Here is a 115,343-nt window from a genome sequence, read left to right on the forward strand (position 1 = left end):
TGAAGAAAATTACGATACTTTTCTGTCTAAAGATCAATTAGGCGGACTTCCACAATCATTTATTGATGCTGCTGGAGCAGCCGCTGAAGCCCGTGGGAAACCGGGAATGTATGTTGTCGTGAATACACGCTCATCCATGGATCCGTTTTTAACTTTTTCTGATGAAAGAGAGTTGCGTAAAACCGTCTGGACCAATTACTACTCACGTGGCGATAATGCTGATGAGTTTGATAATAACCAAGTCATTTCAAAAATACTGAAGCTCCGTCGTGATAGGGTCAACCTGCTTGGTTATGACAACTATGCACAGTGGCGTTTGCAGAACCGTATGGCGAAAACACCTGAAAACGCATTAAATTTAATGGAAGCCGTTTGGCCGGCTGCTGTAGCCCGAGTGCACGAAGAAGTTGCCGATATGCAAAAAATAGCTGATAAGGACGGTGTGAAAATCGAGCCCTGGGATTATCGATACTATGCAGAAAAAGTTCGCAAACAAAAGTATGATTTAGACTCTAATGAAATCAAACAATATCTGGAATTAGGCAACCTGACAGATGCTTTGCATTATGTGGCAGCTCAATTGTTTAATTACAAATTTACACCTTTAGCCGAAGGAGAAGTGCCTGTTTATCATTCTGACGTCAAAGTTTGGGAAGTCACAGATATTGATAGTGGTGAACATATTGGCTTATGGTATCTTGATCCGTTTGCTCGTAAAGGCAAACGCTCCGGTGCTTGGGCGAGTTCGTATCGTTCTCACTCCACATACAACGGCAAGGAAACTGTTTTATCTTCAAACAATTCCAACTATGTCAAAGCGGCTGAAGGTAAACCAACACTGATTTCATGGGATGATGCACAAACTTTCTTCCATGAATTCGGACATGCTTTGCATGCGTTGTCTTCCAATGTGAGATATCCCAGTTTGAATGGCGGCGTCAGAGATTATACTGAATTTCAATCACAACTTTTGGAACGCTGGTTATCAACCGATGAAGTGATAAATCGTTTCCTCAAACACAATGAAACCGGCGAAGTGATTCCTAAAGAACTAATTGCCAAAATCAAGAAAACATCGACATTCAATCAAGGTTTTGCGACCACTGAATATCTGGCATCGGCATTGATGGATATGAGATTACACATGTCAGAACCAACGGATGATCCTGATAAATTTGAACGCGAAACATTGGCTGAATTAAATATGCCAAATGAATTGGTGATGCGCCATCGAACACCACACTTTGGACATGTATTCTCAGGTGAAGGTTATGCAACTGCATATTACGGCTATATGTGGGCAGATGTGCTGACATCCGATGCAGCAGAAGCATTTGCACAAGCACCGGGCGGTTTCTATGACAAAGATTTAGCTGCGAAACTGGTTAAATACCTGTTTGCTCCAAGAAACACTCTTGACCCTGCAGAAGCCTTCAGAAAATTCCGTGGCAGAGATGCAAAAATTGATGCATTGATGCGTGATAGAGGTTTTCCGATTCCGGAATAAAGCGGATTATTATTAGTCAAAGGGGTTGGGTTTAAGGTGTCTGACTCCTTTGGTTATAATTATTATTCCTGAGTCATATATCTATGTGGTATGCTGTATAATCATTCAAAAAAAAGAAAACCAATGAATAACAACTGGATGATTTATGGTGCTAATGGTTACTCTGGAGAGTTGATTGCCAAAAAAGCTGTAGGAAATGGTTTGCAGCCGACTATTGCAGGAAGAAATGAACAAGCTATTACAGCTCTTGCCAATGAGTTAAAATTACCTTTTAAAGTTTTCGATTTAGATGATGTTGATAAAATTTCTGAGAATCTGTCTAATGTGGATCTGGTTTTGCATTGTGCAGGTCCTTTTTCGCAAACATCTGCTCCGATGATTCAGGCTTGTCTCAAGTCTAAAACTCATTATCTCGATATTACTGGTGAAGTTTCAGTTTTTGAGCATGCAAAATCACTTGATAACGAAGCAAAAAATAGCGGTATTGTGGTGTGCCCGGGTGTCGGCTTTGATGTGATTCCTACGGATTGTCTGGCATCACAATTAAAAGAGTTAATGTCGGATGCGACACATTTAACGTTAGGATTTGATTCACGTTCCGGGTTGAGTGCGGGAACTGCAAAAACTTCTGTTGAGGGTTTAGGAAATGGTGGAAAGGTTCGTAAAGACGGTAAACTGCAAAAAGTTCCTTTGGCGTTTAAAACCCGAAAAATTGATTTCGGAAATGGCGAAAAACTGGCTATGACGATTCCTTGGGGAGATATTTCCACAGCTTATACATCCACCGGAATTCCAAATATTGAGGTTTATATCCCCTCGTCTCCGAAATTGGTCAAAACCTTGAGACGCCTCAATTGGATTCGATTTTTGTTAAAAACAAAATTTGTGCAAAATATTTTGAAGAAAAAAGCCGGCAAAGTGAAAGGTCCTTCCAATGAGCAAAGAGAACTGTTGAAAACTTATCTTTGGGGAGAGGTTCAGAATGCCAAAGGTGAAATTAAACAATTAAGAATGGTGACAGACAACGGCTACAAACTGACTGTTAATGGCAGTTTGAAAATGGTGGAATACACATTGAATAGCCATAAAAGTGGCTATTTCACACCGAGTCAATTGGCTCATAATCGTGTTATAGAAGAAGTCAGCGAGAGCAATTCTTAACTTCTGGCATAAATATCAAAACGCACCGCTTTGCTGATAATTTGTGAAGTGGGTTTCTTGCCGAGAACAAATTCAGATTTAACCGGACGTTTAACAACGATTTTTTTTGTTTTCGATTTGAGAGACTTTTCCAGCAAAATTTCTGCCATTTCCGGTTGGTGTCCAACGATATCTTGCAGAAATGCCATGTCTTTATTGTTTTTTGCCGACTTGCCCGATTGCGGATACATTGGATCCAGATAAATCACATCATACTCGCCTTCATCTATAACGGTTTGCGAGTTATCATGTTTTAAATCAATTGTTTCAATCTCACCTCGTAAGAAGCCATCCTTAAGCAAAGCAAACATAAGTGGGTTGGATTCGCAAGCGGTTATCTGACAACCGGCTAATGCAAGTAAATAACTGTCTTTGCCAAATCCGGCAGTGGCATCCAATACTTTGAGAGATGTTTTACTTTTACCAACAACGGCTTTGACCAGTTTTTCAGCGTTGATATGAGCCCCTGAACGATATTGCATCTTGGCGGAATGGAAGTCGACAAAAACATGGTATTGAAGTTTTCTGTGACTTTCATTAAAAAAAACAGCGAGTTTGTTTTCGTACAGTTGCAATTGATATTGCGGATGCTGATGTAAAATTGGGTCTAAATCTGCTTGATTCAGACCCAATTGTAATAGTCGTGCTTTTATACCTTCAGCAACCAAACGGATTTTATCAGCGTTTGGAAAAGTCCTTATAATCACGGGTAGCAGGACCGGTATAAACCTGACGAGGTCTGCCGATGCGAGTATCTGGTGTTTCATATTGCTCCAGCCATTGAGAAACCCAACCAACTGTTCTTGCAATTGCAAACATCACAGTGAACATTTGTTTTGGAATACCTAATGCTTTGTAGATAATTCCTGAGTAGAAATCGACGTTTGGATAGAGTTTTTTCTCAACGAAATACTCATCCTGTAAAGCAATTTCTTCCAGTTTCATTGCCAGTTCTAATTGCGGATCTTTAATTCCTAACTCATTAAGAACTTCGTGACAGGCTTTGCGAATAATTGTTGCTCTTGGATCGAAGTTTTTATAAACACGATGTCCAAAACCCATCAAACGGAAAGGGTCGTCTTTGTCTTTTGCTTTATCAACATATTTGTCAATATTTGCAACGCTACCAATTTGATCCAGCATGTTCAGAACTGCTTCATTGGCTCCACCATGTGCAGGTCCCCAGAGTGAAGCTATACCCGCTGAAACACATGCAAAAGGATTCGCTCCTGTTGATCCAACCAATCTGACTGTTGAGGTACTGGCATTTTGTTCATGATCCGCATGCAGAATAAAAAGCAAATCCAAAGCCTTTGCTGCAATTTGATTTGGTTCATAAGGTTCGGAAGGTACTGAATACATCATGTGTAATAACCTTTCGGTAAAACCTAAGTCATTGCGAGGATAAATAAAAGGTTGTCCTACAGAGTTTTTATAAACAGATGCTGCAATTGTCGGAATTTTTGCAATCAAACGAATGGCTGCCAGTCTTCTGTCTGCCGGATCAGACATATTCATCCAGTCATGATAGAACGCTGCAAACGAACCGACAACACCAACCATCATTGCCATTGGGTGAGCATCGTATTGGAAACCTTGCATCAGGTTCTTCATCTTCTCATGAACCATTGTGTGGTATCTGACTTCGTTATCAAAATCATGATACTGCTGTTTGGTTGGAAGCTCACCATGTAAAAGCAAATATGAAGTTTCGACAAAATTGGATTTTTCTGCCAATTGTTCTATCGGATATCCACGATATAAAAGAATTCCTTTTGCCCCGTCAATGTATGTAATCGCGCTCGTGCATGATGCAGTAGCAGCGTATCCGGAATCATAGGTAAAATATCCTGAATTTTTGTAGAGTGTATTAAGATCAAAGGTAGGAGGTCCCATCGATCCTTTGATAACTGGTAACTCGACTGTTTTGTCGTTACCCGGAAAATTTAATTTTACATGTTCTTTGCTCATGGATTTCCCCAGTTTATTATTTAAAACATACGTTTGATTGTTGCGAAAGAAGCAAATTGACAATCACAAATATAGGCTTTGCTTATTTTAACTCAAAATTAAATCCGTAGTAACAAAAAAACCCGATAAATCAATCAAGATTTATCGGGTTTGTAATTTCAACAAGATAATTTTAAATTATCTTTTACCGTATCTTTGACGGAATTTATCAACACGTCCACCGGTATCTGCCAATTTATGCTTACCAGTGTAGAAAGGATGAGATTTAGAAGAAATCTCAACTTTTACCAAAGGATACTCATTACCATCTTCCCATTTGATGGTTTCTTTTGTTTGAATAGTTGAGCGAGTCAAGAATTGAAAGTCCGAGGACAAATCTTGAAAAACTACTTCTCTATATTCTGGATGAATGCCTTGTTTCATAATTCTATTCCTACAATGTATCGCTGCACACATTATGCAACTGAAAAATCTGAACGGCGTATTCTAGTCTCATGCAAGTGTCTTGTAAACTTTTCTTAGTCTTTTTCAGATTGTTTTATTATTTTCTGACCATTGAAATCCAAATCCACATCAAAATGTTTCATTAGATTACCGATTTCAGAGATTTTAATGCTTCCTTCAATATCAATCAGAACCAATTCATCATCGTCATCCAGTGCAAATACAGATAAACTGTTGAACCCTTCATCATCAACCTGAGCGAGAATTTGAACTAAAGAGTCATCTTCAGCCACCGTTGCCAGCTTTTGATAGCCACCGGCTGATTTTTGGTCCGATAGTTTATTGATTTCGCTCCTGATGCTCTCAATATTCTGTTTTTGTTTAATCTCAAAAACAGTCACTCTTATTAATTTCAGCCCCGAAAGCAAAGATGAAACATCTTTTTCTTCCTCTGTTGCCGATGCCAAAAGTCGCAACATAGCTGCACTAAGGTTGATTTGCACACTCGGTTGAGCTCCAACTAATTGTGAAAATTTTTCACTGGTTGATTCTGCATAAACACTTGTGAGTGAAACCATTAGCAGAAAACTCAAAATGTATTTATATGTTTTATTCATAATTTTCATAGCCTTTTTCTCCTACAGTAGTACTGCAGCTTTTGAAATGGGTTTAATCAATGCCGGCCGAATTCCATTGTTATTAACAGAAGACAAAGATTTTAAAGAAACTCTGTTGATGTAATGCATTGCAATTTGTAAATCATCCTGAGCTTGTTCAATCTGTAATTCACGCTGATGAATGTTGTGTTGGCTTATTAACATTGTGAATGATGCAACAAATGCCAATGATATTCCCGCGATTGCAAATCTTGGTAATGACCAAAATCCGGGTTTGGATAATTCCAGTTTCTTATAAAGACTATTTTTCATGCTAGGCGGACATTTTAGCTCGCCGGCCTTTTTAAAATATTTCTCTAATTCTTTATCCTTACAATTGTCTCTCATTACTATTGCTCTCAATTTAAGCGGCTATTTGAGCCAACTTTTGTTTTAAAGTATTCCTGGCTCTATGCAAGTATACTTTTATTTGTGATACATTCAAATCCATTACATCTGCTAATTGTTGATAACTTAAATCACCAACCTCTCTTAAAACTAAAAGTGACTTATAAGGCTCATTTAGTTCATCAATCGCCCCTGAAATATGCTCAGATAATTCGATATTAAGCAGTTCTTCACAAGCTGATTTCGCCACATTATCACTTAAAAAGTTATTTTGCTGATAATTAAGTTCATGTTTTCGCTTTCTCAAAATATCCAGACATTGATTTCTGGCAACCTGAAACAACCAGGCTTTTGGTTGTTTGGTACCATTCTCTTTTGCTTGCCACAGTTTGATAAAACAATCTTGCACGACTTCTTCGGCCTCCAGGCTGTCTTGTAGCATCTGGTAGCATATCGCATAAAGTTTATTTTGATTTTTATTAACCTGCAGCCTGAACCAAATGCTCATCTATCAGCTATTTTCCTATTGTTTTTCACTAATAACGTATAATATAACGCTTTGTTACAAATAATTTAACAAATTCTATGACCAATTCTTCAACCAACACGGATATGGTTTTTTTACATAAACAATGGGATCAGCAACTGTTTGAACATAAGATAAATAATAGTTCGTTGTATATGATGCCCAAACCTCCAAGTGGCAGTCAGTTTCCATTTTTTGCAGAATATCTGTCAAAGAAAAAAGTTGATGTTGTGGTTTCGCTTTTGAGTTTTGAGGAGATGAACTCCTTTTCTCTGGTTGAGGAAGGAAGTGAGTGCGAGCGTCATGGTATAGAGTTTGTTAATTTTTCAATCAAAGATCACAGCACACCTCAATTTTTTGTTCCGTTCAATCAATTGATTGAGAATCTGGTTTATGATTTCAAATCCGGTAAAAATATTGCGATTCATTGTTTCGCTGGTATTGGCCGAACCGGTATTGTAGCTGCTTCCATGTTGATAAAGATGGGTTATCAGGTAGATATGGCTTTGATTGAGCTCAGTCAAGCTCGTGGTTTAAAAATGCCTGAAACCATTGAGCAAATTAGCTGGCTTCATCGCTATGCAGAGGATTTACAAAATCAATCACAAGGATTGTAAGAAATGAATCATTCAAAACTGATTGTTCAGTTGTTATGTTTGTGTGGAATTTTAGCACTTTTTTCCTGCGGAAAACCGCAAAGCAAAAAACAACCGCTTGACAATTTAACTCTTCTCTCTCAAGCTTTAGCAAAAGAAGATAATGAAACCATTCAACTTTATATTGATAAGGTTCGTCTAACGGAAAACTCTCAAAATCTCATTTCACTTTACACAAAACTCGAATCCTACAGTATTTTACAGCTTCACCGTCAGACTGATTATTTGCATCAGTTTTACCCACAAATGAAGTTTATTCATCAGTCCATGTTTAATGAAATGCTCAAGTGGGTTTTACTAAATATTATTTACAGAGACGAAATTGCTCCGCCGGTACGAATTTTCCAACGCGAGAAAATGTATTTGGCACCAAGTCATATTGATTTTGAGGTTTGTCTGGCGGATTCTGCAAAGTGCTCGGAATCAGCTCGCATACAACTCAAAGAAATTCTGACCAATGAAGAAATCACCGAGCAACTGAAGAAAATGGCGAAATCCGATCCATGTGTTAACATGGGAAATACTCTCGAAGATGAGTTTAAAGCCGATCGCTGCCTTAAAAGAACGCAAGGTCAGTTGGTTGTGAAATTATTAAAAAAACCGGAATTTACGATGGAGGAATGGCTACAGGCCTTAAAACAACAATGAAACAAATTTTACTTTCAGCTTTTCTAATATTGTTAATAAACAACACCACCCATTCTTGTGAAGATTCTGAAATTTATCCAGACAAAATGTTTCCCGAAGTACTAATCAATACCACTCAAGGTGATATTTTAATTGAATTGAATCGAACACGAGCTCCAATTACGGTCAATAATTTTTTGCAGTATGTAAAAAATGGTTCTTACATAAACACTATTTTTCACAGAGTGGAAAATAATTTTGTGATACAAGGAGGAGGTTACAATAAAGAAATTGAGGAAATTAAAACCTGTAAGAAAATTTTTAATGAATCCGGGAATGGTTTAAAAAACACTCGCGGAACAATTGCTATGGCTCGGTATGATGACCCTCATTCCGCAAGTTCACAGTTTTTTTTCAACCTTGTTGATTCTCCATCGTTAGATCCCAATCGTAAAAACTGGGGATATACAGTTTTTGGAGAAGTCATAGAGGGAATGGAAGTTCTGGATGCGATTTCAAACGTCAAAACCGGTTTTAGCGAACGGCTGAACTCTGCAAGTGTGCCTTTGGTACCAATAATTATTCAAAGTATTGAAGTGAAATAATCTGAGACTGGTTTTTTATTTCAGTTTTTCATTTCAGTTTTTCGTGCTAAAATTGAACAAAAAAGCAGAAAAGAGTTGTGGAAGAAATAGAGTTTAACAGATCCGGTGATACCTGCACCATCTTCGCCAAAGGTGAAATTGACCTTTCAAATTCAAATGAGCTGAGAAAAACCATTCTTGGGGCTTTAAAAACCGATCAAAAAGTTCGAGTGAATTTATCGGATGTGAATTATATTGATTCGTCCGGAATAGCCTCTTTAGTCGAGGGATTGCAGATGGCAAAAAGCCAAAAGAAATCTTTTGTGCTTATTCAGCCCAGCGAACAAGTAAAAGCCATAATGGAATTAGCAAGATTGGACAAAGTTTTCACGATTGAATAATGAAAGGAATAATCGAAAGCATCGGTGCATCAATGATTCTTGCAATAGAGCGAATTGGTTTCGCCAGCCGACTTTTTCTGGATAGTATTTACTGGTTAATTGTTGGTCGCAAATATAAACAGAAACTGAGATTGGCACAAGTTGCGGAGCAGGTTCGTGTGATTGGTTTTGATGCTTTACCAATTGTTATGGCGTTATCTTTTGTGGTTGGAGTCATGCTTTCAATCCAGTTGTTATATGCGTTTTCAGATTTTGGAGCAGAATCTCAGGTTCTTTTAGCAATTGCTAAATCGGTCACCAGAGAGTTTTCTCCTTTGATAATTGGGATTATTGTTGCCGGCCGTTCGGGTGCTGCATTAGCAGCCAAAATTGGTTCACAAGTTGTTTCGCAGGAGGTTGATGCTTTGCGGGTGATGGGCGTGGTTCCGGTCAGGTATTTGGTACTACCCCCGCTACTGGGGTTAATTATTTCCATGCCACTGTTAATATTAGTTGCGGATTTTATGGCAATTTTAGGTGGGGCGGTGTTTAGTGTGGATTCTCTGGATATGAGTTTGATGGCGTATTTAAAAGAGTCGTTTGACGTTTTGATTGTCGGAGATGTGACACAAGGATTGGTAAAAAGCGTTGTTTTCGGAATCATTATTGGTCTGGTTGGAGCAACAACAGGTTTCAACGTCACCGGAGGAGCCGAAGGTGTGGGGCGTGCAACAACAACAGCGGTTGTTGCATCGATTGCTGCCATCGTTGTTGCAGATATGATTTTCAGTTACTTCCTGACAAGGGCATAAGTATGAAAGATTATGTCATAAAAGTCGAAGAATTAGTCACTCACTACGGCCAGAGGAAAATATTAGACGGTGTCAACCTCAAAGTTGAGGAAGGTGAAATTCGTGTTATCATGGGTGGTTCCGGTTCCGGGAAAAGCACATTGCTTTGGCATATTCTCGGCTTGTATCAAGCAACTTCGGGGAAAATAAACGTTCTCGGACATGATTTGGATAAATTGAAATTTCATGAAAAACATGATTTGTTGCGGAATATTGGAGTTTCTTTTCAATCAGGAGCTTTATATTCTTCCATGACGGTTGGTGAAAATGTGGCTTTTCCGCTCACAGAATTTACTGATTTGGATGAAAACACCATTAGAATCATATCTCGGATGAAGTTGGAAGTGGTAAACCTTGGTGGTTTCCAAAAACTAATGCCTTCTCAACTTTCCGGGGGAATGATTAAAAGAGCCGCTTTGGCAAGAGCCATCGTTATGGATCCGAAGCTGTTATTTTTCGACGAACCTTCTGCTGGTCTTGATCCGGTTGTAGCATCTGAAATTGATGACTTAATTTTGAAACTTCGTGATGCAATGGGTATGACAATGGTTGTTGTCACCCATGAATTGGATTCTGCTTTCAAAATAGCGGACAAGATAACTGTTCTTGATAAAGGTAAAAACCTGCTTACAGGAACAGTTGAGGAAGTTAAAAACTCCAAAATCAAACGCGTACAGGATTTATTGGAACGTCGAGCCAGACACGAAACGGTTGACCCGGAAGAATATTTAAAACGATTAACACAGGAAAATTACACAATCTCATGAAAAGAGTTTACAACAACTATTTACTTGTAGGAATTTTCACCATACTCATTGGCGGGACTGCCATTTTATTATTGTTGAAAATGAGTGGCAGAAATGAAGCAACTGAAAGTTATTACAGTTATTTCAAAAATGTTACCGGGTTGAGTTATGGAAACCCTGTTTACTATGAAGGCTATCGTGTTGGCCAGGTTGAATCGATTACTCCTGAGTTTCAAAATGGTAATTTAAAATTCAAAACCCGATACTCTGTGATTCAAGGATGGAAAATTCCACAAGATAGTGTAACAAAAATTGAATCCAGCGGATTATTATCGGATATGTCTCTGGCTATTTATGCCGGAAAATCAAATCAATATTTTGCACCGGAAAGTGAAATCAAAGGAGAAGCTGCCGAAGATATTATGGCAACCGTTTCAAATCTGGCTAGTGATTTTGAAAGATTAAACGACGAAAAAATCACTCCTTTACTCGACCTGGTCTATGAAAGAACTGACAAACTAACCAAATCATTAGAAACCCAAATCCCCGAAGTTCTGGGCTCTATTGATAATCTGGTCAAAGACATCAACAAATTGGTAAATACTGCAGAAACATTACTTGATGAAGACAATGTTGAAAAAATTGATAGCATGATTGCCAATCTCAACCAACTCTCCGAAGAAGTCAAATCGTTAGGAAGCTGGCTGGAAACCAGTGTTGATAAAGTCAATCAGTTACTCGAATCCGGTGATAAAATGGTTAATAATAGTGACAATAAAGTGGCACAAATTCTGGATGTAGCACATAAAATGGTTCAGTCATTTGCGGTAAAAGCCGATACCATTTCCAACGAAATTGAAAGCGCCAGCATGAACCTGAATGAAGCCACGGAAATTATCAGACGCAATCCTTCTCAGTTGATTTTTGAAAAGAAATCTAAAATAGCGGATGAAGACTTATGAAAAAACTGAGCATCATCACCCTGATTTTTCTCCTTTCTGCTTGCTCATCTTCAGGCAAAAAGAGCATCGATAAACTATACTTTCGTTTTCCTGAAGCAACAAAAAATTCAATTGATAAAAAAATTGAAATCAAGCGACCTCAAGCAATGGGCATAATAGGCAATCGTCCGATGGTGGTTCTAACTAAAGAAGGCGGCTTAATGCAAATGCAACACCACTTCTGGTTAGACTCGCCAAAAGTATTACTGCAAAATTATCTTGAAGACACCTTGGGTAAAGAGGATGAAACCAACTACGTTTTATCTTCCACCATCCTCAATCTTGAAAAGGATAATAACTCAGCCGTTGTGGCGATTAAGTTTTTACTGGCTGATAAAAGTGGAAACACAATACTCAATAAAACTTATAAGCAACAAACCGAAATCAATGGTGAGTCTATTTCTGATTTTGCTCATACAGCTCAACGACTCATTAATGAAATCGTTGCTCAATTAGTTGATGAAATTCAGTGATGAATTTAACGCAACAACTTTGTGACGAGCTGGGCTTAACATACTGGCAAATGAAATCTGATGACGATGTCAAAAGTGAGATCTATCAACTCAATTATGAGGAAAAAGAACTACTGGGAAAGATTCTTTTGGCCAAAGGAATTACACTTACTGATGAAATATTTACGGTCCAAGATAAAGGTATCGTAGAAGTCAAACTCTCAGAATATACATTAATATTTGATAACGCCGAAAAGCCAAATCAAGGAAATATCATCTACTTATCAAAACTTTCTGCCATGCTTGAATCTCAACACGAAAAAAAACTCACTTGGTATAAATTAAAACAAATCTGAACTAAAGACCAACGACTTAATTTCCACAATTATCATAGTGGAAGTTTTAAATGCATTAATTTTATAAACTGCAACCTGAAATTGTAGTTGGATTCATTATGAAAAAATTAGCCCCTTACCTGAGCTCAGGCGATAAAGTTATTCTTTTTGATGGAGTTTGTAATCTCTGCAATGGCTGGGCAAAGTTTATTATCAAACAGGATAACAAGGCTGTTTTTAAACTGGCATCTGTTCAATCAAAACAAGGAAAAGCTATTCTTGAGTTTTATAATTTACCAACAGAGACATTTGAAACGATGCTTGTCGTCGAAGAGTCTTTCGTCTTTTATAAAAGCGATGCATTCTTTCGAGTGATAAAAAGGTTGCCGTATAGATTCCGGTTTTTAATGATTTTTTCAGTAATTCCGCGCCCGATTCGTGACTGGTTGTATGACAGGGTTGCCTCGAATCGTTACAAGCTGTTTGGTAAAAAGACTGAATGTGACTTACCAAGCACTGAGCAGTTAAATCGCTTTTTGAAATAAGATTACACGAGAATTTGAATGAGCAAAGGCTGGTTAGAAATTACTCTATGATTTTATAGTCATCCATTGTTTGAGAAATGCACATATCCTTTCTGAGAAATTTGTATCTCTTTGTTGCCAGAGTAAACGCGAACTCCGCCGCTACAGCAAATCTGTCCAATAATCGTGCAATTATCTGGTAACTTGGTTAAATCTGAAGGATTAAAAGTGAAACATAGTTGATAATCATCACCTCCTGATAAAACATAGTGTGACCATTGTGGTGATTTCTTGACCAATGAATTTACAGGAATTTGTTCCAGAGAGATTTTCGCACCTTTTTGGCTTTGATGACAAATGTGCCCCAAATCTGCAAGCAAACCATCGGAAATATCAATACAAGATGTAGCGAATTCTCTGATTTGTTGAGAAATTTCTAACTGTGGTTCGGGTGTGAATAATGCTTTTGTTAGTTCGGATTCAGGATGATCTAAAGCAAATGCAGCGCTTCCTAGTTGTCCGGTGACTGCAATCAGATTTTTTGTTTGGGCTGAGTAGCGTGTCAGAAGCAGGTCGGTTTCAACTTCTCCAAATGCAGTGATTGTAATTGAAAGCGGGCCTTGAGTGGTATCACCACCCACCAAATTGACTTTGTGATTGTTTGCTAATTTTAAGAGGCCTTTGACAAATTCCTCAATCCATGGCATTTCTATTTTTGGAAGTGTTAAATTCAAGGTGAACCATTTTGGAGTTGCTCCCATGGCAGCCAAATCACTGAGGTTTACAGCCAAAGATTTATGACCGAGTTGTTGTGGAGAAATCTTGTTGTCAAAGTGAACTCCATCGACCAATGTATCCGTTGAAACGACAAGTTGTTTATTTGGATTCAATGATAATACCGCTGCATCATCATTTATTCCTAGGATGACACTTTTATCATATTTTGTTTTGGATTTGATAAAGGCGATTAAGTCAAATTCCATTATTCACTTTTTTGCCAGACATAAATTCGCATTGGCGGAAGATTTTTAATCTCAAGATAGCTGCTAGGTTCACCAAAAACCGGGGTTGCCAATTTTCCGACACGATCACGGAATTGATAAGCGACAAACAAACCGTTAGGTTTGATATTTTCATAAATGCTTTGCATGATTTCTTCACCCATTCCTTTAGGCAATGTAGAAAAGGGAATGCCGGAAATAATCACATCAGCATGCTGCCAACCTTGTTGTTTAACGATCTCAGCAAGGTTCTGAGCTCCATCATGACAAACGCTTAAACGCTCATCAGGTATGTTTTTTTTAATGAATTCAACAAAATTTTTATTAATCTCAACGGCACAAAGTTTGGCATCTTCACGCATTTCTGAAAGAATGCCTTTAGTTGTGCCACCAGTTCCGGGTCCTAATTCAATGATTTTTTTCGCCTCACTTAAACCAGATCGAATCGCAATGGATCGAATCAGAGCTCGGGAACTCGGAAAGACATAAGCGATTTCTTTTGGTTTAAATATCGCATTTTTTAAAAAAACTGCGGATTCTTTCAGACTATTGCCTTTAATTTTTTGTTTGGTTTTCATGAGCTAGCAACTAACGATTTGGTGTAATTGACGATTTCATCAATTTTAACTCGTGTGTTTTGCATGTCTTTTCTGGACTTGTATTCCACTTCACCATCATCTAATGAGCGGTCACCAATGGTAATTTGGTGTGGAATTCCTAAAAGCTCAGCATCGGCAAACATCACTCCCGGACGAATTGGTCTGTCATCAAAGAAGACTTCGATTCCGTTTGCGGCCAGTTCGTCATACAATTTTTCAGCGTATTCCTTGACTCTTTCGGATTTTTTCATATTCATTGGCAGAATCGCAACAGCAAATGGAGCAATTTGCTGAGGCCAGACAATACCTTTTTCATCATGATTTTGTTCAATAGCTGCTGCAACCACACGCGATACGCCAATTCCATAGCAACCCATGGTCATTGCTTGAGAGTGGCCACCTTCGTTAAGAATGACTGCATTCATGGCTTGTGTATATACTTCTCCCAATTGAAAAATATGCCCGACTTCAATTCCTCTCGCAATTTCGATAGTGCCTTTTCCATCCGGACTTGGATCACCAACCTGAATATTACGTAAATCTTCAACTTGATTGAATTTCGCATCTCTATCCCAGTTTACACCAGTGAGGTGTTTGCCATCCTCATTTGCTCCGGTCACAAAATCACTCATCACAGCTACTGCTCGATCAACAATGATTTGGCAGTTTAAACCTTTAACTCCAATGGAACCGGCATCACAACCGGCAATAGCCCGAATGGATTTGTCATCCAACATTGTTAACGGAGAAGATACTTGGGGAAGATTGGATGCTTTGACTTCATTGAGATCATGATCGCCACGAATAACCAAAGCCAAAGGTCCGTCAACACCTTCAACCAACAGTGTTTTTACCAGTTTTTCAGGTGAAACATTTAAAAACTCAGAAACTTCAGTAATAGATTTTTTGTTTGGTGTATCGACCGTTTTTAATTCTTCTTGAGGTTTTTGACGCTCGGTTGTTGGAGGTAAAACCTCACATTTTTCAATATTGGCGGCATAATCACTTTCAGTCGAATACGCTATCGCATCTTCACCCGAATCGGCCAGTACATGGAACTCATGAGAACCGGTTCCACCAATTTCTCCGGAGTCGGCTTCGACAGGGCGATATTTCAGGCCAATTCGTTCAAAAATATTGCAATACGCCTGATGAATTATGGCATAAGTGTTTTTTAAACAATCCGTAGAAAGGTGGAACGAATAAGCATCTTTCATCAAAAACTCACGAGCACGCATGACTCCAAATCGAGGACGAATCTCATCTCTGAATTTTGTTTGAATTTGATAAAAAGTGACGGGCAATTGTTTGTATGATTTGATTTCCTTGCGAGCAAAATCAGTAATGACTTCTTCATGAGTCGGCCCAAAACAAAAATCTCTTTCCGCTCTGTCCTTTATTTTTAAAAGTAAGCCACCGTACTTATCCCAACGTCCGGTTTCCTGCCATAATCCGGCCGGTTGAATTGATGGCATCAGCATTTCCAGGCAACCGGCTTTGTCCATTTCTTCACGAACTATTTTTTCAATTTTTCTTAAAACTCGCAAACCTAAAGGAGTCCAACTGTACAATCCTGAGCCCAAACGGTTCAGCATTCCGGTACGGATCATAAGTTTATGACTTACGATTTCTGCATCAGCCGGTGTTTCTTTTCGGGTTTGTAAATGAAATTGTGTTGCTCTCAAAACTCTCGTTCCCTTTGAAAAAGGGATATGATAACGTAATGTCCGTTTATTGAATAGCTATTTCCCCTAACTGTATGGATTTCCTAAGTGTTGGAAATAAATAACACAAATTTCTTTAATAAATAATATCTCCACAATAAGCACTATAGGCTTGTATTGTCATTTCTTCAACAGTGGAGTCTGGCTTCATTGTCACTAATACACCATCATTTTCAGTAACTTGTTCAGTACCCAAATCAACTAGTCCTGGATCATCACCAATTTCCATAAAACCCTGACCATGTGTTATTTTATAAACCTGATTTGTGACAGAGTTATTAAAGTCCACTCCATTACCAATTGAACTCATAACTTCCCATGTTGGAATGGTTAGTCCATTTTCATCAAGTTCATATATCAGCTCATCATTTTCATTAATAGTTTTTTTGTATGTAAAGTCTGCGGCAAAAAGATTCAGTTTTCCATCTCTGCGATAGGTATATTGGACGCGCCCTTCACTTTTTTCACCGGCTGTCTCTAAAAATTGCCCATTAATATTACAAGTATCTTCACGAGACTGTTGTCTGGGAATTAATGAGTTTAGAGTTATAGACTTTATAATTTCTCTGTATGGATTGGTATCAAAATAATTTTCATCATATTGATTACCTGCATTTTCAACCAACCAAGGTTTAACATTATCTGAGAAGTCAAAATCAAACCGTAATTGATTATCAACCAATTCACCATTTTCATCCCTTACCCTGTATTTTGTGAGTTTACCTATGGCTTGCGTTGGTTTCCCATTTTCTGATAAATCACCGGTTGGCATGTAAACAGGAACGGAATAACTATCGCTCTCTAAGGGAACTTGGCCGGTAGCTATTAACCAAAAAGGCGTACCATCCGGTTTATTTGTGAAAATAGCATCAAAAGCGAGCAATGGATTATTCTGATTGGCATTGTTTATTAATGTTGTTGATAGAATTCCTTGTCGTGGAATTTCAGATGATGCCCAAACATTTTTACTAAAAATGGTGGGAAAATCTGGATTTTCTTCAACAGCGGATGGTTTTGCATTTAAATAGTAGACGTCTTGGCCCCCATTAAATGTTGCTGTGTAAGCGATATGTGCTCCCAAGTTATCCGAGTCCATATCAATATAATCACCCATTTTTCGCTGAACTGGATAGCCGAGCAAATGATTAAAGAAAGGACTGATGGCTTGTTCTTTAGCAAATGTCATCCCTGCATCATATGAATAAGTATAATACAGACTTGAGGTGCTACTACTACCAACAGAACCATCACGGTTTCTGGTATCGTTCCATATCACATCAATTCTACCATTAGGTGCAACTGACATCGTTCCCAACCACTGCCAGTTTCCGGAATCATCGGTATTTATTCTTCTGGGTTCTGAAAAAGTAAGACCGCCATCGGTGCTTCTGACAAACATAATATCCAACGGATCATCAGGATCGGCTGAATTGATTGAGCCAAGAACATAGACATTATTTTCTGAGGTCCTGTTAGACTTGTCCAGATTGACATTGAGTTGTCCATCAAGCCCAACTTGATTAACTATTCCCCCGATTCTTACATATCCCCCCATTTCAACTTTAGTGATTTGGTGAAATAATGGCACTCGCTGTTCTGGATTTGCTGATTTTGTCAGATAAAAGTTTCCTAAGCTATCACCATAACCTTCAATACCAATGACGTAAAAATTCTGGTCGTTGCCAAAATCAACTGTTCCAAAAATCGGGTTACGCGGAATTGTTACCGGATAGGTAAAAGCATTTGAGCCATAGATCAGGTTGTTATATGTTCGGGGAGCGTAACTGTTACCAGCAACATTCCAGGCTGCATAAATATTACCTCTTCCCGATCCATTCGTTTTATCAATGGTAAACCATGACTTATCTCCTCCATAGGCATTCAGTTTGTTTGTCCATGTTCTTCCGCCATTCACTGACATCCATTGGTCAACATTGAAAATATTGTTCACAACCTTTAAACTTTGATAATAAAATATTCCATCAGCATCCGACTCCAGCACCGGGTCACTTCTGAAAACTCCAGGCTCAAATACCTCCTGATAGTTCCAGGTTACACCACCATCATCACTATAACTTCTTCCTGCCTGACGAAAGTCACTTCCTATGGAATTAAATTGGCGCCATCCTATGGCAATTTGATTAGGGTTAAGAGGATTGACAGCGATAGAAGGCTCATTGGCAGCATCTCCACGGATATCATTGCCGTTGATATCAACATTCACTTGGTAACTGGTAAAACCTCGTAACTGGAAAATCGATTTAATTGCAGGTGTTGCGGTGGGTAAGTTCAATACTTCTTTTGGATAATAAACAGAGTCTTTAGTTGGTGTTTCCAGTAAATACTTGTTAATTTCCTGAGCATTGGAAGAAAAACTTATGATTACAAAAATTGAAAGAAGTATTCTTTTCATCACATCACCTTTTGTTTTTTCTTTAGTATATCTCAAAAAAACAGCAAATTCATCCCTCAAAAATCAATCAGAGTTTTATACTTATCAAAAAAGCTCTTTATTTTATTGGGCGTGTTAACTTTTTTGAGTTTATTCGCCGATTTTATCGACTGTTATATTTGCTTCTGCTAGTATTCGTAAGTCCAAGCCTTTGGAGTTTTTTCTCCGTCAAAATGCAGGACACAATGAGTTAATAGTGTGTTGCATCAATACAATTTAACTCTCTGAGATACTGATTTTTTAACGACAACTTTAGAGATTGATTATGAATGCCCAAGATATACTTGCTTTGATAAAGGAGCAAGAAATTGCTTTTGTTGATTTACGCTTCTGTGACACTTTAGGAAAAGAACAACACGTTTCGTTGCCTGTTTCTGCAGTGGATGAAGATTTGTTTGAAGATGGAAAAATGTTTGATGGTTCTTCTATTGCCGGTTGGAAGTCTATTAACGAATCAGATATGGTTTTAATGCCAGATCCAACAACTGCTTTTGTCGATCCTTTTGCAGCTGCATCCACATTGATTATTCGTTGTGATATTCTGGAACCAAATACCATGCAAGGATATAACAGAGATCCTCGTTCATTGGCAAAAAGAGCTGAAGCTTATCTCAAAAGTTGTGGAATAGCTGATACCGCGTTTTTTGGTCCTGAACCGGAGTTCTTTATTTTTGACGGTGTTCGCTGGAAATGTGACATGCATAAAATGGCTTATGAAATAGACTCTCGTGAAGGTGCCTGGGATTCTTATGGAAATGTTGAAAACAATACCGGCCATCGCCCGGGAGTTAAAGGTGGTTATTTCCCTGTGCCCCCAGTGGATTCTTTAAATGATGTGCGCGCAACCATGTGTACCGTGTTACAGGAAATTGGTATTGAAGTTGAAGTTCATCATCACGAAGTGGCGACTGCCGGACAATGTGAAATTGGCGTGAAGTTCAATACGCTTTTGAAAAAAGCTGACGAATTATTGATGATGAAATATGTGATTCACAATGTGGCTCATGAGTACGGATATACTGCAACATTTATGCCAAAACCGCTCGTTGGTGATAACGGTAGTGGTATGCATGTTCACCAATCGTTGTCAAAAGACGGAAACAATCTTTTCTCAGGTGATAAATACGGTGGATTATCAGAAGAAGCACTGTATTACATCGGTGGAATTTTCAAACACGCTCGTGCCATTAACGCTTTTGCCAATCCATCAACTAACAGCTACAAACGATTGGTTCCGGGTTTTGAAGCTCCTGTATTGTTGGCTTACTCAGCTAAAAACCGTTCGGCTTCAATTCGTATTCCGTTTGTATCCAGTCCCAAAGGAAGACGTATTGAAGTTCGTTTTGGTGATTCAATGGGTAATCCATACATGATGTTTGCGGCGATGATGCTTGCCGGTCTTGATGGAATTAAAAATAAAATTCACCCTGGTGATGCAATGGATAAAGATTTATACGATTTGCCACCGGAAGAAGAAAAAGACATTCCAACTGTTTGTCATTCTCTGGATCAAGCATTGAGCGCTTTGGATAAAGATCGTGACTTCCTGAAAGTGGGTGGTGTTTTTGATGATGATATTATTGATGGTTATATCGCATTGAAGATGGAAGAAGTCACACGCTTACGCATGACAACTCATCCGATTGAGTTTGATATGTATTATTCAAGATAGACTCTTTATCGGAGCTTTGCGGATATTCTGCAAAGCTCCACGCCTCTTCACAAATCCTCAAAACTAAAAAATTGCCAACTTGGTGTAATTCGTTTACCATAGCGTCTTTAATCAAACTAGGAGTCAAACTATGGGTATGTTATCTGAATTTAAAAAATTTGCGGTTAAAGGAAATGTTGTTGACATGGCAGTTGGTATTATCATCGGCGCTGCTTTTGGTAAAATTGTAACTTCGCTGGTTAATGATATTATCATGCCGCCGATTGGTGTTCTCATCGGAGGTGTTGATTTCTCAGATTTGTCGTTGGTTGTTAAAGAGGCGACTGCAGAAAATCCGGCAGTGACAATCAACTGGGGAAATACAGTTCAAACGATTATTAACTTCATTATTATTGCCTTTTCTATCTTCATGGTTGTTAAAGCGATGAACAAAATGCAGAAAAAAGAGGAAGAAAAACCGGCCGCACCACCAGAACCATCCAAAGAAGAAATTTTACTGACAGAAATCCGTGACGCTTTATTAAAAAATAATAAGGAATAATTGGCTGAATCAATAAAACACGCTCAATAAATTATGTTTTTTCAACAAATTCAAAGCGAAACTCAAAACGTAAAAACCGAAGTCGTTGGTATGATTGGTAAGTTTGCTGACTGGTTACCTGAATCTTGGCAACCTTATTGGGATCGACTTCAGGCAATCCCGATGCTTAAATTTTTAATCATTGCATGTATCGGATATGTGTTTGGAAAAATCGTGCAATTCGTTGTCATGCGAAGTGCAACCCAACTCACCAAGCGGACTAAAACAAATGCAGATGACGAGCTGGTTCTGCTGCTGAAAAGACCGATATTTTTGACGGTTTTTTTCTTCTTTTTAATTCTGGCGACGAATACACTTGATATATCCTCGGGCGCTAAATCCACTCTGATTCATTTGCTACTAACTATTTTGGTTTTCGTATGGATGTCCAGAGGATTTGGAATACTGGCATTGTTACTGAAAGTATTGAGCGGATTAAAAAATCGTTATCGAATGATTCAGCATAAAACAGTCCCGTTATTTTCGTTAATAGGAAAAATTGCTATCGTTGGAACCGGTTCCTATTTTATTTTGTTAATTTGGGGAATCGATCCAACAGCTTGGTTAGCATCTGCCGGAGTTATTGGTATAGCCGTCGGTTTTGCCGCCAAAGACACTTTATCCAATCTGTTTTCCGGCTTTTTTATTCTGGCTGATACGCCATATAAGGTGGGAGATTATATTGTTATCAGTACCGGAGAACGCGGAATGGTAACCAATGTTGGTATTCGCTCCACTCGTATTCTCACTCGTGATGATGTTGAAATCACCATACCGAATGCTGTCATCGGAAATGCAAAAGTACAAAATGAAAGTTCCGGTCGCTGGGAGAAATACCGCATCCGCGTCAAAGTCGGAGCAGCCTATGGCAGTGATGTGGATCAGGTTTGTGATGTTCTAAAGTCTATAGCAGATGAATGTGATAATGTCTGTAAAGACCCTGAACCAAGAGTGCGGATGCGTGCTTTTGGTGCATCCAGCCTTGATTTTGAATTGCTTTGTTGGATTGAGGAGCCTGTTTTAAGAGGAAAAGTTGTGCACGAACTCAATATGAAAGTTTATAAGAAATTCAATGAAGTTGGTATCGAGATTCCTTACGCAAAACAGGATGTTTATATCAAAGAGATGCCGAAAAGAGATTAGGGTCTATAGATTTTATGGTTCTAAGTTGGATTGATTGGCTGATAATTTTAGGTTTTTTTGGGATTGAGTTGGTATCTCAACACTCAATATCATAAACAAAAGCCGGTTGATTTAAACACTACACTTAAGTTTTGTGAAAAAGTCAGGCCAAATGGTGCTTGGGCTGTTGTTGGGCATAAAGTCAACTATTCTGATTTAGTGAAGAAGTTTTCGACATGGATTGCCTTAACAATCATGGTATATTCTGTGTTACTAATCATTGGTAAAATTATTTTTTCATAAATAATCGCTTTTGATTGAACTAAAATAAATATCAAAAATCTACATAGGGAAAAGATAAAATCGGCAAATGATAAAAATAGAAAATTTGACCAGGGTTTTTAAAACACAAGGGGAAACCGTAACAGCTCTCAACTCAGTAAATCTGCAAATTCGTGAATCTGAATTTGTGGCAATCATGGGGCGTTCCGGTTCCGGGAAATCAACTCTTCTCAACATTCTTGGTTGTATGGACAAACCGACATCAGGAAACTATTTCCTGGCAGGACAGGACGTTAGCCAATTAAATGATGACGAACTCTCTAAGATTAGAAACCAAAGAATCGGTTTTGTTTTTCAGGGATTTCACTTGTTACCAAAATTAAACGCTATAGACAACGTGATGCTGCCTTTGCGATACAGTCGCAATACCAATGCAAATGACGGCGAAGCCAAAGCAAAGGAGTTATTAATTAGAGTCGGGCTTGAAGAGCGGCTTTATCATATGCCCAACCAAATGTCCGGCGGGCAAATTCAGAGGGTTGCTATTGCCAGGGCACTTATCAACAACCCTGATATCTTGTTGGCAGATGAGCCAACGGGAAATTTAGATAGTGCGATTTCTGATCAGATTATGGAATTATTAACAGAGTTAAATCAAGCCGGGCAAACGATAGTGATGGTGACTCACGAAGATGACATTGCTGAATACGCCAATCGAACCATTCACTTTCTTGACGGAGAAATTGTATCATGAGGCCGGTATTCTCAGTTTTATTTTTACTTCTTGCAAATTTTTATGCTGATGCTGAAACCATTTATATCACCGGCACAAATGAATCGAAGAACTCTCAAAAAGTACTGATGCCTTTGGTTCCATCCTTTCAAGGAAAAATTAGTGAAATGGCGGAGGAAGGAATCAAAGTAGAGAAAGGAGACTTTCTATTACGAATCGACGGTTCAAGTATTGATTCACAAATCAATGCTCAAATCGAAGAACTGGAAGTTTTCAAAGCAACTTCAAAAAAGGAGCGCATTGAGTTAAAGATTCAACTGAATAATGCAGAAATTGCTTATCAAAGAGCCGATACCGATTTGAAGATTGCTGAAAAAGAGGCTCAAATACCGCAGAACTATATTGGTGACTTGGCTTATAAACAAAATCAATTACAACTCAAAAATTCTGAAAAAAACTATGAGAAAGCAAAAAGCGATTTAAAGGAGTTAAAGACAAAAATTTCGGAAAAAGAGGTCGAGATTGAGCTCGGAATCAACCAGAAGCAAGAAAAACTCGACTATCTACAAGGAATGCTGGATAAATTTACTATTTATGCTGAACAAGATGGTTATGTGGTTTATCTAACTAAATCATGGACCGGAGAGAAAATTCAAATTGGTGATCAATTAAACTCAGGACAGGAGATTTTAAGTGTTTCTCGCAACACGGACATGCACATTATTGCCTGGTTGAATGCAATTGATTTACCAAAAATCAGGGATAATAAAAAAGTTAAAATTCGCTTTGATGCTTTTTTGGATGAGGTTTATTCGGGAGAAATTGTACAAATTGCATCTGCGGGAGAAGATATGCAGGTTTGGGGAGATGCATTGTATTATGAGGCTATAGTCGAACTGACAGGAGAAAAGCCAGACGGATTGATGCACGGAATGAGCGCTTTGATAGAGCTGGAGTTGGAGGATGTTAATGATTAAGTTCATATTAGCTGTATTAATGTTTTTGAGTTTTTCTGTTGAGAGCGAAACATCTATATCTGTTACCGGCGAACTTCAAGCATTAAAAACCGATAGTTATTCACCTCCAAGAGTCAGAGGAATCTGGCAATACACCATTGCATTCATGGCGGAAGATGGAAGTGTTGTCAAACAAGGAATGCCGGTTTTGATGTTTAAAACAGATGCTATTCAAACCAAACTGATTGATGCTCAGGGACAGTTAGGAATTAAGCAAAGCACTTTAAAAAATCAAAGTGTTAACAACATCGAAACCTTTGAGAACAAAAAGATAACCATCGAAGAAAAAAAAATGGAGCTTGATAAGGCAAGAAGAAAAGCTGAATTGCCCAAGTCACTCATTGCTCAAAACGAATATTACAAAAACCAACTGAGCTTTGAGTTGGCTAAGAAAGAGTATGAATCAGCCAAACTGGATTTGCAACTCAGTCGTCAAAAAGCGGAAACAGAAAAACAAATCGTTCAAGCTGAAGTAGATAAACTCAATGCTGAAATCGAAGAGTATCGTAACTCAATTGCGGAGATGCGAATGATGGCTCAATCTGAAGGAATTATTATTCACAAATCCGGTTGGGATAAAAACAAATTTGCGGTTGGTGATACTGTTTGGGGTGGTCACAGAGTGATTGAAGTTGCTAATTTAAGTCAGATTATCGCCAAGTTGGAAATACCTGAAAGCAACATTCGCTCTGTTAAAGAAGGATTGAAAGTAAAAATCAAACTGGATTCATTGCCGGACAAAGAATTTTATGGCTCGATTCAGTCCTTGGCCAGAGTTGTTACAATAAAGTCCAAAAATCAACCCAGTAAAGTTCTCGAAGCCACTGTATTTATTGAAAATGTCGATACAGAAGTTATGCGACCCGGAATGAGACTCAATGCTACGATTGAAGGTGAAGTAAATAATGTTGCACAAGCCGTGGAGAATAAACTATGAGAGTGATATTGTTGTTTGTTCTTTGTTTATTATTTATTTCATGTACAAAAAATGATGCTCCCATCCCACAATTGACAGTAGAAAAATCCTCAACTCGTTTCAGTCTGATGGCAAGTGGAGAACTTGAGGCTGTGACATCCACACCGATTACTTCGGCTTCTAAAACCCAAAGACCTCAAACAATTGCCTGGATTATCGACCAGTACGCACATGTTAAAAAAGGAGATGTGATTGTGCGGTTTGACGGCGTTCCTTTTCAGTTGGAAGTGGATGCTGCTGAATATGAAATCAGCAAATTACAATTCAGTAAAAATAAGAAGCAACGCGAAATGGACTTATCTATTGCAGATTTTAATAATGAAGAAGAGGTTGTCAATTTTGAATATTTGATGGCTAAAAAATTCAATATCGACGACCCTTTGCTCTATACCAAAATTGAAATGATTGAGGCATCCGATAACGAAGAATTTCTGGAAGCAAAGACACAACACTTACAAAAGATGGAAAGTCACTATCAGGACAAATCGTTATCTGAGGTAAATTTAATTGACTCACAAAGTGAGTTCCAAAAGTCAAAAATAGATGTCAACCGAGAGAATCTTGAGAGTCTTGAAATTAAAGCTCCTCATGACGGCATTGTCGTTCTAAAAAAATCATGGGATGACACCATTCCACAAGCCGGTAAATCTGTTTTTCCGGGAATGAAACTGGCTTCTCTTCCTGATTTATCATCTATGCAGGCAAAAATATATGTGCCTGAAGTTGAAGCTGTTGGAATTAAACAAGGTCAAAGTGTTGATATCAGCCTGCATGCTTTTCCGGATTTAAAATTCACTGGTACTGTGACTCAAATCAGTAACACCGCTCAGCCCAAAAAACGCGATAATCCAATTAAATACTTTATTGTGAATGTGCTTATTAATGAGCAAGATCAACAAAAGTTATTACCCGGGCAACGATTGGATGCAGTCATTTTCACAAGTGATGAAAGTGAGAATATTGTCGTACCAATTCAAACCATTTTCCGAGAAGGAGAGGATAGCTGGGTTTATTTAAAAGAAGGAAATTCATTTAATAAAAGGTTTGTAACAACCGGCTTATGCTCAACCAGCCAATGTCAGATAGACGCCGGTTTGAAAGAAAATGATGTGATTGCTCTTGTTGACCCGGAGCAAGTGAACAAGGAGGAAGCACGATAATGTTAGTGTTATTTAAACAAGCTATTGTGGAAATGATGCATCATAAATTGCGTACTTTATTAACTTTGCTAGGAATGGTTTTTGGAGTTGGCGCTGTTATTGCAATGTTAAGCATTGGTGAAGGAGCAAAGGTTGAGTCCACTCGACTCATTGAGTCCATGGGTTTGAGAAATCTGGTTATCCATGAAAAGCTCAATGACAACGAAACTTTAAAAGAAATACGCAAAAGTTCGGTGGGATTAAGTTTGAACGATATGCGAACCATTGAAAGCTCTTTGCCTTTTGTTTCACAAAGTTGTGCTGAAAAGAACTTGAAAACCTATTCGGTATTTTCTAATCAGTCGGAAGCAGATAGTTCAGTTATTGCGGTCTCTCCCAACTGTTTTTCCATGTCAAATCTAAAAATTGAAGCCGGAGATTTTTTCACTCAGGATGACAATAATGCCAGTAAACAGGTGGCTGTGATTGGTTCTGAAGTGGCTAAGAGTTTATTTGCCGATAAAAACCCGATTGGTGAATTAATTAAAATCAACCATTTGTGGGTTAAAGTCGTTGGAGTTTTGCAACAGCAAGAACTCAGTAAAAAGGAAATTCAAGGCATCAAATTAGGGGCTGAACATAACAGAATCTTTCTACCTTTGGCAACAGCTCAGAAACGCTTGAAAATACCTAATCTTGAAAGCCAAATTGATAGTATTAGAGTCACTATAGACACAACCATTGAACCGCAAGTAGCAGCATTGGCAATTGATAAATTGCTAAAAAGAAGACATGGAAATGTTGAAGATTTTGAGATTATCGTACCAGCTTCTCTTCTAAATCAACAAAATAAGACACAACAAATATTCACCATTGTAATGTCCAGTATTGCGGGAATTTCGTTATTGGTGGGTGGAATCGGAATCATGAATATTATGTTGGCGACCATTCTTGAAAGAACCAAAGAAATCGGGCTTATGAGAGCGGTTGGCGCAACCAAAGTTGATATTAAAAATCAATTCTTGATTGAAAGCACAACCATTGCTGCTGTTGGTGCTTTATTGGGCATCGTTATGGGAGTGTTGTTGTCGTTTATCATACAATCTTTTGCAGAGTGGCCGGTTCAATGGTCCTTATTTTCGATTATCCTGGCAGTTGGTGTGTGCTTAATAACAGGAATTATTTTTGGTTACTATCCTGCTAAAAAAGCTGCAGAGCTGGATCCAATACTGGCTTTGCAGAAAAATTAATGCCTGCTTGAGGCTCATTCCGGTATTTGTCACATAAAAAGGTGTGGTACAATTAAAATGTTCTGAGGTGTTATTCGCCTTGTAGCACATCAATAATTGGGGGAATTCAAGTGGAAAAGTCGAATAAAACACATCTGTGGTCTGTGTTTACTCTGTTTATTCTATTAGTTGCAAAGACTTCTTATGTATTATCGAACGTAGAAATCCCTTCAAACACTCCTGAAATAAAATCCATTGTTGAAGAAGCCAAGCTGGTTGTGTCCGAAGTTTTTGCCGGCGATTATTTTGGTGGAGTTGTAAGCATGTCAGGTGATTATGCCGTTATTGGAGTTTCTAGAGATGGATACATGGGAAGCTCATCTGGCTCAGCATATATTTATCACTTTGACGGAAACGACTGGATTCAGACTCAGCGACTGTTTGCCAGTGATAGCGGTAGCGGTCACCGTTTTGGCACTTCTGTTAGTATTTCATCCACCAGAGTGGTTATTGGAGCGCCTGGTGCCGGATCAAACGGCCAGGTTTATGTATTTGATTTTGATGGTAATAATTGGATTGAAAGCCAGATATTAACACCAACAGGTCACTCTGGCTTCTCGAAAGGATTTGGAAACTCGGTCAGTTTGTCTTCTAATAGAATTTTGATTGGTTCATCCAATGATACAGAGATTGGGCCATTATCAGGAGCTGCGTACGTGTTTGAATACGTTGGTGGTAATTGGACTCAAACACAAAAAATAACCGTGCCGGGAATATATGATTTTGCAAACTTTGGTTCATCAGTGAGTCTTTATGGTTATACAGCGATCGTTGGTGCTTTTACTGATGAAAATAGTGGCATCACTAGTGGTTCAGTCTATGTGTTTAATCTAAACTTAGGAAGCAATACATGGGACTTTGCTCAAAAAATCTATGACCCGACAGGTGAAAACAACGATAACTTTGGGTTTTCAGTGAGTTTATACAACACTCAGTTTGTTGTTGGAACCTGGAGAGACAATGACTTAGGTGTCGATTCGGGATCGGTAAGTGTCTATGAATATAACGGCATGACCGGAAGTTGGGAATTCTATCAAAAACTTTCGGCATCCGATGGAACATCTGGTGATAATTTTGGAGTTTCTGTTTCAAACTCAAACGGAAGAATTGTTGTTGGAGCTTATCAGAATGATGAGTCAGGCATTGCAAACAATCTTGGTGCGGCTTACATGTATGATTTTAACGGCGTAGATGCGTACATGGAAAGCCAAAGATTCATACCAAGCGATGGTGGTAATTATAACAAAGCCTTCGGTATTGCTGTCGCATTAGACAGAGATACCATGATGCCTGAGAAATCATTGATTGGAGCCTATGGTGATGATGAAATGGCTGAATATGCCGGATCAGCTTATATGTACAATTATGACGGTATGTCCTGGGTTGAAGATCAAAAAATGATAGCTGGTGATAGCGTGTTAAATGATAAATTTGGATCCGTTGTCAGCATTTCAGGAGAGACTGCTGTTGTGGGTGCGTACAGCGATCAGGATTTGGGTGTTGATGCCGGAGCTGTTTATGTATTTGATTATGTCAGCAGCAATTGGGTACTGAGTCAAAAAATATTTGGAGATGACACAGCAGCAGGTGATTTCTTCGGCTATTCTGTCAGCATAGAAAATGACAGACTGGTTATTGGAGCACAAGGGGATAGTGATAACGGAACCTTTTCTGGCTCAGTTTATGTTTTTGAGCGAAATGGTGGTTTCAATTGGACTCAAACGGATAAACTATTAGCCAGTGATGCTGCTGCCAGTGATGCTTTTGGTAGCGATGTGAGTTTATCCGGTGACAGAATATTGGTTGGTGCTCGTTTTGATAACAACTCTGTTGGTGGAACAGGTGCGGGTTCAGCCTATGTGTTTGATTATGATTCTGTCAATGACATTTGGGATGAGTCAGAAAAATTAATTGCTATGGATAGTGATGCAAATGATAATTTTGCACTCAGCGTTTCTCTGGATGGAGATAATGCAATAATCGGTGCATGGGCGGACGATGACAGAGGTGATAAGTCCGGCTCTGCATATATATTTAATTTTGATGGCATGAACTGGAATCAATTACCTAAACTATCACCTATTGAGACAGATGCCGGGGATTATTTTGGATTTAACGTCAGTATTGAAGGCAACTGGGTAGTCGTTGGAGCCCCAAATGAAGACGATGGAAATGGTCAGCAAATCGGAGCAGCCTATCTGTTTAATTTTAATGGTACAAATTGGGTGCAAACACAAAGATTGACAGGAGGTGTTGGGGCGATACATTTTGATAACTTCGGCAAATCAACAGCGATTTCGGGAAATAGAATTCTAATTTCCTCTTATACAGACGATGATGTCGGGAATAATTCCGGATCAGTTTATGAATTTAAATTTAACGGTGTGAACTGGTTCGAAAACCAAAAACTCACAGCAAATGACGGAGCGGACGATGATTATTTTGGTTATGATGTTGATATTTCCGGTAACCGAGCTTTAGTTGGAGCACTTGGCGATGATAACAATTGGATTGATGATGGAGCAGTCTATATTCTGAATGTTGCAGACAGATACGATTTATATGTTGATGTGACAGGGCTGGCTGCCGGGAATACTGTTTCTTTTTCAAATGGAAATGACTCGATAACCTTTAATTCAGACGGGCAGCAAATTATATCCAACTTAGCTGACACATCGACCTATGATGTATCAGTCACTCAACAACCCAGTTTTCCGGATCAAGTTTGTACTTTTGATAATCCAAATACAGGCACAATTTCAGGGGGTGATGTCATTATTGATGTAACATGCACAACAATTCAATTTGATTTGAGTGTTCGTGTTTATGGAATTGCACCCGGGAACAGTATCGAAGTCACCAATAATCTGGGTGATAACTTAGTTCTAGACACTCATGGAGAAATTAAAACATTTCCGACACAGGTTGATCATCGCGACACATTTACTATTGATTTGGTTTCACCACAACCGACCACGCCAAACCAAACTTGTACGACAACTTCATCTGGTATAATGACAGGAGACGTCTTGAGAAGTTTTGTTTGCACAACCAATCAATATTCAATCGGTGTTAATGTCACTGGACTCATTTCCGGGAGTGAAATTGTTTTACAAAATAATGGTGGAGATGACTTGAGTGTAACTGACAATGGAAGCTATAACTTTGCAACAGCACTGGATGATGAGTCCAACTATAATGTTACTATTCTTTCTCAACCGAGTTCGCCCATTCAGGAATGTTTTGTCAATCTCGGAGTTGGACAACTGCAAGGCTCTGATGCAGAGATTGAGGTGACGTGTAATCCATCGACAGATTTAATCTTTGAAAATGGCTTTGATTAGCAAAATAGTAGAAGTTGAAAAAGTCTTGGTTTGCAATTAACTTACTGAAAATAAAACAAACATTCATTGTTGGGCAATGCTGGTGATTGCCCGAATTTTGCTTTTTTAAATTAAAAAATGTTATAATCCGCCACTTTGTCAAATTTGGCAAAGAAATAAATTCGAATTATTATAACATTTTGGAGATTTTAACGTGATAATTCCTGCGCGTGGCCGTTCATTAATTTCTGTGTATTCAGTTTCTGACTCGTATGATAGTCACAGAATCCGTTTTTTATTAAAAACTAAAAATATCAGTAGTGTTGACATTATTGAAGTTGATCCCCTTGATCCCCCTGAAGATTTAATTCATATCAATCCTTATCACTCAACTCCAACGATAGTTGACAGAGATTTGGCGTTATATGGCACAACAGTTATTACTGAGTATTTGGATGAACGTTATCCGCATCCCCCTTTGATGCCACCGGACCCTGTTACTAGAGCGAAGCTGAGATTATACACATACCGCATTGAAAAAGATTGGTTAACCTATATTCCAAGATTGGAAAGTGGTTCCCCTGACGAAAAACAAAAAGCGATTGATGAATTAACTGCTAAATTGAATGCCTCCGTTGATTTGTTTTCCCAATCAAAATTTTTCCTGAGTGATGATATGACGCTAGTTGATACTTGCCTTGCACCATTTTTGTGGCGTTTGGAATATTATGGTGTCGATTGGGAAGATTTACCAAAACCCATCCGAACTTATGCTCATATGATTTTCCGAAAAGAAGCATTTAAACAGAGTGTTTCAGAACAAGAACGTGAAATGCGTTTTGATTTCTAAAGCTGTGAGCTGATGAATTCTTCAAAACCATACATTCTTAGAGCATTGCACGAATGGATTAGTGATAATGAGTGCACACCTTTAATTTTGGTGAATGCTAAGGGCGAAGATGTGATGATTCCATCAGGGATTGATGAGGATGGAAAAGTCGTATTAAATGTATCCTACGGTGCGACCAATAATCTTGAGCTTGCTAACGAAGGTGTTTTGTTTGATGCCCGATTCTCGGGTGTGAGTCACAATCTGTTCATTCCTATGAATAGTGTTTTGGCAATTTATGCGCGTGAAAACGGACAAGGAATGATGTTTGGTGAAGATGATGACAACACCCCTGAACCTCCTAAACCTGATACAACATCTAAGGAAAAGAAATCTCCAAATGACAAAGGCTTTCTCAAAGTGGTAAAATAATTGCCATGAGTGAAAAAAAATATCACAGCTTTAAGGAATTTTACCCGTTTTACTTGGGAGAACACAGCAATAAAACATGTCGTTTGCTCCATGTTATTGGTTCTACTTTGGTCGTTGCATTAATTGTTTATGTCATATTCAGCAAGCAGTATCTATTGTTACTGCTTGCTCCTGTTATTGGATATGGTTTTGCTTGGGTAGGACATTTCTTCTTTGAAAAAAATGTTCCGGCAACCTTCACTTATCCGTTATACAGTTTCATTGGTGACTGGGTGATGTTTTGGCAAGTAATAACCCGAAAGATTAAACTGTAGCATTATCATTCAAGTTCTCAGTATTTTTCTTCGGCAGAAATCTTAGCCAAAGCAACCAAACAATCAAAGCATCCAGAATAATCAAAGCCTGCCAAAGATACAAATGAAACCAGTCAAACCAGGTTTTATCCCATGCTAACAAATAAAAAAGTGAAATAATTCGGATAACATTGACAAACTGTATCGCAAAAAAGCCGAGAACAAATCCTATCAGTTTGTGCTTAAAACTGGAAGGGAAAGCAAATATTGCTGCAAAGAGAACAATCACGGCCTCTACTCCATTACAACCGGCTGCGATTCTGACAGCATGAGAACTATTTTCTCTATTCATGATTACATCTGCATTGGAAACGACATTTGAGTCAAAGAATTGCATGATGACTGCACTAAATGTGGCTAAAAAGCCGGTAAAGGGCAAAATGACAGCTTGTCTGATGGGTTCCATTAACTCCAGTGAAAACATCACCAGAACTAAAACTATAAATATTATTGTGAATCGTAGCATTTTTGTTCTAATTTTGTAGCAAGTGTATTCTATAGAAAAACGGAGAATTTGTTAATAAAACCGTAAAAGTTAACCGGAATTTAAAAATTTAACAAAACCCTTAACAAATCTTAACGAAACCATAACATAAATGTTAGTACAATGACACCCAGAGTTAAGTTAGATAAGGGTGCATTGCGACCTACTTCAGGATTACGAGAAACAGCATCTACTTTTAGCCCAAGATTTGTGAGAACTTATCTTGGGTTTTTTTTGCCTCGAGTAAATGGACGATGTAAGAGACCGTTGGTTTACAATTTAGAGAAATCAAACTTAATTTTGACTACTTTAAACAAAACCCCTTTGGAGAAATAATGAAAATTTTAGTAATTGAAGACAATACCGACATCGCTGCCAATATCGTAGATTATTTTGAAGACAAAGGTCATATTTTAGATTATGCGGCAGATGGAATCACCGGTTTACATTTTGCAGTCACTCATGATTTCGATGTTATTATTTTGGATTTAATGTTACCAGGTATGGATGGACTGGAAATTTGCAAAAAATTACGCCATGATACCGATAAAAACACTCCGGTGCTTATGCTCACAGCCAGAGACACACTCGAACAAAAACTTCAGGGGTTTGACTCAGGAGCCGATGATTACATGGTTAAACCTTTTGCGTTGCAAGAACTTGAAGCAAGAGTTACGGTTCTTGCCAATCGCAGGAATAACAACTCTAAAAAAGTATTACAGGTGGGCGATTTGGAATATGATACAAATACTTTTATTGTTAAGAGAGCAGGAAACCCTATTGAAATGAATCCGACCGGGTTGAAGCTATTGAAACATTTAATGGAAGCATCACCGTGGGTTGTTCCACGTCACGAGCTTGAACTAAAAGTTTGGGGTGAAGAAATGCCTGATAGTGATTCGCTCAGAGTTCATATTCATGGACTTAGAGCGATAATAGACAAACCTTTTGAAAAACCATTGATACACACACGTCACGGAATTGGTTATCGAATAGCAGACCTGGATGAAGTTTCGAAATAAATTAAAATACCGGATTATAGTCGCATTTTTAACACTGAGCACATTGCTCAGTGTTTTGTTTGCGGCAACATCTTTAACAATTCGGCAGAATCTAAGTACCAACTTGATTGGTGAGTCCATTAAACAAAACCTTGACGAATATATGGAGAAGTTTATTAATGATCCAAAAGGAACTCAAGGAGAGCCAATAGCTTCCAACGTCAAAGCCTTACTAACTACGCCTGAAAAACTTCCGCTAAATTTACCATTGAGCTATGCTGATTTGGGAGATGGAATTCATGATTTACAAGAAGATGGAAAAAAACTCAAAGTGGCAGTTAATAAAAGACATGTTCTCGATGGAAAAGAAATCTGGGGATATGTGATATTTGACGTGACACCACCAAAGAATGAAAATCGTTTGGTTTATTCTTCGTTAGCAGGAATATTTTTGTTATTTACAGTGATTGCCTATTTTCTGGCAATCTATGCCTCCGGAAAAATTCTTAAACCGTTGCGAAAACTTTCTTCAATGGTTAATCGCCAAAGCGATCAAAAACAAAAGCTGGCAAAAGGTTTTTCAGATGATGAAGTGGGTCAACTGGCACAAGCACTGGACGAGTATTCTGAGCGGTTAACAAAGATGGTCGATAGAGACAAAGAGTTTAATGCCGACGTTAGCCATGAATTAAGAACACCACTTGCTGTTATATCCAGCACGACGGAGCTCATAATGGCTCAACCGGAAATAGATGAAAAAACCAGATTGAGATTGGATCGGATTGAAAGAGCGGTTAAACAATCTTCGGAGCTGATAGAAACATTATTATTGTTGGCTAGAGAAGAACAAAGAGCTGACAAAGATATGGAGCGAACTCAGGTTGGAAAACTAATCAAAGATATATTACAGAATTTTTCAGCGACAATTAGTCTTAAAAAATTAAATGTTAAAGTAGTCGAAGAGGACTGGTTACAAGTTAAGGCTCCTGCATCGGTAGTTTCGGTCGCGTTAAGTAACTTGATAGGTAATGCTATTAAATACACTCCAAAAGGAACAATCCAGATTATTTTGAAAAAAGACAGAGTGTTGGTTGTTGATGAAGGGATGGGAGTGAGTAATGATGAGTTGCCTCAATTATTTGACAGACACTATCGCAGTAATAAAGTCACACAAAAAGGTTCAGGGTTGGGTTTGGCAATAGTAAAAAGACTGTGTGAGTTGTATAATTGGCAAGCGGTTATTCACAAAAACGATATCAGTGGGTTAACAGCTGAGTTAATTTTTACTAAATAACTGTATCACCGGAACTTTAGTTTTAAAAAAACGCCTATATTTATACACAAAATTTATCTTCTAACAAAATTAGCAATATGAAATATCAAATATTATCTTCAGTATTTGCAATGCTGTTTGTTTTTTCTGCAACAAGCCAGCCTATTACAACTCCGGCACCACCAACACTTGCCGCAGAGAGTTATATCCTCATGGACTTTCTATCGGATACATTGATTGCTGAAAAAGATATTGATAAAAAAGTAGAACCTGCAAGCATTACCAAAATGATGACTGCTTACGTGGTCTTTACCGAGTTGAAGACTGGTAACCTCAGGACTGATGACTTGATTAGAGTGAGCGAAAAGGCATGGCGTACCGGTGGTTCAAAAATGTTTATTGAGGTGAACAAGACAGTTAGTGTTAGCGACTTGTTAAAAGGTATGATTGTTCAATCTGGTAATGATGCTTGCATTGCTTTCGCCGAACATATTGCAGGAACTGAAGAAACATTCACTGACTTAATGAATCAGTATGCAAAAAAACTGGGAATGAAAAATTCACATTTCACTAATTCAACAGGTCTTCCTTCTGAAGGACACTATATCACTGCCAGAGATGCAGCTATTTTGGCAAAGGCGATAATTGTTGATTTTCCTGAATATTTTCCGTTATTTTCTGAAAAAGAATTTACCTTTAATGAAATTACTCAGAACAATAGGAATACTTTGCTTTGGCGGGATCCTTCGGTTGATGGGTTCAAAACCGGTCACACTGAATCAGCTGGTTATTGTCTGGTTTCTTCGGCAAAGCGAAATGGCATGCGTTTGATAGCGGTAGTTATGGGTACAGAGTCTCAAAAAGCTCGTGCCGATGAGTCTCAGAATCTTCTTAATTACGGTTTCCGGTTCTATGAGACCAATTTGTTGTTTAAGGCGAATGAAAAAAGAGTCAATGTTGAAGTATGGAAAGGAGTTGAAGAAGATATCAATCTTGGTTTGCAAGAAGATTTATTCATAACCATTCCAAAAGGTGAATATAAAAACCTGCAAGCAAAAGTGGATGTTCCCAATTTTTTGATAGCACCAATAGGTAAATCATCAATAATTGGCACATTAAACATCAATTTGCATGATAAAGTGATTTCAAGCAAACCATTAGTTGCCTTAGATGCTGTGAATAAAGGAGGCTGGTGGACAAGAACAACTGATAGTATAGGATTGTGGTTTAAAGACGATGACTAAAAAAACAATTGAGGAATTAGCAAACAAAGCGGAACAAAAACCCGAAGGGTTAACATTTCCTTGCACCTATCCGGTTAAGGCTATGGGTGAAAACACTAACAAGTTTTTGCAGGAAATGCTTTTTATTGCGCAAAAACATTGTCCCGATACTGAAGAACATCATGTGCGAACCAATCAAAGTCGAACTGGAAAATATCAATCCGTGACAATTACTGTGAATGTTGAGTCCAGAACTCATTTAGAAAATTTATTTATCGAAATTCGCAGTCACAAAGACGTGAAATGGACACTGTAGAAATTTCGACTCCAGTTAAAATCAAACATCTTGGATTCAGTGAATATGAACCTGTATGGCGTGCCATGCAAGAATTCACAGATTCAAGAGATAAGGAAACAACAGATGAAATCTGGACAGTCGAACATCCACCGGTATTTACCCAGGGACAGGCAGGAAAAGCAGAACATATTTTAGCCGCCGGCGATATCCCGGTGATTCAGGTCGATCGTGGCGGACAAGTCACTTATCACGGACCGGGTCAAATTGTTATTTACCCATTGATTGATTTGAAAAGACATAAGATGGGTATTAAAGCTTTGGTGCATGGAATCGAAGAAGCGATTATTCAGACCTTATCTCAATACGATGTGCATGCGCAACGCAGGGAAAACGCTCCCGGAGTTTATGTCGAAGGTAAGAAAGTTGCTTCTCTGGGTTTAAGAGTTCGTAAAGGCTGTACTTTTCATGGGTTGGCATTTAATATTCGCATGGATTTGGAACCATTCTCTCGAATCAATCCTTGCGGTTTTTTAGGTCTTGAAGTGGTTCAGCTCAGTGAATTCGTTAATAATGTCGATTTTCATCAGGTGCAAAATGAACTTGTTGACAATTTGTGTAATATTTTGAAATTTAAGAAACAATGACAGATTCCATTCCTTTAATTATTGCCGGAAAAAAACAGCTTGGTGCGGATAAAACTCATCGAAACCGTGCCGGATTTGAAACCGATGTTCCGACTCTTCGTAAACCAGATTGGATTCGTGTGAGATTGCCGGTTGGAAATGCCGTTGAAAAGCTGAAGAAAAAAATCAGCAACAACGCTCTGGTTACTGTTTGTGAGGAAGCATCCTGTCCTAACATTCATGAGTGCTACAACAAGGGAACTGCCACATTCATGATTCTTGGAGAAGTTTGTACTCGCCGTTGTTCTTTCTGCGATGTGGCACATGGCAGGCCTTTGCCACCGGATGTCAATGAACCCCAAAATCTGGCAAATACCATTGCTGAAATGGGTCTCAAATATGTCGTTATTACATCTGTTGACAGAGATGACCTGAAAGACGGTGGAGCTCAGCACTATGTGGATTGCATCAAAGCTGTTCGTGAAAAAAGTCCGGGCATTCAAATTGAAATTCTGACACCTGATTATCGTGGTCGCGGACGTATGGATGTGGCTCTGGATATTCTCGCGCAGGAGCTTCCGGATGTTTTTAATCACAATTTGGAAACCGTATTTCCATTATATAAATCTGTTCGTCCCGGAGCGGATTATCAATGGTCGCTGACATTGCTTAAACGCTTTAAGGAAAATCATCCTCATATTCTGACCAAATCTGGCATCATGGTTGGATTGGGTGAAACTTATGAACAAGTTCAGGAAACTCTTCGTGATTTAGCTGAACATAAAGTCGATATGATTACCATCGGTCAATATCTGCAACCCACCAAACATCATCATCCGGTCATGTATTACTGGACACCTCAAGAATTTAAAGACATCGAAGAATATGGCTACAGTCTTGGATTTACTCACATCGCCAGTGGTCCACTGATAAGGTCTTCTTATTTTGCTGATAAATCAGCAGAAGAGGCAATGGAAAAAGAGTAATTGTTTTTTAAATTCATTAATTCAAACCCAGTTGATTTTGTGACAATCAGACTTTTTTCAATAACAAAATATGGAGGAATAATTATGAAGAATATAATCTTTTTACTGTTTATTATGAGTTTATCAGCTTGTAGCAATAATGATAGCGAGCAACCGGGTCCGGCTGAAAAAGCAGGGAAGTCATTAGACAATATGACGGAGGAACTGACTGAAGAGACTAAAAGTACTTATCAAAAAGCTAAAGATAAAGCACATGATATGAAAAACAAAATTTCAGACTCAGCTGAAAAAACAGCAGACTCTGTCAAACAGGGATTTGAGAATGTTAAAGAAAAATCTTTGGAAATCAAAGATGATATTGTAGACGGCTCAAAAGAGATAAAAGACAAAACTGTTGAAAAGTATCAGGAAGTAAAAGAAAAAACTGCTGAAAAATATCAAGAGGTTAAGGAAAAGCTCACCGATGATGACTCAGAGAGCTGATTCAAACAAATAAAACAGCCAAATCAAAGGGGTCAAAAATTAACGATTCGGCCTCATTAGTTCTATGATGTAGGATATATTGATTAAGCAGAAAGTGAGTGTTTAGTGTCAAATAGAATCAAAGAGCAAGGGGTTAATGCATTTATTACACCATTGGACAATTTTATCACAGAATTGGCAAATCAAATTTGTATAGCTACACATATTGAAAAGTCTACAACTGCGTTAAGACATACCCCAACTCTACTACGGATAATTAGGAAATTTGTTAAAATCCCTTATCAAGTAACTAAAGCCATGAATTATCTTGAACAGACTCCATAGCAACATTAAATCTTACGAAGAATATATTAGACAATGATTTTTCAAAAACAAATATTCATGTATTAATTGCAATGTGAAATTCGTTACAAACAGCAATAGAGGATATGTTTGTTATTCTCCTTAAAAAGAAACGTGTCAGAGAAGATATTGTTAAACTTGATATTCCCAATAGATGGAAGCGAGATTTGGTAGATGAAACCGAAGAAGATAACTATCGTTTTTTTCTATCAAATTGGAAAACTGGTGGAAGTCACATTGTTGATTTTATGGAAATAAAATTGGCTTGTTTTGATATGGGTGGAGAAGTTCCAGAAAAACTAACAATGGGATTAATTGAAATGCACGCATTAAGAAACTGTCTGGTTCATAGGGCGGGGATTGCTGATAAGAAATTTACAGAACAAGCTCCATCACTAGGAATCACTGTAGGAGAAGAAATTTTTATCAATAGAGAAATGCTTACAAAATATTATCAAGTAGCGGGAGAATATGGAAAACTTCTTTTTTCAAGAATAACAAAGTGTAAGTATTTTGTAGTTGCACCAAAAACGAGCCTGTAAACAATTCTGTGTATCTGCGCTCATAAATAATCACCTAAGCGACTTTCAAATTCTATCACAAAACGATTCAAAGCAGGCTTCCAGTTGCGATGGGCATAGTCCATTTGCGGAAGCCCTCTTTACACCAAAATATCGCCTTTTTGGCAGAATCGTCAGTAGGGAATATCTTACGCTTTTTAATCACCTTTCTGATAACACTATTGAGTGATTCTATCGCATTTGTGGTGTAAATGACTTTTCTAATATCTTCAGGGTAGTCAAAAAAGGTGTTGAGATTGTTCCAGTTTGCTCTCCATGATTTGCCAATCTGTGATATTTACCGTCCCAACTGGAACAGAATTTATCCAATGCAAGCAAAGCTTCATCTTCTGTGATGGATTTATAAATGCTCTTCAAATCAGCTGTAACTGCCTTGTAATCCTTGTATGGAACATACTTGATGGAGTTGCGCACCATGTGCACGATACACAGCTGGATTTGTGTATCAGGATAAACAGTCTCAATGGCTTCGGGAAACTTTAATCCATCAACACAAGCAATGAGAATATCTTTAACGCCTCTGTTTTGCAATTCTGTGAGGACTCCCAGCCAAATTGGCACCTTCAGTTTCAGCAAGCCACATGCCTAAAAGCTCTTATGACCTTCCATATTAACGCCCAAAGCAAGATAAACGGACTTGTTGATTACTTTTCGATCTTGTCGAACCTTAACCACCAGACAATCCAGATAAACAATGGGATAAACAGCATCCAATGGGCGGGACTGCCATTCGGTGACTAAGTCGATGACTGCATTGGTGACCTTTGAAATCAGGCCGGCTGATATGTCAGCACTGTATAGTTCCTGGAACATATCAACGATTTCACGGGGTACTCATGCCTTTGGCATAAAGGCTCAGAATCTTGTCATCCATGGCTGTGAACCGGGTTTGGTTCTTCTTGATGAGTTCCGGTTCAAACTCCCCATCACGGTCACGAGGGGTGTCCAGAATAAATGCTCCGGTATCGGTTCTCACTGTTTTGGAAGTGTATCCATTGCGGGCATTTCCGGAAATCCGTGAACCCCCTTTATCGTAACCAAGATGGTCATCCAATTCAGCATTGAGGGCTGCTTCAACAGTTATTTTGCTCAGGATTTGGCTGAATTCAGCCAAATCCTTTTGAGTTTTTATACCTTTGGCAAGTTCTTTGCCTAAGGCTTCAAGTTCTTTTCTATTTTTCATAATGTACCTACTTTAACAAATTTCAATTAAAGCAGATACACAGATTTATTTACAGTGCTCCAAAAAACCTAAAAGCTGTTTATCTTTATCAATCGGAGTCAGAGTCATTGACAATCATTATTGATATAGTTGTTGATTATAATCAAGTTACAATATGTTACTAAATTCTATAAGAAAGGCTTCTTCAGTATGAAATACAGTTGTAATTAAATTTTTATTTTGAAGGATTTTCCTTTAAGAGTAGAATCCAAGCCATTACTTAAATAATGGCAATTAAAAAAATTTAAGATTAGAAGTTATGCAATCAACAGAAGATGAAAAATTAAAATTTTTGTATGCTGCTTTGAAGGAAGCGCAGGATAATGTTCGGAATTATGACACCAAAGCACAGATTGTCAGCATCGGCTATCTTTTTACCATCGGTGCTATCAGCAAAGTCCAAACTCAATCATTATTCAATGCACCGCTTGATATCATCATGATGTGGGCAATTATCATTTTTCCTCTGATACTTTTTGCTGCGGTTCTCTATCCGACTCGTAAAATGGCTCCCAGTGTTAAAAGAGGAAGAAAAGCAGTGAAAGCCCTGTTTTATTTTCATCCTTCTGAAGTTGTGTCAGTTGATGAATATGTAAATCAGCTGGATGAAGTTGATATCGAACAGGAGCTGAGCTACGAGTTATTCAAAGTTTCGGTGCTTCGCGACTTAAAAAGAGTTCGGTTTTTAAGAGCTTTATTCTTTGCTAGTCTCGGTTTGATTTTCCTTTTTATCAAACAAATATCTCCCTATTTAATAAACTTTTCTTAAGTATTTCTACACAGTTGTTTAGGCATTGATTAAATAAATCAGAGTGAATTTTTCTTAAATATTTTTGAAAATACTTGTCTTTTTAAAAACAAGTGCTACAATTTTAGCATTATGCTAATTTTGTAGCACTTTATGAAAAAAGATAAATTAAAAAAACTCAGTCGCCGCGAACGGCAAATCATGGACATCGTTTATCAACAAAGCGAGGTTTCTGCCCAAGATATTCTTAAACATATTCCAGACCCCCCAAGTTACTCCGCAATTCGGGCAATGTTGACACGATTAGTGAATAAAGAGGTTTTGGAATTTCGCCAAGATGGAGCAAGATATTTGTATTCACCGGTTATTGAAACTGAAGATGCAAAACACGATGCTCTATCAGGGTTGTTAAAAACATTTTTTAATAACTCTCCGGCTGCTGCCGTTTCTGCATTACTAGGAATGGAAAAGAAAAGCATGAGTACTGATGAACTTGAGAAAATCTCAGATCTGATAGAACAAGCAAAGAGGGAGGGGAGGTGATATGGAAAATTGGATGACAGCAAACATTAATTTAATTTTATTAATTGGAAAAATGCTCATTCCGGTATTAATGGTTTTATTAATTGTAAAAATGAATTTTCGGTTACCGGCGTGGTTTAAAGCATTATTGTGGCAGATAAGCTTTATCATTGTGTTGATAATTCCGGTTTTAAATTACTACTCTTTTATCAATTTACCCTTATTGTCTGAGATAAAATATGACTCGCCGGCGATTGATTTGCAAAATGAACAGCTTAAACACTTGCAGATAACTTCCGACAAGTTTGAAACTGTTAAGCCAACATATAATTTTATTTTCATCGCATACGCTTTAATAACTATGTAGCTTATTCTGCAATTTGCCAGACAGACATTGCAGTTAAGAGTTTTACGCAAGAAATCATTTCAAATCACCGACTAGAGCGTCATTCAGTTTTTTGAATCTATTTGCCAAACACATGATATAAAAAGCACTCCTTTACTTCTCCAGAGTAAAGAAATTGACTCTCCGATGACTTGGGGAGTTATGAATCCAATAATCATGATACCGGCAAAACAAACATCTTTTGTAAAAACCCGTTTAGCTTTGGCACATGAACTGTTTCATGTTCGCAGAACAGATTGGCTTTGGATGCAACTCAGCAAACTGACATGTTGTTTCTTTTGGTTCAACCCTTTGCTATGGTATTTCAGAAAACAAACATTGGAACACTTTGAACAAGCCTGTGATGAGAGTGTTATTAACACAGGTGTGTTGCCTTCTGATTATGCAGGTGCGTTGATGTATTTTCATCAAAGCAAACCCCAATACCACACCACTGCAATGGCTGCTCAAAGCCAACTATATAAACGCTTAACAAAAATATTAACAAACTCCAGGAGAAATGATATGAAACTATGGCAAACAACATTATTTGTTTTAACGCTGAATTTATTATTTATCACCATTGGTTGTAGCCGAGTGACTGCAGCAACTAAGAGCGAAAATAATTCTGAACTCACAAGTGTAAAAGCTCCTTTACCGAATAAACCTGTAACACCTGTTAGTCCCCTAGATGAAGAGGGAAAGCCGTAAGCACCTGATTTTCCCAAAGCTCCAAAAGCACCTTCTATTCATGAAGGGATTATTAGTAAAGAAGAGCTTGAAATACTGACGGAGGAACAGCTACTTGGAGCTGAAAAAGCTTTAATAGCAGCAGAGCAACAACTGAAGAACTTCAAAATGCTTGATTTAAAACAGATTGAGAAGCAACTCGTCAAATCAATTGATCAACTAGATGTAGAGAAGCTTGGTGTGCTTGAGAGTCTTGAATTGCAACTATTAGAACTTAAGGAGGTAAAAGAGTTTGAAAAACTATCAAAAGAAGAAAGAGAAGAAATATCTAAGGAGTTGGAGCTAGTTAAAAAGCAAGCAGTAAAAGATATGGAGAAAGCTAAGCTGGAAATTGTGGAGGCGAAAAAACAAATAGCAATGGAATTAAAAAATATAGATATGGGAGCCATCGAAAAACAACTTAAACAGGAAAGAGAGGAAATTTTGAGAGCCCGAGAACAGATTCAAAAGCAAAGGGAAGAATTCAGAAAACAGTAATTATTATTTAGAAAATATAAAAAGTCCTGTCTTAGTATAAAACTAGACAGGGTTTTTTTATGAGTTCAACACTGCTTGAATTGACTTTTTAGCAGCATCAAAGCTGAAATAGTTTTCAACATTTTTTAAGCCGCCCTCTGAAATGGTGTTCCAGAGGTTTTCATCCTGATACAGACGGACAACTTGATTGGAAAATTCTTCAGGAGTTTCAGCCTTTAGGACATCAACCCCTTCTTGTGTGTACATGCCTTCGACAGCAACTTTAGTACCAACGACAGGTTGGCCATAACTCATGCTCATGTTGACTTTACCTTTGACACCGGCACCGTAACGAAGCGGAGCTACGGCAATACGAATGTCATCCATAAACGGTTCAATATCTTCGACAAATCCATGATAGATGATATTGTCCGACGCAAGATTCTGGATTTCTTTGGGAGCTCTTGAGCCAATAATGTGAAATTTGATTTCAGGAAGTTGTTTGATAATCAAAGGAAATATTTTTTCAACAAACCATAAAACCGCATCCACATTCGGGGTGTGTTGATAACCACCGATAAACATAATGTCCTTTCTAGTAGAATAGGGTTTGCGACATCCGTATATTTCATGGATATTGGTCAAAACCTTGACATCGCTCTGAGGGATTTCATCTCCAAGAACTTCAACTTCATACGGACTCACCACTAATGTAACATCACAGGCTTTAGCAACATCGAGTTCTTTTTCACGAGTTTTTTCAGCCATCGAAGCCAGTTTTTTATCATTGGAAATCTCAGACATTCGTCGTTCACGGACATAATGTAAATCAACAGTATCAAAAATAATTTGAGCTTTTGGACAGTATTCTCGAATAAATGGCATGACTTGTTCAGCAACATAATAACGGCTCAGGATAACCGCATCAAGATACTTTCCTTTATCTTTTAGATAGTCAACAGGATTGGTGATATGTGGGGTGTAAATGCACTCAACACCGAGTTGTTGTAACTCTTCAGTGTACCTGTCATTATGACTGAGATTCTCAGGCATGAAAATCACATGATAACCTAATTCTTTTAGAATAATAATCAGATTCATCATCCGTAATGAACCCGAATCCTGATCCGGTGTTGGTGTGCAAGCATCAAAAATTAAAATTCTTTTTGGTTGTCCGTGTATTCGGCACAACTCTATATCACTACCTGATTTTTGTTGCAATGCGAGTTGATTTGCCCATTTTTGTTTGAATTTTTCCTGATTGACAACTTGATACTTTTTAACTCCTTGAGTTAAATCAGTTCCTGATGAAATTCCTTCAAAATGTGTCACAACAGAAGCCGGTTGATAATAAACTTTTTTCCCAATATTTCTAACAGCAAATGCTAAATCAGTGTCTTCGTAATAGGCCGGTTTGTATCTTTCATCAAATCGTCCAAGTTCTTCAAAGAGTTCTTTTGAAATAAGAATGCTGGCACCGGAACAGTAATCAACCTCACGCACATGGTTATATTGCGGTTCTTCAGGATTGCCGAGTCTGCCATAATTCCAACCACAGGCATCTGAAAAAATAATTCCACCGGCTTCTTGGAGTTGATTGTTTGGATATATCAGTTTGCTACCAACCAAACCGGCATCCGGATAATCCTCAAAAACATTAATGAGTGAATCCAGCCATAAGTCATAAACAACGGTATCATTGTTCAAGAATAACAGGTATCTTCCCTTTGCAAGTTTCGCACCTGTGTTACAGGATTCAATAAATCCACCATTTTGTTTCTGGCGGTGATAATGAATTCCTGAAATCATTTTTATCTGATTTTCAGTATCATCTGTTGAACAATCATCAATGACAATCACTTCAAACTCAGTTTTCTCACTCATTTCGGAAATAGACTTTAAGCATTGATAGGTGTGTTCAAAATGATTGTAAACAGGAATAATGATTGAAACAAAAGGCTGTCTGTTTGTTTTAATCTCGAATGCTTTATAGTCATTACTGATTTTGACAGGAGCTGTTTTTTTGATTTCTGGATGATAATTTGAAACTCTTCCTTTAATGAGTTTAAAGGTTCTGCCAACTCCACGAGTTTTCAAACTACGAAACAATCTTGTGGGCAAAGACCTCAGCTGAGTCCATCTGAATTTTAGTGCATTGCGTTTATGGCGTGCCCAGGTGGTGAATCTTCTCATAGGTTTTGTTACCCTCCAGGAACGACTTTGATAAACAGATTGTAGTTCGTTAAACAGGGTTTGCTTTGCAATAATCTCATTCTCAAAATTATAATTTAATTTTTCATACTCACTATTTAAATTATTAATTTCATCTTCAAGTCTGTTGGTTTCTTTTTTTAGAACTTGATTAATGTGAGCAATTTCATTGTTTAAACGACTTGTTTCTTTATTAAGAGTATTTTTAATTTTTTTGACTTCTTGTCTCTCTAGCTCGATGTTTTTTTCAGCTTTTTTTAGTTCCTTTGTGAGGTTTTTCGCCCAGACAGTGCGTTCTTCTAAATAATCTGTTGTATCAGCAAGTTCTGTTTTAAGTTGTAGATTTTTTGTATTTAAATTTTGCAATTGAGTTGCCCAGATTTTTAAATCTGGTTGTGATTCATTTAATTTGTATGAACACACTTTGTGTTTAGAGAATAATTTCTTGAAGGAGCTAATCTGTTCTTCAAAACTTGGGAAATTTTTGGTTTTAAGGTTTTCTCTGATTTTAAGTATATGTTCAGGGTTTGATTTGAGTTGAATAATTTTTTCGACAAATGAATTGGAATTATTCTCACAAATAAAGCCGGTGACATTATTTTCAATTCTTTCTTTCAGAGCTCCAAAATCTGTGCTTAGCGTGCAAATCCCGGCTTGTTGGAGTTCTGTTAAAGTGTAGTTGTACGTTTCAGAGGTCTGAGACGTAATCAGTGCAATATCCGGTTGGTATTTCTCAAGTAAATGTTGCAAATCACTCTGGTTATAATCCATGACGACAGAAATAGATTTGTTACTAAGATATTTTTTTCCCTCATTACCGGCCCCCAAAAAAACAAATCGGAAACTATTGTTTAATTGTTCCATAATGTCTTCGAGGAGCATTTGTCCTTTTGGAGGATTGATTCTACCAAGTACCAATATGCGAAAAGATTTATATTTTTTGTTATATGATATTGGTATTAAACTTTTTGAAGCGTGAGGGATAACATGAATTTCTTTTGTTAGTTGAACATCAATTTTTTTAAGATTGTTTTTTACTGACTCACTTGGAGCAACTAATGTGATTTTTTTTCTTTCAAAGATTCCATGTAGGTGTTCTTTCCAGCTTTGATAGGTCTCTTTACTAATTTCTCCGAAAGGTTCACTCGCAGTGTTTAACAATGCGGTATCAATATCAACTGAGGTTAGTATGTCGTTTTCCAGATTTGCAATTAAACTCGGCCATGAAGGAAAGTAATCATGAAAGATTTTTACAGTTGGAATTGGGGTTTGCAGACACTCCATACTGTGCCCGATAAGGCTAGAAACCATGATTTGCTGAACTTGAAACTCGTCAAGAATTTTATCTAGAATATTTTTGTATTCCTCATGAACTATAGATGTTGCTTTAATCGGAGATTGTAATTCATAGTTCCTTATCGTTATTCCGGAGTCGTTCCCATAATGGAGCTGAAGTTTTTCTCCGTGTCGATTCCGGTAAAGTTCGCCATAGGAAGCTAAAACAATGTGATTGTATTCAGTTTCGTGAGCACAATAATCATTAATCCATTTTGAGACGCCTCCACCCCATGACATTGAGATGTGCAACATAACAGGTTTTTTATCCAAAATAGGGTAACCAAGAAGTTTGTTTTCCACTTCCGGATAATTTTTTAGCCTCCACTGTAATGCTGCAAGAGGGTGAGCGGGTAGCGGTCGTTGGTCTCCTATATCAATTTTGTCGGTTAATTTAACGTTTTTGTCATTGTGACTTTGAACCAACAAATTGCTACAAACTTTATATTGAATAGAATCCAGTTGTTCTAGAACAGAGTGATTACGAACAATAAAGCACTCTGTATTTATTTCTTCACAAAAAAGAGTGCTTGGTGTTTGTAACAAATAAATCAAATTATCAAGTTGTTCAACAGATCCGTTAAATACATCGCCGCCTTGGAGGGGTGACAAACGATTAACTTTACAACTTTGTGCTGAGCAAAGTAGAGTATTGAGTTCTGTGACAATAGTTGCCATCAGTCTTTCAAACCAAAAAGCAGGCAACTTCGCCTTTGCATTTAATATGATAATTGGTGAATAATGATCAGTATTAGCAATGATTTTCTGGCGAAGGTCATCGTTAAACTCTTTTTCCTCAAATTGAATGCTTCGGCACTCTTTGATAATTGAGCTTGAAAGCTGAAATTCATTATCAGTGTTAAAAACAGCTAAATAGGGTTTGATTTTTTGCATTGGCGGATTATAGCAAATCAATTCTGGGCTGAATTAATGTTTCAAAAATATTTCATAAATAAAATACGTTTTGGGAAACATTGACAAGGGTCAAAATCTCGTCATTCTAGGGCGTTTTACCAATGTGCAGAATGAATAGGTGTGTTAGTATGACAGTGAGGCGAGTTGAGAGTTGTGCTTTGCCTATTGTTCAGGAGAGGTTTTTAAATAATTAAATATGAAAAAAGAATCCGTTCCCTATATTAGCGTTTTTCTTATCTGTATGGTTTTGTGGTTGATGTTGACGGCAACATTTGCAACTGATGAGTTGGTTAGTGGTTTCGTAATTGCAGTTGTTGTCAGTGTGATTACCGCACCAAGAATGCAGATACTTAATGGTTTAAGATTGCATTTGGGGGTTTTCCCTGGTGTAGTTGCTTATTTGTTTTATTTCTTGTATGCGCTGTTAAAAGCCAATTTGGATTTGGCAAAGAGAGTGCTTTCAAGGAATATGCATATCCACCCGCAAATGGTGGAAATCAAAACGAGCATGCAGTCTGACTTAGGAAAACTGTTTTTGGCGAACAGCATCACTTTGACTCCCGGGACACTGACCGTTGATGTTAGTGATGATAAGTTATTGGTTCACTGGATTGATTGTCCCGAAGGCGTGGATATGGAAAAAATTACCGGTGAAATCATTGGTCAGTTTGAAAAATATCTCAAGAGGTTTGTGAAATGATGGTGCTACAGATAATTGCTTTCACTTTGATAGCCATGGCGGCATCATTCGTTTTACTTAGACTGGTCTTTGGCCCAACAACAGAAGATCGAATCGTAAGTGCTGATGCTTTGGCTCTGATTGCGACAGTAGTTTTGCTTTGCTTGTCGATGTTTTTCGAAAGTTCTCTCTATTTGGACATCGCTTTAGTGTATTCGGTTTTGTCTTTTGTGGGAATCGTTGCTTTGGCTAAGGTTCTTGAGTCAAAAGAAAGCTCCGCTGAAAAAGAGGATAAAAAGTCATGATGAATTTGATTGGTAATGTCTTCTTGTTGATAGGAGCGATTTTTATTTTGTTAGGTGCAGTCGGATTGCTGAGAATGCCGGATGTTTATAACCGAATTCAGGTTGGGACCAAAGCTGTGACTCTGGGAACAATCGGTGTGGTGGTTGGAATTATTTTCATTCATCCTCAATGGTGGAGTAAATTGCTGGTAATCCTTGGATTTGTCTTGTTAACCAGTCCTGTGAGTTCATCGGCAATCAGCAGAGCTTTTTATCGAAGTGGGACTAAAGTTTGGCATAAGAAAAGATTGGCGAAAACGAAGCCGGAACAAAAAGGGAGGTCAAAAGAATGATTTGGGTTGTGGCGTTGATTGTATTTATCATGCTTGTGGCTGCGGTCATGGTATTGTTTGTTCCGAATATGATAGCAGCGGTTGTAGCGACTTCGGTAGTATCTTTGGCTTTGACTGCAATCTTTGCGATTGTAAAAGCTCCGGATGTGGCAATGACGGAAGCAGCCATTGGGGCAGGACTTGGAAGTTTGATTTTGGCATTAGGTTTAAAACGATTGGGCTTCAACCAAACCGATGACTCTCATGGAGAAGAAAATGACTAAATACACATCATTACTTTTTATTGCCGGTTTGAGTTTTCTGCTATTTGTTATTGTTGGCTATTTGCCAATCGCTGAAAATCCAATGATTGCCGGAAAAGCGATTTTGGGTTCTGCACAACAAGAAGTGGGTTCTGCCAATATTGTGACATCGGTTGTTTTAGCCTATCGGGGTTTGGATACTTTAGGTGAGTTGTCGATATTGTTTGCTGCTGCTTCAGTTGTTGGGTTGTTGTTAGGGAAAAGTTATTCAGCTGATTCTGTTAGGACACAAAAGTCTGGGCAAGCAAAAGAGTACAAGCAGTTTGTTGTTCTTCAATCATTGGATTTGATTTTTCCGATGTTGTTAGTGGTTGGAATGTACATTATTATCCATGGACATTTGACTCCCGGTGGTGGCTTTCAGGGAGGAGTTTTGTTGGCCGTTGCATTCTCTATGAGGTCGATTGTAAAACCAAGTGGAGAAAAAACAGACCATTATCCAATCACACTCATCGAAGGATTTGCGGGGTTCAGTTTTATTTTAATTGGAGTTTTGGCTTTGATTACTGATGGAAATTTTTTGCAACCGCTTCTTGGCAAAGGCGAGTTTGGTAGTCTTTGGTCAGCTGGAACTCTTCCGTTACTTTATTTGGCAGTCGGTTTAAAAGTGGGTGCTGAACTTGCAGGTTTGCTCTTTGAGCTCAATGGCGAGGAGGAAAGAGCATGATGTCGATTGAAGTTACAATTGAAAACATATTGTATTTTGGAGCCATTTCTCTGAGTCTGATTGGTTTGTTTGGTATGATGATGTTGCAAAATGTCTTTCGTATTTTGCTGTCTTTGGTTCTTCTGGAAGCAGGAGCTAATTTATTGTTGGTGTTATCAGGAGTTCGCATCGGCGGTGTGGCACCGATTGTTACGGATGGAATGTCAGCCGGTGTTGTTATGAATGACCCTGTTCCTCAGGCGTTGGTTTTAACAGCAATTGTTATCGGAGTGGGCGTTCAGGCTTTGGCTCTGGCTTTGATTTTCAGAGTGAAAAGAAATTATGGAACACTGGATTTGCGAAAAATTCGTGAAAAACTTGAAAAAGACATTGCTGTTTCCAACGAGGTTTCAGCTCCCGGCAGTTATCAAGCTCCTGAGAAACTAACCGAAAGCACAGGAGTAGGGCAATGAATAAAATGATTTTACTTATTGCTTTGCCATTGTTGGCAGCGTTCTTAATTCCTGTGGTTGCAAGATTTTCAACAACGGTTTCTCGTTTGCTAGGTCCTGCGGTTTTAGCATTTGTATTGGTCTTTGTTGCCTTGCAATGGAGTGTGGTAGGCAGAGACAGTTTCGCAATCTTTATAGGAGGCTTTTTACCTCCGGTTGGAATCGTTTTCTATGTTGATCATTTCAGCCTGATGTTTTCGGCGATAATTGCTGCCATGTTGTTAGTAGTTTGGCCTTGGGGGCAATATACGCCAGTTAGACAACAATCACTTTATATGCTTTTGGCAGCGTCTTCATTTGGTTTGGTTCTGAGTTCTGATTTGTTCAATTTATATGTGTTCTATGAGCTACTTGCAGTTGCGACGTATGGCTTGGTTGCCAATCAATCTCACAAAGCAGCACCGGCAGCGGCATTGAGATATCTTTTTGTTAGTTGTGCCGGTTCGGTGATGTTATTGATTGGAATTGCAATAATTTATACGATAACAGGCACTTTGAATATTGCTCATTTGGCAACTATGATTGGGAAACTTCATGGTTTAGCCGGTTTATCAGCATTTATCCTGATTGCAGTTGGTGCGGGTGTAAAAGCAGAGATGTTTCCAGTGAATTCATGGGTCCCTGAAGTGTATGGAACGTCATCCAAATCATTGTCAGCATTGCTTGCAGGATTGATTTCCAAATTAGCTGTCGTTTTGATTCTACGGGTCTCGCTCATGTTATTCCAAGTCGACGTAGCGTTGGATTTGTTATTGATTGTTGGCATTTTGGGTGTGCTCAGTGGTGAAATGGTTGCCTGGCGAGCGAAAGATGTGACACGTATGTTGTCGTTTTCGTCAATTGCTCAACTTGGTTTGATTTTTGTAGCGCTTTCATTATCCGGAACAATTGGTCTTTGGTTGGCAGTTGGTTTGATGCTGCATCATTTGTTGGTGAAAGGAGGTTTATTTTTACTTGCAGATTCGATGCACGGCTCATTTAGTACACTTAAAGGCTTGGCTCGAAAATCTCCGATACTGGGAGCTGTGTTTTTGATATTTATTTTTTCGCTACTCGGAATTCCGCCATTTCCGGGATTTTGGATTAAGTTAATGTTGGTTATCAATCTGGCTCAACAGGGTGATGTTTTATACCAACTTGCCATCGGCGTTGTGTTGTTTGCTACCGTTATAGAGGCATCCTATTTGTTTAAACTGGTGCGGATTATATATCAGAAGGGTGATGAGAATATCATCGAACCTCATCAAACATCAACTTCTGGTATGAATTTGCTGTATGCCAAATTTTTTGCTTTGATAGTTGTCGTATCAATGCCCTTTGTTTCACCTATATCGGATCGGTTGAAAGATATGTCCAGACAGTCGGTTAATGTAGAAAATTATATCGAAACTATTATGGATCAACCAAAATCAGGAGGTCAGTCATGAGTCTTCTTGATAAATTGTTGATTGTTTCCGGTTTGGCTTTTATCGCTATTACAGCATTACGAAATTATCGTATCAACGACAAGTTATCGCCGCTGTGGTATTTGTCATTGACTCTCATACTGATATTGATGTCAGGAGTTGCTTATGAGAATACAACTATTGTTTCTGGGTTTCAGTACCAAATATTAGGATTTAAATTAAGCTGGCAATTTGATTCGCTTTCATGGTTTTTTGCAATTATTACGATTGTTGCTGCTTTGGCGTCATCAATTTTTATGTCCGGTGATTGGGCAAGATATTATCGTGAAAAAGGCGGGAATTATGGAATGTTGCAAGTTGCTTTAATCGCCAATGTTTTGAGCATGTTCCTGTTGCTTGCCAGCAGTGATTTACTCACTCTTTTCATCGGTTGGGAGTTTGTCAGTTGGGCGAGTTTCTTCATGATGATTTTGCGTCCAACAAGCGAAGCCAAAAAAGCGGCTGTTAAATATGCGATTTATGCAATGACCGGAGCTATGGCCTTGTTGGCAGCGATGGTGGTGATTTATACCGCAGGCGGATCGTTTGAGTTTAAAGCGGTTTATATTGCTTTTCAAGGCGTAAGCTTTTTAGGACAAGTGATTTTGGTTGTACTATTGTTTGTAGGCTTTGCAATTAAAATGGGTTTGTTGCCATTTCATCTTTGGCAAGCGATTGCTTACGCCGAAACCCCAGGGCCAGGAGCGGCATTTTTAGGAGCGATTTCTTCACGTATGGGGTTATTTGCGATTGTTCTGGTTATTATTAAACTCGTTGGCTTGTCTAATCTGGCAGAAATGAAATTTGGTGCAGATTCTATCAATATGCAAAATATCATTGCCTGGATTGCTGCACTCACAACAATTATTCCGACTTACATTGCATTACAGCAACATGATGCGAAAAGGTTGCTGGCATGGCATGGTGTTGGACAAGGTGGATATATGTTGTTGGGTATCATGATGTTTGACAGCATTGGAAGTGCTGGTGGTCTGATGCATGTTCTCAATCACGCTTCTTATCAAGCAGCATTGTTCTTAACTGTTGTGGCTGTGGTTTATCGAACCGGAACTTCTGATTTGAACAGATTGGGTGGTTTGGTGACTCAAATGCCATTGAGTTTTCTGGTAATGTTGATTGGTATTATTGGACTGGCTGGTTTACCACCAATGAATGGTTTTGTTTCCAAGTGGATGGTTTATCGTTCACTTTTAGTCAATGGTCAGCCATTGTTATTTGTGGCAGCTGTTTTAGGAACTTTAGGAACTATTCTTTCAGTCTATAAGCTCATCCATAATACATTTTTGGGACAATTACGAATGGAACATCGAGAAGTTCGGGAAGCTCCCTGGAGCATGATGGCTCCAATGTTGGGTCTTTCGGTGATTGTTTTCATTACCGGGTTTATGCCGGGCTTGATAATGCCTTGGATTGCTTCGGTACAAGAATCTATTGGATTGCCGGCTGTTGAATATACACTTGGTGGAATCGTTTTTGCTAAAGGTGGTTTAGACATGATTTGGGTGAGCGGAATTCTGTTTTACGGTTTTGCTGTTGGAGCTGTCATTTTCTATCTTCTTGGAGGGAAGTCCAAGCGAGTTCATCAATTTGACAATTATGCTGGAGGACATTTCCTGAGTTCAGATGTGCGTTATCACTATTCGAATAATTTTTACCCGGGTTTGATGCACTTAATTGGTACATGGTATCGGGGAAGTTTTAAATGGTTCGAAGGTGTTTTAGTCTCAATTGTCAGCTTTATCTCCGCTTTATTTGAGAATATGTACCGAAGTCGTCAACCGGTGATTTTGTTGGTTGCAGTTGTATTGGCAGGGTTGTATGTGGTGTATAAAAACTATGCAGGAGTTGTATCATGAATTATTCTGAACTCTTGGCGGAATTATTGTTAATGCCTTTGGTTGCATTTGTTGTTGGTTTGCTGATGGTTTTAATGATGAGAAAAATTTCAGCTCGCTTGCAACGTCGGATTGGTCCTCCATTCTTTCAACCGATTTATGACATTATCAAACTGTATGGAAAAGATACACAAATTTCGCACGGTTTGATTCACGATATTGGCATCGTCATGGCTGTTGGTGGTTATATTGGTGCTGAGTTGCTGTTACCGGTTCCGGGTATGGATGGAATCGCTGATAAAGGTGGAATTATTACTTTGTCTTACTTCTTGATGATTCCATCACTTGGAATGGCATTGGGCGTAGGACAATGTGCTAATCCCAATGGCTCGATTGGTATTTCGCGTGCGTTAACAGCGATGCTGGCGTATGACATTCCATTTATTTTAATCGTTTTCGGAGCTGCATGGCACTATGAGAGTACTAGTTTGGTTGGTATGCTTGAATATCAACAAACCCATCAATGGGGAATTGTAGAAATGCCTCTGCTGGCAATTGCCGGATTGTTTGCTTTGCAAGGAATGCTCGGCAAACAGCCATTTGAAATTTACATTGCACCAGCCGAAATAGCCACCGGACCAATGGTTGAAATGAGTGGAAAATATATGGGTGGTTTGTTTGTTATGCAATCATTCCAACTTTATACAGCCGGCGTTTTATATGCATCGCTGTTTCTTGGCGGTGGCACCACATGGCTGGAACTTTTACCAAAAGCCTTTTTTGTTGTTGCCATACCGATGAGCATTGCTTTTATGTTTCCAAGATATAAAACAGAGGATGTTGTGCGACTCATGTGGAAATGGCCTGTAATGCTGGCATTGATTAGTCTGGCTTTCATATTGTAGAAAAAAGATGAAAAAAGAATTGAAAATAAAGGAAAAAGCAACAGAGAGAACCAATCCTCTGGCTCGGGTTTTTGACGATTTTATTAGTTTTTGTCAGTCAAAATCACTCTTTATGTTGCATTACTGCACCGGCTGTGGAGCAATTGAATTACCTCCGGCGATGACTTCTCGTTTTGACATGGAAAGATTGGGAATTCAGCCAATGGTCACCCCAAGACAAGCGGACATTCTGTTGATTACCGGTTATGTTTCTGTCAAAACCTTGAAACGAGTGATTCTCACTTATGAGCAAATGCAGTCGCCAAAATATGTGATAGGAATTTGTTCATGTACCGTCAATGGCGGAATGTACTGGCAAAGTTATGCTACTGCCAAAAAACTCAATGAGTATTTGCCGGTTGATGTTTATATCGCCGGATGTATGCCACGCCCGGAAGCGGTGATTGAAGGATTGAAACGCCTGAAAAACAATATCAAGAATGATCGCAAAGAGCAAAAAGGTAGTGCATGGAAAGACTACTTCCGCCGATATGATTATTATTTAGGAAACCAACAGCACTTGTTTGGTGATGACTGGCAAACACCGACGGATATTATTGCTGAGGCAAAACTATACGGACTAGAAACGAAAGAAACCTATGGCAAACATACCGATCAGTTGCTGAAAATTCAGAAACCACTCTTGCCCCAAGAAATGAAAATTAGGATGAAGCCATGAACAAGCATAAATCCATTGATGAAATTTTGAAAAAGGTAAACGATGTCAAAATTCTGCATAAAAGAGAACGCAGAATTCGTGTGGATGTGACTGCCGATTCGTTAACAACGGTATTGGAGTTGCTAAAAGGTCAGGCATCTTTTGTGCACTTATCTGCTATCAGCTGTGTGGACTGGATTGATGATGGTGAGTTTGAACTGGTTTATCATGTTTGGTCTTATGAAGAAAACTGCTTAGTTTCTGTGCATACCCGCATCGACAGGGAAAAAGCCAAGTTTGTTTCGGTTTATGACCTTTATAAGCCCGCTGATTTTTTTGAAAGGGATATTTATGAAATGTATGGCGTGTTTTTCATCGGTAGTCCCAGAATGGAAAAGTTTATTCTCACCGAATGGCATGGGGTTCCTCCAATGCTGAAAGATTTTGATTCCGAAAGTTATGTGCAAAACACCTTCAACTGGACGGAATATAACCCTGACTGGTTGCAAGAGTTGGAACAGCAAGGCGGAGGAATTGCGATTAAGCCGGAAGAAATTCGTTTATCCGGAGAATTACATAATATGTCCACACATCGCGAAAGAGACAAGAAAAAACAGCAAGACAATGTCAAGGGGTGGAAATCATGAGACCGGAAAATTATCAGGCTGTTCAGTTGGGTGACAGTAACGAATATGAAATTTTCATTGGGCCGAATCATCCCGGAATAGAAGGAAACTACGCATTCAGATTATTGCTTGATGGCGATACTATTGTAAAAGGTACCGCCGATGCCGGTTATCTTCATCGAGGTTTTGAAAAACTCATGGAAGGTCGATTATGGATTCAAAATCTGGCATTGGTTCCGAGGATTTGTGTTCCCGATCCGGCTCCGATGGAAGTGGTTTATTCCATGGCAGTTGAAGAAATTATGGGTATAGAAGCTCCCAGAAGAGCGCAATGGATTCGGGTGATGCAATTGGAATTATCTCGCGTTGCGGCTCATTTATTCACATTTGGTGGTCATGCGGCGACGACCGGAATGTACACACCGATGTTCTGGGGTGTGGCGGATCGTGATTTGGTTTTGGATTTGTTTGAAGAATTTACCGGTGGTCGAGTTTATAGCATTTACAACATTCCCGGTGGAGTGCGTCGTGAGTTGCCTGATGGATTTTTACAAAAACTAAGTAACTTGCTGGATTACCTCGAGTCTCGTCAGAACGATTATGATAACTTGTTGTTTACCAATCAGGTTTTTGTCAAAAGAGCCAAAAATACAGGAATATTGAGCAAAAAAGAGGCTTTGGAACTCGGTGTAACGGGACCAAATTTGAGAGCCTGTGGTTTGGAGTTCGATATTCGTAAAGATGACCCGTACCTGGTTTATGACGAGCTTGATTTTGAAATACCAACACAACAACATGGAGATGCATACTCACGAATTTTGGTGAGACGGGATGAACTGTTTCAAAGTATCAAAATTCTTCGTCAGGTGATTGAAAAACTGCCGAGTATTGATGGCCCTATCCGAACCGCAATTCCAAATCCATTATCCTGGAATGTTAAATCGGGAGAGGCTTATGCAAGAGTGGAATCATCCAAAGGAGAATTGGCATATTATGTTGTTTCCAACGGAAAAGATAAGCCATATCGGGTTCATGTTCGAGGGCCATCATCTATGCATGCGGTTCAAACACTGGAACATTTGGCAAAAGGAGCTCGGTTGGAAGACGTTGCACAAATCATGTTTTCTCTGGATGCATGTCCACCGGAGGTTGACAGATAATGAAAAAAATAGAATACAAAGACAAAGGCAGCATATTAAATCCTTTAAAAAATTTACAGTTTTTTGCCCGTAAGCCAATTACTGAAAAACTACAACCCCGACCGGCAAGTGCCAGTTATCGAGGTTTTCATATCAATGATATGGACAAATGCATTGGATGCAGCTCTTGTCAAAAAATTTGTGACAATGCCGCTATCACAATGGTTGAAGTTCCATCCATCAAAGAAGACGCCAGCAAAGGTATTCGTAATTTACGTCCGGCAATTGATTATGGTCGTTGTTGCTGGTGTGCTTTGTGTGTTGATATTTGTCCGACCAGTGCCATAGAGCTATCCCGAGAGTATGTTCATACCTGTGACGGAGATGAGACAGATAGCTATTTTGTGTTTCCACAGGAAAGCGGTATTCATGGGCTAAATTTTGAAAAAGGCTGGACCAAAACCAAAGACAGCGATTTGCTCGACAGAGAACGTCGTCCGATGCAGGAGATGAAGCCCGAAGACCGAATTGATAGTTTTGATGAAATTGTTGATGGCTTCACCATGGGAATGGCGGTTGAAGAAGCATCAAGATGTGTGGATTGTGGTTTATGTGAAGATGCTTGCCCGGCACACATGCATGCTCCGAATTATATTCGTTCGATTTATGAAGGAAATCTGGAGCAAGCGGTTGAATGGATGTATGAAACTAACCCTTTTTCACATGTTTGCGGAAGAGTTTGTACACATATTTGTGAATCCGCCTGTTCATTAGGCCGGGTTGGAGAAGATGGAGTGAAAACCTCACAACCCATAGCAATTCGTTGGTTAAAACGCTTTGCAATGGATCATGTTCCCAAAACCAAAATCAAGCAAATTGCCAAAAAAGGTAAAGCTACGAAAAAATCAGGTAAACGAGTTGCGATTATCGGTGCAGGACCTTCGGGTTTAACAACCGCTTTTGATTTGGCAAAAAAGGGTCATAAAGTTACTGTGTACGAAGCTCAACCGAAAGGTGGCGGAATGGTTCGATATGGCATACCCAATTACAGGCTTCCTGAAGACCGCCTGGATCAGGATATTGAAGTGATTCAATCGGTTGGCGTTGATATTCAGTACAATGTTCAAATCGGCAAAGATATCACTATGCAACTACTACAAAAAGAAAATGATGCTGTGGTTTTGGCAATTGGCTTGCAAAATGGTCGCTCCACACGAATTCCCGGAAGTGACAATAAAAATGTCAAAAAGGCTGTTGACTTGTTAAGAATGATTCCAAAAGGTGAAGAATTTGAAATTCCTCAATCAGCAGTTGTGATTGGTGGTGGTAATGTGGCGATGGATATTGCGCGTTCTCTGGCTCGTTTACAAAAGCAAAAATTCGGCAAAGTCGGAATTACTGTTTCAGCTTTGGAAACCTTGGGTAAAAACTTTTTGGCAGACGATGAGGAAGTCAAAGAGTCCAAAGAAGAAGACATAACCATTTTGGATGCCAGAGGACCTGTGCAATGTGTTGTTGATAAAAATGGTAAACTCACAGGTTTAGAAACAGTCAAAGTGGTTTCTATTTTCGATGAGAAAGGTCGTTTTGCTCCTAAATACGATGATTCTGACAAACAATTTCATGAAGCAGAAATGGTTGTGGAAGCCATAGGTCAAATGGCTGACATTTCGGTACTTGGCGAAGAGTTGACTGAAGAACTGGAATGGAATCGGGGACGGATTCAGGTTGATGAAAATGGTTCAACATCTGTAGATTGGTTATGGTCAGCAGGCGACATGGTCAACGGTCCGGATGTGATTCATGCAGTTGCTGATGGTCACAGAGTGGCAACAGATATTGATAAGTATTTACGGAAAGAGAAAAAATCATGAGTGAAAAACATAAAGAAGGTCACAGTAAATCCTATAAAAAACTGCAAGGGATGAAAACTCTGGAAGAAATTCTGGATGTTGCAATTTCATTCGAAAAAACGGCTAGAGATTTTTATTCTGCCCTAGTTCCAAAAGTCAGTAAAAATCTTCGCTATTTGGTTGAAGAGTTGGCAGAAGAGGAACAGGAACATTTTGATTTATTCAGTAGCCTGAAAGATAGTCCGAATGTTAAAAAACAACTCAAAAAAAGAATCAAAACACCAACCGAGGATCACAAATTCTCAGACTTTGTGCAATTGCTGGATTTGGGTGACAAACCTGATGATCAAAGCATCTTGCAATACGCATTAGCTCGTGAAGATGCCGCGATGAAACAATATCAGGAACTTGCAGATAACGCCCCCGAAGGTGAACTCAAAGACACTTTTCAGTTTTTAGCCTTTGAAGAAGCCGAACATAAATTAGAGCTGGAAAAGAAATACTACGAAATTATTCATAGTGGCGGTCCGGGTAACTGATTTAGAGCTGTAAAGGCGTTCGGGTAGCAATATTTCCCTAATTGAAGTATTATTTTAGTGAAACATTAGCCTTTCGGCTTGATGTTTCATGATTTTTTCTATTTGATAGAAGAATAAATGAAAAAATCCATAAAAATAATACGAGGGGCAAATGATGAAAATTTCAAGAATACTCAGTTCAATCATTTTGTTTGGTTGTCTTGTTAGTGCGAATGCAAATGATTGGAAACAGCTCGACATACAAGGTTATTTAGATAAGCAATTATCCTGTCAGCTCAAAGTTCAAGAGCTGCAATGATCTCACACAATCTGGCCGGAACATAACAAAACCCCTAAACCTCTTTTCCAAGATAGAGCTGATTTAAAAACTATAAAGCAAAATATTAATGATATTTTAGTGAAAGAGCAGCTCTTGTCTGACTATGATAAAACTTCAATTAGTTCCGAAAACCTACAAAATGAGTTGAATCGTATTGTTAGAGATACTAAAAATGCAACTCGTCTGAATCAATATTTTAGTCTTTTTGATAATAATGCAAACTCCATTGTAGAATGTTTGGTTCGCCCAATTGTGGTTAAAAACTTATGGAGAAAAAATACTAACGTTACAAAAACATATAGAGACCAGAAGAATCTATTAGTAGTGCCGGAAACCACCGAGTTTGATTACATCATTCCAAAATTTCACAATGACAAAGAATTTTTAGCTAAAAACACCCTATCTCAGGAATCTGATATTTGGCTGACAATGAGCTCAGCGGATGCTCCACAAGCTCGCTACTATCACACAGCTGTGTGGGCTGGGTCAGAAATGATTGTTTGGGGTGGTTTTAGTTATTTTGATACCGGAGGCAGATATGTGGTTGATGGGAACTGGACTGCAACCGGATCAAATAATGCGCCTTCAGGCAGAGACCGCCATACAGGTGTTTGGGCAGGAGATAGCATGATCATTTGGGGTGGTGATACAATTATGGGCAGAACCAACACCGGAGCTATCTATTTTCCGGATGAACTCATTTTTGCCAATGGTTTTGAATAATCAGCTAGTGGTTTAAAAAACTATAATTCAAAACTTCACCTTATGAAGCTGGCACTTACTGGTCTTCTTTTCAGTTGATTGGTTATAATACATACATGGAAAACAGAATTCAGAAACTCCCTGATTTATTAGTTGATCAGATTGCAGCGGGCGAGGTTATTGAGCGTCCGGCGTCTGTTGTTAAAGAACTGATTGAAAACTCAATTGATGCCGGAGCCACTCGTATTACGGTTGAAATTGAGCAGGGCGGGAAAAAACTAATACGAGTCACTGATAATGGTTTTGGGCTGAACCAACAGGATATGGAACTATCAATTCAGCGTCATGCCACCAGTAAAATTCATAACCTTGAAGACTTGGAGTCACTTCACTCACTCGGTTTTAGGGGAGAAGCACTGCCCAGTATCGTTTCCATTAGTCGTTTCAGCTTGATTTCCAAAACAGAAGAGAGTTCCCACGCCTATCAGCTCAACTGTTCCGGTGGCAAATGTGACGGAATAAAACCGGCACAACATACAACAGGGACAACTATCGAAGTCAGAGATTTGTTTTACAATACACCAGCAAGAAGGCGGTTTTTAAAAACGGATAAAACTGAATTTTTAAGGATTGATGAATTGATTAAAAACATATCGTTATCCCGGTTTGATATTGGTTTCACATTGATTCATAACGGCAAAATAGTGAGGATCTCACAAGGCGGTGAGAATCAAAATTTAAAAAAAGCTCGTATTAGTCAGTTGTGTGGTAAAGAGTTTTTCGACAACTCATTTTACATTGATGAAAACCGCCACGGTATGAGATTATATGGTTGGGTGGCTAAACCATCCTGGAATCGAGCATCAGCCGATCGTCAGTTTTTTTACATCAATGGGCGAATGATTAAGGACAAACTGATTGGTCACGCGGTGAGACAAGCCTATCAGGATGTGCTTTTTCATGGGCGTTTTCCGGCATTTATTCTTTATTTTGATTTAAATCCGGCGTTGGTTGATGTCAATGTACACCCTACAAAACACGAGGTTCGTTTTCGAGAATCACAACAGGTTCATGGATTTATCTTTGGTTCTCTTAATCATGCGTTATCACAAACACGTCCCGGGTCAGAGTTAAATTCAACGAATTCTTTAGGGTTCAACACGGCAAATCTTCCGCAGATTGATTATTCAAAAATGCAATCTTCAATGTCCTTTAATCCCTCGGGCAGTTATGGTTCACCACGAGTCGCAGAAACAGGCGGTTCATATCTAAAAACGATTGCCGAAGCCGGAATGCAATTACCTGATTTTGAGAATACTAGAACAGAAAGCAGTGAAGATATTCCACCTTTGGGTTTCGCAAAAGCACAGTTGCACGGCGTTTTTATCGTCGCTGAAAATAAGCAAGGAATGGTGATTGTCGATATGCATGCAGCTCATGAAAGAATCACCTATGAATGGATGAAAAACTCCATGCAGGAATCAGAAATTCGTTCCCAGTCATTGCTTGTACCAATTGCTATGTCTGTGAGCGAAAGAGAAACTCATGCAGTCGAAGAGTATTCTGAATGGTTCCAAAAACTAGGTTTTGAAATCCAATCAGCATCAAAGGAATCGATTATTATTCGCAAAGTTCCATCAATATTAATCAAAACTGATATTGAAGAACTCATCAAAGATGTACTCTCTGAAATTGTAACACTTGGTTCCAGCCGAAAAATTGAAGCGGGTATGAATGAAATCCTCGCCTCTATGGCATGTCATGGTTCAGTTCGGGCAAACCGACAAATGACGATTGTTGAGATGAATGCCTTGTTGCGTGAAATGGAAAAGACCGAACGAGCCGATCAATGTAACCATGGTCGCCCAACCTGGGTGCAACTGGATATGAAACAAATGGATAAATTGTTTCTCAGAGGTCAGTAGTTTGACGATTCTTTATTCTATGATGTCTGATAAACCCTGCGATTCTTTTCAGTCTTGAGACTTTCGGACTTTCAGCAGTACCCTGCAAATCTTTAATCAATCGGTATTTTTTCAAATAATGATGAGTAATGCCTAATAAAGTGGCACAAACCATCACGAATAATAAGTCATTCACGGCCGGAGTCTGCCGATCCAGAACAAAAGCCATCGCTGTTCCGGCTGCCGGAGGGTGTTCAAAATTAAAGATAGACATAAACAACATTGCAAAACCAACGGAAAAAGAAATAAAAACAATCATCACTTCATTCTCATTTTGCGGAAATTGTTGCATAAAAATATGCATTAAGTGCCAAAGTATTATACCGATTAATACTCCGATAAACTGACCACCGATAATTTTTTTACTGAGTGAATCATAAATGGTGGTACTGATAAAAGTCAGAAAAGTGCTTGAAGCAATTGCTGAGAATATAATCTGGTTTTTTAGTGGTATAAAAGAATTCCAAACCAGAAAAAACACCAATAAAAACAAGGTTGCCATAAAACTTTGTTTGAAATAGGTAAACAGACTGATGCTTTTACCAATCTTATTATCAAAGACACGAGACCAGATGTTTTTTCTATCTTTATTTTCCATCTGATTGGTCAGGAATCATCAACTGAGGATCGAGCCGTATATTACCCAAATTTAACCTCCAATCCAAATGTGGTCCTGTGGCTCGTCCGGTCATTCCGATTTCACCAATTTTTTCACCTTGCTTAACTTGAGTTCCAGCTTCAACAGTTAATTTTGATAAATGCATAAATGTAGTGGTCAAGCCAAAACCATGGTCAATGATAATGGTTCCGCCGGTATAATACATTCCGGTCTCAGCCATACGAACAATTCCGGCTATGGGAGAAACCACATCAGTCCCGGTTTTATTAGCAATATCCATGCCGTAATGAGGTCGCTTCGGTTCTCCATTTAAAATTCGACGAGAACCATAAACTCCTGAAACTCTGCCCTGTGAGGGCCAGATAAAGGATTGTAAAAAGTCATCTCTTTTGTCAAAAAAACTACGTGCTTTAGCAACCTTAATATTATCTTGTTTAATTTGCTCAAGTACCTCTGCCGGAGGATTGACTTTGTTATCCGGTAATCCATTGATAACTTCGGTAGGGAAATCGCGAGCAGTTACCGGGACAGTCGTGGTATATTTTTCACCATTTAAGGTAATTTCCAGATTAATAGGATTTTCATCAAACCTTCCAAACCCAAACATAAAATATCCATCCTTTGTCATTTCTGTTTTAACACCATTTACTGAGACAACTGCTGACGGATGAGTTTGTGCAATAATCAATCCGCCTTGAGTTGGAGTTCCTTTCATGTTCAGAAAATAGCCGGGAGAGGAAAAAACACTCGTTGAAAGGATTAAAAAGGTTATTAGTAGTTTCATAAATTCTATTGAATAAAGAATATCTCCATTTTAGCTTATCAGGTCAGATTGTTCTACTGACAAGAAAGTATATTCTGAAATCCATAGTTGGCTTTAAGGAAGTAAAATAAAAATTTTATAAATCTAATTGATAATCATTCGCATTTATATATAATTCCTCATATTCAATATTAATAGGATAACTGATGAGAAAGAACATTACATTACTACTACTATTTATAACATTTAATGCATATACGGATAAAAGCGTATGGGTTTATACAAAAGGAGCAGACACTCTACCTAAAGGTGCACTGGAATATAAGTTAAATATCATTTCAAGACAGAATAAGGACTCGGGAGACTACATCTTTAATGATATAAGACCTGAAATTGAATACGGAATATCAGATAAATTAACTTTATCAGCTGAGGTTATGGTTTTTGACCACAATTATTCGGTGGAGAATGAAAACTTACAGCCTATGTTTGATACCCAAGGTGGAGAAGCAGGACGATTCAATAAAACCCAAGTGGGTGGTTTTGAACTAGCACTCAAATACAATGTATTAAGCACATACAAAGACTTCATGGGATTGTCTTTTGGATTTGGTTATGAAAACCGAAATAAATACCGACTTGATGGCTCAAATATTAACCAAGATTCCTTTGTGTTTACAACATATACACAAAAGAACTTTTTAGATAACACATTACAACTAGCAGCAACTACTAAACTAGAGTTTGAAAGAAGAAATACTCCAGATGTGCTTGAAGAAGAAATTGCCGCTGACTTTTCTTTGGGAGTTTCCTATAGATTTAAGCCCAAATGGAACATTGGGATGGAGTTTAGACATCAATCTGATTATTTAAATCCTCAAGAAAATGGAGTTTTTAACCCCGAACTCAGGCGTTCCAGTTTTGATTTGACGGATTTCCGTGTTGGTTCGCAACATCAACGAGGAAATTATATAGGACCATCTATTCATTATGCTGAAAAAGAATGGTGGGTGACAGCCGGAGTCCTTTGGCAGGTCGCTGGAGGAGGTTCTCCATTCTCCGAAAGTTATAGTAACAGAAATTGGGATGAACACGAAAAAGTTCATATTGGTTTTACAATCGCTTGGGAGAATGATTGATGAACCGCCGGGACTTTAATAGATACTTAATCGCATTGGGAGCTAGTAGTTTATTAATCGGGCAAAAAGTGTGGGCAAAAAGCTATATAACTTTTGAGCAAGCTAAAAAAATAATGTGGCAAGATTTGGAGATGGTTCCATTTGAATACAAGATGAACAAAGATCAGATGAAACGAATAAAGGAAAACTCAAAAACGAGAGTCAGAAATAATGTTTTGAAAGGATTGAAATCTTCTAGCAATGATTTTCTGATTGCAGATCAAGTTATAGGAAAACATGAATTCATTGATGTGGCAGTAGGAATTGATAGTACGGGAACAATCAGAGGAGTTGAAATTTTAACTTACAGAGAGTCTTATGGAGATGAGGTAATGAACCAAAAGTGGAGAAATCAATTCCTTGGAGTGAGTTCAAACGAAATATTAGAGCTCGATGATCAGATAAAAAATATATCTGGTGCAACCATGTCCTGCCGACATATTACTGATGGGATAAATCGTTTAACCCACACTTGGAAAGAGGTTTTACAATATATTTAAAATGAATCAAATAAAACGTTGCCAACCTTTTTTAGGAACATTCGTTGATATTTACATAGAAGCAGAAATTAGTGATGAAAATTTAATTGATGTTAGTAATGAAGCCTATTCAATTATTGCTGATATCCATAGAAAAATGAGCTTCCATGAGGCCAGTAGTGAAGTATCGAGATTAAATGAATCTGCATACAGAGAACCAATAAAAGTTTCACAAGACTTCATTCAAGTATTAAATTTTTCGATTGAATTAAGCATCTTGACTGATGGAATATTCGATATTTGTATTGCCAATGAATTAATGAAATCAGGGCTTTTACCAAATCATAATAACTATAAACATCATTCCAATAGGTATGAAAATATCGAAATTGAAGACGATACTGTTTTCTTTAAGAAACCTCTTAGTCTTGATGTTGGAGGAGTCGCTAAAGGCTATGCAGTTGATAAAGCTTTTGAACATATAGTCAATAAACTTGATTCCGCTAATGTTAGTCAAATAAGCATCAATGCCGGTGGGGATATAAGGTATTTTGATTGGGAAAATAGCTGGGTATATATTCCCAATCAAAATAAAAACCTAAAACCCTACCAATTGTTGCGACCAGGTTTAGCAACAAGCTCCGGCTATTATTCACCAGGAAACAATTTACAGGTTTTTAGTCCGGTGACAGGGAAGCAAGTAGAGGCTAAAGAAACTATCAGTGTTTTTGCTGATAAGTGTATGCACGCGGATGCATTAACAAAAGTGGTAGCGTTAAGCGGAGGCAAATATCGTTGTGTTTTTGATAAATATAATGCTTTGTATATGAAGAATTAATATGGTTAAAATGAAGATAAAAAAATCAATTAAGAACATTCTATACATTTGTTTAAGTTGTAGTTTAATTACGGGTTTGCTTTTTTTTATTTTTAATGAATGGATTGTTGTTGAGGGAGAGTTTGGACCGGTTAAACATCCTTATCAGCATAGAATACTTATATTTCATGGGTTGTCTGCATTTATATTGATGATGATTCTCGGTTCTATTTTTACAAATCATATTCCTTTAGGGTGGAAAACAAAAAAACTTAAGAAAGCAGGAATGATATTGGCTTCCTTTGCATCAATACAAATAATAACGGCATTCTTACTTTATTATATGAGTGGGGAAGCTAGAGATTATGTCAAATACCTACATTTAATAATTGGGACGTTATTACCATTTGCTCTTATCTTTCATATCGTGCTGGGGAAAAAAACATTTAACAAAGAATTTAAAACCACAACTGATAAAAAGTCATAGAAACTCATCCTTAAAAACCGTAACAGAGACGAGATTTTAAATTTCGCACCTCTTAAGAGAATTTAAACCTATTTATTCTCCTGATGATTAGATTTAAAAACAATAAACGGAAAGTAACTACTGTATAATGCCACCTCCTTTCTTTACTTCAATTCAATAATTTTATGTCTAACTCTTCTGAGAATATCTCTTTTAATCAATTAGGTTTATCATCTTCTGTGCTTAAAGCCGTTAAAGAAAACGGTTATGAGCAACCATCGCCGATTCAAGTTCAAAGTATTCCTGCAATTTTGTCCGGTAGAGATGTTCTCGGTCAGGCTCAAACCGGGACCGGCAAAACCGCTGCTTTTGCATTACCTATTTTGACAAACTTAGATTTGCACTCGACAGATGTTCAGGTCTTGGTATTAACACCGACCAGAGAACTGGCAATACAGGTTTCTGAGGCTTTTCAAAGCTATGCCAAATACATAAAAGGATTTCATGTGTTACCAATTTATGGAGGTCAAAGCTTTGAACCACAATTGAGAGCTTTAAAACGGGGTGTGCATGTTGTGGTTGGAACACCGGGTCGAGTGATGGATCACATGCGACGAAATACTTTGAAACTCGATGCTTTAAAAACACTGGTGCTTGATGAAGCTGATGAAATGTTGAGAATGGGCTTTATTGATGACGTGGACTGGATTCTTGGACACACTCCTAAAGACAGACAAATTGCTTTATATTCGGCAACAATGCCACCGCAAATCAAAAAAGTGGCAACCAATCATTTGAATAAACCGGTTGACATCAAGATAGTAACAAAAACAACCACTTCTAAAAATATTAATCAAAGATATTGGCTGGTCAGCGGGTTGCACAAACTGGATGCCTTAACTCGTCTGTTGGAAACAGAAAATTTTGATGGGGTACTGGTCTTTGTGCGAACAAAAGTTGCGACAGAAGAGCTTGCAGATAAACTCAAAGCACGAGGTTTTGCTGCTGAAGCCTTAAATGGTGATTTGGTACAAAAACAAAGAGAACGATTGGTCAACAATTTAAAAAATGGCAGTATTGATATTTTAATCGGAACAGACGTCGTTGCCCGTGGACTGGATGTGGACAGAATTAGTCATGTTATCAATTATGATATTCCTTATGATATTGAATCTTATGTTCATCGTATTGGCAGAACCGGTCGAGCCGGTCGTTCCGGAGAAGCCATATTATTTGTTGGGCGTCGGGAACAAAGAATGCTGCGAATGATTGAATCGGCCACAAAACAGCCAATTCAACCAATGAAAATGCCAACTGTTGCAGACATTAACTCACAAAGAATGCAAAAGTTTAAGGATAAAATATCCGATACGTTGGCAACTGCTGATTTAGGAATCTTTCAACAATTGGTTAGAGAGTTTCAAAAGGAAACTGAAAATGACACCATACAAATAGCTGCCGCATTGGCATACATGTCACAGAAAGAGTTGGGCTCACTTTTAACAAAAGAAGAAGACTTTCGTCACGAAATGCCTGAGAGCAAGCATGGCAAAGACAGTAAAAATAAAAAGCAAAACAAACCTGATAAGAAAATTAAGACAGAAGCTCAGCCATTAAAAAAATATCCTGAGGTGCCAATGCAACGCTACAAAATCGCTGTTGGTTATAATGAAAATGTAAAGCCATCAAATATTGTCGGCATGATTGCCAATGAAGCAGAGATTGATAAAGACTTTATCGGCCACATTGAGATATATGACTCAATGAGCACTGTCGATTTGCCCGATGAAATGCCAAATGAAATTTTGAAGCAATTACAGGAAGCCTTTATTTGTGGAAAAAGGAGCAATATGCAGATTTTATCAGAGGAGGGCGATTCTTCCTTTGAGCCACATAAAAAGAAGCCATTCCAAGAAAAAAGAAAACCCGTTTCTAAAAAAGGTAAAAGTAAAAAAGCGATTTCTCCAAACTCTAAGAGCAAAAAAACAGCAAGGAAACCAACAAAAAAAGCACGAAAGAAGTTTTAACGAGTCTCCGTTCTTTTCTCAAACCAATGTGACTCCAATCAATGCTATAATCAGAGAGTGAAAAATCTGATTTATACTTCGTTAATATTGATTGTTATTTGGTTCTTTTTCTTTAAAGAGGAACCAAAAGTTGTTTTGTCTCCTGGAGTCAAAGCGGTTGAAGACCCGGTTCAAGTTGATAATGAAACAATTCCTTCAATAAAATTTGGCAAATATCAAATCAAGCCCCAAGCCGAATTTTCATTGCACGGAAAGATACTTTCAAAAAAATACTATCAAGATGACAGTTCTGATTTAACTTCTGTGGATTTAGCAATGGGTTGGGGTCGAATGTCGGATGAGAAGGTTTTGGAAAGTATAGAAATCAGCCAGTCAGGTCGTTGGTATCGCTGGAATGCCAATCCATTTCCAATTCCTAGAAGAGAAATAGAAACTCATAGTGCCAATATGCATATCATTGCCGCGGATGAACAGGTACAGGACATGATAGAACGAGCTCCTGCCGGAAGTATTGTACGTTTTAAAGGTTATCTGGTTCGTGCGGAAAAAGATGATGGTTGGTTCTGGCAAAGTTCTCTCACTCGGGATGATACGGGCGGAGGTGCGTGCGAGTTGGTCTATGTGAAGGACTTTTATGTCGTCGAGGAGTAAAGTTTGATTTCCTAAAGATGTGCAATAAAATGAAAAATCACTATAATGGCAGCCTTGTTGAAATATAGAAATTAAAGATGAAATCTCGCGAGATTATAAAACAAGTCAAAGAGCTTCTAAAAAATAGTCAAACTGAATCAGCCCTGACACTTTTAAAAGAGCATCCTGAAGATGAACGATGCCAAGCGACATTGAGGGAATATTACATTGGCGAAATGGATTTGCAAAATGCTATTCCTTTGGCTGAAAGTATGTCTCAAAACCAGACAGCAGAAGGCTTGATTTCATCATCTTTTCTAAATTTATTACAACAAAACCTGCAAGTAGCAATTGAATCTGCCCAGAATGCAATTCAACAAGACCCGGATAATAGCCATGCCTACAACCATTTAGCCCGAGCTTTACAAAATGCAGGACAATCGAATAGGGCATTGGAAAATTTCGCGAGAGCGGTGGCAATTGATCCTGATTACGCGGAAGCCTGGCATAATCTTGGACATACTCAGCGAGCTATCGGACAGTTGGGTGTGGCAATTTCGAGTTATAAAAATGCAGTTGAGCATTTTCCGCAATATCAATCAGCATGGTACAATATGGCAGTAACCTATTCAGCGCAACAAGATTATCAACAAGCTGAAAGAATCTTCAACAATTTGTTAGAAATCAATCCCAATCATTTGTTGGGATTAGTCAATGCCGGATTGAATTATCATCATCAAGGAAATTTTGCTGCGGCCGATAAGTGCTATATGAAAGCTCTGGAGTTGGATGCTAATTTCCCCTTAACCTACTGTTATAAGGGCATTCTCCACAACGAATTGCAAGAAACAGAGCCCGCATTACAGTACTTACATAAAGCAGTTGAGCTCAATCCTAATGAAGTGGAAGCATGGTGTGAATTAGCGAATGTTTATGAAAAAAACAATAACTTACAAAATGCGGCTTATGCAAATCAAAGAGCACTTTCAATTGATCCGCAGAACCCAACTGGATTAATTGATCTGGCAAGAATCAAGCGAAGAGAAAAACAACCTCAGCAAGCATTGGAGATATTACAAAAAGTTTTTTGGCAATCCTTGTCTTTAAACAAACAAATCGAATACTGGTTCGAAAACGCAGAGATATTTGATAAGGTTGGAGATTATCAAAATGCTTTCTTGGCATATTCTCAAGCCAATAGGTTGGCGTCTGAAAGTCCTCGTTTCAAGCAAATTAACCCCAATGCCTTTGATGAATCGCTTCATGAGATTAAAAGTTGGATATCTGTCAAAAATAGAAACTCACAAGATACAAACACAACTGCTGATAATGGTAAAGATTTATGTTTTCTGATTGGTTTTCCTCGTTCGGGAACAACATTGATAGATACAATTTTAAGCTCTCATGACAATATTGTTTCGATTGAAGAAAAGCCAACCATTGAAACTTTGCTCAATCATTTAAAAGAAAAAGGACAAAACTATTGGTTATTGACTGAACCAATGGACTTTAAAACTAAAGAAGAGTTGCAATCAATGTATCGAGATATAATTGACACTTATGCAGATACTGAAGATAAAATTGTTCTCGATAAACTTCCGTTCAGGTTTTTGCAATCGGGATTTATTCATGAGCTATTCCCTGAAGCCCGGTTTATCTTTATGCAAAGACATCCAATGGATGTAATTCTTAGTAACTTCTTTCAAAACTATGCACCAACAAAAGCATTTTTGCATTTTGGAACTCTCGAGAAAAGTGCTGAGATGTATTTGAAAACCATGAATCTTTGGCAAGATTTAAAACAAGACTTAAACGGAAAATTGATTGAAGTTCGCTACGAAGATTTAACTGATAATCCAGAAAAAACAATGAATGATGTTTGCGAATTTTTGGGAATTAAATTTGATGAGTCCATGTTGGATAAGGACAAACGCTTGCAATCTCGAAACCGAATCAGTACCAACAGTTATGCTCAGTTTGCTGATGATATTTATCTCCATTCTCAAAACAGATGGAAAAACTATCAAACCTTTTTTGAGCCGTTAAAAGGAAAACTCGAGTCAGTAGTTAAAAGCCTTAATTACAAATTTGAATAAAAAAGCCGCCTCATCAGCGGCTTTTTTAGATGGATTGATTTCGAATTATTTATCTGTCAATTCAATCGAATCACGGTTTTTCTCAACTGTTTTTAAACCGATGCCTTTAACTTCTGTCAGGCTTTCGATGGTTTTGAAATCACCGTGTTCAGTGCGATAATCAACGATTGCTTGAGCTTTTTTCGCACCTATGCCGTTCAATTCATCGGCTAAAGATTTAGCATCTGCGGTATTAATATTGACTGCAAACAAAGATTGACTAAAAAGAACCAAAGAAGTGATTGCTGCTGTTAATAATTTTTTCATAATTTTTCTCCAAAATGTTTAAATTGATTTTTACCAGTTCGCAACATTGCGAAACATGGTGCTCATTTTAGAGATCGAGAAAATATAAAATATCGGCAAATTGCTTTTTGGTTTTAGGAAAATATTTAAAGTTTCAAGTGGTTTTCCTACAAAGTTTAGCTTGATACTTTTCTTACTTGTCTAAGAAAAGTATCGCAAAAGAATGACACCCCAAACTCTCAGCCGTTGGCTCTTTTGTGTCATCTTCGGGCTTGACCCGGAGATCTAGTGAAACTATGTCATACTGAGCGAAAGCGAAGTATCCCAACAAAGATATGGTTATGCTGAATTTATTCCAGCATCTTTCTTTTCGTTACTTTTGCTTGTGCGAAAAGTAACACAAAACACACCCCAAACTCTCAACCTAAAGGTTTCCCTTAATATTTTATCGAATTTGGCGAGGTATTTGAACTCGCTTCGCTCAGACATAAATACCTCGTAATTCCAAATTCTCAAAAATATTTCGGTGAGAGTAAAGGGGAGATTATTGCTTCGTTTGACTACAATGTCATACTGAGCAAAACAGCTTTACTTTACGAAGTTGTAAATACTTCACAACATCACTTAACTCTCCATACCTTTCTTAATCTCCTGAGCCAGTTGGAAAACGGCCATAGCATACATTTCGCTGTGGTTGTAACGAGTGATAACATAGAAGTTGTGAAGGCCGAACCAGTATTCCATTTCGTGCTTTTGTTGGAGTTGGGTGAGGGTGATGAGTTCTTTTTTATCCAGTTTTTGTTTGACGGAAAAGCCGTAGTCATTGAGTTTTTGAACGGTTAATGATGGTTTGAGGTCTTGTTTTTTGAGTTTGGTGTGTTTTTTTGCAGTGGTTGCGATGTAAGCGATACCTTGATCTTTTTTCCATCCATGGGCTTTGAGATAGTTTCCGACGCTGGCAATGGCATCCGGAATGTTGTTAAGCAAGTCTCTTTGCCCATCTTTGTCATAGTCCACAGCATATTGCAGATAGGAGCTTGGCATAAATTGTCCAAAGCCCATAGCTCCGGCGTATGAGCCTTTGGCTTCCAGCGGGTCGATTTTTTCTTTATTAACCAGATTCATGAAATTAGCCAGTTCTTTGGTAAAGAATGGCGAGCGTTTCGGGTAATGAAATGCCAAAGTATAAAGAGCATCAATTACTTTGTAGTTGCCTTTTATTTTGCCATAATAAGTTTCAACACCGATAATTGCGACGATAATTTCAGAAGGAACGCCACTGTCTTTGCTGACTTTATCCAGAACCTCCTTGTATTCTTTCCAGAACTTAACACCACCGTTGATACGTTTGTCAGTAAGAAATATTGGTCTGTATTCAAACCATTTTTTTTCTTTTTCAGCCGGTCGATTCATGGCATCAATGATGCTTTGCTGCTTTTGAGCATTTTCAAGAATGTTTTTTACGAATTCTTCGTCCAGATTATGTTCCTTGGCAGTTTCCTTAATAAAGGTTTCCGCATCAGGGAGAGTGTTTTTTGCGTAAACAGAGAAAGACAATACGAGCAATAAAAGAGTTTTTTTCATGATTTCAATAATTTCCTATGGTTGTGAACAGACATTATCATTCCGAAAGAAGCCATCAGCGTGATGATTGATGTTCCTCCGTAGCTTACCAGTGGTAATGGTACACCAACTACGGGCAACAAACCACTAATCATACCTGCATTGATAAACAGGTAAAGGAAGAATGTTAAAGACAAAGCACCGGCAAAAAGGCGATTGAACGTATCTTTAGCTCGGAAGGCAATGAGTAATCCTCTGAATATGATCGCCAGATAAATCGCTAAAAGTATCATTACACCGACAAGTCCGAATTCCTCCGATAATACTGAGAGTATAAAATCGGTGGAATGTTCCGGCAAAAAATCAAGTTGTGTTTGAGTGCCGTTCTGCCAACCTTTACCAAACAAGCCACCGGAACCAATAGCAATTTTGGATTGGATGATATTCCAGCTTGAACCCAATGTATCGCTTTCTGGGTTGAGAAAAGTCAGAACTCTGCGTTTTTGATAGTCTTTGAGAATAAAACTCCAGGCAATTGGAGCCAATGCCGCAATAGAAATAATTCCGCCAAGAAAATATTTCCAGGAAATTCCTGCAAGAAATAATACAAAAAGTCCGCTGACTGCGACGAGTATGGATGTTCCCAAGTCCGGCTGGTTTTGAATAAGAACAACTGGAACGAGCAATAAAACCAAACAACTGATTATGGATTTGAAATCAGGGGGTAAAACACGAAAACGAAAATACCATGCAAGGATTAAAGGAATTGTCAGTTTTGCTAATTCAGAGGGTTGAAACCGAATTCCAATCTGCAACCAGCGTTTTGCGCCTTTGGACTCATATCCAAAAAAGTATACAGAAACTAGCAAAATAATGGTAATGACATAAAGCCAGGGTGTGATACCTGCCAGTTTTTCAGGTTTTAGCTGAGCTAACATCAACATCACTACAAAACCAAGAGCTAATCGTATCATTTGTTTTTTGACTAACCCCCAGCCTCCGGCAGAGTACAACACAAAAAGCCCATACCCAATTAATATCAGAATAAATGAAACCAACCACCAGTCGATGTAGTGTCTTTTATTGAAGTTTTGTGTCTTATTCGTCAGCATGAACAACTTCCTGAGGCTTGATTTTTAAGAGATATTGTTCTATGACCTCACCGGCAATTGGGGCAGCAACTTTTGATCCACTGGCTCCATGCTCGGCTACCACAACCACTACGATTTCGGGTTTATCTGCCGGCGCAAACGCAATAAAAAGTGCATGATTACGAAGGTGTTTGGGAATATCAGTATCTCGCACATAAATTTCTTCTTCACTTTTACCATAAACTTGAGATGTTCCGCTTTTACCCGCAATCAAATAGTTTTTGTTGGCAATAGCATGTGCTGAACCTTTAGGATGATGAATGGTGTCAATCATACCCTTATGCACAATTTCCCAGTATTTTTCTTCAATATTTAATTCAAATTTTTTGTTTTGAGAAGTGTTGTTTTTCACTAAATGTAACTGTACAGATTTCCCTTTATTGGCAAGGATTGCTAGTGCATTGGTTAATTGAATAGGCGTGTTTAATAAAAAACCCTGACCAATACCGGTGATAACAGTTTCTCCCGGAAACCATATCATTCCTTTGGTTTCTTTCTTCCATTCTCTTGAGGGTAATAAGCCACTATTCTCTCCGTTGAGTTCGATGTTTGCTGTTTTTCCAAAATTAAAATTGGCGAGAAAACTATGTATACGGTCGATACCAATTTTTGGAGCCAGAGAATAATAAAAAGTATTAACAGATTGAGCTATGGACTCTTCAATACCAACCCAACCATGTCCTCCTTTCATCCAGTCGTGATACTTGCGTGGTTGATTGGGTAACTGAAAATATCCTTTTGACAGCATTTTGAAATCCGGTGTGATAATTCCATAATATAATCCGGCTAACGCCATATATGGCTTGATGGTCGAACCTGGCTCATAACCTCCTTTGATACTACGATTAAATAAAGGGTTTTCAATGGAGTTGAGCAACAGAGAATATTTTTTCTGAGAAATTCCGTTTACAAAATCATTGGGATCAAATCCCGGTTTAGACACCATTGCGAGGATTTCACCATTATTCGGGTTTGCCACAATAATTGAACCGGTCATATCACCCAGAGCATTAAAAGCAGCTTGTTGGAGTCGAATATCAATCGTCAGTTGGATGTCTTCGCCACTGACTGGCAACTCTTCTTTAATGGTGCGCAGAACTCTACCACGTGCATTGGTTTCGATTGTTAACTGCCCGGGCTGGCCGTGTAATCGGTCTTCCAGCGATTTTTCTAATCCTTGTTTACCGGTGTATTCAGTACCCTGATATCTTTTTTTATCTAAGCTGTCCGCATCGCTTTCGTTAATTCGACCGACATAACCAACTAAATGAGCAATTAAGTCCGTATAACGGTAGTGTCTAATGAGGTATGGAATTGCAGTGAATGCCGGAAACATATACTTTCTGGATGCATAATTTGATAATTCTTCTTCAGAAAGTTTAGCCTTCACAATTATTGGTTTGAATGGCGGATTTTGTTTCTCTTTTTCCAGAATATCATCAATTTCATTATCTGTCAGATTAACTAAAGATTGCATTTCATAAAGTTTTTCTTTTAAATTTCCTGATTTCTCAGGAATCACTTGTAAACGATAGGTTGGAATATTATCCACGAGTAACACTCCGTTTCTATCGTAAATAAAACCTCTCGCTGGTGACAAGGATGTCGTTCTTATGCGGTTTTTTTCAGAGTTTTGTAACAACTCATTATGTTTAACAACTTGAAGATAAAAAAAACGACTGAAAATAATCATAAGTGCAATGCTGACTATGATTACTGATGCAAAAATTCTGGAATTAAAAACTCTGGTTTCCGCCTTTGGATTTTTAATTTGCCGGTAATTTTGTCGCATATTATCTGTGTTTTAGTTTCAATCGGTCCAAAAAATATTTAAACCAAGGCCAAATGATGACCGATGTTATGACAGAATAAAGATGTAATGCGAGTGTGTTTTCATTAGACGCTAACCAATCAATTGCTGAGCGAATAAAAGCATCATTCAATAATAAAGCTCCGACCATCAATGATAACTGCCAGAAAGAAGTCATTTTGAGTCGTTTATGAATTTTACTAATGATAAAAACAATCGCAACCATGGAAAATCCATGCTTTCCAAACAAGCTTCCATAAAGCACATCAAGCAAAATACTGTAGGTAAAAGCTGTAAACAATCCGCATTGTTTGGGTGATTCAATGCTCCAGTAAATAATGACTAATGCCAGCCAGTAAGGCTGGATGTTTCTAAACCATATCGGCCAGGGAAGCAGCATGAGTACCAAACTCAATATAATCGACAGATGAATTAACTTACTCGAAAAAAGTTTCACTGAGTCACATCCTCACTACTTTCTGAATGATTTGAGTCTTCCCAAACCAAAAGAACCTGCTTCAAGTTATTTAAATTGGCACTGGGCTTAGCGTTTGCTTGCTGAAAGGAGCGGTCTCCTTGAGAGTCTAATATTTCACTAAGGCTTGCGACTTTTAAACCTCTTGGAAAAACTCCTCCGAATCCTGATGTGATTAGAGTGTCTCCAACCTTGATGTCTGCACTTTGTGGAATTTCAGGCAAACTGAGACTGTTCATATCTCCGGTTCCATAGAGTACCGTTCTGACACCGGTTCTTAAAAATTCGACCGGCACGGCATGGTTTTGGTCGGTTATCAGAATCACATGTGAGTTTTCCAAATTGACCTTGCTGACCTGTCCAATAAGTCCATACAAATCCAAAACGGTTTGATTGATTGAAACATTTTGGTTCGAACCTTGGTTGATTACAATTCGGTGCTGATTTTTTCCAATGTTGAGATTGACCAAGAATGCTGCCGTTGTTTGTAAGGGCAGCTGTTGTTTAGCATTCAGTAATTGTCGTAATTCGACATTTTGCTGTGAAATGACCTCCATTTGCAATAAATCAATTTGAACCTGTGACAGATTTTGTTTGAGATCGGCGTTTTCTTGCAACAATTGCAAATGATCGGATAAGGCTGAATTGATAAAGTTATAGGCTCGCTGTGGCCATTCAACAACTTTCACCAAAGGAAGTGTGAGAGCCGAAATAGTGGAGCGGATGGGAGTGGCAATTTTGTTGGAGTTGTCCAGAATCATTAAAACAACACAAACTATCTCCAAAAACAAAAATCGCAAAACATAAATTTGAGTTGCTGATGTATCGGATTTTTTGCCCCACATTTTTAATTTTGAAAAACTTCTAAATTACCTTCTTCGTGCAAACGTGAAAAAGTCAGAACCATTCTCATCCATAATCTCAAGAGCCTTACCACCACCTCTTGCAACACAAGTAAGTGGGTCTTCAGCAATTAATACTGGCAAACCGGTTTCTTCCATCAACAATTTGTCTAAATCTTTTAATAATGCACCACCACCAGTCAGAACAATGCCTTGGTCTGCAACGTCTGCGCATAATTCAGGTGGCGTTTGTTCCAGAGCAGTTTTGACTGCTGAAACAATACCTGTTAAAGGTTCGTGTAAGGCTTCCAGAACTTCATTGTTGTTAATTGAAAACATTCTTGGTACACCTTCTGCCAGATTTCTTCCGGTGATTTCAATGGTTTTGACTTCGGTTGAAGGGTAGGCACAACCAATTTCTTTCTTGATTTTTTCAGCAGTTGTTTCACCAATCAATGTGCCATAACTACGGCGAACATAGGAAATTATCGCTTCGTCAAATTTATCTCCGCCAATTTTAACCGATGCTGAATAAACAATACCATTCAATGATAAAACCGCAACTTCAGAAGTTCCACCACCAATATCTAGAACCATAGAGCCACGAGCCTCGTGAATTGGAATTCCGGCTCCGATTGCTGCTGCCATTGGCTCTTCAATCAGATAAACATCTGATGCTCCTGCTTCATCTGCGGATTCCTGAATTGCTTTTCTTTCAACCTGTGTTGAACCGCATGGAACACAAATCAGAACTCTGGAACTCGGTTTTAACCATCTGTTTGAGTGAACCTTACGTATAAAATGTTGCAACATTGCAGAAGTCATTTCAAAATCAGCAATCACACCGTCTTTTAAAGGACGGATTGTCATGATATGTCCGGGTGTACGACCGAGCATCATTTTTGCCTCGATACCAACAGATGCTATATCCTTAGGACCACCTATACCTTGATCCATTCTAACCGCAACAACAGAGGGTTCGTTGAGGACAATTCCATGATCTTTCATGTAAATCAGCGTGTTCGCTGTTCCTAAATCAATTGATAAATCATTTGAAAAAAGGCTTCTGAATTTTTTAAACATAATATGTCAGTAATTAATTTCGTTTGTATAGGAAAATGGCATAATACGGCTCTTTTGGTTAAAATGATGCCGACCGTTAATTATATATTACAAAAGAGATTTTTATGTTAATAAATCGTAAAGAAGTCGAACAAATAGCAAATCTTGCAAAGCTAAGTGTGAGTGAAAATGAAATAGATACTATTATGACTTCTCTCAATTCAGTTGTTGAAATGATTAACCATATCAACGAAGCTGATACTGAGTCCGTTAAATCGATGGCTAATCCGATGGATGCAGTGCAAAGATTTCGTGTTGACGATGTTACAGAAACTTCCAACAAAGAAATTCTTTTGAATATGGCAACAGAATCCGATGAAGACTACTATCTGGTTCCTACGGTGGTTGAATAACGATGAAGTTTCAAAGCATTTCACATATATCCGGATTGCTAAAAAATCGGGAAATTTCAGTTCAGGACATTCAAAATCACTACTTTGAAAGACTTACAAAGTATGCAGAAAACTTAAACTGTGTTATTAATTTCACATCAGATTTAGCAGCGGAACAAGCTCTGCGAGCTCAGCGGATGGTTGATGAAAATAGAGCGTCCGTTTTAACCGGAATCCCTCTGGTCCATAAAGATTTATTCTGCACTCAGGGAATTGCCACCACATGTGGTTCAAGAATGCTTGAGAATTTTATCGCACCCTACAATGCAACTGTAGTTGAAAATTTACAATCATCCGGTGCAATCACTCTGGCAAAAGCAAACATGGACGAATTTGCTATGGGTTCTTCCAACGAGAATTCCTATTTTGGAGCTGTTAAAAATCCATGGAATTTGAATAAAGTTCCGGGTGGTTCATCCGGTGGTTCGGCAGCGGCTGTGGCAGCCGGTTTGGTTCCATTTGCTACTGGAACAGACACCGGAGGTTCAATCAGACAACCGGCGGCTTTATGCGGCATTACCGGAATTAAACCAACTTATGGGCGGGCTTCTCGTTACGGTATGGTTGCTTTTGCATCCAGTCTGGATCAGGCAGGTGTATTTGCCAAAAGCGCTGAAGATTGTGCTTTTGCCTTGTCAGCTGTTTGTGGATTTGATGAAAAAGACTCAACGTCGGCTCAAGTTGAAAAAGAAGATTTTAGTCTTAACCTCAAAAAACCGATTAAAGGCATAAAAATCGGTATAGTCAGAGATTGGATTGATAGCTTATCGGCTGAAATTAAGGAAAAAACAATTCAATCCATTTCAGAATTGGAGAATCAAGGAGCTGAAATTGTGGAAATTCAGTTGCCAACTTCACATCTGGCGGTGTCGGCATATTATGTGATTGCACCTGCGGAATGTTCATCGAATTTATCTCGGTTTGATGGCATTCGTTATGGACATAGATGTGAGAACCCTCAAGATATTAACGATTTGTATATACGTTCGCGAACTGAAGGTTTCGGAGAAGAAGTTAAAAGACGTATTATGGTCGGAACTTGGGCGTTGTCTGCCGGATTTTATGATGCTTATTATCGCAAAGCTCAAAAAATCAGAAGACTGATCGTGAATGATTTTGCCTCTGCATTTGAGAAGGTCGATGTCATTGCAGCACCGGTATCACCGGAAGTGGCATTTGATTTCAATGCCAAAAAAGATCCGGTTAGTATGTACAACGAAGACATATTTACCATTCCTTCTTCACTTGCGGGCTTGCCATGTTTGTCAATGCCGATTGGATTGGTTGATGGTTTGCCGGTGGGATTGCAATTAATTGGGAATAAATTACAAGAAAGCCAAATTCTGAATGTGGCATATCAGTATCAACAAAATACTGAGTTTCACCGTTTAGTGCCGGAGGGATATGATGAGTAATATTCAATGGGAAACGGTTATCGGGCTTGAAATTCACACTCAATTGAAAACCAAAAGCAAACTCTTTGCGGGTACGAGCACTCAGTACGGCGCTTCTCCAAATTCACAAGTGAGCCTGTTGGAAGCAGCCGTTCCGGGAACATTACCTGTTTTTAATGAAAAAGTACTGCGTTATGCAATTCGATTTGGTTTGGCAATTGACGCGAAAGTGATTGCCAAAGAGTCCCGTTTTGACAGGAAAAATTATTTTTATCCCGATTCTCCCAAAGGTTATCAAATCACTCAATTGAAACATCCGATAGTTGAACATGGAACCGTGATTATTCAGACAGAAGACGGTGAAAATAAAACAATCCGTGTTAATCGAGCCCATATCGAAGAAGATGCCGGCAAATCAGTTCATGATAAATATGCCGATTATTCGGGAATAGATTTGAATCGTTGCGGAACCCCATTGATTGAGATTGTTTCCGAACCTGATATGTCTAATGCCAAAGAAGCAGTCGCTTATATGCGGGAAATTCACACCATTGTGACTCATTTGGGAATTTGTGACGGAAACATGCAGGAAGGTTCTTTTCGTTGTGATGCGAATGTTTCGGTTCGACCGGTTGGGCAAAAAGAACTGGGAACACGCACCGAATTGAAAAATATTAACTCTTTCCGCTTTGTTGAAAAAGCCATCAATGTGGAAGTTAAAAGACAAATTAAACTTCTGGAGTCCGGTGAAAAAGTCACTCAGGAAACTCGTTTGTATGACTCGGATAAAAATGAAACCCGAGCTATGAGGAGTAAGGAAGAGGCAAATGATTACAGATATTTCCCTGATCCGGATTTATTACCGGTGGTGATTGATCAGTCCTACATAGACAATGAACGACAATTTATTCCGGAGTTTCCTGCGGCGAAACAGGCTCGTTATATTGCTGAGCTTGGGCTGAAAGAGGAAGATGCAAAAATTATAGCTTATGATAAAGAGTTATCAGGACTATTCGACGAGACAATCACCTTACAAAAACAATCGACACCGCAGATGTGTGCGAATATGTTATTGGGTGAATACAGTTCGTTATTAAAAGCAAATGACAGTAATTCTGAAATGCCGGTGTCATCAGCTCAATTGGCTAATCTTCTGGAAAATTTAGCTTCAGGAAAAATTTCGCACAAAATCGCAAAGGTTATTCTGGAAAAAATCTGGAATACAAAGATTTCAGCCGATGAAATTATTGAGAAAGAAGGTTTGGCTCAGGTTTCCGATAGTGGCGAGTTAGAGCAGATTATCAAAACATTGGTTGAAAACAACCCATCGCAATTTGATGAATATAAGCAAGGCAATATGAAGATGTTTAATTTCTTTGTCGGCCAGGTAATGAAACAAACAAAAGGCAGAGCGAACCCGGCTCAAGTTAAATCAATTTTGGAAAATTTTTAAGAGAAAAGTATGAGTAAAGCACTAATTTGTGGCTCTTTGGCCTATGACACTATTATGGTTTTTGAAGATCAGTTTGTTAACCACATTCTTCCGAATCAAATCCACAAATTAAATGTATCGTTTTTTGTGCCTAGCATGCGCCGTGAGTTTGGTGGGGTTGCAGGAAATATAGCCTATAACCTCAAACTTTTGGGTGGAAATCCTGTACCAATGGGAACAGTCGGACAGGATTTTGTTCCTTACCAACAGTATCTTGAAGAATTAGGAATTTCACTGGATGGTATTATGGTCAAAGATAAAATGTTCACTCCGCAGGCATTCATCACAACCGATCAGGATAACAATCAAATTACGGCTTTCCATCCCGGAGCAATGAGCCTTTCACATGAGTGTAAAGTTTCAGATCACAAGAATGTTAGTATCGGTATTGTTGGACCTGATGGTAGAGATGGAATGATTACACATGCTCAAGGGTTTGTTAATAACGGCATTCCTTTTATATTCGATCCCGGTCAGGCTATGCCATTGTTTGATGGGAATGATTTAAAACAATTTATCGATCAGGCAACCTGGATGGCTGTGAATGATTATGAGTATGAACTGGTTTGCGAACGAACAGGCTGGGAAGCGAAAGAAATAGCATCTCATTTGAAAGCACTGATTGTCACTCGTGGTGAAAAAGGCTCGGAAATTTATACAGATGATACTGTTTATCATATTCCTGTAGTCACTGCTGAAAGGATTGTTGATCCAACGGGTTGTGGTGATGCTTATCGTGCCGGTTTGTTGTATGGAATTATGAATGACCTTGATATGCAAACCACAGGACGGATTGCCTCTTTACTCGGAAGCATCAAGATTGCTCATGCCGGAACTCAGAATCACTCTTTTACTAAAGATGAGTTTATTGATTTATTTGAAAAAGAATTCGGCTATCGCTTTTAAAAATGCTTGTAAAATTTGAATTAATTGCTGAAAGCGTTTTTTAGTTGTAATTACTCCCGCTTTTTGAAAAAATATTAGCAGTTTAAAAGTTTAGGTTGTAGTTGAATCAGCTGCACCGGGAAAAATATTATGATTGACGCAGATGGTTATCGACCCAATGTGGGTATAATCCTGCTCGGTGATAATGGTAGAGTTTTTTTTGCAAAGAGATATCAAGATAACGGTTGGCAATTCCCGCAAGGAGGGATTAATTCCGATGAAACCAACGAAGAAGCAATGTATCGTGAATTGTATGAGGAAATTGGTCTTGAACCTCATCATGTAGAACTGCTGGGTTCAACACCGGGTTGGTTACGTTACAAACTGCCGAGAAAATATCAGAGAAAACAGTCAAAACCATTATGCATCGGACAGAAACAGGTCTGGTTTTTGCTAAAGTTTCTTGGAACTGAAGCCCACCTGACTTTGGATCACACCGAAAGCCCTGAGTTCAGCGAATGGAAGTGGGTGCACTTTTGGTATCCTGTGAAAAAGGTTGTTAAGTTTAAAAAAGGGGTCTATATTCAGGCTTTGAAACACCTTGAGCCTTTGATGAAGTCCAGTTAAAAATTTTTATGTTATCAAGTTACCAAGAATGTTGGTTACTTCATTCTTGGTAATGTGACGCCTTGCTGACCTTGATATTTACCGTTTTTGTCTTTGTAAGAAACAGCACACTCTTCATCAGATTCAAAGAATAAAAATTGAGCAACACCCTCATTGGCATAGATTTTTGCCGGTAATGGTGTAGTGTTTGAAAATTCCAGTGTCACATGACCTTCCCATTCAGGTTCCAGCGGCGTGACATTGACAATGATTCCGCAACGAGCATAGGTTGATTTTCCTAAACAAACCGTTAATACATTTCTTGGAATCTTGATGTATTCAACTGTACGTGCCAGACAAAATGAGTTGGGTGGAATAATACAGACATCCGACTTCACATCAACAAAATTATTGGTATCGAAATTCTTTGGGTCAACAATTGTTGAGTTGATATTGGTGAAAATTTTAAATTCATCAGCACATCGAACGTCGTAACCATAGCTGGATGTTCCGTATGATATTTTTTTATTTTGCGAATCCGCTGTGATTTGGTTTTCCTCAAATGGTGAAATCATTCCGTGTTCCAACGCCATTTTACGTATCCATTTATCTGATTTGATGCTCATAGTAAAATCCTGTTAAATACTGTGTAATTTCAATTCGGGTGTGGACCTGTTTAAATTAACCGGAAAAGAGGCTAATATTTGTGCGACTTTCATGGCTATTTTCAAACCGGTTTGAGAAACTTCAGAGTCATTTCCCCATACTTTTTCAGGCTTTCCATTATCCATTTGTTCACGAATACTTATGTTTAAAGGAAGTTTACCCAGAAGCTGAGTAGAAAACTTTTCTTGCATGCGCTGTCCCGCACCTTTACCAAAAATTTCAAACTCGTGATTGCAGTTCGGACAATGAAACAAACTCATATTTTCAATTACTCCTAATACTGGCAACTCGACTTTTTTAAACATATTAAAAGCCTTTTGTGCATCAATCAATGAAATATCCTGAGGTGTAGTCACTATTACTGTGGCAGTTACCGGAATTTTTTGCACCATTGTTAGCTGAATATCGCCGGTTCCGGGTGGTAAATCAATCAGCAAATAGTCAATATCGCCCCAACGAGTTTCTTCCACCATTTGCATCAATGCACGAGTAATCATCGAGCCCCGCCAGATTGCCGGAGACTCTTCGTCAATCATGTAACCCAAAGACATGCTTCGGATTCCATTGGCATTTACAGGAATGAAACTTTTATTATCCGGTGAACCCGGTTTGCCGTAATCTCCCAGCATTCTGGGCATACTAGGACCGTAAATATCAGCATCCAGAATTGCCACTTTGGCTCCAAGTTTTTGCAGCGATTTGGCCAACATGACTGTGACGGTGGATTTGCCGACACCACCTTTTCCCGAAGCAACGGCAATAATATTTTTAATTCCATCAATAGGCTCAATTCCTTGCTTGGTTTTGTGAGGTGCGATTTTTGAAGAAATTTTTAAATTCTGGATTTCACAACCTTGCAACGAACTTGATATTTGTTGCTCGAATCCTTCAAAGGGAAATCTGAAACTGAGTTCAGAATCATTTAACTCAAACTGAGAATGATAGTTTAATTGAGTTAGTGGATTGATACACTTATCAATACAATTGGTTTGATTATTCATTATTTAATACTTTGTTTAATAAATTCTTTGTGGATGGGTCCATTTCCATAGTTGGCGATGTACCGTTCTCAATTTGATTAACGATTTCACAAGCCAGTTTTTTTCCTAATTCAACACCCGGCTGGTCAAAGCAATTGATATTCCAAATAACCGCCTGAGTATAAACCATGTGTTCGTAAACAGCCAATAACTGTCCTAGTGTAAATGGTGTCAGTTTTTTCATTAAGATGACGGTGCTTGGACGATTACCCGGGCAACTATTTGAGTGTTTCTCTGAACGGTTGCCTCTTAATAAAGCTGCGGATTGTGCCAGCATGTTTGCCAATAAAAAAGTTTGATTGCGATCGCCTTTTTCCATAACTCCAATGAAATCAATCGGCAAAGTGTCTTTGCCCTGATGAAATGCTTGGAAAAAAGCATGTTGTGAAAGCTGTCCATGTTCACCAAAAATAAATGGTGAAGTCGAGTAATCGACAATATCGCCGTTATTGTCAACCATTTTTCCGTTGCTTTCCATCATTAATTGCTGCATCCATGCTGAGATGTTGCTGAGTCTGGAGTCATAAGGGATGACTGCATAAGCCGGCAAGTTTACAAAATTTCTGTACCAGATTGACATTAATGCCATGATGACGGGTATATTCTCATGAAACGGAGTGTTTTGAAAATGGTTGTCTGTATGTTCTGCACCGGCAAGAAAATTATTAAAATTGCTTTTCCCTATTGCCATTAGCAAAGGGAATCCAATTGACGACCAAACAGAGAAACGACCACCTATGCTGTTATCAAAAGGCATGATGTGGGATTCCGGTACGCCCAATTCTTTTGCTTTTTCAATATTGGTTGTAGCAATCACCAAAGACTGTTTTATTTTGTCAGGTTGGTAATCTTCATAAGAATTCAGTAGTTTGATGATGGATTTAGTATTTTTTTTAGTCTCAATAGTTCCTAAACTTTTTGAACTAATACAAAACAAAGTTTCCGTGATATTTATATTTTGCAAAATGGACTTTAAATTTGATGTGTCAACACTTGCAAAATAATAGACTTTAATATCGTTATTGGTTTGCTGGTTACTTAAGGCATCAATTGCCAATCGCGGTCCCAGATAAGAACCTCCAATTCCGATATTGACGACATTTTTTATTTTCTTACCAAAACCACTGAGCCATTCGCCACTGAGATATTTATCGGCAATATTAAACATGATCTCACGATGGTTTTTAAAATCATTCGGAGATTCAGTTTTTCGGGTAATAACATGTGATGCTGGTTTGTTTTCAGATTGATTAACAATGTCTCCGGCAAACAAGGAGTTGATTTTTTCCTTAAGAAGAGCTGAGGTCGCCAGATTTTTTAGTTCGTCAAGGATTTGAGTGGTTAGCCAGTTCTTGGAGAAATCAAAGTATAACTCATCAAAAGCAAAGCTGAATTGCTTCGTTCTCTCTGGGTTACTTGCAAATAGTTCTTGCAAATCTCTGAAAGAAGAATCTTTGCCTAACTTTTCCAGATTTTTCCATTGTTTGGTGAATTTTGGGTTCATGCCACTTGTAAGGAATAATAGCTTCGGTATTTTATGAAATCAGCGTTTATATTACCAGCAAAAAAAAACCCATCTGCTCCGAGATGGGTTTGAATAAGCTATATTTGTTTAGTACCTAATATGTTTTAGTTGCCCTGCATAGGTTTTGTAGATGGAGAATGAAAGAACCTTCTTCAAAACTTGAGTCTATATTAACAGCCGATTTGTTTTTTTGCAACTACTGGGTCACTGTAATGGCAAAAATGTAGCAAAAATAATACGAAAATTAAAAATGTTGCATATTTACAACTTTTTAATCTCAAGTTCGCTATTTTTGAGGACATCATCACATATAAAATCGCTTAGATTTCCTTTATTTGGAATATTTAGTTGTGGATTGAGCTCATAAAGTGGAATCAAAACAAATTTTCGTTCCGTGATATAGGGATGTGGAATAGAAAGATGTGGTTTTTCTACAACACTATCGCCATAAAGCAAGATATCGATATCAATAATACGAGGTCCCCATTTCTCTTTTCTGACTCTTCCCATGCCACTCTCAACTTTTAGAAGTTTTTCTAGCAGTTTCTCGGGGCTGAGCTTGGTTTTGATTTTGATAACAGAGTTAATAAAATCATTTTGATTCGTATTTCCCCATGCCTTCGATTGATATAGGCTTGATTCCTCAATGACCTTAGTGTGTTTAATCTGGTGAATTTTGGTGATAGCAAGTTTAACATTGGAAATTGAGTCTCCGATATTGCTGCCCAAGCCAAGATATCCGATTATCTTTTTTTTTGTCTTCTTTTTGGTAATATCAGTTCTCTTTGCTTGGTTTTTGATAATGTTTGAATGTGAGTCCACCAGTCACAAAGTTTCTGGATATGTTTACTTTCTCCTTTGCGCAGTAATAAAAAGTCATAAGCGGCGCGGAAACGAGGGTTTTCCAAGGTCGCAAATACTTTCTTCCCTCTGATGACATCAAATCGCAATTGCAGCATCCATATATTACGAATACCGATTTGGATGATTTTTGGAATTGTAATTTTATGACGACACATTTCAAAGATTTCGTTGGTTGCTATCGTATATTTTTCATAATTCGACTTTTTCTGAATGTGTTCGGCTTTAAGCTCAAGCAAAGGCCAGAGAAAACAGGCAAAAAGAAAAATAGGTGTTACGCTTTTGCCATGTTTGATTCTCGCATCGGTACTTTTCAGGGCATTTTGAATGAACTGCATATTGCTATCGTTGTATGTGATAGCATCACTCGCATGAGGGAAAATATACGGAAAAATCTTAAATTGATTGAGTAAACGATATGCATCAACTGCGTTTCCACAATGAAATAGTTTTACCAATTCGTCAAAAAGCCGAATTAAAGAGACATTACTGATGGTTTTGTATTCTTTAAGAAAAGCCTGTTGCATTTCCTCGGTCATTTGTAAACCAAGTTTTGCCTGAAAGCGAATGGCTCGAATCAGTCTCACTGGATCTTCTATAATCCGGATGCTGTCATTATCGCCAATAAAACGAAGTTTCGATTTTTGAATGTCCTCAACTCCACCGCAATAGTCGAGAATATTACCGTTTTCGATGTCAAAATATAAAGCATTACAACTGAAATCACGGCGTGTTGCATCTTCCTCAATATTGCCATAAACATTATCACTAATGATATGACCCTTAACAGCTTTGTGTTTGACATTCTCGGCTTTGCCACGATAAGTCGCTACCTCAAATAATTCACGATTGTGATAAACGTGGGCCAGTTTGAAGCGCCTGCCAATGATTCGGCAATCTTTCTTAAAAACATGTTTTATTTGCTCAGGAGTGGCATTGGTCACAATATCAAAGTCTTTGGGATGCATTCCCAATAATAAATCACGAACGGCTCCGCCGACAATATAAGCCTCAAATCCTTCATCCAGTAATTGGGTAATAATCACTCGTGCAGAGGGAGATATTTCCTCGACGCTGATTCCATGCTGAGCAATATTGTAGGTTTGAAGTTTGATTTTTGTCACTATTTGTTTAAACTCTGAACTTGAAATACTTTACCATTTGCTAATATAAGGCGATAATACTGCGTTGTATTGATTTAACTGTTGAAATTGCACTTTTAAAGGATGCAAGTTTAACATTTTTGTTAAAAATTTGGAGAAATAAATGACTTTTGTTGTAACTGAAGCATGTATTAAATGTAAATATACGGACTGTGTAGAAGTGTGCCCGGTGGACTGTTTTCATGAAGGCCCTAATTTTTTGGTTATTGACCCTGAAGAATGTATTGATTGTACATTATGCGAGCCTGAATGCCCGATTGAAGCAATTTATCCGGAAGACGACTTACCTGAAGGTCAGGAACACTTTTTGGAACTCAATGCCGAGTTATCTGAAAAATGGCCTGTAATTACCCACATGAAAGATGCACCGGAAGATGCTGATGAGTGGGCAGAGGTTCTGGATAAACTTCATTTATTGGAAAAATAATATCAAACTGAGCTGAGAATCTCGTCGCTGATTTTCTCGGCTATCATAATTGTTGGTGCGTTGGTATTTCCCGAAACTAAAGTTGGCATTATTGACGCATCGACCACACGCAAATTTTCGATTCCATGAACCCTGAGTTTGCCATCAACGACTGATAATTCATCGTTGCCCATTTTGCAGGTTCCAACCGGATGATAAATTGTTTCAGCTTTATTGCGGATGAACTCTTCGATTTGTTTTTCGGATTGAATGTCATCGCCGGGGAAGATTTCCTTATCACGAAGTTCATCAAAAGCCGATGCTGAGAAAATCTGTCTTTGGATTTCAAAACCTTTTTTCATGTACCTCCAATCATTGGACTCAGTCAGATAATTGGCATAAATTTTAACCGGTTGTTGTGGATTATTGGATGCCAGTTCCAGCTTTCCACGACTTTCCGGACGAAGATAGCACATGTGTAAAGTATAACCATTGCCTTTCATGCGGTTTCGACCATGGTCATCCAGAATTGCAGGAACAAAGTGAAATTGTAAATCCGGCCATTCTTCATTATTGAGGTCTGTCTTTAAGAAACCACCGGCTTCGGCTGCATTGGATGTTCCGGGACCGGACTTAAAGAGATAATATTGCATCCCGGCTTTAATTTCGCACAGCGTATCATAAGTGATTTTTTGGTTGCATGATTGCACCAGACAAACATCAAGGTGATCTTGTAAATTCATACCAACTCCTTGAAGATCATGCTGGGTTTTAATGTTGTGTTTGGATAAATCCTGAGTACGTCCAATACCCGAAAGCATTAACAACTGCGGAGAATTTAACGCACCGCCACTGAGAATCACCTCTTTTGAAGCAAAAACACTCTGCGTCTTGCCTGATCTGATCACTTCGACACCTTTGGCTGTGTTTTTCTCCAAAAGAACTTTTTGGCAATAGGATTTCGTCCAAATTGTTAAATTATCCCGACTTTTGACTGGCGATAAATAGGCTTGAGCGGAAGAATTTCTGCTGCCGTTATTTTGCGTAACTTGATAAAAACCAAAACCTCTTTGTTTGCTGCCATTAAAATCATCTGTGATATTGTAACCACTTTCTTCACAGGCTTGTAAGAAAACATCGGATAGAGGATTGTGATATTTCAGGTCGGAGACATTCAGATAACCGGAATTACCATGATATTCATTGATGATGCGATGATTGTTCTCGCTTTTTTTGAAATAGGGTAGAACATCCTTGAATGACCAGCCGTGATTTCCTGAAGATTCCCACAAGTCATAATCTTTTTTATGCCCGCGACAATAACACATGGCATTAATCGAACTGGAGCCACCCAATACTTTTCCGCGTGGCCAGTACAATTTGCGGTTATTGAGTTGAGCTTCCGGTTCTGTGTAATAGCCCCAATTTAAAGAGTTGATGTTAACCAGCTTGGAAATTCCGGCGGGCATGTGAATGTATGGATGCCAGTCTTTGCTGCCTGCCTCAATAAGCAGAACTTTGCAATCGGGATTCTCTGATAATCTGTTTGCCATGACACAACCGGCAGACCCACCGCCGACAACGATATAATCAAATGTTAATTTTGTCATTCCACTAATCAATTCTATAAAGTGGATATTTTACAATAGTGTTGAGGATTAAAAGGGTTTTGGAATTATAAATTGTTAAAAAGCTGATAGTTATCAAATTGAATTTCGGCTTTGAGGGACAGGAATTGGCTCTTCATCGTGATTGGCAAAAATTTGTTTAGCAATTTTAATAAACTTAGACTCAGAATGATGAATCCCCAAGTTTTTCGCCATCAGATAGTGAGCACCAATGCTTTCAATTTCAAATTCTTTGCCAACAACTTTAAATCCGGCTTTTTTGTAGAATTTTGCGGCATTGGTTCGAGCGTTACACCAGATGACATCGGCTTTTTCATCAATGGCATGATTGATACAGGTTTGCAGAAGTTGCATACCAATGCCCTTGCCTTGAAATTCAGGCAGAACAGCCATTCCGCGAACTCTCCATGATTGCTTGAGGGCAAAATCAGGATGTTGTTCTTTATAAATTGATGCGGCACCAACTGTTTTAGATTCAATAAACGCAGCGAAGTGCTTGGTGTGTTTGAATACATCTTCGGGATAATAGCAGTTAGAAAGAGGTTGATTGGGTCTGAGAACCTGAGAACGGATGGCAATCAATGGCTCAAGAGGTGATTGTTCAATCACAGTTTCAGTCACTACTTGCCTCAGCGGTTGCATCGTGTGGATGAAGGCTTTCGTGGTGGTGAACTCTCAACCAGAAGCCATCGAGATCGTCTTGTTGTTGCAATGCATGTTTTATTCTTCTGGCAGCATCTTCGCAAAACAATAAGTTTTTGCCATTTAATCGAGCAAACTCCTGTTCGTCTTCACGTTTGACCGCAGCTTGAACAACGGTTTGCAGAGATTCTTCAACGATATCAATGTATTTTTGGAGCGGAATCTGCCGGCAATCATTTTTTAAAATGGTTCTGACATGGGCCGTTGATCTCTGAGCATGTGGTGTGGCATTGATTCCTTGTTCGCTGCCAATCCATGCCAATACTTCGTCAAAGTTTAAATCCTTAGGGGAAAAATTATTTTTAAAATTTTCCTGAATCAGTGTTCTGGCAAGAGCCGCCGAACAAGGACAAGTACTTGAATAGGTCACACTAAAGTCCAGTTCGATATGTTTGATTTCATCTTTTTCTCGAACTAATAGCAAACTCACAGGATAACTTCTCCATCCGGAATTATCACTAACAAGAGCTTTGCGACGAATCAAGGCATCAAAATCCACTTCAACCAGAGCGTTTTGACTCATTTCTGAATGAGATTGCAGGAACTGCTCGGTGAGTTGTGACAATGTTTGAAAATCAATAGACTGATGTGAGAAGACTTCATCACATGCCAGATAAAGTCTCGACATGTGAATTCCGCGTTTGCTTTCATCATCCAGGCTGACTTCTGCACGCACTCGTGCAACCGACGGAGGAATTTCTGTGTCTGCATTGATACAAATCGGCATTTCAATATCCGACATACCAACCCATTGCAATGTTCCGGCAACTTTGGCTTTGACATCGGCTGCAACATCAGGAAGTGTACAAATGTTTTGTCGCGTTTTATCTAACAATTTACTAATCCGCTATTAAAAAGTCTTTTGGCATCATTGCCAATTATAGAAGATATGGTCACAATATGATGCTTTAAAGCAAAGATTAAGATATTTTATTAAAAAACATAAAATTTTACATGTTAAAATAAAGATGTGACGAAGTTCACATTTTTGCCGGAACTTTGTTAAGCTAAGTTTCAAACTATTTGTTGTATTATGCACACTTGGAGTTGAAAACTATTTTAAAATCAACTGAATCACGATGGTTTAGTGGTGTTTTTAGGTGAAAGTCATGAAAAAATTTGGTCATTATGAGGTCACAGCCGAACTCGGAAGAGGTGGTATGGGTGTTGTTTATAAAGGATTTGAGCCATCTTTGAACAGAAAGGTTGCAATCAAATGTCTTGCAAAACATTTGCTTGATGATAAAGATCTTGTGGAACGCTTCACGCGTGAGGCAAAAGCAACAGCTGCATTGAATGATCCGAATGTGATTCAGATTTATTACATTGGCGAAGAAGAAGGGCAACCATTCTTTGCAATGGAATACATAGAAGGGCGCTCATTGGATGATTTGCTAAAAGGTGGAAACACACTTTCAGTCAGCCATGCCAAAAATATACTCAAACAAGCATGCAGTGGTTTGGAAGCTGCACATAAAATTGGTTTGGTTCATCGTGACATCAAACCGGCAAACATGATGATTACCAATGATGGAACACTAAAAATTGTTGATTTCGGAATTGCCAGAACACGCGAATACGGCGATAAACTCACGAATACAGGAGAATTTGTTGGTACGCCTGGATATTTATCACCGGAAGTTTGTATCGGTAAAGAGGTTGATGCCCGTTCTGATATTTTTTCACTCGGTATTGTATTTTATGAAATGCTTGCCGGAAAAGTTCCTTTTGAAAATGACAGCCCATTAGGTTTGATGCTTGAGGTGGTTCAATCAGAGATTCCTGATATTCGCACTTTGAACAATAAAGTTGACAAGAAAACATCATATATATTGAATAAAATGATTGCTAAATCTCCTGACGAACGCTACCAAAGTTGTTCCGATATTATCAGAGATTTGGGTAATACAATTGATAATCAGGATATCAAAGCCATTCAGAGTGAGTCCAAAGTCGTCAAACATACAGTAACCAAGAAAAAGATTTCTGAGCAAATTACTTTACCGGGCGTGGCAACAGTTACCAGCAATCAATTGGTAACAACGCAACAAAAACAACCAGGCTCATCAAAATTATGGTTGATTGCAGCGACATTATTTGCAGTTGTAGCCGCTGCCGGCTTTGGATATTACAAAGGGTATTTTCCGATTCCGGGAGCAAAAGATGACAGCAATCAGCCCATGATGACTTTAGCTGATGATAACCTTATGAAAGCAGGGCTGACTTCAGGTAGTCAGGATATGAAGCAAACTGGTGATGATTCTCTAGCAGGAATAGTTACAGATGAAGAAAATTTTTTAGCTGATACCGATGATATTGCCAATGATGACTCATTCGATGAAACAGAAGTCATTAATGAAACAGATAATAATGTGATTGCTGATGTGGACTCAGGAGTTGTTACAGAGCAAATGTTAACAGCAGACAATATTGATTCGGATCAAACTCAAGCAACCATGAACACAAGTGTAAGTGAACTAGCTGTTGAAAATGGTTCAGGACTGGTGGCTAAAGCGAGCGATAATTTGGTGGCATCCTATGATAAATCTCAAAGCCAATCTGTTGCAGAATCCAAGTTAAACTCAGCTCCTGTGAATACACAAGAAAAGTTCATACAAACATATAAACCGCAACCGGTAAAACTGGATAAAGGAGTTGTTGTGATTGCATTCGGCGACCCGGCGATAGCGAACCCGATTGAAAAGATTGTTGAAACGGAGTTAAAACAGCAAAATATCAAAGTCATGAATGAGCTGTTTATCCCAGGCATGAAACAAGTCATGAATAACGGAATGGATTTTGCAGCCATGAAGTCTTTGATTGAGAAAAACGGAGGGCAGGCAATGATTATAGCTAATGTGAATTATATCGGCTCGCAGGAATTGCTTTATGCCGGTCGCAGCAGTGAGTTAATCAATGCTCAGATTGATGTTGACACCTATGATATTCAAACAGGTGATAGTATTGGGACAGGGTTTGGCTCCAATATCAGTTATACATCGTTGAATGCCACCGAACAGGCGTCGGATGCGATTCAGCCTTATTTGCATCAATTAAGTTCAGAGCTTAAGGACAAAATTTAAAAAGCAAGCCTGTCATAAGCCCAGTATAAACCGGTCAGGCTTATAATAAGTGAGAGAGGCACGATAATGATATTTCGATACCATTGTTTGTGCCTGAACCAAAGCGATAAGCCGAAGAAACAAATAGCGATAATTGTTAGTTGCCCCAACTCAACACCAATATTAAAAAATATTAAGGCTGTAGCAAAGGCATTCTCCGGCATTCCAAAATCGGCCAACATACTGGCAAAGCCCATTCCGTGAAGTAAGCCGAAGGCGAAAACGATGACCAGTCTCCACGGTTTTATCTCTTTGAAAAAAATATTTTCAATCCCAACGTAAGCAATAGAAAGCGCGATCAGAGGTTCAACTATGTTTGCGGGCAAGGTAAACACGCCTAGCATTGCTAAGCTGAGAGTAATGGAATGAGCCAGAGTAAACATTGTTACTTGCCACAATAATGGTTTGAGTCTGATACTGAGAAGAAAAATTCCGATAATAAACAAAATATGATCAAAACCTTTGGGGAGAATATGCTCAAAACCGGCAACCGTATAGGTTTTAATTGTTTGAGATATTGGTGGTTCATGAAAAATTTCTGTGAGTGAAAAAGCCTGACTCCATTGATCTTTTCTCAACCATTGCCAATTCGACCAGTGCCACTTTTCGTTTTCCTCATCCACTTGTCGAACACGAACCGCATTGTCCGCAAATGCAGCCGGATAATACCAACTCAATTGTTTAATATTCCGAGGAATTTCACCTTCTAAGACAATCAAACTGATTCTTGGAACTTTGGTATAACCGGGTTCCGGAATTTCAACTGATGAAATTTGCAGAGGAATTAGTTTGTTATCGAGTTTGAGTTTAACCTCTTTTAAAAACCTATCCTCAAAGCGTTTAAACTCATCAAGTAATATGGAAGGTTGCATTTCGCGCAATACATCATACTTTTCTGAGTTTGGGGATTCGGTAGTATTTTTATACTTAGAATTTATCCCGGTGAGCATAGCCTCAACACTGGCTCGTATTTCGATACGATAATATCCTTCGGTAAAAACACTGATTTCAACCAATGCCGGTTTTACAATATCTGCAAATCCAATTTGTGGGATCAAAAACAGTAAAAACAGTCGAACAATAGTTCTGTTCATGTTTTTTACTATTTACCTCTTTCGATAACTTGCCTAACTTTAACAGCCGATACTTGTGCCTGTTTGAAATCACCTTTATCAAAATAACTCTCTGCCAAAAGATACTCTTTCTCAGCAATTGAAGTATCTATTCCTTGTTCAGAAGCATTTGTCAAATATTGTTTGGCTTCAACTAATGCCACTCTGGCGATTTCTTGAATGGTAATGCTTTCATTGGATTGTTCGATTTTGCTTTTTGGAGTAGAGTTATTATCCTGAGTACAGGAGCTTGTAATGAAGGCTAAAATAATTAGGGTGATTATTCTCATAATTAAAATTTGGTTTGTGATTAATTTTTCTTAATTTTACATTAATCATAGATATAAAAAAAGAGAATGCTCTCACTTGAACATCCTCTTTTTTATTTAAAGAAGTCTTAGCTTGTTACAGTGTAACAGTTTCTTCCAGTGTATCTCCTGTAGAATCAACCCACTTGAATACCACAGCATCACCCGCTGCACGGCCTGTCAGATTTAATTCCAGGAATGGATTTTTGGAAACGCCCGGTCCAATGTTTGCTTCAAAAACTTGTGTTTCACCGACATGAGCAGTAATAGTTTGAACAAATTTTGCAGGAACTACATTACCAGCCTCATCTTTACGACGACCGGATTCCATATCATGTTTAATGAGCACTTTGATATTGGCTTTATCGCCTTTTAGTTTTGCTTTAATTCTCATATTCTTCTCCTTAACCGCCGCAACCGCCGATTGTTACTTTAACTTCAGACTCTGCTGTGTAGGCTTTTCCGCCTGCTTTAACAACAGCTATGACTTTAGATGTTTCACCCATTCTGACACGGATTTTGAAGTCAGGTTCTAAACCGGGAAACATTTTGAATTCAGCAGTCATAGGATTAGGGTTTTTCTCAACGAATAATGAAATGCTTTCAATATCATCTAAAGTTGAGCTGACCTGAACTGGTACAACAGCACCATTTTCAGCAATCTCAGGCGCAACAAGGCTTATTTTGTCACTAGGAACTGCCCCTTCTGCTCCCATAGCAGCTAAAGCTGCACTATAACTATCAGCTTTAAAAGCTGACTCCATCCACTCAGCAAACGCACCGAATGGAACCATTACGACGGCACTTCCAGCGATGATGCGCTTTAACATGCCTCTTCTAGTTAGACTCATAAGTTTCTCCTAAATAAAAATTTGTCAGTCATTCTATACCATTCATCTTATATTAGCAATATTGAATATAAGCTGAACGATAATAATATTTCTTGTTTAAACTATAATTCTGCATCCTTGACCATGAAATCAACTGCTGCTTTCACATCATCGTCAGATAACTCCATATTACCACCTCTTGGTGGCATAACGCCGTACTGTCCTTGATAGCCATTAATTGCATGCTCATAAACTTTACTTTTACCTTGTTGCAAACGGTGTTCCCAAGTGACCGTGTCTTCAACTTTTGGTGCGCCAGCTAACCCGGTTCCATGGCATAAACGACAAGTTGCGTCGTAAATTTTCTGTCCAAGCTCGTGTCCTTCAACAACAGCTGTTTCTTCAACAACATCTTCAGCACCAGAACCGTATCCTAATAGTGCTGTTTTAATTTCCAGCGATGCCGGGTCTTTACAATCTTTCATGCAACGAGTGTTATGAGTATCCGGTCTTTTATCCATCACAAAGCCATCTTCGTTTGGCATTTTGATTTCATGATAAGTATCGGCACTAAATACAAACTCTTCATCTTCGATGATATCGTTTAAATAAAGAACGTAAGCCGAAATCGACCAGGTTTCATCCCAGGTCAAAGACTGCGCCGATGGAAATGGCATCGCTCTATGCGTGTAGTCAATCAGTGTTGAAGCATAAGGCCAATAACTACCAACTGTTCTTTCCGGTTTTTGTGGATCAGTTAGTGTTCCTTCTCCACCTGCTAAAACAGGATTTCTGCCCACACCTTCACCGAAAGATCCGTGACAACTAGCACATTTTTTATCAAATAACTCTTCGCCATCAGCTGCTGTACCGCTTCCCGGTGGAAGGTTATGTCCGTGTCCGACTTCGATATGCCAACCGGCAATTTCTTCATCGGTTGCAGTTTGACCGAAGTTGAAAGGACCTTTTACCGAAATTTCTTTGTACTCAGCAGCAATGGCGCCAGGCATTTGAATTTCTTTCCCTTCAACTTTAGGAGTGTTATCAGACTTCACCTCTTGAGATTGACTGACTTCCGAGTTATTGCTTTGTGAGCAAGCCGAAATTGCTAAAGCGAGAACGGTAACGGTTAAACCTTTTGTTAAATTATTAAACTTGTACACTTTCCACCTCTCCGTTTTTATTTACTTTCCAAGTATGGATGGCATTGTTGTGATAAATACTAGAAACTCCACGAGCTTCTCGCAATTGTTCAATGGTTGGTTGGACATATCCGTGCTCATCTGTTGCGCGAGATTGAATCAGCATTTCTTCACCATTCCACTCAAACGGGAAGCTAAATCTTGTCCAACATTTGTCTAATACCAGGCCATTGAGTTCGGCTTCGTGCCAGTTGATTCCTCCATCAAAAGAAATATCAACATGTTTTATTTTGCCTGTACCGGTCCATGCCAGTCCATTCATAATATATTTTCCGTGTCCTTTCAAAGGTTTTTCCGGACAAGGGAATGTTACAATCGCTTTTGCTTCCATAATCCATGAAAACATATAAGCTTTACCAATCAGCTCTTCACGATTTGGATCTCTTGGGCTGATAAGGTCCGTGTATTTGGAAGTTTCCTCACGTTGGTACATTGGTTCTTCAGTGATTTCTAATCTCCTGAGCCATTTAATTGAGGTATTGCCTTCCCAACCCGGAGTTAATAGCCTTAAAGGATATCCTTGCTCGGGACGTAGGGCTTCGCCATTTTGTCCAAAAACAACCAACGTATCATCCAATGCTTTCTCCATAGGAATGGAACGGCTCATACCTGCGGAATCCGCACCTTCTGCTAATATCCACTTTCCTTCAGGTTTGACACCAACTTCCTCCAGAATTGTTTTTAACGGAACTCCAGTCCATTCGCAACAATTGGTCATCCCATGTGTGAATTGTAAACGTCCCACCTGAGGACCTTTCCATTCCATTGCTGAGTTTGCAGGGCATTCAATAAAGTGAATTCTTGATACATTTGGATAGCGTTTGATATCTTCCATGGTCAGGATTAATGGTTTCTCAACTAAACCATGAATCATTAATCGGTGATCTTTAGGATCAATGGTCGGAACTCCGCCGTGATCTCGCTCAAAAGCCAGACCATTTGGTGAAATCATGCCGTTTATCTCAGCAAGAGGAGTAAAGCTGATAGATGCAATCGAATCAGGCGTCAACCATGGAACTCTTTTACGAACGACATCTTCTTCATATTTGGAAGGGACTCCATAAGGATTGGTATTGACCGGTTTTCCAAGAGTTCTGGACCAATTTGGGACGTCAGGTGGTAAATTTCCGGCAGAAGCTGAACCGGCTATGATTACAGCTGATGTCGCTGCAGCTTGGCCTAAAAATTTTCTTCTGCTGTTTTCAGATGCTTTATTCTCTAATGCTCCAGAAAACGGTACTTCATTGTTCGTTTCATTATCTATTATCGATTTATCATCGGCCATGATAACTCCTATTGTATATTCATTAGCAACCTCTAATATTATCAAGAGAATAGGGAAAAAATCTAGATATTACTGTGAATATTTATGAAAAGACTTGAAAAGTGACTAATGGCACATGTGTATCGGTGTAATACATGTATAATACACCTATCAGTTAACTAATTGAGGTAATTAACATGAATACAGCCTATGAATTGAGTATCAATGATGAGGTAAAATCTCATTTTGAAAAAATCTTGCAGTCTTCAAGACAGCATAATGAACATGAAGTTATTGCAGCGGTTAAAAAGACTTTGGATAAATTGAATCGGCAAAAAGTTGAAAAGTATGTTGAAAGTCATATTGAAACATTAAAAACAATGTTGGATATGTTAACGGATAATGAATGGAATCTTGATGAGAAAGACAGGAAACATGTTCTGTCAGCAATGCAATATTTCACACATGAGGATGATATTATTTCTGATGATATTCCTGTAATTGGTTTATTGGATGATTGTATAGTGATAGATATTGTGGCTGAAAAGATAAAGGATGAGATAGAAGCGTTTGTTGATTTTAGAAATGTTGTAAAAGTTCATGCAAGGGACGAAAAGTTCACAGTTGAAGATTGGATTGAAGCCAAACGACAAGATTTGTTTAGTCGTATGCGCCATCGCCGAAACAGACGCAGAAGTAACAGCCGCACAAGAGGAACCAGTTTCTCAGTTGCGTAGTTGAAAAAATACCTCTCTTAAGCCCTTATGCTTGAAAAAGTATGAGGGCTTTATTTATTAAAGATATCTGAAATTGCAACCGGTGTTTTAATATAACTTCCCTGTAGATAATCAATGTTCGCTTTTAACAATTCTGATGCCAGACTGGAGTTATCAACCATGTGGGCAATAACCTCATAACCTAAGACATGTGCTTTTCTGATTGTTGAAGCAATGTTATTTGGATTTTCTGCATCGAAAAGATGCTTGTCTTCCAATGATGGCGGTAATAATCGTATCCAACTCACATTGAGTTTTCTGGCAGCTTTCCAAGCAATTGAGGAGTAATCAAAACTACCTAAACAAATTTTAATTCCTGTTTGTTTGATTTGTTGCCCAATTTCACCAATATGCTCAAAAGTGTCAACAACATCTTGCAAATGAAACTGCACATAGAGTGAATCTTTTGGTAAATTGAGTTGCTTGATAATTTCCAGTTTCTTTGCTCTTGATTCACGATCAGTATATGCAAGAGTCACTTGGTTTAATAGTACTTTTGGCGGAGAATTTTCATGAATTCCTGAGCGAATCACACGGATTGCACGTTCCAGAGCAAATCTGTCAATAACTCTGAGCAATCCGGATTTCTCTGCCACATTGATGTATTCAATGGTTTTAAATCTTTGAATGGAAGAGTCCGTGTCAATATTTAAAATAAGCTGGAAAATTTCTTCCTCCTCATGACGAGCAGAAACAATTGGATAAAATTGCCATGCAAGGTCACGAGTTTTAATCATATTTTCCAATCGAGACTTAATTGTATAAAAACGCGTTTCTTCAATACCTTTCTGAAGTTTTAATATTTCGCTCTGAGTTTCATTTGATTCGATGAGAATGCTTTCGGCTTTTTGCAATAAAGTATCGTGATCTTTTGCTTGTGGAATATTGGTAAGTACGATGACAGACATCTGAAAAGAATAATTCCTATCAACAACAGTGTAGCTATTATCTTCATACCAGGATTTAATATCTTCAGCAGTTTTTATAGCTGAGGCTTCATCTAAAGTATTAAACCCAATTACATAAACTCCATCAGCAATTTTTGAAAAAAAATCGACTGCAGGATTGGTGTTTGGGGTCTTTGAGCAAACAGTGTTGCATAATTTACTAAACCCTGAATAGCCGATTTCCCTTTGAATTTCGGTTTTATTATTAACCTTAAACCACATGAATGAAGCTAAAGGATTATCAATGTTTTCCTGGTAGAATTTCTGTAAATCAGACTCTTGAACATTGACCTTATGATAAACTCGATTCGGATTCAATTCATTGAGAAAAACCTGATTGTTGAGGTTTCGCTGAATACGGTTTTTAATAGAGGCAACCAATAAATCAGACTTGATGGGTTTGGTAATTAAATCATCAGCACCGGCATTAAGAACCAGCATTCTTGATTCAAGAGTTGTATCAGCCGTCAAAAAAACAATTGGAAGGAAACGATACTTGGGTTCTTTTCTAATAATTGAAACAATTTTGTCTCCTGTTACATCACCAAGATATAAGTCAAGTAATAATAAATCCGGTTTGTAGTCCGCAAGTGTATCAAGAATATATTCTGACTTTGTGATTGATTTTACGCTAAAGCCGGCATCTTTTAAAATATGCTCGGTAATTGCAATTTGGTCTTCATCGTCATCCAGAAACAGAACCTTTTGTCTCTCTTTTCCGAGTCCGAGCTGAAAATAACTGGAACTGAGTTCTGAGAATTTATCAGAATTTACTAATTCAATATTGTTATTAAGCAAAATGATTCGATTATCGACACTGAGGTTTTCGCCGATACAAATAAATCTGTTTTCAGAGGTGATATTGGTATGTTGAATAAGATCAAGCACACTATCAATTTGATTTATTTCGAAAATGACCGCATTCGGCTTTCTATCAGAAGTTTCAATCCTTGAGATGAGTGTTTGAATGGGAATAACCTTAATAGATGGAGCCAAGCTATTATTGATGTCCGATAAACGATCAGACAATGAGTAAATCAATACAGAGTCATTCATATATAGAGTTTAAAATTTGTTTAACAGAGAAATTAATTTGTTTCTTTGAAGTGGTTTTTCGATTATAGCATCAAACCCTAGTTTCTTATAGTTAGTTTTTAATTTTGCAGAGGGCATAGCCGACATCAAAATGATTGGAAGCTTTGGATAGGAATGTTTAATTTTTTTAGAAAAACTATCAGCACGCACATCCCCCAAGTTCATGTCAGTTAAAAGCACATCAATTGACTGAGTTTTAAGGATGTCATCAATATCTTCATTTGTGGTCGTTCTATGAATGACAAAACCGCTTGGTTCCAGCATAAAGGTGAGTAAATCTAAGATATCTTCATCATCATCAACGATTAGGACAGATAAATGACTCTGCTGTTTTGTGACAATATTATTGTCCTCAAGAGGCTTTATATCCGGTTTGTTGATGGGAATTATTAATTCAAATTCAGAACCGATATCTTTCTTTGATGATTTGAGATAAAGCTTTCCACTCATTGAGTTTGCCAGTTTTTGGCTGATATACAGCCCAATCCCGGAGCCGGCTTCACGGCTTTCTCCAACTCTTCCCCAAGGAGAAAAAACGGTATCAAGCTTGTCTTCAGCAATTCCAATTCCGCTGTCAATAATGGTAAAAATATAAGAGTGATTGCTTACTGAAAATACAATCTTTACAAATCCGGACTCCGTGTATTTGATAGCGTTATTCACTAAATTAATTAATATTTGACGAGCTTTAGGAGTGTCTATATAAATCACTTCGTCAGCAAGAGACTCTGTCATTAACTCTAACCCTTTATCTTCTGCAAAGTGATACAAAGTATCCTTAAGTTCTGAAATAAACTCTGAAGAACGGGTTGCCTCAAGGTGAATATCGCTTTCTTTTGCCTGTGAGCGACCGAAGAGTAATGTGTTTTCAATCGTGTGCTTTAAATGAATGGCATTTCTGTGAATGACTTTTAGAGAGTTTTTATCCAGCTCGCCATTCAGCATTAATTCTGAATAACCGATGATTGAAGTTAATGGTGTCCCCAGTTCATGAGAAAGCATGGCAATTAATGCTGCTTTTTCCTGATCGGACTTTTTAAGCTCTTGCTTGGCAATATTTAATTCTTCAGCCAGACGTTTGAATTTATTTTTGGAAATATTATCGTCATGAGCAAATTGTTGGTATTTTTGAGTGACTTGAAAAATTTCAGACTTGTTTACCAGCATAATATAGTCAAGATTTTCGCACTTTATAAAATGAATATCACAAACATTATTCTCATTAATGTTGAAGAAAGGAATTTTAAAATTTTCGGTAAAATTTTCTGATATCAGTATGGGTAGATAATCGGTAATGAAAGTACCATTCTCTGGCGGAAACAAACCTAATGACTCTGGATTTCCATGAGATTCAACAATACTTAAGTTTTTATCTATTCCAAGGCAAAAATATCCATGTCCTTCATTGAGTTTAAGCAAGAACTGTTTGAGAACCGGAGGGAACATCTGCTATTGACCTAAAAGTTTTTTTGCCAGTTCGTTAAAGCTATCTTCAACATTCTCACCCGTTTTGGCGCTTGAATAATGTATCTTTGAAACATATTGGCGAATTTTTTGTAAACTCTCTTCGTTCAGCCGCCATTGATCTTTCAAGTCGCATTTATTGACTAAGCAAATTGCAGGTATGGAATCTAAATCGGGGATGCTTACTTTCTCAAAAATATCAAAAGACTCAGGTTCTGTTCCGTCAAGAACCCATATAATCCCCTGAGTGCCACGGAGGTAATGTTTGTAATGTCCTTCTTGTTCGAACCCGGCGATATCCCAAAGTATCATTGAAATGGAGTCATCATCAATATCAACGGTCTTGGTGGAAATACTGACACCAACAGTGGTTTTATATTTTTCACTAAATTGGTTTTCAATATATTGACGTACCAAGCTGGTTTTTCCAACAGCAAATCTTCCAATGAGACAAACTTTTTTCGCTATTTTCATTGCTCAATATAGGTTTTAAACCTTACAATTTTTTTGCTATCATCAACATCATTGTTGAAATTTTCACATGGAGTTATAGATGTCCGCAAGTGTGATTCTTCAATCATGTTTTCAATAAGCAGGGCTTTAATCGAATCCGCTCGTTGTTGTGAAAATTTATCACTGTTTAGCCCTTGGCAATCACTTTCACCGATAATGGTAATTTGAGAGTTGGGAAATCTGTTTATTAAGGTTTTAATTTGTTCAATCACGGAAAGTAACTCTGAACTATGGCTTTCGGACTCATCAGAAATTACAACAGAATCCCTCTCAATCTGAGATATTATTTTCTCAGTGGAATCAGAGATATCAAGTTGGCTATCTTCAATAGTGACTTCAGGAAACTGTTGTTTGAGTTCAGTTATCAACTTGTTATGAGTAGCTAATTTTGTTGAACCATTAAGGGTTAGTTTGTCTGGCTCAATGTTATATGAAACCCCTTCTAAATTATTATGATTGAGAAGAAACTCTTCAACTTCCATACTGAAGTCGGGTTTAGTAGTATTGCGTATGCTATTGATTCCTGTTACTTTGTTCAGCCTGTCGAAAATGGACTTATAGGAATCATTCGGCAAGTAGCCAGTGAGTGATAAAGTCTTGTGATCAAGATTATAATTGACTTTGGAGTATGGTTTTAAAATGTTATTAATTCTTAAGTCAATAATTTCTTCATCCAATGAGATAAAAGGCTTTGTTTCAAGCTGAATATTGTTTTCTTTTAATTGACTTACATCAGCATCCGGATCGAGCAAACCCTTTGCAACAAAACCATCGCCACTTTTTTTTAGTTCTTGTAAGTAAAGCCCCGGTGTTGAGTTGACGATGTTCTGAGCCTGATTAAATTCAGTGTGTCTTTTATAAGCGAGATAACTTAATCCCGAGATAATCAATAAAAGACCAATGATCCAAGGTACCCAGTTGATTGATTTTTTTTCTTCAGTTATGTTTTTTGTGACCAGATAGGGTCGTAAAAAGTCCTCGATTCCGTCAATACTCTGAAAATTGTTGGTATCTAATAATGAGTCCGAGAAGTTGGAATGAATTTCTTCAATGAGTTTTTGATTGAGCTCTTTAAGTCTTTCAGATGGAGACCCTTTAACAATCATTGCCAAATAAACTTTTGGACCGGTTGCAATCAAAATTTGACTGTCGCCAAAGTCAGCACTCATTAATCCCGAGTCTGTCGATTGAAGTGAATCGCCCACAAAGTCTTTAATCGCTGTCAGCATCGCAGACATGGCGTTTTTGTCTTTAAGGGTTTCCTCTTTTCCTACATGCTGGACTAATAGACCGGTTTCATTATCAATAATGAAGATTTCATTGACCTGATAACGAATTGTTTTTTCAAATACAATTTCCGCAAATGGTATCCCGGTTTTGTAGGATTGCCATCTCCACTTAAGAGCCTTGGCTGAGAATCCAAGCTCTAATGTGCGGTTAATATCGGCTACGAATTGCTTGATACTATTCGTAACTGTTTTACGAATCAGTTGACCCATGATAGGTAAGAGAGAATCAATAATTGATTGCTTGTTCTCAGAAAACGTCTTTGTCACACCATCTTGAATCGGCTTAGCCAATACAATATCAAGTTTGGAGTCTTTTTTCTGTGCTCGCTTTAATGCATTGGCAAGAACCTTTGAAACTTCCTCAGTAAATTGTTCTTCAGAAAGAAGTTTTTTTTTCAGGTTTTCTAGTACTTCAAGCTCTTCTTTGATGAGAAGAGTCTTGAGAACATCTCTTTCCCGGGTCATTTCTAATCGGAAAGGTTGTTTGCCATTTCATTGAGAAGTTTTGCCAAATCATTTCTATGGCTCGCCTGATTGGACAATTTATCAAGCTGGTTCAGAATGTCTGCTTCGGTATCAATTAATTTATTTTCCAGTTTCGATAAATCATCGGAAAGCTTTTTATCGAGCCCTGAATTATCTGATTGTAATTCTTTGTTGATTTTATCGAGCTTATCATTGAGATCTTGTAGAGACTTACTGAAAGTTTTTTCCAATTTTTCGATGGTTTGTTCGATAATTTTTACTTGTTCGCCAAATAGTATATTCCGTATCTGGTCAACAGAGGTGTCCGAAATTTGTGATTTATTCGATTTGTCTGTCATTACTTATCCTTTCATTTGGTTAATAAGCTTATATCCCTGATGATAAACTGAAGCCAGCTTCCAACCATTCGTACCATTTAACATCAGTTTCTTTCTCAGGCGACTGATATGGGTATCAACTGTTCGGGTGCTGATTTCAGAACTTTTCATCCAAATGGACTCAAGAAGCTGGTCACGAGAAATCAACAAGCCTTCATTTTTAAAAAAGTATAAGGCAAGTTCATATTCTTTGTTGGTAAGTGAGATGTTGTTTCCTTTGTAAGAAACTGTATTTGTTAAATTGTTAAAAGTATAAGGAGATGAATCGAAACCATCTTTTTCAGACTCCTCGTCAAGAATTCTGCGACTAACAGCTTTGAGTCTGGCTTTAAGTATTTTTTCGCTAGTGGGTTTGATAATAAAATCATCGGCACCATCGGTTAATGCATTGACGATATCTTTTTCAGAATTTCTTGAGGTTAGAAAAATGATGGGTATATTTCCGTATCGACTGCCTTTAATCCAGTGCAAAACATCCATGCCGCTAATTTTGGGTAAATTCCAGTCAATGAGTAAAATATCCGGAACATCAAAAGAGATTTGCTTGATTAAATCACGCGCCTTCTCGAAAATCGTACACTCATACTCATCACTCAGCCATAGTGAGTACAAATCTGCCTGATCTGAATCATCCTCTAATATAAAGATTTTCATTCCTCTCCCACACTATCTTGTTATTTGACAGTATCATTTATTTACATTATTACAACAACAAATTGATATTGCAAGAAAATAATCATCTCACATAAGCATTTATAAAAATCTGAGGAATTTAATAATTTTCTGTTTTAAAGGTGTAAATGGGGCGCGAATGAGGTGATTAAAATTGATTCTGGATTGATGATAAACAGTTTTAAGATGGCTAAAACTGTTAAAGCCATTCAGTCCATGATAGCTTCCCATGCCGCTTTGACCAACTCCACCGAAAGGTATTCCTTGTTGAACAAATTGAAACAATGTTTCATTGATTGCAACAGATCCTGATAAAGTTTCCCGCAAAACTTTATCTTTAAATCGTTTGTTGTCGCTAAAAATGTATAAGGTTAAAGGGTTATCTCGTGAGTTTATAAAATCAATACTCTCTTCAACAGATTTGACAGAAATGATTGGTAAAATAGGACCAAAAATTTCTTGGTGCATGACTTTGCTATTGGGTTGAGGGTTTACAACAAGAACCGGAGGAAAAACCCCATCATTATTCGGTTCGGGTTTTCCTTGTGGATAGATGCATTGACCCGATGATTCACTATCAGCAACTAGTGAATTCAATCGGTTGAAATGGTTCTGATTGATAATCGCTGTGTATTCAGAGTTGTTTGTTATATCCGGATAACAGCGATTAAACTCTTCAATAATTGCATTTGTGAGCTGTTCAACTTTTGAAGATGAAACTAAAATGTAATCAGGAGCGATACATGTTTGCCCGGCATTGAAAAATTTGCCTCCAACAATACTTTTGGCTGCTTTACCAATATCGTAATCCTCCTCAATGACAACCGGTGATTTTCCACCAAGTTCTAATGTGACAGGAGTGAGATGGCAAGAAGCATTTTCCATAATGATTTTGCCAACAGCTGTAGAACCAGTAAATAGCAAGTGTTTGAATGGTAAACGACTAAATTCCTGGGCAACTTTTAAATCACCAACTGATACCAATACTTCATTTTCATTAAATACAGTTGAAAGCATATCCGCAATTAATTGCGATGTATTGGGTGTCATTTCAGAGGGTTTTATCATAACCCGATTTCCGGCAGCGATTGCTGCAATTAAAGGTGCAATTGCCAAATTGAAAGGGTAGTTCCACGGAGAGATGATTCCTACAACACCAAGGGGTTGGGGAATAATTTCATTCTTGGAAAACAAAAATTTCAAACCTGCCATTTTTGTGCGTGGTCGAGTCCATGATTTCAGATGTTTTAATGTATGGTTGATCTCCTCATTGCAAGTAAATATTTCTGCTAAAATTGTTTCGTTGGCACTTCTTCTGCCAAAGTCTTTATTCAGGGCAACTATCAGGTTTTCTGTATTCTCATTAATAACTTTCTTCAAACTTTTCAGACGATTGATTCGGGTGTTTATATCCAGATTCGGTGCTAAACTGAGTTTTTCAAATTGTTGTTGCGGATTCATAAACTTTCAATCTCTGTTGGTTTTATCTTTTATAAATTGGCAGGCTGATTTCGATAACAGCACCTGTCTCGTCATTATAGGCTTTGATGTTGCCACCATGCTCTTCCACGATTTTTTTGACTATTGCCAGTCCCAATCCCGAACCTCCGGTTTTTGTTGTTTCATAAGGTTCGAATAAATGTTCCATAATTTTTTCACTAAATCCCGGACCATTGTCACTAAGGCGGAGAATTAGCACATTGTCAATAGACTTGCTGATTGACGTTTTAATGGTAATTTTAATATTATTACTTGTCGCACTTTCCTGTGAATTCTTAATCAAATTGGTTAAAAGTTGTGAAAACCGAACCTTGTCAATAAACATAATTGGTTCCGGTTCAATTAAATCAAGGGTGAAGTCAATTCCGGCATTGGATACAAAGTATAAGTCCACCGAATTTTTAATCAGTTGATTGAGCCCTCCCGCTTCACGTTTCAGTTCCGGAGCTTTGGCGTAATCAGAGAATGCATTCACCAGGGTTTTGAGGTTTTCTACTTGTGAAATTATGGTCTGTGTTGCTCTGTCAAGGACGTCTTTATCCTCAGGTGGTAATTTGTTTAAAAATCTGAGTTGTAACCTCTCAGCAGAAAGCTGAATTGGAGTTAATGGATTTTTCACTTCGTGAGCTAATCTTCGTGCAACTTCTGACCATGCGGCATCTCGTTGTGCTTGGTTGATAATCGTTTCATCATCAAATACGACAACAAGCCCGCCTTCGCTTTCTTCTGTCTCATTGTCCGGAATGCGGCTGCCCCTAACAACAAGAATTCTGCGAGTGTTATTATCAATCAGCAAAATCTCCTGATGCCATTCTTCGTTATGGTCTTCGAGTTTAGTCAGTAGCAATTCAACCAAAGGTAATAAACTGCTATTCTTTATCGCTAAAAACTCAATATTTTGATTCAGAATATCTTTATCTTGTAAACCCAGGATTTTTCCGGCAGCTGAATTTGCCATTAGGATTCTTTGCTCGCTATTAATGCTTAATACTCCACTAGAGAGATGGAGCAAGACATTTTGTAAATACCATTTTTGGCTGAGAGCATCTGTTTGTGCTCTATGAGCTAATGCGCTGGAAGCAGCAATTTGTGAGGACATGGTATTGAATGATTTAACTAGGAAGCCAATTTCATCTTTGGAGCTGACAGGGACTTTCTGACTGTAATCTCCTATTGCTATGGAAGCTGTTGCTTTTGAAAGCAGGCTGATTGGTGCTACCAAGTTACGAGCTGACGAGAAAGCTCTGATGAGTGCTAGCAAAGTACTAAGTAATAAAACCAATCCCAAAATGATACTGAATGATTTTTTTAGTTGTTCCCGTTGATATTTTTGTTGGTTGTAATCCATCAAAGCAACTTCAATACTGTTTGCAAGAGCATTGTATTCAGGATTGATAGTGAAAATGCCTTGTAAAAATCTATAACTAGAAGTGATTTTTAATTCATTATCAAAACGTACCAAAGTCCGTATTTGCAATTGATTACCCGATTTACCCGGTTCGATTCGAGTGAAGTTCAAACCACTTCTGGCATCTCGAATAGCTGATAATGGTGGTGAGTCCGAGGACAAATCAAAAATGTCGGAATTGGCTTGATAAATAATTTTTTCACTTGCTGATATCAAAGTCAGGCTATAGGCGGTTGATTCCTCAAGATATTTGTCGAGGTAAATTGCCTGTCTGGGCTCATCAATTTCTCCCAGTTTTTGTGCTATGTTCTTTGTTTGTGCCAGTGCTTGTTTCGTTTGAACTTCGAGAAAAATTTGCCCCAATTTGAGTGAATCATTAAGTGCCTTATCCGTTTTGGTGTCGAACCACGAATCGATATAACTGTTTAAAAACTGAGTTGAAAAAATGTAAACAATCAAGACCGGAGGCAACGATAAAAAGATGAATGTTGAAACCATTCTCGAAGTAAGTTTAATCCCCGGTTCTTTATTTTTCCTTTTAATAAACAGCCAGACAAGTCTTTGAATGATGATAATTGAAAGAATCACCACTGCAAGAATAGAAGCGCCAAATAGCCAAAGATAAATTCGATTAAACTGTTCTGCACCTTTTACGGCTTCACCAAGTAAATAAAGAGAAAACAGCAGTATTCCGATAAGCAATAAAATCAGAATGTTTTTGTAAATTGTTCTGTATTTGGAGAGCTTGTTCAAATTAATTAACCTTCCGTTGAAACCATTCCGTATTAATATCCCAGTCGTCATCAAAGAGAACAGGGAGTTGCATTGCTGTTGGTAAAGCACCTTTATCAAGTACAATTCGACACTTGACAAAAACATCAGAATTATCAGCTTGATTAAACTCAAAGTTGATTAGTTTCTCAAACTCAATCCATAAATCATCAAAGTTATTGAAACTCAACTGTTCATTGGTGTCTCTATTCTTAACGACATAGAGTTTGCTCATTATGAAATAGTAAGCTTCAAGATTAACTTTCTGTGACTCCAGTGTTTCATCAAACCACCAATTTTTTTCTATAAAAGTTTCGGCTTTGGCAATAAACTGAATTCTGATGCCATTGTCTATAGCTTCTTTAATTTTATCGGATACTTGGAAGTTGATTGTTGGATTTACTATTAGCTTTGAGCTTTTAGAAACAGTGTTTAATAAAATGATATTGTTCTTTGCAAGAGCTATGGAACAATAAAATATAATAAAAAAGATGAATATTCCGATAAAAAATGATTCGGACTTATGTTTAAAAATTTGGTTCAGCTTGTGCATTTTTTCAAACAACAATAATAAAAACCATCCATATCCAATGTACCGGTAAGGATTTGTATGCCGTATTGGCAACTTTCAGCAAACGGATAGTTTAACTTGATTTCCTTGAATTGAGGGTGTCTTTGCAGGAAATTTTTAATTTGTTCAGAGTTTTCACATCGGAAAACCGAACAGGTTGCATATAGTATGACTCCATCATCGGCTACTATTTTTGCCATTTCATCAAGTAAAGTTTGTTGAGTATGAATAATATTTTCTAAATCTTCCGAACTTCTTTGAAATTTAATATCCGGTTGACGACGGACAATTCCTGATGCACTGCATGGAGCATCCAACAGTATCTTATTGTACTTATCACCATTAAACCATTGACCTGATTGTGAAGCATCTGCAACGAGCACATTTGCTGAAAGTTTGAGTCTTTCAAGGTTTTGGTGAATTTTTTTTGCCCGATTTGGAAAAATTTCTAAAGCATCCAGTTGAACATTCGGGTTGAGTTCAAGAATGTGTCCTGTTTTTCCACCGGGTGCTGCACAGGCATCAAGTATTTTTTCATTATCTTGTGGATTCAAAATGATAGCGGCAAGCTGAGCACTGGCATCTTGAACTGAAACAGAACCGGTTTTGAATTCATCTAATTTGGTAATATCCTGCGCGTTAATTTTATATGCTGAGTTGATACTTTGGTGTTGTTCAGCACTTTCTATAGGTTTGTATCTATGATTGGCACGAATCCACAAAGGTGGTTTTTGATTGTCAGCCACCAGAATTTTTTGCCAATGGTTTGGCCAATCCATTTGCAATTTTTCTATCCACCATTGGGGGTGTGAATATTGAGCTACCAAATTATCAGATTTATCATTTTTTATTTCAACCGACTTTCTCAAGCAGGAATTAATCAGCCCAACAGCCCATTGTTTTTTGAGGTTTTTGGCAGTATTCACAGCTTCATTAACCACCGCTCTTGCTGGTTTTTCCAGGTAAACAAGCTCTGCTAATGCTTGAGTCATTATCACACAGACCAGTTTATCTTTGGGCTTGTTTTTCACAAATTTGAGCCAGCAACTTTCCAGATGGTGATAATGCCTCAAAGTCTCATAGCAAATAGCTTTGGCATAAGACTCTTCTTGAGGGTTTGCGAATGATTCGGTATGGTTTTGGATTGCTTGCCTGAGGCTGTCCTTTTTAAAAACAACGTCATAAGTTATTTTCGCAGACAATGTTCTGGAATTAATCTTTTTCATTATACCAGTTCGTTTTTGACTGCATAAATTGTCTGATAGATATTTTGTTTTTGCCCGGCTTTTGTATTTCAGTAACTTTCAATTGTCCGTCACCACATTGAATCACAAGCTGTTCTTTATTTGCCAGAACAATTTCTCCGATATTACATGATGAAGTTAAGTTAACGGATTCAGCAGCCCAGAGTTTGAATGATTCGCCATTGATTTCAGCAACGACTCCCGGCCATGGGTTGAAAGCCCTGATTTTTTGATGGATAGATTTTGCTGATTCTTGCCATGAAATCTGTGATTCAGACTTTTCAAGTTTTTTGGCATAAGTAACTCCTTCTTCACTCTGAATCATTGGCTCGGGAAGCAAGTCACTTTCCAGTAGTTTTAGACACTCAATGAGTGCAGATGCCCCCATGATTTTTAGTTTGTCATGTAGTTGAGATGCTGTTTCAATTTCTGAGATGGAACATTCGTGCTGAAGATAAACAGGTCCTGTATCCAGTCCGGCTTCCATTTGCATAATTCCGACTCCGGTGGTTTTATCACCGGCTAATAATGCCCGGTGAATCGGAGCCGCTCCTCTCCAGCGAGGTAATAATGACGCGTGTATATTCCAACATGCAATTTTGGGGATGTCCAAAACGGTTTGCGGAAGTATCAGTCCGTAGGCAACAACAACCATTAAATCCGGTTGCAAGTCTCTTAGTTCATTAATTGCATCATCTGTTCTGAGTGAGATTGGTTGGTAAACCTCAATATTGTTATCTAATGCATATTGTTTGACTGGTGTGTATTGGACTTTTCTTCCTCGCCCAATGCCCTTGTCAGGTTGTGTATAAACGGCAACGACGTCGTAGTTGTTTTGAATCAACTGCTTAAGAGGTTCAACGGCAAAATCCGGAGTTCCACAAAATACTATTCTCATTAATTTTTATCTTCAATTGGTAATGATAGCTGGATGGGCTCGATTGTGCCTTTGTCAAAGAAAATACGTTTGTATTCTGCTCTGGAAACTGAAACATACTTGTCATTGCCACCAATTTCAACTTGATTCCCATCCTTGACAGCTCGACCATTTTCATCAACTCTGACAACCATTGTGGCTTTCTTGCCTGAGTGACAAATTGTTTTCAATTCTTTTAACGAATCTGCCCAAGCCAAAAGATAGTGGCTTCCTTGAAACAATTCTCCCTGGAAGTCAGTTCTCAACCCATAAGCCAGAACCGGAATATTCTCCTGATCGACGATTTCTGTCAGTTGATATACTTGATCTTTGCTTAAAAATTGAGCTTCATCAACAAGAACACAATGAATTTCTTGTTCCTTTAAATATTTTTTCACCAGATTATAAATATTCTCTTTTTCAGCAAAAATAATTGAAGGAGATGATACGCCAATCCTTGATGTGACTTTTCCAACGCCAAAACGATTATCAATAGCCGGAGAAAGAATCAGCGTATTCATGCCTCTTTCTCGATAATTATAGCTGGATTGCAATAAATGCGTGGTTTTGCCGGCATTCATTGCTGAATAATAGAAATAAAGTTTTGCCATCTGTTGAGATGATTTAATAAAACAAAGTGTTATTCTATCAGTTTTGTGATTTGATGTGGACTTGAAAAATAGTTTCCCTGAAAAAAATTGACTCCCAGTGCTGAAATTTGGTTAAGAGACTCCTCACTTTCGATATGTTCTGCAATGGTTTGTTTTTCTGTAATTTCTGCAATACTAACGATGGATGAGATAATAGCTTTGTTTATTTTATCTTTATTGATTTCTTTTATAAATTGTCCGTCAATTTTGATAAAGTCATACTCTATATTTTTTAGATAGGAGAAGCTGGTCAAGCCTTTGCCAAAATCATCTAAAGAAATCTTACAACCCATTTGTCGAACATGCTTGATAAACTCCAATGCTTTTTCAAGATTCTTGATGACTTCGTTTTCGTTAACCTCGAAACATATTATTTTGGGGTCGATATTGTATTTATTCATACAATTCAGCACATAGGGAAGAAAACTGTCCTTTCTGAGTGATAAGCCTGAAATATTTATAGAAAACAAAGTGTTGTTAATTTGCTCTCTATGGGCGTCGTAGAAATTACAAAATAACTCTATGACTTGTTTATCAATAGCAAAATTCATACCAAACCGGTCAGCTGATGGCATAAACAAAGCCGGCGAAATGAGTTCTCCTTGCTCATTTCTCATACGAATGAGAATTTCGTAATGGGATTGAGAGTTAGGTTCGAGTGAATTTATTGATTGACACCAAAGTTCAAACTTTCCTTTTAAGAGAGTTTTTTTCAGAGCATCGTACCACTTTAACTCAGTTTGGGTTTTTTTGA

118 protein-coding genes and 2 pseudogenes (2 of these 120 only partly in view) are annotated in these 115,343 nt (G+C 38.2%); 69 read left to right on the top strand and 51 right to left on the bottom strand.

Features of this window, described 5'->3' with window-relative positions:
- Positions 1-1,507, top strand: the 3' portion of a protein-coding gene (locus R3F25_07025) for a M3 family metallopeptidase (protein ID MEZ5496566.1). Its footprint begins 563 nt before the window's first position; the window shows 1,507 of its 2,070 coding nt (coding positions 564-2,070); its start codon lies off the left edge, out of view; the stop codon is at positions 1,505-1,507.
- Positions 1,508-1,630: 123 nt separating this feature from the next.
- The gene (locus R3F25_07030; protein ID MEZ5496567.1) at positions 1,631-2,668 is read left to right on the top strand and encodes a saccharopine dehydrogenase NADP-binding domain-containing protein; all 1,038 of its coding nucleotides are present in this window, start codon (positions 1,631-1,633) and stop codon (positions 2,666-2,668) included.
- Here R3F25_07030 and R3F25_07035 read toward each other — a convergent pair.
- From R3F25_07035 to R3F25_07060, 6 genes are all read right to left on the bottom strand, one after another.
- The gene (locus R3F25_07035) at positions 2,665-3,414 is read right to left on the bottom strand and encodes a class I SAM-dependent methyltransferase (protein ID MEZ5496568.1); all 750 of its coding nucleotides are present in this window, start codon (positions 3,412-3,414) and stop codon (positions 2,665-2,667) included. The two genes, R3F25_07030 and R3F25_07035, sit on opposite strands and share 4 nt — an antisense overlap.
- Positions 3,386-4,678 carry a citrate synthase gene (locus R3F25_07040; GenBank protein MEZ5496569.1) on the bottom strand — a complete coding sequence of 431 codons (1,293 nt, stop codon included), beginning with the start codon at positions 4,676-4,678 and terminating at the stop codon, positions 3,386-3,388. Before R3F25_07040 ends, R3F25_07035 begins: the two co-directional genes overlap by 29 nt.
- Positions 4,679-4,855: 177 nt before the next feature.
- Positions 4,856-5,101, bottom strand: coding sequence for a type B 50S ribosomal protein L31 (locus R3F25_07045; GenBank protein ID MEZ5496570.1), 246 nt, complete (start codon positions 5,099-5,101; stop codon positions 4,856-4,858).
- 95 nt (positions 5,102-5,196) lie between these two features.
- Positions 5,197-5,748 carry a DUF4252 domain-containing protein gene (locus R3F25_07050; protein ID MEZ5496571.1) on the bottom strand — a complete coding sequence of 184 codons (552 nt, stop codon included), beginning with the start codon at positions 5,746-5,748 and terminating at the stop codon, positions 5,197-5,199.
- Between the two features lie 12 nt (positions 5,749-5,760).
- On the bottom strand, positions 5,761-6,051 hold the full coding sequence (locus R3F25_07055; protein ID MEZ5496572.1) for a hypothetical protein: 291 nt from the start codon (positions 6,049-6,051) through the stop codon (positions 5,761-5,763).
- 91 nt (positions 6,052-6,142) lie between these two features.
- On the bottom strand, positions 6,143-6,634 hold the full coding sequence (locus R3F25_07060) for an RNA polymerase sigma factor (GenBank protein ID MEZ5496573.1): 492 nt from the start codon (positions 6,632-6,634) through the stop codon (positions 6,143-6,145).
- A 77-nt stretch (positions 6,635-6,711) separates the two neighbouring features.
- Here R3F25_07060 and R3F25_07065 point away from each other — a divergent pair, with 77 nt between their 5' ends.
- The 10 genes from R3F25_07065 to R3F25_07110 all read left to right on the top strand — a co-directional run bounded on the left by R3F25_07065 (position 6,712) and on the right by R3F25_07110 (position 12,829).
- A complete protein-coding gene (locus R3F25_07065; protein ID MEZ5496574.1) occupies positions 6,712-7,269 on the top strand; it encodes a dual specificity protein phosphatase family protein in 558 nt (185 codons plus the stop codon).
- Positions 7,270-7,272: 3 nt separating this feature from the next.
- Positions 7,273-7,956, top strand: a complete 684-nt coding sequence (locus tag R3F25_07070; protein MEZ5496575.1) for a hypothetical protein — start codon at positions 7,273-7,275, stop codon at positions 7,954-7,956.
- Complete coding sequence (locus tag R3F25_07075; GenBank protein ID MEZ5496576.1) at positions 7,953-8,540, top strand: peptidylprolyl isomerase; 588 nt, start codon at positions 7,953-7,955, stop codon at positions 8,538-8,540. Before R3F25_07070 ends, R3F25_07075 begins: the two co-directional genes overlap by 4 nt.
- Positions 8,541-8,617: 77 nt before the next feature.
- Positions 8,618-8,920 (top strand): STAS domain-containing protein, encoded by a 303-nt coding sequence (locus R3F25_07080; protein MEZ5496577.1) that lies wholly within the window; start codon positions 8,618-8,620, stop codon positions 8,918-8,920.
- Positions 8,920-9,711 carry an ABC transporter permease gene (locus tag R3F25_07085; GenBank protein ID MEZ5496578.1) on the top strand — a complete coding sequence of 264 codons (792 nt, stop codon included), beginning with the start codon at positions 8,920-8,922 and terminating at the stop codon, positions 9,709-9,711. Before R3F25_07080 ends, R3F25_07085 begins: the two co-directional genes overlap by 1 nt.
- 2 nt (positions 9,712-9,713) lie before the next feature.
- Positions 9,714-10,517, top strand: a complete 804-nt coding sequence (locus R3F25_07090) for an ATP-binding cassette domain-containing protein (GenBank protein MEZ5496579.1) — start codon at positions 9,714-9,716, stop codon at positions 10,515-10,517.
- The gene (locus tag R3F25_07095) at positions 10,514-11,458 is read left to right on the top strand and encodes an MlaD family protein (GenBank protein MEZ5496580.1); all 945 of its coding nucleotides are present in this window, start codon (positions 10,514-10,516) and stop codon (positions 11,456-11,458) included. Before R3F25_07090 ends, R3F25_07095 begins: the two co-directional genes overlap by 4 nt.
- A complete protein-coding gene (locus tag R3F25_07100; GenBank protein ID MEZ5496581.1) occupies positions 11,455-11,970 on the top strand; it encodes a hypothetical protein in 516 nt (171 codons plus the stop codon). Before R3F25_07095 ends, R3F25_07100 begins: the two co-directional genes overlap by 4 nt.
- Positions 11,970-12,305, top strand: a complete 336-nt coding sequence (locus tag R3F25_07105) for a hypothetical protein (protein ID MEZ5496582.1) — start codon at positions 11,970-11,972, stop codon at positions 12,303-12,305. Before R3F25_07100 ends, R3F25_07105 begins: the two co-directional genes overlap by 1 nt.
- Before the next feature lie 98 nt (positions 12,306-12,403).
- Positions 12,404-12,829, top strand: a complete 426-nt coding sequence (locus R3F25_07110; protein ID MEZ5496583.1) for a thiol-disulfide oxidoreductase DCC family protein — start codon at positions 12,404-12,406, stop codon at positions 12,827-12,829.
- 59 nt (positions 12,830-12,888) lie between these two features.
- Here R3F25_07110 and thiL read toward each other — a convergent pair whose 3' ends face one another.
- The 4 genes from thiL to R3F25_07130 all read right to left on the bottom strand — a co-directional run bounded on the left by thiL (position 12,889) and on the right by R3F25_07130 (position 18,545).
- On the bottom strand, positions 12,889-13,791 hold the full coding sequence (thiL, locus tag R3F25_07115; GenBank protein MEZ5496584.1) for a thiamine-phosphate kinase: 903 nt from the start codon (positions 13,789-13,791) through the stop codon (positions 12,889-12,891).
- On the bottom strand, positions 13,791-14,387 hold the full coding sequence (locus tag R3F25_07120) for a methyltransferase domain-containing protein (GenBank protein ID MEZ5496585.1): 597 nt from the start codon (positions 14,385-14,387) through the stop codon (positions 13,791-13,793). The genes thiL and R3F25_07120 overlap by 1 nt, the downstream gene beginning before the upstream one ends.
- A complete protein-coding gene (locus R3F25_07125) occupies positions 14,384-16,093 on the bottom strand; it encodes a proline--tRNA ligase (protein MEZ5496586.1) in 1,710 nt (569 codons plus the stop codon). The genes R3F25_07120 and R3F25_07125 overlap by 4 nt, the downstream gene beginning before the upstream one ends.
- Positions 16,094-16,208: 115 nt before the next feature.
- On the bottom strand, positions 16,209-18,545 hold the full coding sequence (locus R3F25_07130) for a hypothetical protein (protein MEZ5496587.1): 2,337 nt from the start codon (positions 18,543-18,545) through the stop codon (positions 16,209-16,211).
- 304 nt (positions 18,546-18,849) lie between these two features.
- Here R3F25_07130 and glnA point away from each other — a divergent pair, with 304 nt between their 5' ends.
- The 13 genes from glnA (at position 18,850) to R3F25_07195 (ending at position 32,291) form a co-directional block, all read left to right on the top strand.
- Positions 18,850-20,256, top strand: coding sequence for a glutamate--ammonia ligase (glnA, locus tag R3F25_07135; GenBank protein ID MEZ5496588.1), 1,407 nt, complete (start codon positions 18,850-18,852; stop codon positions 20,254-20,256).
- Between the two features lie 130 nt (positions 20,257-20,386).
- Positions 20,387-20,797, top strand: a complete 411-nt coding sequence (gene mscL / locus R3F25_07140) for a large-conductance mechanosensitive channel protein MscL (GenBank protein MEZ5496589.1) — start codon at positions 20,387-20,389, stop codon at positions 20,795-20,797.
- 33 nt (positions 20,798-20,830) lie between these two features.
- Positions 20,831-21,979: a mechanosensitive ion channel family protein gene (locus tag R3F25_07145; GenBank protein MEZ5496590.1), complete on the top strand. Its 1,149-nt coding sequence runs from the start codon at positions 20,831-20,833 to the stop codon at positions 21,977-21,979.
- Between the two features lie 63 nt (positions 21,980-22,042).
- Positions 22,043-22,261 carry a hypothetical protein gene (locus tag R3F25_07150; protein ID MEZ5496591.1) on the top strand — a complete coding sequence of 73 codons (219 nt, stop codon included), beginning with the start codon at positions 22,043-22,045 and terminating at the stop codon, positions 22,259-22,261.
- A gap of 67 nt (positions 22,262-22,328) precedes the next feature.
- A complete protein-coding gene (locus R3F25_07155; GenBank protein ID MEZ5496592.1) occupies positions 22,329-22,994 on the top strand; it encodes an ABC transporter ATP-binding protein in 666 nt (221 codons plus the stop codon).
- Entirely contained in the window at positions 22,991-23,950 is a 960-nt protein-coding gene (locus R3F25_07160; protein ID MEZ5496593.1) for an HlyD family efflux transporter periplasmic adaptor subunit, read from the top strand. Before R3F25_07155 ends, R3F25_07160 begins: the two co-directional genes overlap by 4 nt.
- Complete coding sequence (locus R3F25_07165) at positions 23,943-24,926, top strand: efflux RND transporter periplasmic adaptor subunit (protein MEZ5496594.1); 984 nt, start codon at positions 23,943-23,945, stop codon at positions 24,924-24,926. The genes R3F25_07160 and R3F25_07165 overlap by 8 nt, the downstream gene beginning before the upstream one ends.
- Positions 24,923-26,125, top strand: a complete 1,203-nt coding sequence (locus R3F25_07170; GenBank protein ID MEZ5496595.1) for an efflux RND transporter periplasmic adaptor subunit — start codon at positions 24,923-24,925, stop codon at positions 26,123-26,125. The genes R3F25_07165 and R3F25_07170 overlap by 4 nt, the downstream gene beginning before the upstream one ends.
- On the top strand, positions 26,125-27,354 hold the full coding sequence (locus R3F25_07175) for an ABC transporter permease (protein ID MEZ5496596.1): 1,230 nt from the start codon (positions 26,125-26,127) through the stop codon (positions 27,352-27,354). Before R3F25_07170 ends, R3F25_07175 begins: the two co-directional genes overlap by 1 nt.
- Before the next feature lie 110 nt (positions 27,355-27,464).
- Positions 27,465-30,737: an FG-GAP repeat protein gene (locus R3F25_07180; protein ID MEZ5496597.1), complete on the top strand. Its 3,273-nt coding sequence runs from the start codon at positions 27,465-27,467 to the stop codon at positions 30,735-30,737.
- Between the two features lie 193 nt (positions 30,738-30,930).
- A complete protein-coding gene (locus R3F25_07185; GenBank protein ID MEZ5496598.1) occupies positions 30,931-31,566 on the top strand; it encodes a glutathione S-transferase N-terminal domain-containing protein in 636 nt (211 codons plus the stop codon).
- A gap of 12 nt (positions 31,567-31,578) precedes the next feature.
- Positions 31,579-31,977, top strand: coding sequence for a ClpXP protease specificity-enhancing factor (locus R3F25_07190; GenBank protein MEZ5496599.1), 399 nt, complete (start codon positions 31,579-31,581; stop codon positions 31,975-31,977).
- Between the two features lie 5 nt (positions 31,978-31,982).
- Positions 31,983-32,291, top strand: a complete 309-nt coding sequence (locus tag R3F25_07195; protein MEZ5496600.1) for a DUF962 domain-containing protein — start codon at positions 31,983-31,985, stop codon at positions 32,289-32,291.
- On the opposite strand, the gene xrtH is transcribed toward R3F25_07195, so the two are convergent.
- A complete protein-coding gene (xrtH, locus tag R3F25_07200; protein ID MEZ5496601.1) occupies positions 32,281-32,796 on the bottom strand; it encodes an exosortase H in 516 nt (171 codons plus the stop codon). The two genes, R3F25_07195 and xrtH, sit on opposite strands and share 11 nt — an antisense overlap.
- Before the next feature lie 353 nt (positions 32,797-33,149).
- Between xrtH and R3F25_07205 the strand changes: the two genes are divergently transcribed.
- From R3F25_07205 to R3F25_07240, 8 genes are all read left to right on the top strand, one after another.
- Complete coding sequence (locus R3F25_07205) at positions 33,150-33,836, top strand: response regulator transcription factor (protein MEZ5496602.1); 687 nt, start codon at positions 33,150-33,152, stop codon at positions 33,834-33,836.
- On the top strand, positions 33,820-35,109 hold the full coding sequence (locus R3F25_07210) for a HAMP domain-containing sensor histidine kinase (protein MEZ5496603.1): 1,290 nt from the start codon (positions 33,820-33,822) through the stop codon (positions 35,107-35,109). The genes R3F25_07205 and R3F25_07210 overlap by 17 nt, the downstream gene beginning before the upstream one ends.
- Positions 35,110-35,186: 77 nt before the next feature.
- On the top strand, positions 35,187-36,332 hold the full coding sequence (locus R3F25_07215) for a D-alanyl-D-alanine carboxypeptidase family protein (GenBank protein MEZ5496604.1): 1,146 nt from the start codon (positions 35,187-35,189) through the stop codon (positions 36,330-36,332).
- Positions 36,325-36,627: a DUF493 domain-containing protein gene (locus R3F25_07220; GenBank protein MEZ5496605.1), complete on the top strand. Its 303-nt coding sequence runs from the start codon at positions 36,325-36,327 to the stop codon at positions 36,625-36,627. The genes R3F25_07215 and R3F25_07220 overlap by 8 nt, the downstream gene beginning before the upstream one ends.
- A complete protein-coding gene (lipB, locus tag R3F25_07225; protein MEZ5496606.1) occupies positions 36,615-37,253 on the top strand; it encodes a lipoyl(octanoyl) transferase LipB in 639 nt (212 codons plus the stop codon). The genes R3F25_07220 and lipB overlap by 13 nt, the downstream gene beginning before the upstream one ends.
- Positions 37,250-38,218: a lipoyl synthase gene (gene lipA, locus R3F25_07230; protein ID MEZ5496607.1), complete on the top strand. Its 969-nt coding sequence runs from the start codon at positions 37,250-37,252 to the stop codon at positions 38,216-38,218. The genes lipB and lipA overlap by 4 nt, the downstream gene beginning before the upstream one ends.
- 84 nt (positions 38,219-38,302) lie before the next feature.
- Positions 38,303-38,701: a hypothetical protein gene (locus R3F25_07235; protein ID MEZ5496608.1), complete on the top strand. Its 399-nt coding sequence runs from the start codon at positions 38,303-38,305 to the stop codon at positions 38,699-38,701.
- Between the two features lie 428 nt (positions 38,702-39,129).
- On the top strand, positions 39,130-39,585 hold the full coding sequence (locus tag R3F25_07240) for a hypothetical protein (protein MEZ5496609.1): 456 nt from the start codon (positions 39,130-39,132) through the stop codon (positions 39,583-39,585).
- A 67-nt stretch (positions 39,586-39,652) separates the two neighbouring features.
- Here R3F25_07240 and R3F25_07245 read toward each other — a convergent pair whose 3' ends face one another.
- The 3 genes and pseudogenes from R3F25_07245 to R3F25_07255 form a co-directional block, all read right to left on the bottom strand.
- Positions 39,653-39,901, bottom strand: coding sequence for a transposase (locus R3F25_07245; protein ID MEZ5496610.1), 249 nt, complete (start codon positions 39,899-39,901; stop codon positions 39,653-39,655).
- Positions 39,796-40,437 (bottom strand): annotated as a pseudogene (locus R3F25_07250) (transposase). Before R3F25_07250 ends, R3F25_07245 begins: the two are co-directional and overlap by 106 nt.
- A gap of 10 nt (positions 40,438-40,447) precedes the next feature.
- Positions 40,448-40,807, bottom strand: a complete 360-nt coding sequence (locus R3F25_07255; protein ID MEZ5496611.1) for a transposase — start codon at positions 40,805-40,807, stop codon at positions 40,448-40,450.
- A 298-nt stretch (positions 40,808-41,105) separates the two neighbouring features.
- On the opposite strand from R3F25_07255, the gene R3F25_07260 reads away from it, so the two are divergent.
- The 5 genes from R3F25_07260 to R3F25_07280 all read left to right on the top strand — a co-directional run bounded on the left by R3F25_07260 (position 41,106) and on the right by R3F25_07280 (position 43,728).
- Positions 41,106-41,615, top strand: coding sequence for a hypothetical protein (locus R3F25_07260; GenBank protein ID MEZ5496612.1), 510 nt, complete (start codon positions 41,106-41,108; stop codon positions 41,613-41,615).
- A gap of 132 nt (positions 41,616-41,747) precedes the next feature.
- A complete protein-coding gene (locus R3F25_07265) occupies positions 41,748-42,137 on the top strand; it encodes a BlaI/MecI/CopY family transcriptional regulator (protein MEZ5496613.1) in 390 nt (129 codons plus the stop codon).
- Positions 42,138-42,150: 13 nt separating this feature from the next.
- Positions 42,151-42,483 carry a hypothetical protein gene (locus R3F25_07270; protein ID MEZ5496614.1) on the top strand — a complete coding sequence of 111 codons (333 nt, stop codon included), beginning with the start codon at positions 42,151-42,153 and terminating at the stop codon, positions 42,481-42,483.
- Positions 42,484-42,600: 117 nt separating this feature from the next.
- Positions 42,601-43,212: a M56 family metallopeptidase gene (locus tag R3F25_07275; GenBank protein MEZ5496615.1), complete on the top strand. Its 612-nt coding sequence runs from the start codon at positions 42,601-42,603 to the stop codon at positions 43,210-43,212.
- A 147-nt stretch (positions 43,213-43,359) separates the two neighbouring features.
- A complete protein-coding gene (locus R3F25_07280; GenBank protein MEZ5496616.1) occupies positions 43,360-43,728 on the top strand; it encodes a hypothetical protein in 369 nt (122 codons plus the stop codon).
- Positions 43,729-43,785: 57 nt separating this feature from the next.
- Here the strand turns inward: R3F25_07280 and R3F25_07285 are convergent, their stop codons facing one another.
- Entirely contained in the window at positions 43,786-48,147 is a 4,362-nt protein-coding gene (locus R3F25_07285; protein MEZ5496617.1) for a glycosyltransferase, read from the bottom strand.
- Between the two features lie 217 nt (positions 48,148-48,364).
- Here R3F25_07285 and R3F25_07290 point away from each other — a divergent pair, with 217 nt between their 5' ends.
- The 16 genes from R3F25_07290 (at position 48,365) to mutL (ending at position 62,950) form a co-directional block, all read left to right on the top strand.
- Positions 48,365-48,868, top strand: coding sequence for a Na+/H+ antiporter subunit E (locus R3F25_07290; protein MEZ5496618.1), 504 nt, complete (start codon positions 48,365-48,367; stop codon positions 48,866-48,868).
- Entirely contained in the window at positions 48,865-49,152 is a 288-nt protein-coding gene (locus R3F25_07295) for a monovalent cation/H+ antiporter complex subunit F (protein MEZ5496619.1), read from the top strand. Before R3F25_07290 ends, R3F25_07295 begins: the two co-directional genes overlap by 4 nt.
- Positions 49,149-49,484 carry a monovalent cation/H(+) antiporter subunit G gene (gene mnhG, locus R3F25_07300; protein MEZ5496620.1) on the top strand — a complete coding sequence of 112 codons (336 nt, stop codon included), beginning with the start codon at positions 49,149-49,151 and terminating at the stop codon, positions 49,482-49,484. Before R3F25_07295 ends, mnhG begins: the two co-directional genes overlap by 4 nt.
- The gene (locus tag R3F25_07305) at positions 49,481-49,747 is read left to right on the top strand and encodes a hydrogenase subunit MbhD domain-containing protein (GenBank protein MEZ5496621.1); all 267 of its coding nucleotides are present in this window, start codon (positions 49,481-49,483) and stop codon (positions 49,745-49,747) included. The genes mnhG and R3F25_07305 overlap by 4 nt, the downstream gene beginning before the upstream one ends.
- Positions 49,740-50,453 (top strand): MnhB domain-containing protein, encoded by a 714-nt coding sequence (locus R3F25_07310; protein MEZ5496622.1) that lies wholly within the window; start codon positions 49,740-49,742, stop codon positions 50,451-50,453. The genes R3F25_07305 and R3F25_07310 overlap by 8 nt, the downstream gene beginning before the upstream one ends.
- Positions 50,450-50,905: a sodium:proton antiporter gene (locus R3F25_07315; GenBank protein MEZ5496623.1), complete on the top strand. Its 456-nt coding sequence runs from the start codon at positions 50,450-50,452 to the stop codon at positions 50,903-50,905. The genes R3F25_07310 and R3F25_07315 overlap by 4 nt, the downstream gene beginning before the upstream one ends.
- Positions 50,902-52,371, top strand: a complete 1,470-nt coding sequence (locus tag R3F25_07320) for a proton-conducting transporter membrane subunit (protein ID MEZ5496624.1) — start codon at positions 50,902-50,904, stop codon at positions 52,369-52,371. The genes R3F25_07315 and R3F25_07320 overlap by 4 nt, the downstream gene beginning before the upstream one ends.
- Positions 52,368-54,266 carry a proton-conducting transporter membrane subunit gene (locus R3F25_07325; protein ID MEZ5496625.1) on the top strand — a complete coding sequence of 633 codons (1,899 nt, stop codon included), beginning with the start codon at positions 52,368-52,370 and terminating at the stop codon, positions 54,264-54,266. Before R3F25_07320 ends, R3F25_07325 begins: the two co-directional genes overlap by 4 nt.
- On the top strand, positions 54,263-55,150 hold the full coding sequence (locus R3F25_07330) for an NADH-quinone oxidoreductase subunit H (GenBank protein ID MEZ5496626.1): 888 nt from the start codon (positions 54,263-54,265) through the stop codon (positions 55,148-55,150). The genes R3F25_07325 and R3F25_07330 overlap by 4 nt, the downstream gene beginning before the upstream one ends.
- A gap of 7 nt (positions 55,151-55,157) precedes the next feature.
- Complete coding sequence (gene nuoB / locus R3F25_07335) at positions 55,158-55,868, top strand: NADH-quinone oxidoreductase subunit NuoB (protein ID MEZ5496627.1); 711 nt, start codon at positions 55,158-55,160, stop codon at positions 55,866-55,868.
- Positions 55,865-56,494, top strand: coding sequence for an NADH-quinone oxidoreductase subunit C (locus R3F25_07340; GenBank protein MEZ5496628.1), 630 nt, complete (start codon positions 55,865-55,867; stop codon positions 56,492-56,494). The genes nuoB and R3F25_07340 overlap by 4 nt, the downstream gene beginning before the upstream one ends.
- On the top strand, positions 56,491-57,633 hold the full coding sequence (locus tag R3F25_07345) for an NADH-quinone oxidoreductase subunit D (GenBank protein ID MEZ5496629.1): 1,143 nt from the start codon (positions 56,491-56,493) through the stop codon (positions 57,631-57,633). The genes R3F25_07340 and R3F25_07345 overlap by 4 nt, the downstream gene beginning before the upstream one ends.
- Positions 57,633-59,486, top strand: coding sequence for an FAD-dependent oxidoreductase (locus R3F25_07350; GenBank protein MEZ5496630.1), 1,854 nt, complete (start codon positions 57,633-57,635; stop codon positions 59,484-59,486). The genes R3F25_07345 and R3F25_07350 overlap by 1 nt, the downstream gene beginning before the upstream one ends.
- Positions 59,483-60,004: a ferritin family protein gene (locus R3F25_07355; GenBank protein ID MEZ5496631.1), complete on the top strand. Its 522-nt coding sequence runs from the start codon at positions 59,483-59,485 to the stop codon at positions 60,002-60,004. Before R3F25_07350 ends, R3F25_07355 begins: the two co-directional genes overlap by 4 nt.
- Positions 60,005-60,401: 397 nt before the next feature.
- Positions 60,402-61,046, top strand: coding sequence for a hypothetical protein (locus R3F25_07360; GenBank protein MEZ5496632.1), 645 nt, complete (start codon positions 60,402-60,404; stop codon positions 61,044-61,046).
- A gap of 95 nt (positions 61,047-61,141) precedes the next feature.
- Positions 61,142-62,950: a DNA mismatch repair endonuclease MutL gene (gene mutL / locus R3F25_07365; protein MEZ5496633.1), complete on the top strand. Its 1,809-nt coding sequence runs from the start codon at positions 61,142-61,144 to the stop codon at positions 62,948-62,950.
- Here the strand turns inward: mutL and R3F25_07370 are convergent.
- Entirely contained in the window at positions 62,937-63,587 is a 651-nt protein-coding gene (locus R3F25_07370) for an HPP family protein (protein MEZ5496634.1), read from the bottom strand. The genes mutL and R3F25_07370 overlap by 14 nt on opposite strands.
- The gene (locus R3F25_07375; GenBank protein MEZ5496635.1) at positions 63,577-64,392 is read right to left on the bottom strand and encodes a M23 family metallopeptidase; all 816 of its coding nucleotides are present in this window, start codon (positions 64,390-64,392) and stop codon (positions 63,577-63,579) included. The genes R3F25_07370 and R3F25_07375 overlap by 11 nt, the downstream gene beginning before the upstream one ends.
- A 185-nt stretch (positions 64,393-64,577) precedes the next feature.
- Between R3F25_07375 and R3F25_07380 the strand changes: the two genes are divergently transcribed.
- From R3F25_07380 to R3F25_07410, 7 genes are all read left to right on the top strand, one after another.
- Positions 64,578-65,510, top strand: a complete 933-nt coding sequence (locus tag R3F25_07380; GenBank protein MEZ5496636.1) for a DUF6662 family protein — start codon at positions 64,578-64,580, stop codon at positions 65,508-65,510.
- Positions 65,510-66,049, top strand: a complete 540-nt coding sequence (locus R3F25_07385) for an FMN-binding protein (protein MEZ5496637.1) — start codon at positions 65,510-65,512, stop codon at positions 66,047-66,049. Before R3F25_07380 ends, R3F25_07385 begins: the two co-directional genes overlap by 1 nt.
- A gap of 1 nt (position 66,050) precedes the next feature.
- Positions 66,051-66,866, top strand: a complete 816-nt coding sequence (locus R3F25_07390; GenBank protein MEZ5496638.1) for an FAD:protein FMN transferase — start codon at positions 66,051-66,053, stop codon at positions 66,864-66,866.
- Position 66,867: 1 nt separating this feature from the next.
- A complete protein-coding gene (locus R3F25_07395) occupies positions 66,868-67,332 on the top strand; it encodes a hypothetical protein (protein ID MEZ5496639.1) in 465 nt (154 codons plus the stop codon).
- A gap of 164 nt (positions 67,333-67,496) precedes the next feature.
- Positions 67,497-69,338 (top strand): DEAD/DEAH box helicase, encoded by a 1,842-nt coding sequence (locus tag R3F25_07400; protein MEZ5496640.1) that lies wholly within the window; start codon positions 67,497-67,499, stop codon positions 69,336-69,338.
- 57 nt (positions 69,339-69,395) lie between these two features.
- The gene (locus tag R3F25_07405; protein ID MEZ5496641.1) at positions 69,396-69,989 is read left to right on the top strand and encodes a hypothetical protein; all 594 of its coding nucleotides are present in this window, start codon (positions 69,396-69,398) and stop codon (positions 69,987-69,989) included.
- Between the two features lie 77 nt (positions 69,990-70,066).
- Positions 70,067-72,064, top strand: a complete 1,998-nt coding sequence (locus tag R3F25_07410) for a tetratricopeptide repeat protein (protein MEZ5496642.1) — start codon at positions 70,067-70,069, stop codon at positions 72,062-72,064.
- Positions 72,065-72,109: 45 nt separating this feature from the next.
- On the opposite strand, the gene R3F25_07415 is transcribed toward R3F25_07410, so the two are convergent.
- From R3F25_07415 to R3F25_07445, 7 genes are all read right to left on the bottom strand, one after another.
- Entirely contained in the window at positions 72,110-72,370 is a 261-nt protein-coding gene (locus R3F25_07415; protein ID MEZ5496643.1) for a ComEA family DNA-binding protein, read from the bottom strand.
- Positions 72,371-72,973: 603 nt separating this feature from the next.
- Positions 72,974-73,933: a lytic murein transglycosylase B gene (gene mltB / locus R3F25_07420; GenBank protein ID MEZ5496644.1), complete on the bottom strand. Its 960-nt coding sequence runs from the start codon at positions 73,931-73,933 to the stop codon at positions 72,974-72,976.
- Entirely contained in the window at positions 73,930-75,024 is a 1,095-nt protein-coding gene (gene rodA, locus R3F25_07425; protein MEZ5496645.1) for a rod shape-determining protein RodA, read from the bottom strand. The genes mltB and rodA overlap by 4 nt, the downstream gene beginning before the upstream one ends.
- Positions 75,011-76,855, bottom strand: coding sequence for a penicillin-binding protein 2 (gene mrdA / locus R3F25_07430; protein MEZ5496646.1), 1,845 nt, complete (start codon positions 76,853-76,855; stop codon positions 75,011-75,013). The genes rodA and mrdA overlap by 14 nt, the downstream gene beginning before the upstream one ends.
- Position 76,856: 1 nt before the next feature.
- Positions 76,857-77,330, bottom strand: coding sequence for a rod shape-determining protein MreD (gene mreD, locus R3F25_07435; protein ID MEZ5496647.1), 474 nt, complete (start codon positions 77,328-77,330; stop codon positions 76,857-76,859).
- A complete protein-coding gene (mreC, locus tag R3F25_07440; protein MEZ5496648.1) occupies positions 77,327-78,193 on the bottom strand; it encodes a rod shape-determining protein MreC in 867 nt (288 codons plus the stop codon). The genes mreD and mreC overlap by 4 nt, the downstream gene beginning before the upstream one ends.
- Before the next feature lie 24 nt (positions 78,194-78,217).
- Complete coding sequence (locus tag R3F25_07445) at positions 78,218-79,273, bottom strand: rod shape-determining protein (protein ID MEZ5496649.1); 1,056 nt, start codon at positions 79,271-79,273, stop codon at positions 78,218-78,220.
- Between the two features lie 104 nt (positions 79,274-79,377).
- Here R3F25_07445 and gatC point away from each other — a divergent pair, with 104 nt between their 5' ends.
- The 5 genes and pseudogenes from gatC (at position 79,378) to R3F25_07470 (ending at position 84,096) form a co-directional block, all read left to right on the top strand.
- Positions 79,378-79,665, top strand: a complete 288-nt coding sequence (gene gatC, locus R3F25_07450; protein ID MEZ5496650.1) for an Asp-tRNA(Asn)/Glu-tRNA(Gln) amidotransferase subunit GatC — start codon at positions 79,378-79,380, stop codon at positions 79,663-79,665.
- A gap of 2 nt (positions 79,666-79,667) precedes the next feature.
- Positions 79,668-81,119, top strand: a complete 1,452-nt coding sequence (gatA, locus tag R3F25_07455) for an Asp-tRNA(Asn)/Glu-tRNA(Gln) amidotransferase subunit GatA (GenBank protein ID MEZ5496651.1) — start codon at positions 79,668-79,670, stop codon at positions 81,117-81,119.
- Positions 81,109-82,551, top strand: a complete 1,443-nt coding sequence (gene gatB, locus R3F25_07460; GenBank protein ID MEZ5496652.1) for an Asp-tRNA(Asn)/Glu-tRNA(Gln) amidotransferase subunit GatB — start codon at positions 81,109-81,111, stop codon at positions 82,549-82,551. Before gatA ends, gatB begins: the two co-directional genes overlap by 11 nt.
- Before the next feature lie 9 nt (positions 82,552-82,560).
- The gene (locus tag R3F25_07465) at positions 82,561-83,496 is read left to right on the top strand and encodes a carbohydrate kinase family protein (GenBank protein MEZ5496653.1); all 936 of its coding nucleotides are present in this window, start codon (positions 82,561-82,563) and stop codon (positions 83,494-83,496) included.
- A 129-nt stretch (positions 83,497-83,625) separates the two neighbouring features.
- A pseudogene (locus tag R3F25_07470) lies at positions 83,626-84,096 on the top strand (RNA pyrophosphohydrolase).
- 41 nt (positions 84,097-84,137) lie between these two features.
- Here R3F25_07470 and dcd read toward each other — a convergent pair.
- The 5 genes from dcd to pcnB all read right to left on the bottom strand — a co-directional run bounded on the left by dcd (position 84,138) and on the right by pcnB (position 89,297).
- Positions 84,138-84,707, bottom strand: coding sequence for a dCTP deaminase (gene dcd / locus R3F25_07475; GenBank protein ID MEZ5496654.1), 570 nt, complete (start codon positions 84,705-84,707; stop codon positions 84,138-84,140).
- 12 nt (positions 84,708-84,719) lie between these two features.
- Positions 84,720-85,748, bottom strand: a complete 1,029-nt coding sequence (gene apbC / locus R3F25_07480; protein MEZ5496655.1) for an iron-sulfur cluster carrier protein ApbC — start codon at positions 85,746-85,748, stop codon at positions 84,720-84,722.
- Positions 85,741-87,291, bottom strand: a complete 1,551-nt coding sequence (gene pgi, locus R3F25_07485) for a glucose-6-phosphate isomerase (protein ID MEZ5496656.1) — start codon at positions 87,289-87,291, stop codon at positions 85,741-85,743. Before pgi ends, apbC begins: the two co-directional genes overlap by 8 nt.
- A 282-nt stretch (positions 87,292-87,573) precedes the next feature.
- The gene (folK, locus tag R3F25_07490; GenBank protein MEZ5496657.1) at positions 87,574-88,041 is read right to left on the bottom strand and encodes a 2-amino-4-hydroxy-6-hydroxymethyldihydropteridine diphosphokinase; all 468 of its coding nucleotides are present in this window, start codon (positions 88,039-88,041) and stop codon (positions 87,574-87,576) included.
- Positions 88,042-88,055: 14 nt separating this feature from the next.
- A complete protein-coding gene (gene pcnB, locus R3F25_07495) occupies positions 88,056-89,297 on the bottom strand; it encodes a polynucleotide adenylyltransferase PcnB (GenBank protein ID MEZ5496658.1) in 1,242 nt (413 codons plus the stop codon).
- 142 nt (positions 89,298-89,439) lie between these two features.
- On the opposite strand from pcnB, the gene R3F25_07500 reads away from it, so the two are divergent.
- Complete coding sequence (locus R3F25_07500) at positions 89,440-89,763, top strand: ferredoxin family protein (GenBank protein ID MEZ5496659.1); 324 nt, start codon at positions 89,440-89,442, stop codon at positions 89,761-89,763.
- A 2-nt stretch (positions 89,764-89,765) separates the two neighbouring features.
- Here R3F25_07500 and R3F25_07505 read toward each other — a convergent pair whose 3' ends face one another.
- From R3F25_07505 to folE2, 3 genes are all read right to left on the bottom strand, one after another.
- Positions 89,766-91,352 carry a choline dehydrogenase gene (locus tag R3F25_07505; GenBank protein MEZ5496660.1) on the bottom strand — a complete coding sequence of 529 codons (1,587 nt, stop codon included), beginning with the start codon at positions 91,350-91,352 and terminating at the stop codon, positions 89,766-89,768.
- A 93-nt stretch (positions 91,353-91,445) separates the two neighbouring features.
- A complete protein-coding gene (locus tag R3F25_07510) occupies positions 91,446-91,991 on the bottom strand; it encodes a GNAT family N-acetyltransferase (GenBank protein ID MEZ5496661.1) in 546 nt (181 codons plus the stop codon).
- On the bottom strand, positions 91,984-92,907 hold the full coding sequence (gene folE2, locus R3F25_07515; protein MEZ5496662.1) for a GTP cyclohydrolase FolE2: 924 nt from the start codon (positions 92,905-92,907) through the stop codon (positions 91,984-91,986). Before folE2 ends, R3F25_07510 begins: the two co-directional genes overlap by 8 nt.
- Before the next feature lie 274 nt (positions 92,908-93,181).
- Between folE2 and R3F25_07520 the strand changes: the two genes are divergently transcribed.
- Entirely contained in the window at positions 93,182-95,155 is a 1,974-nt protein-coding gene (locus tag R3F25_07520) for a serine/threonine-protein kinase (protein MEZ5496663.1), read from the top strand.
- On the opposite strand, the gene R3F25_07525 is transcribed toward R3F25_07520, so the two are convergent.
- The 6 genes from R3F25_07525 to soxC all read right to left on the bottom strand — a co-directional run bounded on the left by R3F25_07525 (position 95,152) and on the right by soxC (position 99,931).
- Positions 95,152-96,288, bottom strand: a complete 1,137-nt coding sequence (locus R3F25_07525) for a HupE/UreJ family protein (protein MEZ5496664.1) — start codon at positions 96,286-96,288, stop codon at positions 95,152-95,154. The two genes, R3F25_07520 and R3F25_07525, sit on opposite strands and share 4 nt — an antisense overlap.
- A gap of 8 nt (positions 96,289-96,296) precedes the next feature.
- Entirely contained in the window at positions 96,297-96,596 is a 300-nt protein-coding gene (locus R3F25_07530) for a hypothetical protein (protein ID MEZ5496665.1), read from the bottom strand.
- 115 nt (positions 96,597-96,711) lie between these two features.
- Positions 96,712-97,008: a thiosulfate oxidation carrier complex protein SoxZ gene (gene soxZ / locus R3F25_07535; protein ID MEZ5496666.1), complete on the bottom strand. Its 297-nt coding sequence runs from the start codon at positions 97,006-97,008 to the stop codon at positions 96,712-96,714.
- Positions 97,009-97,018: 10 nt separating this feature from the next.
- Positions 97,019-97,465, bottom strand: coding sequence for a thiosulfate oxidation carrier protein SoxY (gene soxY, locus R3F25_07540; GenBank protein MEZ5496667.1), 447 nt, complete (start codon positions 97,463-97,465; stop codon positions 97,019-97,021).
- 101 nt (positions 97,466-97,566) lie between these two features.
- On the bottom strand, positions 97,567-98,607 hold the full coding sequence (locus tag R3F25_07545) for a c-type cytochrome (GenBank protein ID MEZ5496668.1): 1,041 nt from the start codon (positions 98,605-98,607) through the stop codon (positions 97,567-97,569).
- A complete protein-coding gene (gene soxC / locus R3F25_07550) occupies positions 98,594-99,931 on the bottom strand; it encodes a sulfite dehydrogenase (GenBank protein MEZ5496669.1) in 1,338 nt (445 codons plus the stop codon). Before soxC ends, R3F25_07545 begins: the two co-directional genes overlap by 14 nt.
- Before the next feature lie 176 nt (positions 99,932-100,107).
- On the opposite strand from soxC, the gene R3F25_07555 reads away from it, so the two are divergent.
- Positions 100,108-100,647: a YkvA family protein gene (locus tag R3F25_07555; protein MEZ5496670.1), complete on the top strand. Its 540-nt coding sequence runs from the start codon at positions 100,108-100,110 to the stop codon at positions 100,645-100,647.
- A gap of 50 nt (positions 100,648-100,697) precedes the next feature.
- Here the strand turns inward: R3F25_07555 and R3F25_07560 are convergent, their stop codons facing one another.
- From R3F25_07560 to R3F25_07620, 13 genes are all read right to left on the bottom strand, one after another.
- Positions 100,698-102,689, bottom strand: a complete 1,992-nt coding sequence (locus R3F25_07560; GenBank protein MEZ5496671.1) for an EAL domain-containing protein — start codon at positions 102,687-102,689, stop codon at positions 100,698-100,700.
- A gap of 9 nt (positions 102,690-102,698) precedes the next feature.
- A complete protein-coding gene (locus R3F25_07565; protein ID MEZ5496672.1) occupies positions 102,699-104,174 on the bottom strand; it encodes a hybrid sensor histidine kinase/response regulator in 1,476 nt (491 codons plus the stop codon).
- A 3-nt stretch (positions 104,175-104,177) separates the two neighbouring features.
- The gene (locus tag R3F25_07570) at positions 104,178-104,666 is read right to left on the bottom strand and encodes a Rab family GTPase (protein MEZ5496673.1); all 489 of its coding nucleotides are present in this window, start codon (positions 104,664-104,666) and stop codon (positions 104,178-104,180) included.
- Positions 104,663-106,459, bottom strand: coding sequence for a hypothetical protein (locus R3F25_07575; GenBank protein MEZ5496674.1), 1,797 nt, complete (start codon positions 106,457-106,459; stop codon positions 104,663-104,665). Before R3F25_07575 ends, R3F25_07570 begins: the two co-directional genes overlap by 4 nt.
- A 2-nt stretch (positions 106,460-106,461) precedes the next feature.
- Entirely contained in the window at positions 106,462-106,818 is a 357-nt protein-coding gene (locus R3F25_07580) for a hypothetical protein (protein MEZ5496675.1), read from the bottom strand.
- Between the two features lie 3 nt (positions 106,819-106,821).
- The gene (locus R3F25_07585; GenBank protein ID MEZ5496676.1) at positions 106,822-107,511 is read right to left on the bottom strand and encodes a response regulator transcription factor; all 690 of its coding nucleotides are present in this window, start codon (positions 107,509-107,511) and stop codon (positions 106,822-106,824) included.
- A gap of 99 nt (positions 107,512-107,610) precedes the next feature.
- A complete protein-coding gene (locus R3F25_07590; protein MEZ5496677.1) occupies positions 107,611-108,990 on the bottom strand; it encodes an aldehyde dehydrogenase family protein in 1,380 nt (459 codons plus the stop codon).
- A gap of 22 nt (positions 108,991-109,012) precedes the next feature.
- A complete protein-coding gene (locus tag R3F25_07595; protein ID MEZ5496678.1) occupies positions 109,013-111,190 on the bottom strand; it encodes an ATP-binding protein in 2,178 nt (725 codons plus the stop codon).
- A gap of 1 nt (position 111,191) precedes the next feature.
- Complete coding sequence (locus R3F25_07600; GenBank protein ID MEZ5496679.1) at positions 111,192-111,761, bottom strand: DUF4390 domain-containing protein; 570 nt, start codon at positions 111,759-111,761, stop codon at positions 111,192-111,194.
- Positions 111,749-113,005 carry a 16S rRNA (cytosine(967)-C(5))-methyltransferase RsmB gene (gene rsmB, locus R3F25_07605; protein ID MEZ5496680.1) on the bottom strand — a complete coding sequence of 419 codons (1,257 nt, stop codon included), beginning with the start codon at positions 113,003-113,005 and terminating at the stop codon, positions 111,749-111,751. Before rsmB ends, R3F25_07600 begins: the two co-directional genes overlap by 13 nt.
- Complete coding sequence (fmt, locus tag R3F25_07610) at positions 112,992-113,921, bottom strand: methionyl-tRNA formyltransferase (GenBank protein ID MEZ5496681.1); 930 nt, start codon at positions 113,919-113,921, stop codon at positions 112,992-112,994. The genes rsmB and fmt overlap by 14 nt, the downstream gene beginning before the upstream one ends.
- Positions 113,921-114,550: a thymidine kinase gene (locus R3F25_07615; protein ID MEZ5496682.1), complete on the bottom strand. Its 630-nt coding sequence runs from the start codon at positions 114,548-114,550 to the stop codon at positions 113,921-113,923. Before R3F25_07615 ends, fmt begins: the two co-directional genes overlap by 1 nt.
- 29 nt (positions 114,551-114,579) lie before the next feature.
- On the bottom strand, positions 114,580-115,343 hold the 3' end of the coding sequence (locus R3F25_07620) for an EAL domain-containing protein (GenBank protein MEZ5496683.1). It continues 1,297 nt past the right edge of the window; 764 of the gene's 2,061 nt are visible here — the last part of the coding sequence; the start codon falls outside the window, past its right edge; its stop codon occupies positions 114,580-114,582.

It is taken from the genome of Gammaproteobacteria bacterium (assembly GCA_041395445.1).
Lineage (GTDB): Bacteria > Pseudomonadota > Gammaproteobacteria > Xanthomonadales > Marinicellaceae > NORP309.

What these genes read in the sequence shown, in the direction of transcription:
- R3F25_07330 (MEZ5496626.1), top strand. Translation starts at nt 54,263, where the DNA reads ATGAATTATTCTGAACTCTTGGCGGAATTATTGTTAATGCCTTTGGTT.
- R3F25_07070 (MEZ5496575.1), top strand. Translation starts at nt 7,273, where the DNA reads ATGAATCATTCAAAACTGATTGTTCAGTTGTTATGTTTGTGTGGAATT.
- soxC (MEZ5496669.1), bottom strand. Translation starts at nt 99,931, where the DNA reads ATGGCCGATGATAAATCGATAATAGATAATGAAACGAACAATGAAGTA.
- nuoB (MEZ5496627.1), top strand. Translation starts at nt 55,158, where the DNA reads ATGAAAAAAGAATTGAAAATAAAGGAAAAAGCAACAGAGAGAACCAAT.
- R3F25_07385 (MEZ5496637.1), top strand. Translation starts at nt 65,510, where the DNA reads ATGAACCGCCGGGACTTTAATAGATACTTAATCGCATTGGGAGCTAGT.
- R3F25_07075 (MEZ5496576.1), top strand. Translation starts at nt 7,953, where the DNA reads ATGAAACAAATTTTACTTTCAGCTTTTCTAATATTGTTAATAAACAAC.
- soxZ (MEZ5496666.1), bottom strand. Translation starts at nt 97,008, where the DNA reads ATGAGAATTAAAGCAAAACTAAAAGGCGATAAAGCCAATATCAAAGTG.
- R3F25_07505 (MEZ5496660.1), bottom strand. Translation starts at nt 91,352, where the DNA reads ATGACAAAATTAACATTTGATTATATCGTTGTCGGCGGTGGGTCTGCC.
- R3F25_07040 (MEZ5496569.1), bottom strand. Translation starts at nt 4,678, where the DNA reads ATGAGCAAAGAACATGTAAAATTAAATTTTCCGGGTAACGACAAAACA.
- R3F25_07265 (MEZ5496613.1), top strand. Translation starts at nt 41,748, where the DNA reads ATGAAAAAAGATAAATTAAAAAAACTCAGTCGCCGCGAACGGCAAATC.
- R3F25_07130 (MEZ5496587.1), bottom strand. Translation starts at nt 18,545, where the DNA reads ATGAAAAGAATACTTCTTTCAATTTTTGTAATCATAAGTTTTTCTTCC.
- soxY (MEZ5496667.1), bottom strand. Translation starts at nt 97,465, where the DNA reads ATGAGTCTAACTAGAAGAGGCATGTTAAAGCGCATCATCGCTGGAAGT.
- R3F25_07555 (MEZ5496670.1), top strand. Translation starts at nt 100,108, where the DNA reads ATGAATACAGCCTATGAATTGAGTATCAATGATGAGGTAAAATCTCAT.
- R3F25_07270 (MEZ5496614.1), top strand. Translation starts at nt 42,151, where the DNA reads ATGACAGCAAACATTAATTTAATTTTATTAATTGGAAAAATGCTCATT.
- R3F25_07110 (MEZ5496583.1), top strand. Translation starts at nt 12,404, where the DNA reads ATGAAAAAATTAGCCCCTTACCTGAGCTCAGGCGATAAAGTTATTCTT.
- R3F25_07095 (MEZ5496580.1), top strand. Translation starts at nt 10,514, where the DNA reads ATGAAAAGAGTTTACAACAACTATTTACTTGTAGGAATTTTCACCATA.
- R3F25_07215 (MEZ5496604.1), top strand. Translation starts at nt 35,187, where the DNA reads ATGAAATATCAAATATTATCTTCAGTATTTGCAATGCTGTTTGTTTTT.
- R3F25_07050 (MEZ5496571.1), bottom strand. Translation starts at nt 5,748, where the DNA reads ATGAAAATTATGAATAAAACATATAAATACATTTTGAGTTTTCTGCTA.
- R3F25_07100 (MEZ5496581.1), top strand. Translation starts at nt 11,455, where the DNA reads ATGAAAAAACTGAGCATCATCACCCTGATTTTTCTCCTTTCTGCTTGC.
- rodA (MEZ5496645.1), bottom strand. Translation starts at nt 75,024, where the DNA reads ATGCTGACGAATAAGACACAAAACTTCAATAAAAGACACTACATCGAC.
- R3F25_07525 (MEZ5496664.1), bottom strand. Translation starts at nt 96,288, where the DNA reads ATGAACAGAACTATTGTTCGACTGTTTTTACTGTTTTTGATCCCACAA.
- R3F25_07155 (MEZ5496592.1), top strand. Translation starts at nt 22,329, where the DNA reads ATGATAAAAATAGAAAATTTGACCAGGGTTTTTAAAACACAAGGGGAA.
- mnhG (MEZ5496620.1), top strand. Translation starts at nt 49,149, where the DNA reads ATGATGAATTTGATTGGTAATGTCTTCTTGTTGATAGGAGCGATTTTT.
- R3F25_07580 (MEZ5496675.1), bottom strand. Translation starts at nt 106,818, where the DNA reads ATGACAGACAAATCGAATAAATCACAAATTTCGGACACCTCTGTTGAC.
- R3F25_07445 (MEZ5496649.1), bottom strand. Translation starts at nt 79,273, where the DNA reads ATGTTTAAAAAATTCAGAAGCCTTTTTTCAAATGATTTATCAATTGAT.
- mutL (MEZ5496633.1), top strand. Translation starts at nt 61,142, where the DNA reads ATGGAAAACAGAATTCAGAAACTCCCTGATTTATTAGTTGATCAGATT.
- R3F25_07390 (MEZ5496638.1), top strand. Translation starts at nt 66,051, where the DNA reads ATGAATCAAATAAAACGTTGCCAACCTTTTTTAGGAACATTCGTTGAT.
- R3F25_07585 (MEZ5496676.1), bottom strand. Translation starts at nt 107,511, where the DNA reads ATGAAAATCTTTATATTAGAGGATGATTCAGATCAGGCAGATTTGTAC.
- fmt (MEZ5496681.1), bottom strand. Translation starts at nt 113,921, where the DNA reads ATGAGAATAGTATTTTGTGGAACTCCGGATTTTGCCGTTGAACCTCTT.
- R3F25_07415 (MEZ5496643.1), bottom strand. Translation starts at nt 72,370, where the DNA reads ATGAAAAAATTATTAACAGCAGCAATCACTTCTTTGGTTCTTTTTAGT.
- mreC (MEZ5496648.1), bottom strand. Translation starts at nt 78,193, where the DNA reads ATGTGGGGCAAAAAATCCGATACATCAGCAACTCAAATTTATGTTTTG.
- R3F25_07195 (MEZ5496600.1), top strand. Translation starts at nt 31,983, where the DNA reads ATGAGTGAAAAAAAATATCACAGCTTTAAGGAATTTTACCCGTTTTAC.
- xrtH (MEZ5496601.1), bottom strand. Translation starts at nt 32,796, where the DNA reads ATGCTACGATTCACAATAATATTTATAGTTTTAGTTCTGGTGATGTTT.
- R3F25_07090 (MEZ5496579.1), top strand. Translation starts at nt 9,714, where the DNA reads ATGAAAGATTATGTCATAAAAGTCGAAGAATTAGTCACTCACTACGGC.
- mltB (MEZ5496644.1), bottom strand. Translation starts at nt 73,933, where the DNA reads ATGAAAAAAACTCTTTTATTGCTCGTATTGTCTTTCTCTGTTTACGCA.
- R3F25_07285 (MEZ5496617.1), bottom strand. Translation starts at nt 48,147, where the DNA reads ATGCAAAAAATCAAACCCTATTTAGCTGTTTTTAACACTGATAATGAA.
- R3F25_07290 (MEZ5496618.1), top strand. Translation starts at nt 48,365, where the DNA reads ATGAAAAAAGAATCCGTTCCCTATATTAGCGTTTTTCTTATCTGTATG.
- R3F25_07600 (MEZ5496679.1), bottom strand. Translation starts at nt 111,761, where the DNA reads ATGCACAAGCTGAACCAAATTTTTAAACATAAGTCCGAATCATTTTTT.
- lipB (MEZ5496606.1), top strand. Translation starts at nt 36,615, where the DNA reads ATGGACACTGTAGAAATTTCGACTCCAGTTAAAATCAAACATCTTGGA.
- thiL (MEZ5496584.1), bottom strand. Translation starts at nt 13,791, where the DNA reads ATGGAATTTGACTTAATCGCCTTTATCAAATCCAAAACAAAATATGAT.
- glnA (MEZ5496588.1), top strand. Translation starts at nt 18,850, where the DNA reads ATGAATGCCCAAGATATACTTGCTTTGATAAAGGAGCAAGAAATTGCT.
- R3F25_07205 (MEZ5496602.1), top strand. Translation starts at nt 33,150, where the DNA reads ATGAAAATTTTAGTAATTGAAGACAATACCGACATCGCTGCCAATATC.
- gatB (MEZ5496652.1), top strand. Translation starts at nt 81,109, where the DNA reads ATGATGAGTAATATTCAATGGGAAACGGTTATCGGGCTTGAAATTCAC.
- R3F25_07575 (MEZ5496674.1), bottom strand. Translation starts at nt 106,459, where the DNA reads ATGACCCGGGAAAGAGATGTTCTCAAGACTCTTCTCATCAAAGAAGAG.
- R3F25_07240 (MEZ5496609.1), top strand. Translation starts at nt 39,130, where the DNA reads ATGTTTGTTATTCTCCTTAAAAAGAAACGTGTCAGAGAAGATATTGTT.
- R3F25_07045 (MEZ5496570.1), bottom strand. Translation starts at nt 5,101, where the DNA reads ATGAAACAAGGCATTCATCCAGAATATAGAGAAGTAGTTTTTCAAGAT.
- R3F25_07030 (MEZ5496567.1), top strand. Translation starts at nt 1,631, where the DNA reads ATGAATAACAACTGGATGATTTATGGTGCTAATGGTTACTCTGGAGAG.
- dcd (MEZ5496654.1), bottom strand. Translation starts at nt 84,707, where the DNA reads ATGAGCATCAAATCAGATAAATGGATACGTAAAATGGCGTTGGAACAC.
- R3F25_07500 (MEZ5496659.1), top strand. Translation starts at nt 89,440, where the DNA reads ATGACTTTTGTTGTAACTGAAGCATGTATTAAATGTAAATATACGGAC.
- gatC (MEZ5496650.1), top strand. Translation starts at nt 79,378, where the DNA reads ATGTTAATAAATCGTAAAGAAGTCGAACAAATAGCAAATCTTGCAAAG.
- R3F25_07120 (MEZ5496585.1), bottom strand. Translation starts at nt 14,387, where the DNA reads ATGAAAACCAAACAAAAAATTAAAGGCAATAGTCTGAAAGAATCCGCA.
- R3F25_07160 (MEZ5496593.1), top strand. Translation starts at nt 22,991, where the DNA reads ATGAGGCCGGTATTCTCAGTTTTATTTTTACTTCTTGCAAATTTTTAT.
- R3F25_07170 (MEZ5496595.1), top strand. Translation starts at nt 24,923, where the DNA reads ATGAGAGTGATATTGTTGTTTGTTCTTTGTTTATTATTTATTTCATGT.
- R3F25_07370 (MEZ5496634.1), bottom strand. Translation starts at nt 63,587, where the DNA reads ATGGAAAATAAAGATAGAAAAAACATCTGGTCTCGTGTCTTTGATAAT.
- R3F25_07400 (MEZ5496640.1), top strand. Translation starts at nt 67,497, where the DNA reads ATGTCTAACTCTTCTGAGAATATCTCTTTTAATCAATTAGGTTTATCA.
- R3F25_07190 (MEZ5496599.1), top strand. Translation starts at nt 31,579, where the DNA reads ATGAATTCTTCAAAACCATACATTCTTAGAGCATTGCACGAATGGATT.
- R3F25_07305 (MEZ5496621.1), top strand. Translation starts at nt 49,481, where the DNA reads ATGATTTGGGTTGTGGCGTTGATTGTATTTATCATGCTTGTGGCTGCG.
- R3F25_07220 (MEZ5496605.1), top strand. Translation starts at nt 36,325, where the DNA reads ATGACTAAAAAAACAATTGAGGAATTAGCAAACAAAGCGGAACAAAAA.
- R3F25_07375 (MEZ5496635.1), bottom strand. Translation starts at nt 64,392, where the DNA reads ATGAAACTACTAATAACCTTTTTAATCCTTTCAACGAGTGTTTTTTCC.
- R3F25_07570 (MEZ5496673.1), bottom strand. Translation starts at nt 104,666, where the DNA reads ATGAAAATAGCGAAAAAAGTTTGTCTCATTGGAAGATTTGCTGTTGGA.
- R3F25_07530 (MEZ5496665.1), bottom strand. Translation starts at nt 96,596, where the DNA reads ATGAGAATAATCACCCTAATTATTTTAGCCTTCATTACAAGCTCCTGT.
- R3F25_07320 (MEZ5496624.1), top strand. Translation starts at nt 50,902, where the DNA reads ATGAATAAAATGATTTTACTTATTGCTTTGCCATTGTTGGCAGCGTTC.
- R3F25_07520 (MEZ5496663.1), top strand. Translation starts at nt 93,182, where the DNA reads ATGAAAAAATTTGGTCATTATGAGGTCACAGCCGAACTCGGAAGAGGT.
- R3F25_07395 (MEZ5496639.1), top strand. Translation starts at nt 66,868, where the DNA reads ATGGTTAAAATGAAGATAAAAAAATCAATTAAGAACATTCTATACATT.
- R3F25_07295 (MEZ5496619.1), top strand. Translation starts at nt 48,865, where the DNA reads ATGATGGTGCTACAGATAATTGCTTTCACTTTGATAGCCATGGCGGCA.
- R3F25_07410 (MEZ5496642.1), top strand. Translation starts at nt 70,067, where the DNA reads ATGAAATCTCGCGAGATTATAAAACAAGTCAAAGAGCTTCTAAAAAAT.
- gatA (MEZ5496651.1), top strand. Translation starts at nt 79,668, where the DNA reads ATGAAGTTTCAAAGCATTTCACATATATCCGGATTGCTAAAAAATCGG.
- R3F25_07055 (MEZ5496572.1), bottom strand. Translation starts at nt 6,051, where the DNA reads ATGAAAAATAGTCTTTATAAGAAACTGGAATTATCCAAACCCGGATTT.
- R3F25_07210 (MEZ5496603.1), top strand. Translation starts at nt 33,820, where the DNA reads ATGAAGTTTCGAAATAAATTAAAATACCGGATTATAGTCGCATTTTTA.
- R3F25_07315 (MEZ5496623.1), top strand. Translation starts at nt 50,450, where the DNA reads ATGATGTCGATTGAAGTTACAATTGAAAACATATTGTATTTTGGAGCC.
- R3F25_07060 (MEZ5496573.1), bottom strand. Translation starts at nt 6,634, where the DNA reads ATGAGCATTTGGTTCAGGCTGCAGGTTAATAAAAATCAAAATAAACTT.
- R3F25_07355 (MEZ5496631.1), top strand. Translation starts at nt 59,483, where the DNA reads ATGAGTGAAAAACATAAAGAAGGTCACAGTAAATCCTATAAAAAACTG.
- mscL (MEZ5496589.1), top strand. Translation starts at nt 20,387, where the DNA reads ATGGGTATGTTATCTGAATTTAAAAAATTTGCGGTTAAAGGAAATGTT.
- mrdA (MEZ5496646.1), bottom strand. Translation starts at nt 76,855, where the DNA reads ATGCGACAAAATTACCGGCAAATTAAAAATCCAAAGGCGGAAACCAGA.
- R3F25_07560 (MEZ5496671.1), bottom strand. Translation starts at nt 102,689, where the DNA reads ATGAATGACTCTGTATTGATTTACTCATTGTCTGATCGTTTATCGGAC.
- R3F25_07260 (MEZ5496612.1), top strand. Translation starts at nt 41,106, where the DNA reads ATGCAATCAACAGAAGATGAAAAATTAAAATTTTTGTATGCTGCTTTG.
- R3F25_07145 (MEZ5496590.1), top strand. Translation starts at nt 20,831, where the DNA reads ATGTTTTTTCAACAAATTCAAAGCGAAACTCAAAACGTAAAAACCGAA.
- R3F25_07255 (MEZ5496611.1), bottom strand. Translation starts at nt 40,807, where the DNA reads ATGAAAAATAGAAAAGAACTTGAAGCCTTAGGCAAAGAACTTGCCAAA.
- R3F25_07340 (MEZ5496628.1), top strand. Translation starts at nt 55,865, where the DNA reads ATGAACAAGCATAAATCCATTGATGAAATTTTGAAAAAGGTAAACGAT.
- R3F25_07105 (MEZ5496582.1), top strand. Translation starts at nt 11,970, where the DNA reads ATGAATTTAACGCAACAACTTTGTGACGAGCTGGGCTTAACATACTGG.
- R3F25_07310 (MEZ5496622.1), top strand. Translation starts at nt 49,740, where the DNA reads ATGACTAAATACACATCATTACTTTTTATTGCCGGTTTGAGTTTTCTG.
- R3F25_07465 (MEZ5496653.1), top strand. Translation starts at nt 82,561, where the DNA reads ATGAGTAAAGCACTAATTTGTGGCTCTTTGGCCTATGACACTATTATG.
- R3F25_07280 (MEZ5496616.1), top strand. Translation starts at nt 43,360, where the DNA reads ATGCTTGATTTAAAACAGATTGAGAAGCAACTCGTCAAATCAATTGAT.
- pgi (MEZ5496656.1), bottom strand. Translation starts at nt 87,291, where the DNA reads ATGAACCCAAAATTCACCAAACAATGGAAAAATCTGGAAAAGTTAGGC.
- R3F25_07565 (MEZ5496672.1), bottom strand. Translation starts at nt 104,174, where the DNA reads ATGTTCCCTCCGGTTCTCAAACAGTTCTTGCTTAAACTCAATGAAGGA.
- lipA (MEZ5496607.1), top strand. Translation starts at nt 37,250, where the DNA reads ATGACAGATTCCATTCCTTTAATTATTGCCGGAAAAAAACAGCTTGGT.
- R3F25_07345 (MEZ5496629.1), top strand. Translation starts at nt 56,491, where the DNA reads ATGAGACCGGAAAATTATCAGGCTGTTCAGTTGGGTGACAGTAACGAA.
- R3F25_07235 (MEZ5496608.1), top strand. Translation starts at nt 38,303, where the DNA reads ATGAAGAATATAATCTTTTTACTGTTTATTATGAGTTTATCAGCTTGT.
- R3F25_07590 (MEZ5496677.1), bottom strand. Translation starts at nt 108,990, where the DNA reads ATGAATCCGCAACAACAATTTGAAAAACTCAGTTTAGCACCGAATCTG.
- R3F25_07380 (MEZ5496636.1), top strand. Translation starts at nt 64,578, where the DNA reads ATGAGAAAGAACATTACATTACTACTACTATTTATAACATTTAATGCA.
- R3F25_07325 (MEZ5496625.1), top strand. Translation starts at nt 52,368, where the DNA reads ATGAGTCTTCTTGATAAATTGTTGATTGTTTCCGGTTTGGCTTTTATC.
- R3F25_07085 (MEZ5496578.1), top strand. Translation starts at nt 8,920, where the DNA reads ATGAAAGGAATAATCGAAAGCATCGGTGCATCAATGATTCTTGCAATA.
- R3F25_07065 (MEZ5496574.1), top strand. Translation starts at nt 6,712, where the DNA reads ATGACCAATTCTTCAACCAACACGGATATGGTTTTTTTACATAAACAA.
- R3F25_07615 (MEZ5496682.1), bottom strand. Translation starts at nt 114,550, where the DNA reads ATGGCAAAACTTTATTTCTATTATTCAGCAATGAATGCCGGCAAAACC.
- R3F25_07175 (MEZ5496596.1), top strand. Translation starts at nt 26,125, where the DNA reads ATGTTAGTGTTATTTAAACAAGCTATTGTGGAAATGATGCATCATAAA.
- R3F25_07350 (MEZ5496630.1), top strand. Translation starts at nt 57,633, where the DNA reads ATGAAAAAAATAGAATACAAAGACAAAGGCAGCATATTAAATCCTTTA.
- rsmB (MEZ5496680.1), bottom strand. Translation starts at nt 113,005, where the DNA reads ATGAAAAAGATTAATTCCAGAACATTGTCTGCGAAAATAACTTATGAC.
- R3F25_07165 (MEZ5496594.1), top strand. Translation starts at nt 23,943, where the DNA reads ATGATTAAGTTCATATTAGCTGTATTAATGTTTTTGAGTTTTTCTGTT.
- apbC (MEZ5496655.1), bottom strand. Translation starts at nt 85,748, where the DNA reads ATGAATAATCAAACCAATTGTATTGATAAGTGTATCAATCCACTAACT.